Source organism: Streptomyces sp. NPDC002055 (assembly GCF_040296705.1).
Taxonomy (GTDB): Bacteria; Actinomycetota; Actinomycetes; order Streptomycetales; family Streptomycetaceae; genus Streptomyces.
The window spans coordinates 57219-168997 of record NZ_JBEOXS010000001.1 but is presented as its reverse complement, the minus strand read 5'-3'; the positions used below and the strand labels follow the sequence as shown (position 1 = coordinate 168997).

Annotated in this window: 103 protein-coding genes, 1 pseudogene and 1 riboswitch (1 of these 105 only partly in view); of the genes and pseudogenes, 48 read left to right on the top strand and 56 right to left on the bottom strand. The window is 73.0% G+C overall.

The features are described 5' to 3' along the window. Positions 1 to 125 precede the first annotated feature (125 nt). The 3 genes from ABT112_RS00750 to ABT112_RS00740 form a co-directional block, all read right to left on the bottom strand. Entirely contained in the window at positions 126 to 521 is a 396-nt protein-coding gene (locus ABT112_RS00750) for a VOC family protein (protein WP_351503993.1), read from the bottom strand. Positions 522 to 779: 258 nt separating this feature from the next. Continuing rightward, positions 780 to 1232, bottom strand: coding sequence for an SPW repeat protein (locus ABT112_RS00745; protein WP_351503990.1), 453 nt, complete (start codon positions 1230 to 1232; stop codon positions 780 to 782). 100 nt (positions 1233 to 1332) lie between these two features. Continuing rightward, positions 1333 to 2172: an NAD(P)H-binding protein gene (locus tag ABT112_RS00740; RefSeq protein WP_351503988.1), complete on the bottom strand. Its 840-nt coding sequence runs from the start codon at positions 2170 to 2172 to the stop codon at positions 1333 to 1335. A 174-nt stretch (positions 2173 to 2346) separates the two neighbouring features. On the opposite strand from ABT112_RS00740, the gene ABT112_RS00735 reads away from it, so the two are divergent. From ABT112_RS00735 to ABT112_RS00720, 4 genes are all read left to right on the top strand, one after another. Further along, complete coding sequence (locus ABT112_RS00735) at positions 2347 to 2889, top strand: MarR family winged helix-turn-helix transcriptional regulator (protein ID WP_351503985.1); 543 nt, start codon at positions 2347 to 2349, stop codon at positions 2887 to 2889. A gap of 70 nt (positions 2890 to 2959) precedes the next feature. Next, entirely contained in the window at positions 2960 to 3580 is a 621-nt protein-coding gene (locus ABT112_RS00730; protein WP_351503983.1) for a GNAT family N-acetyltransferase, read from the top strand. Between the two features lie 100 nt (positions 3581 to 3680). Continuing rightward, complete coding sequence (locus ABT112_RS00725) at positions 3681 to 4796, top strand: hypothetical protein (protein WP_351503981.1); 1116 nt, start codon at positions 3681 to 3683, stop codon at positions 4794 to 4796. Positions 4797 to 5102: 306 nt separating this feature from the next. After that, positions 5103 to 5315 (top strand): hypothetical protein, encoded by a 213-nt coding sequence (locus tag ABT112_RS00720; RefSeq protein WP_351503979.1) that lies wholly within the window; start codon positions 5103 to 5105, stop codon positions 5313 to 5315. 49 nt (positions 5316 to 5364) lie between these two features. Here the strand turns inward: ABT112_RS00720 and ABT112_RS00715 are convergent, their stop codons facing one another. After that, entirely contained in the window at positions 5365 to 5781 is a 417-nt protein-coding gene (locus tag ABT112_RS00715; protein ID WP_351503976.1) for an ankyrin repeat domain-containing protein, read from the bottom strand. 258 nt (positions 5782 to 6039) lie between these two features. On the opposite strand from ABT112_RS00715, the gene ABT112_RS00710 reads away from it, so the two are divergent. Beyond that, positions 6040 to 6234 carry a hypothetical protein gene (locus tag ABT112_RS00710; RefSeq protein ID WP_351503974.1) on the top strand — a complete coding sequence of 65 codons (195 nt, stop codon included), beginning with the start codon at positions 6040 to 6042 and terminating at the stop codon, positions 6232 to 6234. 57 nt (positions 6235 to 6291) lie between these two features. Then, on the top strand, positions 6292 to 7839 hold the full coding sequence (locus ABT112_RS00705; protein WP_351503972.1) for a hypothetical protein: 1548 nt from the start codon (positions 6292 to 6294) through the stop codon (positions 7837 to 7839). A gap of 227 nt (positions 7840 to 8066) precedes the next feature. Here ABT112_RS00705 and ABT112_RS00700 read toward each other — a convergent pair whose 3' ends face one another. Then, positions 8067 to 9569 carry an SCO1417 family PLP biosynthesis transcription factor gene (locus tag ABT112_RS00700; RefSeq protein WP_351503970.1) on the bottom strand — a complete coding sequence of 501 codons (1503 nt, stop codon included), beginning with the start codon at positions 9567 to 9569 and terminating at the stop codon, positions 8067 to 8069. A 113-nt stretch (positions 9570 to 9682) separates the two neighbouring features. On the opposite strand from ABT112_RS00700, the gene yczE reads away from it, so the two are divergent. The 4 genes from yczE to ABT112_RS00680 all read left to right on the top strand — a co-directional run bounded on the left by yczE (position 9683) and on the right by ABT112_RS00680 (position 13209). Then, positions 9683 to 10369: a membrane protein YczE gene (gene yczE / locus ABT112_RS00695; protein ID WP_351503968.1), complete on the top strand. Its 687-nt coding sequence runs from the start codon at positions 9683 to 9685 to the stop codon at positions 10367 to 10369. Next, positions 10366 to 11145: a glycerophosphodiester phosphodiesterase family protein gene (locus ABT112_RS00690; protein ID WP_351503966.1), complete on the top strand. Its 780-nt coding sequence runs from the start codon at positions 10366 to 10368 to the stop codon at positions 11143 to 11145. The genes yczE and ABT112_RS00690 overlap by 4 nt, the downstream gene beginning before the upstream one ends. 49 nt (positions 11146 to 11194) lie before the next feature. Beyond that, complete coding sequence (locus ABT112_RS00685; protein ID WP_351503964.1) at positions 11195 to 12580, top strand: MFS transporter; 1386 nt, start codon at positions 11195 to 11197, stop codon at positions 12578 to 12580. A gap of 254 nt (positions 12581 to 12834) precedes the next feature. After that, on the top strand, positions 12835 to 13209 hold the full coding sequence (locus tag ABT112_RS00680; protein WP_351503962.1) for an RNA polymerase-binding protein RbpA: 375 nt from the start codon (positions 12835 to 12837) through the stop codon (positions 13207 to 13209). 256 nt (positions 13210 to 13465) lie between these two features. On the opposite strand, the gene fxsA is transcribed toward ABT112_RS00680, so the two are convergent. Continuing rightward, positions 13466 to 14092, bottom strand: coding sequence for an FxsA family membrane protein (gene fxsA / locus ABT112_RS00675; protein ID WP_351503959.1), 627 nt, complete (start codon positions 14090 to 14092; stop codon positions 13466 to 13468). Positions 14093 to 14241: 149 nt separating this feature from the next. On the opposite strand from fxsA, the gene ABT112_RS00670 reads away from it, so the two are divergent. Continuing rightward, positions 14242 to 14496, top strand: coding sequence for a WhiB family transcriptional regulator (locus ABT112_RS00670; RefSeq protein ID WP_351503957.1), 255 nt, complete (start codon positions 14242 to 14244; stop codon positions 14494 to 14496). 371 nt (positions 14497 to 14867) lie between these two features. Continuing rightward, positions 14868 to 15113, top strand: a complete 246-nt coding sequence (locus ABT112_RS00665) for a hypothetical protein (RefSeq protein WP_351503955.1) — start codon at positions 14868 to 14870, stop codon at positions 15111 to 15113. Positions 15114 to 15265: 152 nt separating this feature from the next. Here the strand turns inward: ABT112_RS00665 and ABT112_RS00660 are convergent, their stop codons facing one another. The 5 genes from ABT112_RS00660 to ABT112_RS00640 form a co-directional block, all read right to left on the bottom strand. Beyond that, positions 15266 to 15523, bottom strand: a complete 258-nt coding sequence (locus ABT112_RS00660; RefSeq protein WP_351503954.1) for a DUF7218 family protein — start codon at positions 15521 to 15523, stop codon at positions 15266 to 15268. Positions 15524 to 15788: 265 nt separating this feature from the next. After that, a complete protein-coding gene (locus ABT112_RS00655; protein ID WP_351503952.1) occupies positions 15789 to 16580 on the bottom strand; it encodes a polyprenol monophosphomannose synthase in 792 nt (263 codons plus the stop codon). After that, positions 16577 to 18358 carry an apolipoprotein N-acyltransferase gene (lnt, locus tag ABT112_RS00650; RefSeq protein ID WP_502975201.1) on the bottom strand — a complete coding sequence of 594 codons (1782 nt, stop codon included), beginning with the start codon at positions 18356 to 18358 and terminating at the stop codon, positions 16577 to 16579. The genes ABT112_RS00655 and lnt overlap by 4 nt, the downstream gene beginning before the upstream one ends. Before the next feature lie 889 nt (positions 18359 to 19247). Beyond that, entirely contained in the window at positions 19248 to 20918 is a 1671-nt protein-coding gene (locus ABT112_RS00645; protein ID WP_351503950.1) for an amidohydrolase, read from the bottom strand. Between the two features lie 137 nt (positions 20919 to 21055). Continuing rightward, positions 21056 to 21496, bottom strand: coding sequence for an Lrp/AsnC family transcriptional regulator (locus tag ABT112_RS00640; protein ID WP_351503947.1), 441 nt, complete (start codon positions 21494 to 21496; stop codon positions 21056 to 21058). Positions 21497 to 21761: 265 nt separating this feature from the next. Here ABT112_RS00640 and ABT112_RS00635 point away from each other — a divergent pair, with 265 nt between their 5' ends. Together ABT112_RS00635 and ABT112_RS00630 are read left to right on the top strand one after the other, a co-directional pair. Beyond that, complete coding sequence (locus tag ABT112_RS00635) at positions 21762 to 22595, top strand: alpha/beta fold hydrolase (protein WP_351503945.1); 834 nt, start codon at positions 21762 to 21764, stop codon at positions 22593 to 22595. Between the two features lie 458 nt (positions 22596 to 23053). Then, a complete protein-coding gene (locus ABT112_RS00630; RefSeq protein ID WP_351503943.1) occupies positions 23054 to 23476 on the top strand; it encodes a hypothetical protein in 423 nt (140 codons plus the stop codon). Between the two features lie 372 nt (positions 23477 to 23848). Here the strand turns inward: ABT112_RS00630 and ABT112_RS00625 are convergent, their stop codons facing one another. After that, positions 23849 to 25021 carry an acyl-CoA dehydrogenase family protein gene (locus tag ABT112_RS00625; RefSeq protein ID WP_351503941.1) on the bottom strand — a complete coding sequence of 391 codons (1173 nt, stop codon included), beginning with the start codon at positions 25019 to 25021 and terminating at the stop codon, positions 23849 to 23851. 314 nt (positions 25022 to 25335) lie between these two features. On the opposite strand from ABT112_RS00625, the gene ABT112_RS00620 reads away from it, so the two are divergent. Continuing rightward, a complete protein-coding gene (locus ABT112_RS00620) occupies positions 25336 to 26589 on the top strand; it encodes a glycoside hydrolase family 18 protein (protein ID WP_351503939.1) in 1254 nt (417 codons plus the stop codon). Between the two features lie 455 nt (positions 26590 to 27044). Further along, positions 27045 to 28244: a dihydroxyacetone kinase subunit DhaL gene (gene dhaL / locus ABT112_RS00615; RefSeq protein WP_351503937.1), complete on the top strand. Its 1200-nt coding sequence runs from the start codon at positions 27045 to 27047 to the stop codon at positions 28242 to 28244. Between the two features lie 394 nt (positions 28245 to 28638). On the opposite strand, the gene ABT112_RS00610 is transcribed toward dhaL, so the two are convergent. From ABT112_RS00610 to ABT112_RS00590, 5 genes are all read right to left on the bottom strand, one after another. Next, a complete protein-coding gene (locus tag ABT112_RS00610) occupies positions 28639 to 28890 on the bottom strand; it encodes a hypothetical protein (RefSeq protein ID WP_351503935.1) in 252 nt (83 codons plus the stop codon). Between the two features lie 194 nt (positions 28891 to 29084). Beyond that, complete coding sequence (locus ABT112_RS00605; protein WP_351503933.1) at positions 29085 to 31160, bottom strand: SpoIIE family protein phosphatase; 2076 nt, start codon at positions 31158 to 31160, stop codon at positions 29085 to 29087. Between the two features lie 227 nt (positions 31161 to 31387). After that, on the bottom strand, positions 31388 to 32416 hold the full coding sequence (locus ABT112_RS00600) for an SCO0930 family lipoprotein (protein ID WP_351503931.1): 1029 nt from the start codon (positions 32414 to 32416) through the stop codon (positions 31388 to 31390). 359 nt (positions 32417 to 32775) lie between these two features. Next, the gene (locus tag ABT112_RS00595; protein ID WP_351503929.1) at positions 32776 to 33105 is read right to left on the bottom strand and encodes a cupin domain-containing protein; all 330 of its coding nucleotides are present in this window, start codon (positions 33103 to 33105) and stop codon (positions 32776 to 32778) included. Between the two features lie 184 nt (positions 33106 to 33289). Further along, entirely contained in the window at positions 33290 to 33853 is a 564-nt protein-coding gene (locus ABT112_RS00590) for a TIGR03086 family metal-binding protein (protein WP_351503927.1), read from the bottom strand. A gap of 613 nt (positions 33854 to 34466) precedes the next feature. Here ABT112_RS00590 and ABT112_RS00585 point away from each other — a divergent pair. Next, complete coding sequence (locus ABT112_RS00585; protein WP_351503925.1) at positions 34467 to 35387, top strand: DMT family transporter; 921 nt, start codon at positions 34467 to 34469, stop codon at positions 35385 to 35387. A 180-nt stretch (positions 35388 to 35567) separates the two neighbouring features. Here the strand turns inward: ABT112_RS00585 and ABT112_RS00580 are convergent, their stop codons facing one another. From ABT112_RS00580 to ABT112_RS00560, 5 genes are all read right to left on the bottom strand, one after another. Next, on the bottom strand, positions 35568 to 36413 hold the full coding sequence (locus tag ABT112_RS00580) for an energy-coupling factor ABC transporter ATP-binding protein (protein ID WP_351503923.1): 846 nt from the start codon (positions 36411 to 36413) through the stop codon (positions 35568 to 35570). Then, positions 36410 to 37159 carry a cobalt ECF transporter T component CbiQ gene (gene cbiQ, locus ABT112_RS00575; protein ID WP_351503921.1) on the bottom strand — a complete coding sequence of 250 codons (750 nt, stop codon included), beginning with the start codon at positions 37157 to 37159 and terminating at the stop codon, positions 36410 to 36412. Before cbiQ ends, ABT112_RS00580 begins: the two co-directional genes overlap by 4 nt. A gap of 4 nt (positions 37160 to 37163) precedes the next feature. Continuing rightward, positions 37164 to 37532: an energy-coupling factor ABC transporter substrate-binding protein gene (locus tag ABT112_RS00570; protein ID WP_351503918.1), complete on the bottom strand. Its 369-nt coding sequence runs from the start codon at positions 37530 to 37532 to the stop codon at positions 37164 to 37166. After that, positions 37529 to 38221: an energy-coupling factor ABC transporter permease gene (locus ABT112_RS00565; RefSeq protein ID WP_351503916.1), complete on the bottom strand. Its 693-nt coding sequence runs from the start codon at positions 38219 to 38221 to the stop codon at positions 37529 to 37531. The genes ABT112_RS00570 and ABT112_RS00565 overlap by 4 nt, the downstream gene beginning before the upstream one ends. Before the next feature lie 29 nt (positions 38222 to 38250). Beyond that, positions 38251 to 38445: riboswitch (cobalamin riboswitch) on the bottom strand. A 215-nt stretch (positions 38446 to 38660) separates the two neighbouring features. Further along, positions 38661 to 39398 carry a (2Fe-2S)-binding protein gene (locus tag ABT112_RS00560; RefSeq protein ID WP_351503914.1) on the bottom strand — a complete coding sequence of 246 codons (738 nt, stop codon included), beginning with the start codon at positions 39396 to 39398 and terminating at the stop codon, positions 38661 to 38663. Between the two features lie 267 nt (positions 39399 to 39665). On the opposite strand from ABT112_RS00560, the gene ABT112_RS00555 reads away from it, so the two are divergent. After that, entirely contained in the window at positions 39666 to 39905 is a 240-nt protein-coding gene (locus ABT112_RS00555; RefSeq protein ID WP_351503911.1) for a chaplin, read from the top strand. 252 nt (positions 39906 to 40157) lie between these two features. Here the strand turns inward: ABT112_RS00555 and ABT112_RS00550 are convergent, their stop codons facing one another. Together ABT112_RS00550 and ABT112_RS00545 are read right to left on the bottom strand one after the other, a co-directional pair. After that, on the bottom strand, positions 40158 to 40724 hold the full coding sequence (locus ABT112_RS00550; RefSeq protein ID WP_351503909.1) for a GNAT family N-acetyltransferase: 567 nt from the start codon (positions 40722 to 40724) through the stop codon (positions 40158 to 40160). Positions 40725 to 40841: 117 nt separating this feature from the next. Further along, entirely contained in the window at positions 40842 to 41579 is a 738-nt protein-coding gene (locus ABT112_RS00545) for a VOC family protein (RefSeq protein WP_351503907.1), read from the bottom strand. 151 nt (positions 41580 to 41730) lie between these two features. Here ABT112_RS00545 and ABT112_RS00540 point away from each other — a divergent pair, with 151 nt between their 5' ends. The 4 genes from ABT112_RS00540 to ABT112_RS00525 all read left to right on the top strand — a co-directional run bounded on the left by ABT112_RS00540 (position 41731) and on the right by ABT112_RS00525 (position 45632). Further along, the gene (locus ABT112_RS00540) at positions 41731 to 42963 is read left to right on the top strand and encodes an FUSC family protein (RefSeq protein ID WP_351503905.1); all 1233 of its coding nucleotides are present in this window, start codon (positions 41731 to 41733) and stop codon (positions 42961 to 42963) included. Between the two features lie 268 nt (positions 42964 to 43231). After that, on the top strand, positions 43232 to 43729 hold the full coding sequence (locus tag ABT112_RS00535; protein ID WP_351503903.1) for a SigE family RNA polymerase sigma factor: 498 nt from the start codon (positions 43232 to 43234) through the stop codon (positions 43727 to 43729). Then, positions 43722 to 44192, top strand: coding sequence for a hypothetical protein (locus ABT112_RS00530; protein WP_351503901.1), 471 nt, complete (start codon positions 43722 to 43724; stop codon positions 44190 to 44192). The genes ABT112_RS00535 and ABT112_RS00530 overlap by 8 nt, the downstream gene beginning before the upstream one ends. Positions 44193 to 44351: 159 nt before the next feature. After that, the gene (locus ABT112_RS00525; RefSeq protein ID WP_351503899.1) at positions 44352 to 45632 is read left to right on the top strand and encodes a mannosyltransferase family protein; all 1281 of its coding nucleotides are present in this window, start codon (positions 44352 to 44354) and stop codon (positions 45630 to 45632) included. 127 nt (positions 45633 to 45759) lie between these two features. Here ABT112_RS00525 and ABT112_RS00520 read toward each other — a convergent pair whose 3' ends face one another. The 3 genes from ABT112_RS00520 to ABT112_RS00510 all read right to left on the bottom strand — a co-directional run bounded on the left by ABT112_RS00520 (position 45760) and on the right by ABT112_RS00510 (position 51449). Beyond that, a complete protein-coding gene (locus ABT112_RS00520) occupies positions 45760 to 48156 on the bottom strand; it encodes a glycoside hydrolase family 65 protein (protein WP_351503897.1) in 2397 nt (798 codons plus the stop codon). A gap of 2 nt (positions 48157 to 48158) precedes the next feature. Next, positions 48159 to 49115: an HAD family hydrolase gene (locus ABT112_RS00515; RefSeq protein WP_502975215.1), complete on the bottom strand. Its 957-nt coding sequence runs from the start codon at positions 49113 to 49115 to the stop codon at positions 48159 to 48161. Between the two features lie 675 nt (positions 49116 to 49790). Next, positions 49791 to 51449 (bottom strand): FAD-dependent monooxygenase, encoded by a 1659-nt coding sequence (locus tag ABT112_RS00510; protein ID WP_351503895.1) that lies wholly within the window; start codon positions 51447 to 51449, stop codon positions 49791 to 49793. A gap of 236 nt (positions 51450 to 51685) precedes the next feature. On the opposite strand from ABT112_RS00510, the gene ABT112_RS00505 reads away from it, so the two are divergent. After that, on the top strand, positions 51686 to 52327 hold the full coding sequence (locus ABT112_RS00505; protein WP_351503893.1) for a TetR/AcrR family transcriptional regulator: 642 nt from the start codon (positions 51686 to 51688) through the stop codon (positions 52325 to 52327). A gap of 84 nt (positions 52328 to 52411) precedes the next feature. Here the strand turns inward: ABT112_RS00505 and ABT112_RS00500 are convergent, their stop codons facing one another. Continuing rightward, positions 52412 to 52891 carry a hypothetical protein gene (locus ABT112_RS00500; protein WP_351503891.1) on the bottom strand — a complete coding sequence of 160 codons (480 nt, stop codon included), beginning with the start codon at positions 52889 to 52891 and terminating at the stop codon, positions 52412 to 52414. 45 nt (positions 52892 to 52936) lie between these two features. Then, positions 52937 to 53776, bottom strand: a complete 840-nt coding sequence (locus tag ABT112_RS00495; protein ID WP_351503889.1) for a leishmanolysin-related zinc metalloendopeptidase — start codon at positions 53774 to 53776, stop codon at positions 52937 to 52939. Between the two features lie 273 nt (positions 53777 to 54049). Between ABT112_RS00495 and ABT112_RS00490 the strand changes: the two genes are divergently transcribed. Next, complete coding sequence (locus tag ABT112_RS00490; protein ID WP_351503887.1) at positions 54050 to 56332, top strand: endonuclease; 2283 nt, start codon at positions 54050 to 54052, stop codon at positions 56330 to 56332. A gap of 177 nt (positions 56333 to 56509) precedes the next feature. Here ABT112_RS00490 and ABT112_RS00485 read toward each other — a convergent pair whose 3' ends face one another. Then, positions 56510 to 57316, bottom strand: coding sequence for a thioesterase family protein (locus ABT112_RS00485; RefSeq protein ID WP_351503885.1), 807 nt, complete (start codon positions 57314 to 57316; stop codon positions 56510 to 56512). Positions 57317 to 58217: 901 nt separating this feature from the next. On the opposite strand from ABT112_RS00485, the gene ABT112_RS00480 reads away from it, so the two are divergent. After that, positions 58218 to 58880, top strand: coding sequence for a CAP domain-containing protein (locus ABT112_RS00480; RefSeq protein WP_351503883.1), 663 nt, complete (start codon positions 58218 to 58220; stop codon positions 58878 to 58880). 186 nt (positions 58881 to 59066) lie between these two features. Here ABT112_RS00480 and ABT112_RS00475 read toward each other — a convergent pair whose 3' ends face one another. Continuing rightward, complete coding sequence (locus ABT112_RS00475; protein WP_502975200.1) at positions 59067 to 61019, bottom strand: propionyl-CoA synthetase; 1953 nt, start codon at positions 61017 to 61019, stop codon at positions 59067 to 59069. A 170-nt stretch (positions 61020 to 61189) separates the two neighbouring features. Here ABT112_RS00475 and ABT112_RS00470 point away from each other — a divergent pair, with 170 nt between their 5' ends. Next, positions 61190 to 63274 carry a transglycosylase domain-containing protein gene (locus ABT112_RS00470; RefSeq protein WP_502975199.1) on the top strand — a complete coding sequence of 695 codons (2085 nt, stop codon included), beginning with the start codon at positions 61190 to 61192 and terminating at the stop codon, positions 63272 to 63274. A 192-nt stretch (positions 63275 to 63466) separates the two neighbouring features. Here the strand turns inward: ABT112_RS00470 and ABT112_RS00465 are convergent, their stop codons facing one another. From ABT112_RS00465 to ABT112_RS00455, 3 genes are all read right to left on the bottom strand, one after another. Continuing rightward, complete coding sequence (locus ABT112_RS00465; RefSeq protein WP_502975214.1) at positions 63467 to 64717, bottom strand: polysaccharide deacetylase family protein; 1251 nt, start codon at positions 64715 to 64717, stop codon at positions 63467 to 63469. A gap of 380 nt (positions 64718 to 65097) precedes the next feature. Then, entirely contained in the window at positions 65098 to 65883 is a 786-nt protein-coding gene (locus tag ABT112_RS00460; RefSeq protein WP_351503880.1) for a DUF427 domain-containing protein, read from the bottom strand. Positions 65884 to 66215: 332 nt separating this feature from the next. Then, positions 66216 to 67439, bottom strand: a complete 1224-nt coding sequence (locus ABT112_RS00455; protein WP_351503878.1) for a threonine synthase — start codon at positions 67437 to 67439, stop codon at positions 66216 to 66218. A gap of 228 nt (positions 67440 to 67667) precedes the next feature. Between ABT112_RS00455 and ABT112_RS00450 the strand changes: the two genes are divergently transcribed. Beyond that, entirely contained in the window at positions 67668 to 68762 is a 1095-nt protein-coding gene (locus ABT112_RS00450) for a magnesium and cobalt transport protein CorA (RefSeq protein ID WP_351503876.1), read from the top strand. Here ABT112_RS00450 and ABT112_RS00445 read toward each other — a convergent pair. The 3 genes from ABT112_RS00445 to ABT112_RS00435 all read right to left on the bottom strand — a co-directional run bounded on the left by ABT112_RS00445 (position 68704) and on the right by ABT112_RS00435 (position 73068). Next, a complete protein-coding gene (locus ABT112_RS00445; RefSeq protein WP_351503874.1) occupies positions 68704 to 70191 on the bottom strand; it encodes an MFS transporter in 1488 nt (495 codons plus the stop codon). The genes ABT112_RS00450 and ABT112_RS00445 overlap by 59 nt on opposite strands. Before the next feature lie 552 nt (positions 70192 to 70743). Continuing rightward, positions 70744 to 71277, bottom strand: a complete 534-nt coding sequence (locus ABT112_RS00440; protein WP_351503872.1) for an NUDIX hydrolase — start codon at positions 71275 to 71277, stop codon at positions 70744 to 70746. 153 nt (positions 71278 to 71430) lie between these two features. Continuing rightward, positions 71431 to 73068 (bottom strand): FAD-dependent oxidoreductase, encoded by a 1638-nt coding sequence (locus tag ABT112_RS00435; RefSeq protein ID WP_351503870.1) that lies wholly within the window; start codon positions 73066 to 73068, stop codon positions 71431 to 71433. A gap of 336 nt (positions 73069 to 73404) precedes the next feature. Between ABT112_RS00435 and ABT112_RS00430 the strand changes: the two genes are divergently transcribed. The 10 genes from ABT112_RS00430 to ABT112_RS00385 all read left to right on the top strand — a co-directional run bounded on the left by ABT112_RS00430 (position 73405) and on the right by ABT112_RS00385 (position 82868). After that, complete coding sequence (locus tag ABT112_RS00430; protein WP_351503868.1) at positions 73405 to 74535, top strand: SchA/CurD-like domain-containing protein; 1131 nt, start codon at positions 73405 to 73407, stop codon at positions 74533 to 74535. A gap of 80 nt (positions 74536 to 74615) precedes the next feature. Next, positions 74616 to 75050 (top strand): cupin domain-containing protein, encoded by a 435-nt coding sequence (locus ABT112_RS00425; RefSeq protein ID WP_351503866.1) that lies wholly within the window; start codon positions 74616 to 74618, stop codon positions 75048 to 75050. After that, the gene (locus tag ABT112_RS00420; RefSeq protein ID WP_351503864.1) at positions 75047 to 76315 is read left to right on the top strand and encodes a beta-ketoacyl-[acyl-carrier-protein] synthase family protein; all 1269 of its coding nucleotides are present in this window, start codon (positions 75047 to 75049) and stop codon (positions 76313 to 76315) included. Before ABT112_RS00425 ends, ABT112_RS00420 begins: the two co-directional genes overlap by 4 nt. Next, positions 76312 to 77553, top strand: coding sequence for a beta-ketoacyl synthase N-terminal-like domain-containing protein (locus ABT112_RS00415; protein WP_351503862.1), 1242 nt, complete (start codon positions 76312 to 76314; stop codon positions 77551 to 77553). Before ABT112_RS00420 ends, ABT112_RS00415 begins: the two co-directional genes overlap by 4 nt. Positions 77554 to 77594: 41 nt before the next feature. Continuing rightward, positions 77595 to 77852 (top strand): acyl carrier protein, encoded by a 258-nt coding sequence (locus tag ABT112_RS00410; RefSeq protein WP_351503860.1) that lies wholly within the window; start codon positions 77595 to 77597, stop codon positions 77850 to 77852. Position 77853: 1 nt separating this feature from the next. Then, positions 77854 to 78339, top strand: a complete 486-nt coding sequence (locus ABT112_RS00405) for an SRPBCC family protein (protein ID WP_351503858.1) — start codon at positions 77854 to 77856, stop codon at positions 78337 to 78339. 294 nt (positions 78340 to 78633) lie between these two features. Continuing rightward, the gene (locus ABT112_RS00400) at positions 78634 to 78969 is read left to right on the top strand and encodes a TcmI family type II polyketide cyclase (protein WP_351503856.1); all 336 of its coding nucleotides are present in this window, start codon (positions 78634 to 78636) and stop codon (positions 78967 to 78969) included. 46 nt (positions 78970 to 79015) lie between these two features. After that, positions 79016 to 80884 carry an acetyl-CoA carboxylase, carboxyltransferase subunit beta gene (gene accD, locus ABT112_RS00395; protein WP_351503853.1) on the top strand — a complete coding sequence of 623 codons (1869 nt, stop codon included), beginning with the start codon at positions 79016 to 79018 and terminating at the stop codon, positions 80882 to 80884. After that, positions 80881 to 81510 (top strand): acetyl-CoA carboxylase biotin carboxyl carrier protein, encoded by a 630-nt coding sequence (locus ABT112_RS00390; RefSeq protein ID WP_351503852.1) that lies wholly within the window; start codon positions 80881 to 80883, stop codon positions 81508 to 81510. The genes accD and ABT112_RS00390 overlap by 4 nt, the downstream gene beginning before the upstream one ends. A 5-nt stretch (positions 81511 to 81515) precedes the next feature. Then, positions 81516 to 82868 (top strand): acetyl-CoA carboxylase biotin carboxylase subunit, encoded by a 1353-nt coding sequence (locus ABT112_RS00385; protein ID WP_351503850.1) that lies wholly within the window; start codon positions 81516 to 81518, stop codon positions 82866 to 82868. A 452-nt stretch (positions 82869 to 83320) separates the two neighbouring features. On the opposite strand, the gene ABT112_RS00380 is transcribed toward ABT112_RS00385, so the two are convergent. The 3 genes from ABT112_RS00380 to ABT112_RS00370 all read right to left on the bottom strand — a co-directional run bounded on the left by ABT112_RS00380 (position 83321) and on the right by ABT112_RS00370 (position 86608). Further along, on the bottom strand, positions 83321 to 84349 hold the full coding sequence (locus ABT112_RS00380) for a methyltransferase (RefSeq protein WP_351503848.1): 1029 nt from the start codon (positions 84347 to 84349) through the stop codon (positions 83321 to 83323). Between the two features lie 36 nt (positions 84350 to 84385). After that, positions 84386 to 85528, bottom strand: a complete 1143-nt coding sequence (locus ABT112_RS00375) for a right-handed parallel beta-helix repeat-containing protein (RefSeq protein WP_351503847.1) — start codon at positions 85526 to 85528, stop codon at positions 84386 to 84388. A gap of 537 nt (positions 85529 to 86065) precedes the next feature. Further along, positions 86066 to 86608, bottom strand: coding sequence for a DM13 domain-containing protein (locus ABT112_RS00370; RefSeq protein WP_351503845.1), 543 nt, complete (start codon positions 86606 to 86608; stop codon positions 86066 to 86068). 248 nt (positions 86609 to 86856) lie between these two features. Here ABT112_RS00370 and ABT112_RS00365 point away from each other — a divergent pair, with 248 nt between their 5' ends. Next, entirely contained in the window at positions 86857 to 87138 is a 282-nt protein-coding gene (locus ABT112_RS00365) for a hypothetical protein (protein ID WP_351503843.1), read from the top strand. Positions 87139 to 87185: 47 nt separating this feature from the next. On the opposite strand, the gene ABT112_RS00360 is transcribed toward ABT112_RS00365, so the two are convergent. The 14 genes and pseudogenes from ABT112_RS00360 to ABT112_RS00295 form a co-directional block, all read right to left on the bottom strand. Further along, positions 87186 to 87719, bottom strand: a complete 534-nt coding sequence (locus tag ABT112_RS00360) for a flavoprotein (RefSeq protein WP_351503841.1) — start codon at positions 87717 to 87719, stop codon at positions 87186 to 87188. Between the two features lie 299 nt (positions 87720 to 88018). After that, positions 88019 to 88576: a DinB family protein gene (locus tag ABT112_RS00355; RefSeq protein ID WP_351503840.1), complete on the bottom strand. Its 558-nt coding sequence runs from the start codon at positions 88574 to 88576 to the stop codon at positions 88019 to 88021. A gap of 183 nt (positions 88577 to 88759) precedes the next feature. Then, on the bottom strand, positions 88760 to 89752 hold the full coding sequence (locus tag ABT112_RS00350; protein WP_351503838.1) for a PI-PLC domain-containing protein: 993 nt from the start codon (positions 89750 to 89752) through the stop codon (positions 88760 to 88762). Between the two features lie 563 nt (positions 89753 to 90315). Next, positions 90316 to 90624: a hypothetical protein gene (locus tag ABT112_RS00345; protein ID WP_351503836.1), complete on the bottom strand. Its 309-nt coding sequence runs from the start codon at positions 90622 to 90624 to the stop codon at positions 90316 to 90318. Between the two features lie 163 nt (positions 90625 to 90787). Then, positions 90788 to 92341, bottom strand: coding sequence for an FAD-dependent monooxygenase (locus tag ABT112_RS00340; protein ID WP_351503834.1), 1554 nt, complete (start codon positions 92339 to 92341; stop codon positions 90788 to 90790). Positions 92342 to 92810: 469 nt separating this feature from the next. Next, positions 92811 to 94175 carry a phenylacetate--CoA ligase PaaK gene (paaK, locus tag ABT112_RS00335; RefSeq protein WP_351503833.1) on the bottom strand — a complete coding sequence of 455 codons (1365 nt, stop codon included), beginning with the start codon at positions 94173 to 94175 and terminating at the stop codon, positions 92811 to 92813. Continuing rightward, complete coding sequence (locus ABT112_RS00330) at positions 94172 to 94324, bottom strand: hypothetical protein (protein WP_351503831.1); 153 nt, start codon at positions 94322 to 94324, stop codon at positions 94172 to 94174. Before ABT112_RS00330 ends, paaK begins: the two co-directional genes overlap by 4 nt. A gap of 266 nt (positions 94325 to 94590) precedes the next feature. Next, on the bottom strand, positions 94591 to 96114 hold the full coding sequence (locus tag ABT112_RS00325; protein ID WP_502975197.1) for an MFS transporter: 1524 nt from the start codon (positions 96112 to 96114) through the stop codon (positions 94591 to 94593). Between the two features lie 156 nt (positions 96115 to 96270). Continuing rightward, on the bottom strand, positions 96271 to 98073 hold the full coding sequence (locus ABT112_RS00320; protein ID WP_351504160.1) for an IucA/IucC family protein: 1803 nt from the start codon (positions 98071 to 98073) through the stop codon (positions 96271 to 96273). Between the two features lie 114 nt (positions 98074 to 98187). Beyond that, a pseudogene (locus ABT112_RS00315) lies at positions 98188 to 98673 on the bottom strand (GNAT family N-acetyltransferase); the annotation flags it as partial. Further along, the gene (locus ABT112_RS00310; protein ID WP_351503829.1) at positions 98670 to 99983 is read right to left on the bottom strand and encodes a lysine N(6)-hydroxylase/L-ornithine N(5)-oxygenase family protein; all 1314 of its coding nucleotides are present in this window, start codon (positions 99981 to 99983) and stop codon (positions 98670 to 98672) included. The pseudogene ABT112_RS00315 and the gene ABT112_RS00310, both read right to left, overlap by 4 nt. 41 nt (positions 99984 to 100024) lie before the next feature. Further along, a complete protein-coding gene (locus ABT112_RS00305) occupies positions 100025 to 101584 on the bottom strand; it encodes a pyridoxal phosphate-dependent decarboxylase family protein (RefSeq protein WP_351503827.1) in 1560 nt (519 codons plus the stop codon). A gap of 370 nt (positions 101585 to 101954) precedes the next feature. Then, positions 101955 to 102812, bottom strand: a complete 858-nt coding sequence (locus ABT112_RS00300) for a siderophore-interacting protein (protein ID WP_351503825.1) — start codon at positions 102810 to 102812, stop codon at positions 101955 to 101957. 26 nt (positions 102813 to 102838) lie between these two features. Beyond that, entirely contained in the window at positions 102839 to 103870 is a 1032-nt protein-coding gene (locus ABT112_RS00295) for an ABC transporter substrate-binding protein (RefSeq protein WP_351503824.1), read from the bottom strand. Between the two features lie 127 nt (positions 103871 to 103997). Between ABT112_RS00295 and ABT112_RS00290 the strand changes: the two genes are divergently transcribed. The 3 genes from ABT112_RS00290 to ABT112_RS00280 are packed head-to-tail and all read left to right on the top strand — an operon-like array spanning position 103998 to position 106986. Further along, entirely contained in the window at positions 103998 to 105062 is a 1065-nt protein-coding gene (locus ABT112_RS00290) for a FecCD family ABC transporter permease (protein ID WP_502975196.1), read from the top strand. Beyond that, on the top strand, positions 105059 to 106090 hold the full coding sequence (locus ABT112_RS00285; RefSeq protein WP_351503823.1) for a FecCD family ABC transporter permease: 1032 nt from the start codon (positions 105059 to 105061) through the stop codon (positions 106088 to 106090). The genes ABT112_RS00290 and ABT112_RS00285 overlap by 4 nt, the downstream gene beginning before the upstream one ends. 50 nt (positions 106091 to 106140) lie before the next feature. Further along, positions 106141 to 106986: an ABC transporter ATP-binding protein gene (locus ABT112_RS00280; RefSeq protein WP_351504156.1), complete on the top strand. Its 846-nt coding sequence runs from the start codon at positions 106141 to 106143 to the stop codon at positions 106984 to 106986. Between the two features lie 80 nt (positions 106987 to 107066). Here ABT112_RS00280 and ABT112_RS00275 read toward each other — a convergent pair whose 3' ends face one another. Then, positions 107067 to 108395, bottom strand: coding sequence for an NsdA family TPR-like regulatory protein (locus tag ABT112_RS00275; RefSeq protein ID WP_351503821.1), 1329 nt, complete (start codon positions 108393 to 108395; stop codon positions 107067 to 107069). A 224-nt stretch (positions 108396 to 108619) separates the two neighbouring features. On the opposite strand from ABT112_RS00275, the gene ABT112_RS00270 reads away from it, so the two are divergent. The 6 genes from ABT112_RS00270 (at position 108620) to ABT112_RS00245 (ending at position 111187) form a co-directional block, all read left to right on the top strand. Beyond that, complete coding sequence (locus ABT112_RS00270) at positions 108620 to 109006, top strand: DUF6415 family natural product biosynthesis protein (RefSeq protein ID WP_351503819.1); 387 nt, start codon at positions 108620 to 108622, stop codon at positions 109004 to 109006. After that, positions 109003 to 109194, top strand: coding sequence for a hypothetical protein (locus ABT112_RS00265; protein WP_351503817.1), 192 nt, complete (start codon positions 109003 to 109005; stop codon positions 109192 to 109194). The genes ABT112_RS00270 and ABT112_RS00265 overlap by 4 nt, the downstream gene beginning before the upstream one ends. Before the next feature lie 109 nt (positions 109195 to 109303). Then, a complete protein-coding gene (locus tag ABT112_RS00260; RefSeq protein ID WP_351503816.1) occupies positions 109304 to 109474 on the top strand; it encodes a hypothetical protein in 171 nt (56 codons plus the stop codon). Beyond that, positions 109471 to 109626 (top strand): hypothetical protein, encoded by a 156-nt coding sequence (locus tag ABT112_RS00255; RefSeq protein ID WP_351503814.1) that lies wholly within the window; start codon positions 109471 to 109473, stop codon positions 109624 to 109626. The genes ABT112_RS00260 and ABT112_RS00255 overlap by 4 nt, the downstream gene beginning before the upstream one ends. A 230-nt stretch (positions 109627 to 109856) precedes the next feature. Further along, positions 109857 to 110144, top strand: a complete 288-nt coding sequence (locus ABT112_RS00250; RefSeq protein WP_351503812.1) for a hypothetical protein — start codon at positions 109857 to 109859, stop codon at positions 110142 to 110144. 221 nt (positions 110145 to 110365) lie between these two features. After that, entirely contained in the window at positions 110366 to 111187 is an 822-nt protein-coding gene (locus ABT112_RS00245; RefSeq protein ID WP_351503810.1) for a PE-PGRS family protein, read from the top strand. A gap of 225 nt (positions 111188 to 111412) precedes the next feature. Here the strand turns inward: ABT112_RS00245 and ABT112_RS00240 are convergent, their stop codons facing one another. After that, positions 111413 to 111685, bottom strand: coding sequence for a zf-HC2 domain-containing protein (locus tag ABT112_RS00240; RefSeq protein WP_351503808.1), 273 nt, complete (start codon positions 111683 to 111685; stop codon positions 111413 to 111415). 58 nt (positions 111686 to 111743) lie between these two features. Between ABT112_RS00240 and ABT112_RS00235 the strand changes: the two genes are divergently transcribed. Continuing rightward, on the top strand, positions 111744 to 111779 hold the 5' end (the start) of the coding sequence (locus ABT112_RS00235; protein ID WP_351503806.1) for a sigma-70 family RNA polymerase sigma factor. 627 nt of this gene lie beyond the right edge of the window; the window shows 36 of its 663 coding nt (coding positions 1-36); it begins with the start codon at positions 111744 to 111746; its stop codon lies off the right edge, out of view.

Below are 111779 nucleotides of genomic sequence, written 5' to 3'. Positions count from 1 at the left end.
GCGCCATGAGCGGCGGCCGGTCCGCGGGCGGCGGGAGCAGTCGACGGACCGGGCAGCCGGACGGTGAGGCCGGCCGACGGGCTACGCGGCCGGGCGGCCGGGCAGTCGGGCCGCGGACGGTGGGTTCAGTCGGCCGGCAGCGGCGCGAAGAGATCCACGGCGTGGCCGTCCGGGTCGAGCACCACGGCGTAGCGCTGGCCCCAGAACGCGTCGAAGGGCTTCAAGTACCCCTCGTGGCCCGCCCCGACGAGCGCGGCGTACGACGCGTCGACGTCGCCGGGGCCGTCGCAGGCGAAGGCCAGGGAGACGCCGTGACCCCGCGGGGGCGTCCATGCGGGATCGAAGGAGCGGATGGTCTCGGTGGTGTCCCAGGCGATGCGCAGGCCGCCGGGCAGCGCGGCCTCGACGTGCGGCTGGGTGTCGGCCTCGGCCGGGATGTCCAGGCCGAGGCGGCGGTAGAAGGCGAGCGACGCCGCCATGTCGGTGACGACGAGGCCGATGAGGTCGAATCGTGGAGTCATACCGGCACCGTAAGCAGAGGGCGGTGAAACCGTCTTGAACGAATCGGACGTCCGGCCGCGCAGATGACCCCGCCCCGGTCGACGCGTCACGCAACTTCCGGGCCGTGGCGCCGTTCCGCGGAGCGACCGAGGCGGGGCCGGTAACGGGGTCGTGGCCGGGGTCAGGGGCCGGACACCGGTGAGCGGCAGTCGCCGGCGACTGCCGCTCCGGATGGCGAGGAGGACACCGGTGGGGTGGCCGATGCCCTCGCCGCCGGGTCAGGCCGTGCGGCTCTGGGACCTCATGGTCCGCATCACCGCTCCGGCGGCGAGCAGACCGAGCAGGCACACCACCGCGCCGACGATCACGTTGTTCCAGATCATCCCGGTGTCCGGGAAGCGAGTGACCACCCAGGGAGAGATGATCAGCCAGACGCCCATCGCCGCCATGGCCCAGCTCATCCCACCGATCCTCTCCGGTGCGACGGCCAGCCCGATTCCCAGCAGTGCGACAGCGATGCCCAGAACGAGGTTGTTGAGGGTCAGCTCGGGCTCGGCGCCCGTGAAGTGCACGACCCAGGGAGAGATGGCGCAGTAGACGCCCGCGAGGAACGCCAGTCCGTCGAGGGCTCCGGCGTCCGGTCCCTGGAGCATGCGCGCATACCGGTCCCGCATTTCATGTACATCAGGGTGACCCGACAGGTCACCGGGACGGTGCGAGAGGTCGGCCATGCGACTCGCCTCCTTCGATCCTCCATCTGTGAACTCGCCAGCCGACATCAGGCGAGCAGTACCATTGTGCGCTTTCAAGTGCTTTGTGCATAGATGCCTGTCACAAGATGAAATGGCCCGCATGATCCTCGATCCAGGCGGCGAAAGAGCGGGCCGGCCGGCCGGTCAGTTGCTCCACCGTGCGGGTGATCTCGGCAGGGGTGTCCTGAGCCGACTCCCACATGTCGAGCAGGACGTCGACGACAGCCTCCGGCATGTGGGCGGCCATGCTCTTCCTCGCCGTCTCGCGACTCACGGCGTTGACGGCGACGGGCCGGCCGGTCACCTGCGCGATGCGGTCGAGCTGCTGCTGGAAGGTGAGGGACTCCGGCCCGGTCAGGGTGTGGGCCGCGCAGCCGGGCCGGGCGGCGTCGAAGGCCGCAAGGGCGACCTCGGCGATGTCGGCCTCGTGGATCGGGTCGGTGTGGGCGCGCGGGTACGGAAGGTCGACGGCGCCGGCGGCCCTGAGGGCCGGGGCCCACTGGAGCGCGTTGGCGGCGAACGCGCCCGGCCGCAGCAGGGTCGACGCGATCGACGAGGCGGCCAGCGCCTTTTCGGCGTCGAGGTGGAGCCGGGCTATGGCGTTGGCCCCGGGGTCCGGGGCCAACACCGCGGCGGAGGAGAGCAGAACGATGTGCCGCACCCCGGCCCGGTCCGCCTCGACGAGGAACTCCTCGGCGTACGAGGCGTCGGCGTAGAGGAACACCGCGGTCACCCCTTCCAGCGCCGCGGTGAAGGTGGCCGGGTCACCGAGGTCGCATCGCACCGCCGGTACACCGACAGGCAGGTCGAGTCCGTCCGGGTCAGCCGACCCGGCACGCACCGCGCTGCCGCGCGCGTGCAGGAGGCCGATGAGATGGCGGGCGACCTTGCCGCGGCCGCCGGTGACGAGAGTGGTCATGTCGTCGTCCTTCACTGCGCGGGCCCGGACGGTCCGGGCCGGTGGAGTCGTGCGGGAACGCCGCACGGCCGCGCACCCGTAGAATCCATTGCGCGACACAGATATTACACAGCATGAATATTGCGTCACGCAATCAATTGGGAGCGTGGAGGCGATCATGACGGCGGAGGCGACATGACGGCGGAACGGGCGGAACGGGCGGAGCTGCTGGAGCGGATCGGCGTCGAAAGCCGTCGGCACCACGCCGCGTGGACATTGCTCAACCAGGCCCTGGCCGACCGACTGCGGCTGCACCCCACCGACCTGCAGTGCCTGGGCCTGCTCGATCTCGAACCCGGGCCGTTGAGCACCGGCGGGATCGCCGAGCTGACGGGGCTGACACCGGGGTCGGCGACCAGGCTGGTGGACCGTCTGGAGAAGGCGGGGCTGGTCGAGCGCCGTCCGGACCCCCGGGACCGCAGGCGGGCACTGGTGGCGCTGGTGCCGGGTGCCCTGGGAAGGGTGAGCGCGGCGTGGGAGAGCCCCTCCCGGGCCTTCACCGAGAACCTCCGGCGGTACACCGACCGGGAACTGGCCCTCATCGGCGACTACCTGAGCACCGGCGCCGAGGTGGGACGCGTGCAGGCGGAACGGCTGCGGAAGGGGGCGGAGGAACCGGAGGACACGACGAACCCTGCGGGGCCGGAGAGCACGGAGGGAGCGGCCAACGGCCGCTGAGCTCCGCCCCGTACGGGCCTGCCGGGCGGCCGATGACGCGCTGTCGGGGCTGCCGGTAGCGTCACGAGCCATGACCGGTATCGACACCACCGCCTGCACCATCCGCACCGCCCGCCCGGAGGACGCGGCGGCCATCGAGGCCCTCGACGGCTCCTTCACCACCGGAACCGTCTTCGAAGTGACGGCCACCGACAACGGGTTCACCCTCCGCGAGGTCCCCGTCGACCCACCTCTGACGAAGGTCTTCCCGGAGAGCGAGGACCCCGAGGACGACAGGCCCGAGGACGAACGCCCTGGCGCCGAGGGCCCCGGCCGCGACGAGGCCGAGGACGCCGACCGCCGCACCTTCGTCGCCGTGGGCCCCGACGGCGGGCTCGTCGGCTTCGCCGCCGTCTCCCACTCCGCGTGGAACCGCCGCATGGCCGTCGAGGACATCGAGGTCGCCCCCGGCCACCGCGGCCGGGGCATCGGCCGGACCCTGATGGGACACGCCGTCGACTTCGCCCGCGAGCGGGGAGCCGGGCACCTCTGGCTGGAGGTCACCAACGTCAACGCTCCCGCCATTCACGCCTACCGCCGGATGGGCTTCACCCTCTGCGGCCTGGACACCACCCTCTACGACGGGACGGAGTCCGCGGGCGAGCAGGCGCTCTACCTGAGCCTGCCCTGCGACCGCGCCCCGGGCTTCTGACGGCGGCGCCCCCACCCCGGCACCGGGGAGCGCCGGCCGACCGCACGTCAGTGGTGGATCCTGCGGGGCCGGGTCACGGAACGCCGTACGCTGGGGGCCCGTGACCGGAATCGATCTTGTCAACGGGGTGGTGGGGGCCGTCTTCGGCATGGTATTCGCCGTACTCTTCCAACAGCCGCTCCAGAACGTCTGGTTCAGGATCCGCCGCCGGTCCGCGACCGCCGTGCGCAGCATGACGTACCGGGACGACGGCGTGCCCCACTCCATGTGGTCGACCTTCTCGATCGGCCCGCTCCACACCTCGGCCCTCGTCGTGGAGGGCGACGGCGAACAGGCCATCGCGCCGGAGTCGGTCCGCGTCCGCGTACTGGACGGGGAGGTGGCCCTCCCCGAGGAGATGGCGCCCTGGCGGGAGGAGATAGCGGCCGAGCAGGAGCAGGCGGAGGCCACCGGCACCCGGGTGCGCGTCTGGAACGGCCCCCGGTACGCCGTGGAGGGCCTGGAGATCTCCCGCACCGCGCTGGAGGAGCACCCGGACGTCCGGCTGCTGCTCCGCCCCACCGACTACTACACCTTCCTCGCGGCACAGCAGCTCGACCGCCGGCTGCCCGACGGCAGCACCCCGCGCGGACGCTACCTCGACCCCGACCGTCCGCTGGACGCGCCCGCGTTCCTGCAGTGCAGCTTCGGCGTGAACGTGGCCGTGGTCACCGCCGACCACCTGCTCGTCGTCAGCCGGCGGGCGGACCAGGTGCGCTCCGGCCCCGGCCTGTGGGGCTCCTCGGTGAACGAGGGGCTCTCCCGGCACATCGACTCGGCCGGCCGCCACGCACCCGATCTGCACGACGTCGCGCGGCGCGGCATGCGCGAGGAGCTCTCCCTGCAGCCGCACGAGTACTCGCTCACGCTGCTGGCCTTCGTGCTGGACGTGGAACGGCGGCAGTGGAGCGCCCACTTCACCGCGCATCTCACCGATCTGACCGGCGACGGCCTGCGGTCCCGTATCTCGCACGGCGTCGCCGACCGCTGGGAGCACCAGAGCTTCGACCATGTGCCGTTCCGCCCGGCCGACGTGGTCGCCCATCTGCTCCGCCCCGACCGCGTCCGCCGCTGGGCCCCGGTCACTCCGGCCCTGTTCCACCTGGCCCTGGTGCACACCCACGGTCGCGGCGCCGTGGAACGCGCCGAGGCGCAGGCCGTCCGCCGCCTGCGCTAGGACCTGTCGTCGAACCCCCGCCAGCTCCGCGACGCCATGCACGCACTGTCGTCGGCACGCGGGCCCGCTGCACTTCGGGGCTGCCGCCCTGGCGCGCAGCAGGTTCCCGGCCACCCGGATATCGCGCTCCCGTGGGCGGCAGCCTGACGGCCCGTTCGTGGCCCCGCCCTTCCGACGAGGCCGCTCCCGCACGTGTCGCACGGCGGTGGCCGGCCGCGTTCCCGACATCGGCGGCTCATCGCAGGGTCCGCCGACCGCCCGGGCCCGCGGCCGATGGATGCCGCCGGATGGGGGAAACTGAGCAGCATGTCTGCTCCGCGCCGCTCCTGCCCCGTCTGCTGCCGTGAGATCGCCGTGGTGGGGGGCCGGCTGGCCCGGCACGACCCGCCGGGCCGCCGCTCGGTGCTGGAGCTGATCTCCTGCCCGGGGTCGCGGCGTCTCACTTCCGTCGGCGACAGCCAGCCGCCGCTGATCGATCTGGACGCACCGCCGGTGCCGGGTCAGCTGCCGCTGTTCTGACGCCCGTTCGGGCGCCGGACCGGGACCGGGGAACCCCGGCCCGGGAGGCTCACCCGGCGCCGAAGAGCTTCAGCAGCTCGTCCTTGCCGAACATCCGCGCCGTGTCCACCGCGGACGGGGTGCCCGCCGCCGGGTCCGCGCCGCCCGCCAGCAGGGCCCGGACCACCGCGTCCTCGCCCTTGAACACCGCACCCGCGAGGGGTGTCTGGCCACGGTCGTTGGCCCGGTCCGGGTCGGCGCCGCGGCCGAGGAGGGCCTCCACGGCACCCGCATGGCCGTGGTACGCGGCGAGCATCACCAGCGAGTCGCCCTTGTCATTGGTGAGATCGGCCGGCACACCGGCGTCGACGTACGCGGCCAGCGAGGCCGTCTCGCCGCCGCGCGCGAAGTCGAAGACCCTGCTCGCCAGCTCGATGACCTCAGGATCGACCTGACCTGCGACATCTCCCGACTCCGGAGTGTCCATCCGCTGATCCGCCTTCCCGGTCCGCCGCCCGCAGGAGTGAACGGCCAGCCTACTGCGACCCGCCGGCGGTCCGGCGGACCGGCCGTCGCGGCACCGGCTCCCCGGACCGTCCGCCGCCCGGACGGCGCACTCCGCATCGGCCATGAGCGTCAAATTCATGACAAATCCTCCATGTGCCACTTTGCCGGGACAGATACATGCTGCGAACCTGAATCACCTCACGGTGACGGTGTCGTCCCCACCCCACAGGAGAACCCCATGATTCTGTCCGTCTCGGGCGTCGTACTGCTCGCCATCATCGTCTTCCTGCTCTTCCGCAAGGACGGGCTCAAGGCCTCCCACGCCGTGGTCTGCGCGCTGTTCGGCTTCTTCCTGGCGGGCACGGCGATCGCCCCGAGCATCAAGGCGGGCAGCGCGAGCCTGGCCGGCCTGCTGGGCGGCATCAAGTTCTGAGTTCCGGCCGCGACGGCCGTCCCGTCCACCGACGTTGCACACCCCCAGGAGACCGATGTGGCCCGGCGCCCTCTGCCCCGCATCCTGACCGGCGCACCCCTCGCCCGGAGCCGTGCCGCGGCCCGTGCCGCCGTCCACACCGCAGCGGACGTCCTGCATCCGCTCATCGTCGTGGTGCGCGGACTGCGCCGGCTGGCGGCCGGCGGGCGGCGCCGGCTGTCCGCCGCGCCCCCGGACCGGCGGGGTCCCGCGCTGGTCATGCTGGCGGCCGGGGTGGTGGCGCTCGCGATGCTGCCGTACGGGCCGGCGCTCATGATGGCGGGGGTCCTGGCGGCCGGAGCCTGGGCGGGGCGTGACCGGGACCCGGCGGAGACCGGTCCGAGCGAGGCCGAGAGCGGACGGCTGCAGGTCCTCCACGACGCCCTGGTGCCCTACTTCTCCGCGACCGACGACCCCGGCCCGCTGTACGCGCACGGGGGCGACTGGCAACAGGCCTTCTCCGCCTGGGATTTCGACGACGAGGGCCGGATCACGCTGCTGCATCTGCACTACCCGCCGTACTTCACCGACGGCGAGCCCGCCGCGCGGGCCCGGATCGAGAAGCTGCTCCACGCCAAGTCCGGGCGGGGCCGGGAGTACCTGTTCGACTGGAACGAGGAGCTGAACGAGCTCGTCATGACGGTGCTGGAGCCGCTCCCCACCGACATCCGGGCGCAGCGGTTCGTCACCTCGCCCGCCGAGACGGTCCTCGGCTTCACCGACTCCGGCGACGTCCGCCGCACCGTGCCCGTGACCACCGACGACGCCCCGCGCGACGCCCCGCCGGTGATCTGGCGGACCGGTCCCCGCACCACGGAGCCGCATCTGCTCGCGCTCGGCAGGCCGGGCAGCGGCGTCAGCACGCTGCTGCGCTCGCTCGCCCTCCAGGGGCTGCGGCACGGCGATGTGCTGGTGGTGGACGGGAGCGGCACCGGCGAGTACGCCTGCCTGCTGGGCCGGGAGGGGGTGCTGGCGGTGGAGAGCGGCCTCGCGGGGGCCCTGACGTCGCTGGAGTGGGCGGCCCACGAGACCGAGCGCCGGCTGATCGCCGCCAACCGGGCCCGCCAGCTGGGGCATCCGGCACCGGACGACACCCGTCGGCAGCTGTGGATCGTCCTCGACCGGCCCTCGGTGCTCAGCCAGGTGGCGGCCGCCGAGGGACGGACCGACCCACAGGAGCTGCTCGGCATCCCGCTGCGGCACGGGCGGGCCGCCCAGGTCACCGTCTGCGTCGGCGACCAACTGGACTGCGCGGACCTGCTGGCCGACGCCGTACGGTCGCACACCAGAGCGCGGGTGATCCTGGGGACGGCCACGGCCGAGGAGGTGACGGAGGTGCTGGACCAGCCGCCGCACACCACCCCACCCGCGCACGTCCCGCCGGGCCGCGGCTATGCGCGGCTGGGTGCGGGGCCGGTGCACCGGCTCCAGGTGCCGACCACCCCCGACCCGTACGACGACGAAGTGAGGGAGGCGGACCGGCAGGCCGTTCTGGACCTGCTGCCGGATCCGGCCGGTCCGGAGCTGCCGGCCCAGCCCGCGGCGGCCGTGCACGCCGACAGCTGACCCGGCACACCCGGCGCCCGCCCGCACGTTCGCCCGCACCCACCGGGGCCGCCGCCGGACGGCCCGATCCGGGAGCAGCCGGTCCGGCCGTTCTCGAGGCGGTTCCGTCCCGGGCCGAGGCGGACCAGGCGGGCCGGAGCCGGAAGCCGGGCCCTCCAAGTCCGGGCCCAGCCGGAGGACCGGAAGCCGGACCGGCCCGACGGGGTCCGGGGCCCGCCCGGCCGGGCTCAGGCCACCAGGCTGCGCGGTGTGTCCACGGCGACCGGGGCGCCCGTCTCCACCAGGTGAGCCGCCGCGGCGAGCCGGGTCGCCGCGGTCTCGGCGACCGCGCCGCCCACGGTGAACGGGAGTCGGACGAAGCCCTCGAACGCGCCGTCCACCCCGAACCGCGGCCCCGAGGGAACCCGCACCCCCATCCGTTCGCCCGCCTCGGCGATCCGGGAGCCGGACAGGCCGCCGGTGCGGGTCCAGAGGGTGAGCCCGCCGCCCGGGACGGTGAACTCCCAGTCGGGCAGGTGCTGCCGGAGCGCGGCGACGAGCGCGTCGCGGTTCTCCCGGGCCTGCGCGCGGCGGATATCCCCCGCCGCATCCCAGCCGCCGTCCCTCAACAGCCAGGTGACGGCGAGCTGTTCGAGGACAGGGGAGCCCAGGTCGGCGTAGGCGCGGGCGGCGACCAGGCTGCGGATGACGTCCGGGGCGGCCCGGACCCAGCCGATGCGCAGCCCGGCCCAGAACGCCTTGCTGGCCGAGCCGACGGTGACGACCGTGCTGCCCGAGGGGTCGAACGCGGAGACCGGTCGCGGGAGTTCGGGGTCCGGGTCCAGCCACAGGTCGGACATCGTCTCGTCGGCGACGAGCACCGTGCCCGCCGAGCGGGCGGCGGACACGAGCGCCCGGCGCTGTTCCTCGGTGGCCAGCGCGCCGGTGGGGTTCTGGAAGTCGGCCATGACGTACGCCATGCGCGGAGCCGCATCGCGCAGCACCTGCCGCCAGGCGGGAATGTCCCAGCCCGCCAGGCCGTCCGCCATCGCGACCGGCACCAGCCGGGCGCCCGCCTCCCGCATCAGCTGGAGGACGTTGGCGTACGAGGGGGACTCGACGGCGACCCGCTCGCCGCGCCCGGCGAACAGATGACAGGTGGCGGCGACCGCCCCCATGGCCCCGGTGGTGACCATGATCTGCTCGGGCATGGTGGGAATGCCGCGGGCGGTGTAGCGGTCCGCGAGGGCCTGCCGGAGGTCCTGGAGGCCGGCCGGGTAGTCGCCGTGCGTGTGGGCGTAGGCCGGAAGGTGCTCCAGGGCGCCCTGGAAGGCCCGGCTGAGCCAGGGTTCGGGCGCGGGCAGCGCGGCGCACCCGAGGTCGATCACGGATCCGGCGGCGTCCGGCGGCAGCGGGTCCAGGCCGCGGGTGGGCAGCGGACTGCCGGCCGGGACGCTGGTCCAGCTCCCCGCGCCGCGCCGCGACTCCAGGAAGCCGTCGCTGCGCAGGGCTTCGTAGGCCGAGGCGACCGTGGTGCGGCTGAGCGTGAGGGCGGCGGCGAGTTCGCGCTCCGCGGGGAGCCGCGCGGCGACCGGCACCCGCCCTTCGAGGACGAGGAGGCGCACGCCGTCGGCGAGGGCGCGGTAGGCGGGCAGCCGCCGCCCGGTCGCGGTCTCGCGCCCGCCGTCGGCCTGGGAGCGCAGAAGCCGGGCGAGTTGCGCGGCGCCCACCGCCGAAGTCCACTGACCCATGATCAGCAGTCCACCTTCCCTTGATTGGCCCTGGAACCACCATGGCCCCAGGCCACAGAGTGTCATGAGTCAGGCCACTTCCACCAGCGTCACCCTTCCCTGGGAGCCCCCACATGTCCCGATGGTCGCGAACGACCCGGTCCGCACTCCCCCACCGGCTCACCCGCCGCCTCGTGCAGCTCTACGTCGGACTGGTCCTCTACGGCATGAGCATGGCGCTCCAGCTGCGCGCCGGACTCGGCCTCGACCCGTGGGACGTCTTCCACCAGGGGGTTTCGAAGCACACGGGGCTGTCCATCGGCACGGTCTGCATCCTCGCCGGCGCCCTGGTGCTGCTGCTCTGGGTGCCGCTGCGGCAGCGGCCGGGGCTCGGAACGGTCTCCAACGTCGTGCTGATCGGCGTGGCGATGGACGCCACCCTGGCGCTCACGTCGGACGTGCGCGGGCTCGCGCTCCAGGTGCCGCTGCTGGTCTTCTCGATCGTGCTGAACGGCGTCGCGACGGGGCTGTACATCTCGGCGCGCTTCGGCCCCGGCCCCCGGGACGGCCTGATGACCGGGCTGCACCGGCGCACCGGCCGGTCGATCCGTCTGGTGCGCACCGGGCTCGAGGTCACCGTGCTGGTGACCGGCTGGCTGCTCGGCGGTTCGGTCGGTGTGGGCACGGTGGCGTTCGCGCTGGCCATCGGCCCGCTCTCGCAGGTGTTCCTCCGGGTCTTCGCGATTCCCGGGGCCGACGCGGAGCCTTCGCCGGTGGTGGCGCGGAGCGGGGCGAAGGAACACGCGATACTGCCGCAGTGAGTTCCGTACGCCATCCCTTCCTCGACCATCCGGTCCCGCTCGCCTTCGCCCACCGCGGCGGAACGGCCGACGGGCTGGAGAACACCGCGGCCGCGTTCCGGCGCGCGGTCGGTACCGGGTACCGCTACCTGGAGACCGATGTGCACGTCACCGCGGACGGCGCGCTGGTCGCCTTCCACGACGCGACGCTGGACCGGGTCACCGACGCCCGCGGGCGGATCGCGGACCTGCCCTGGTCCGAGGTGCGGCGGGCCCGGGTGGCCGGGACCGAGCCGCTCCCCCTGTTCGAGGAGCTGCTGGAGTCCTTCCCCGAGGCCCGCTGGAACGTGGACGTCAAGGCGGAGGCGGCGCTGGTCCCGCTGCTCGAGCTGATCCGCCGCACCGGCGCCTGGGACCGGGTGTGCGTGGGGTCCTTCTCCGAGGCGCGGGTGGCCCGGGCGCAGCGGCTGGCCGGACCCCGGCTGGCGACGTCCTGCGGCGTCCGGGGGGTGCTGGCGCTGCGGCTGCGCTCGCTGGGGCTGCCGGTCCGGCCGCGGCGCACGGCGGTCGCCGTGCAGGTGCCCGAGGCGCAGCCGGTTCCGGTGCTCGGGAGCCTCCGGGTGGTGGACCGGGCCTTCGTCCGGGCCGCGCACGCGCGGGGGCTCCAGGTGCACGTGTGGACGGTGAACGACGCGGATCGGATGACGGCCCTGCTCGACCTGGGCGTCGATGGCATCATGACCGATCATCTCGACACATTGCGCACGGTACTGACCGACCGGGGAGCCTGGGCCTGACCCCGGCCCGCCGTGGTACGGCGGCCGACGGGGAGACGAGGGGCCGGGGATGGACAGCACGGACACGGCAGGGGACAGAGCGGCCGGGAGCACGGCCACGCCGGAGGAGCGGCGGCGGGAACAGCGGGGCTGGTACGTCTACGACTGGGCCGTCTCGGTCTACTCGACGAGCGTGGTCACGGTGTTCCTGGGGCCGTATCTGACGGCGGTGGCCCGCGCCGCCGCCGACGCGGACGGCTATGTGCACCCGCTGGGCGTACCGGTGCGGGCGGGCTCCTACTTCGCGTACACGGTCTCGGCGTCCATCCTGCTGGCGGTGCTGGTGATGCCGCTGGCGGGGGCGGTCGCGGACCGGACGGGCCGCAAGAAGCCGATCCTCGCGGTGGCCGCCTATCTGGGGGCCGCGGCGACGACGGGGATGTTCTTCCTGGACGGGGAGCGCTATCTGCTCGGCGGGGCACTGCTGATCGTGGCCAATGCCTCGCTGTCCGTCTCGATGGTGGTCTACAACGCGTTCCTGCCACAGATAGCCGGGCCGGACGAGCGGGACGCGGTCTCCTCGCGCGGCTGGGCCCTGGGCTACGCGGCCGGGGCGCTGATGCTGGTCGCGAACCTGGTCCTGTACTCGGGGCACGACGGCTTCGGGGTGTCCGAGGGCACCGCGGTGCGGATCTCCCTGGCCACGGCGGGCCTGTGGTGGGGCGCGTTCGCCCTGGTCCCGCTGCGGCGCCTGCGGGACCGGCTGCCGGGCCACGCCCCGGCCGAGCGGGCCCCGGCAGAGCGCGCCTCGCTGGGCCAGGGCCTGCGGCAACTCGTGGCGACGTTGCGGGACATGCGCCGCTATCCGCTGACCCTGATGTTCCTGCTCGCCTACCTCGTCTACAACGACGGGGTGCAGACCGTGATCTCCCAGGCCTCGGTGTACGGCTCGGAGGAGCTGGGGCTGGACCAGACGACCCTGATCCTGGCGATCCTCCTGGTCCAGGTGCTGGCGGTGGCGGGCGCGCTGGGCATGGGCCGGCTGGCGCGCCGGTACGGCGCGAAGCGCACGATCCTCGGCGCGCTGGCGGCCTGGACGGTGACGATCGGCGCGGGCTGCTTTCTGCCGGCGGGCGAGCCGGGGTGGTTCTTCGTGCTGGCGGCGGCGATCGGGATGGTGCTGGGCGGCAGCCAGGCCCTGTCGCGGTCGCTCTTCTCACATCTGGTGCCGCGCGGCAAGGAAGCCGAATACTTCTCGGCGTACGAGCTGAGCGACCGGGGTACGAGCTGGCTGGGGCCGCTGCTGTTCGGTCTGACCTACCAGCTGACCGGGAACTACCGGACGGCGATCATCTCGCTCGTGGTGTTCTTCGCACTGGGATTCGTGCTGCTCGCGCGGGTGCCGGTGCGGCGTGCGGTAGCGGCGGCGGGCAACCCCGTACCGGCCCGGATTTAGGGCCGTGGGCCGGAGGCGGTAGTGTACGCCCTTGGCCTACCGGATGGACCGTTACTGCGCGCTCAGCAAACGGGAACGCTGGGTGACATCTGCTGCCAGATGTGACAAACCGGGCGCTGGTGGGTACAACAAGGGGCGGCACGACGGGCGACGCATGTCCCGGAACGGGAATCTTCACCGCCGACCGGACGTTGACCGGATGACGACGACAGCGACACCTGTCCTGTGGGCTACAAGCCCGGGAGGCACGATTCATGAGTGAGCGAGCTCTCCGCGGCACGCGACTCGTGGTTACCAGCTACGAGACCGACCGTGGCATCGATCTGGCCCCGCGCCAGGCGGTGGAGTACGCATGCGAGAACGGACATCGATTCGAGATGCCGTTCTCGGTAGAGGCGGAAATTCCGCCGGAGTGGGAGTGCAAGGCGTGCGGCGCCATGGCACTCCTGGTGGACGGCGAGGGCCCTGAAGAGAAGAAGGGCAAGCCCGCGCGTACGCATTGGGACATGCTCATGGAGCGGCGCACCCGCGAGGAGCTGGAGGAGGTGCTGGCCGAGAGGCTGGCCGTTCTCCGCTCCGGCGCCATGAACATTGCCGTGCATCCGCGCGACAACCGCAAGTCCGCGTAGCGCCGAGGCGCCGCGCAAGCGAGGCCGCGGGTCAGGGGCACCAGCCGGTGTCCCCGGCCCGCGGCTTTTGCATGCCCCGACGCGGGCTTCTGCGTGCCCCGCGACGGGCTTCTGCGTGCCCCGGCGACCGGGGGGCGGGGCTCGCTCCGGGACGCCCGGGAGCATGGCGGCCCACCGGCCCACCGGCCCGCCGGACTGCCGTCGCGCCCGGGACGGGCCCCGCGGCCCACACCGGCCCAGTCCCGGGCCCCGCGGCTCAGTGCGTGAGCGGTGGGCGCGGCCCGTCCTCGTCATGCGGGCGGCCCCCAGGCGCGTCCATGTCGTCCCGGACGACCTCGCCCTGGACGACCTTGCCGTCCGGGCGGTGCATCCGCGCCTGCTGGAAGGCGTCACCGAAGGTCCCGGGCTGTGCGGTCCGCATCCGGCGCTCCAGTGACCGCTCCAGCGAGCGGTGCAGCAGCGTCCGCGTCGGCGGGAGGATGCAGAGCAGTCCGAGAGCGTCCGACATCAGCCCCGGCATCATCAGCAGCAGCCCGCCCAGCATGGGAAGCGTATTGCCGCTGCTCCGGTCGCCGTCGCGCGCCCGGTCGTCCTCCTGCCGGTCACCGGATCCGCCCGCCTGGGCGGCCTGGAGGTCGGCGGTGAGCCCTCGCCACGCCCGGCGGCCGGCCCGCTTGATCACGTATCCGCCCAGCACCGCTCCGGCCACCAGCAGCAGCAGAACGGTGAGACCGCCGAAGGCCTCCCCCACCACGATCAGCAGCCACAGCTCCAGCACCAGCCAGGCGGCGACCGCCAGCGGCAGGAACCTGCGGGCGCGTGAGCGCCGGCGGCCGGGCTCTCGGCCCCGGGACGAATTCTGGTGCGGTGTGCCGGTCGTCATGTGTCCCAGTGTGCCTGGGCCGGTGGCGGAATCGGAGCGGTGGGTCGGCCTCCGTACGCCGGACCCGTGCATTCCCGCCGTGCTCCCGGGTACGCGCACCGGACCGGCACATATGCGCCCGCACAGGGCGCGGAAACGGAGTTGACCCCATGAACTGGCGCCAGAGCGCTGCCTGCATCGACGAGGACCCGGAACTCTTCTTCCCCATCGGCACCTCGGGCCCGGCGGCCCTGCAGGCCGAGGAGGCGAAGACCGTCTGTGCGCGCTGTCCGGTCACGGAGCAGTGCCTCGAATGGGCCCTGGAGAACAACCAGGACTCGGGTGTCTGGGGCGGTCTCGAGGAGAACGAACGCCGGGCCCTGCGACGCCGCAACGCCCGGGCGCGCAACCGGGCCCGGCACTGACGCCGCCGGCCGGCCGGGGCGGCTGTCCGGTGCTGCCCCGGTCCGGCGGTCACCCGCCCGCGGCCCCGCCTTCCGTGGCCCCACCGCTCGATCGGTGCGCGGGCGGAGGCGCGGATGCGGGCGCTGAGCGTGACGCCCCGCTGTACGCCCATGGCCCCGCCCCCTGTCCGTACCGGGGGACCCACGCCCCGACGCCGCTTCAGCGGCCGGCGCTACGAGCCGGACACCCCGCTGATCGACATGCGGCGCCGCACGACGACTGCCGGGCCGGGGCCGGTGTCGATCTTTCACGGGGAGCGGCGCATGCGCGGCGGCCCCGCCGGGTACCCGCCCGCCCGGCACGAACCCCGTAAGCGAGTGAGGATGGGGCCATGAGCGAACGACCGAGCGAAGCTCCGGAAGGACACGGCGGCGAGGGCATCCCCCGGGACCTGCCCGATCAGCAGGCCGACGCCGAGACCGGCCCCGACCGCTGGGACGCCGACGGATCGTCCCTCGACGACGGGGACGGGGAGCGGATGCCGGACACCGACGAGGCGGGTACCGGGCCGCGGGGCGCGCCGCAGCCGACCGGGGTGAACCCGGACGAGCCCGCCCCGGACGAGCCGACGGACTGACGTCGCACACGGAGGGGCCCGGACACTGCCGGGCCCCTCCGTTGCCGTTCCACGCCCCTTCGGCCACTCCACGGCACCGCACGGCAGTGGAGCGTACGGCGGGCGGCCGTCAGTCCGCCGCTTCGGCGCATCGCCGCCGGTGGGGCTTCGGCTCAGCGGTTGCGGAGCGCCGAGATGAGCTGGTCCTTCGACATGCCGGACCTGCCCTCGATACCGATCTTCCTGGCCTCGCGGTACAGGTCGTCCTTGGTCCGCCCCTCGTACGCCCCGGCCTTGCCGCCCTTGCGGCCGGTGGCCCGGCGGGAGCCGCCGGCGTCGTTGGCGATCCGGGCGGCCTTCTCCTTGCTCGCACCCTCGCGGCGCAGGGCCTGGTAGGTCTTCTCGTCCTTGATGATCTGCGGGTTGGGCATGTGACAACACCTCCGGATGACGTCCGGGTACCCACCCCCGTCCTCAGAATGCCGTACGGAGCCTCGGCGGGAGAGTGCTGTGCACCCATTCCGGCAAGGCGGGCCGACGGTCACCGGGGCCGGTCTCCACAGGGAGATCTCAGGCGGGCCCGGCCCGAGGGTCCGGGCGTGGCAGACGGGCAGTTGCCCACCCGGGGCGTGCCCGCCCGGTACCGCGCAATCCGAGGCTTACGGGCCCGCGCCGTGGTCGCGGGCCGTCGCGGGGTCACCGCCCGTCGCGGCCCAGGAGACGCTTCGCCCGGGAGGAGATGCCCCAGCCGGTGACCCGCCACAGCGCCTCGACGAGGATGTCGCGGCTCATCTTGCTGTCCCCGAACTCGCGTTCCACGAAGGTGATGGGCACCTCCACGATGTGGAAGCCCGCCTTCGCCGCCCGCCAGGCCAGGTCGACCTGGAAGCAGTAGCCCGCCGAGGCGACGGCCTCCATACCCAGGCCCTCCAGGGTCTCCTTGCGGAAGGCCCGGTAGCCACCGGTGACATCGCGCATCGGGACGCCGAGCAGGAGCCGGGAGTAGAGGCTGCCGCCGCGGGAGATGAACTCGCGGGACTTGGGCCAGTTCACCACCCGGCCGCCGGGCACCCAGCGGGAGCCGAGGACGAGGTCCGCGCTCTTGAGGGCGGTGAGCAGCCGCGGCAGTTCCTCGGGCCGGTGCGAGCCGTCGGCGTCCATCTCGACGAGGACGCCGTAGCCGTTCTCGATGCCCCAGCGGAATCCGGCCAGATAGGCCGCGCCGAGACCCTCCTTGCCCTTGCGGTGCAGCACATGGACCTGCTCGTCCTCGGCCACCAGCTCATCGGCGAGCTTGCCCGTGCCGTCCGGGCTGTTGTCGTCGGCGACGAGGACGTGCGCCTCCGGCACCGCGGCCCGCACCCGACCGACGATCGACTTGACGTTCTCCGCCTCGTTGTAGGTCGGGATGATCACCAGAGCCGTGCCGAGCGGGCCGTACTGCCGCTCCTGCGCCCCGCTGCGCGGAACCGCGCCACCGTCGTTCACTTCTGCCCCTTCCCGTCCATTCGTCCCCGCCGGCCGATCATGATCCCGGCGGCGCAGGCCAGAAGGCCCACCATAGCGAGAGCCCACTCCGGACCTGCGCCGACGCGGTCGGCGACCGTCGTTTCGTCACGCAGGGGAAGGCGCGCGGTGAGCACGTCGCGGGTGAACTCCGCGGTCCGCTGCTCGACCGTGCCGTCGGGGGCGACGACGGCGCTGATGCCGCTGGTGGCGGCGGTGACCACGGCCCGGCCGTGCTCGACGGCCCGCAGCCGGGACATGGCGAGCTGCTGGTCGGGCTGGCCGGTGCGGCCGTAGGTGGCGTTGTTGGTCTGGACGACGAGGGCGCGCGCCCCCTTCTGCACCGTGTCCCGGACGATCTCGTCGTAGGCGACCTCGAAGCAGATGACGTCGCCGATCCGGGCGGGCCCGGCCTGGAGGACGCCGGTGCGGTCGCCGGGGTAGAAGTCGCGGGGCACCCGCTGGAGCCGGGTGATCACCTTGCTGAGCTGGTCGCGGAACGGGACGTACTCGCCGAAGGGCACGGGGTGCTGCTTGGTGTAAGAGGCGCCGGGGCCGGTCCGGGGGTCCCAGACGATGCCCTGGTTCTCGACGTAGCCCTCCTTGCCCGGGTGGTCGATGAGGGCCCCGATCAGGACGGGGACCCCGATCGCCTTGACCGCCCCGTCGATCCGGTCGTACGCCTCCCGGTACTGGAACGGGTCGAGGTCGGAGGCGTTCTCCGGCCAGATCACCAGGTCGGGCCGCTCGGCCCGGCCTTCCTTCACGCGCTTCGCCAGGTCGAGGGTGGCGTCGGCATGGTTGTTGAGGATCTTCATCGGACGGCCCAGGAAGTTCATCCCGGGCTGCTCGACATTGCCCTGGACGACGGCGATGTCGACGTGGTCGTCGGCGGCGGTGGGCACGGGCACCGCGTAGCCGGCGACGGCGACGCTCACCGCGAGGACCGCGGCGCCGGCTCCGGGCAGCGCGGACCGGAGGTCGCGCGGCGCCCGGCGCAGCCGCAGGGCGCCCACGACCGCGGCGGCCAGCAGCATGCCGCTCAGCGCGACCGCGAAGGTGACCAGCGCGGCGCCGCCGAGGGCCGCGTACGGGGTGAACGACGAGCCGGTGTTGGCGAACGCCAGCCGCCCCCACGGGAATCCCCCGAACGGGACGCGGTCGCGCGCCCACTCCTCGGCGACCCACAGGCAGGCACCCCACAGCGGCCACAGCGGCAGCCGGGAGACGACGGCCAGGCACGCGCCGAGGGCGGCGAGGAAGAGCCCCTCGATGACGGAGAGCCCGACGACCGCGTCGTAGCCGACCACATGGAGCCAGCGGAGCAGCACGAAGAAGAACGGCAGGCCGAAGGCGAAACCGGTCCAGGCGCCCTGCCGGGCGGTACGGCCCCGGGTGAGGAGGCCGAGCCCGGCCACGGCGAGCACCGACAGCGGCCAAAAGCCGTAGGGCGGGAAGGCCAGGGCGAGCGCCGCCCCGGCGACGGCGGCGGCAGCGGTGCGCGGCGCCTCGCGGCGCACGGCCCGCCCGATCCGCCGCGCCCGGCCGGTCTCGGCGCCGGCCCCCGCCGGTTCCCCGGCGGGCACGTCGGAGCCCTCCGTGGGCCCGTCGGGGCCGGATGCCGCGTCCGCCTGGTCGGCGGTGCGGTCGGACTCCGCCCCGGCGGCGGAGCCGCCCGGCGCCGCGAGGTCTGCCTCGCGGCGCCCGGAAGCTGCGCCTCCGGAGGCACGGGCGGTGGTGGTATCGGGACCCGATGGCACGGTCGCGGCCTTCCTTGCAGGTCGTGCAGTCGTCTGGTGACGGTACATCGCGGAGGCGGGGCCATGGGCCCGGTGGGTGCACCCCGGCCCGGAAGCTGCCACTCCGCTTGTGTGCGGGCCCGATCGACGGGGGCCGGAGGACGGTGACCGGGAGCGGTCCCGCAGGGGGCCGGGGCTGTCCGGAACCGAGGGCAGGCGGCACACGGCGCCGCAGCGCCGCGACGGGTGCGGCCGGGCCACGGGACTTGGGGGGGGACGTCACGGAACGCGGCAAGCGGAACGCGGGCGGCCGGACGTGGTCCGGCGGGACGTGGGCCGGCGAAGCGCGAGCCGGCGGAACGTGGTCCGGCGAAGCGTGGTCCGGCGAAGCGTGGGACATGAGGCGGGCGCGGAGATCCCGGGAAGCGCCGGTACGCGGAGGCCGTCCGGCCGAGGGCGGGAGGCTACAGGTGGCACCGGCCGCACGCCCGCCGTACCGGATCGAACGGATGGGGGCCCGGCGCCCTTCGGGCCGACCTGGGACCCGCTGGCTGCGGATCGACCGAGAGCCGTTGTCTACTGAACGTCCGGGCCCCACCCGGGTCGCACCTGCCGACCGGCCGATACCCCCCTCGCCCCCGTGGCGCGGACGCTGGACCTGGCTCCCAGTGGCGGTGCACCGTGCGGCGCACCGCCCCAATGCCCAGCGGCGTGCGGCGACTGCGTGGAGATTCTTCTCCGGTCGGACGTCCTGTGGTGGACTCGGCCGAACCTACCGGCCGCCGCCCGCGTTCTGTCAACAGCCGCTTGACCTGCGCCTCTTGCGGGACGCGGCAGGTCAGTGGGGAAGATCCGCAGGTGACGCGACGGACCGGCACCGGGAGTTCCGGCCGCGCGCCACCCCGGTACGTCACTCGTTCGGCCGTGCGAAGACCGTGTGTCCGCCCACCACGGTGCGCAGGCAGACGGGCAGTTCGGTCCCCGGGGTGAGGTCGGGCAGCCCGGGGGTGCCGGAGCGGGGGTCGGTCGACCAGTTGGCGACGCGGGAGTCAGGGACCTGAACGACCAGGTCCGAGGCCTGCCAGACGGCGTAGTCGGCGGGGGCCCCGGGCACGAGCACCCCGGCGTCGTCGCGGCCCACGGCCCGCCAACCGCCCCGCGTGTGGGCGGTGAACGCGGCGCGGACCGAGATGCGGTGCTCGGGGGTGCGGTGGAAGGCGGCCGCCCGGATCGTCCCCCACGGGTCCAGCGCGGTGACGGGGCTGTCCGAACCGAGGGCGAGCGGCACACCGGCACGCAGCATCGCGGCGTACGGATTCAGGGTGCGGGCCCGCTCGGTGCCGAGCCGCTGGGCGTACATGCCGTCGGCCCCGCCCCAGGCGGCGTCGAAGGCGGGCTGCACCGAGGCGGTCAGGCCCAGTTCGGCGAAGTCGGCGATGGTCTCCGGGGTGAGCATCTCGGCGTGCTCGACCCGGTGGCGGGCGGCGCGGACCGCGGCCGGTCCGAGGCGTTCGGCGGCGCCCCGGACGCCGGACGCGACAGCGGTGAGTGCTGCGTCGCCGATGGCGTGGAAGCCGGCCTGGAGCCCGGCCTCGGTGCAGGCCGCGACATGGGCGGCGATCGCCGGGGCGTCCAGGTACGCGGTGCCGGTGTGCGGCCCGCCGCCGTCGGAGGCGTCGGACGGGGCATCGGCGTACGGCTCGTGGAGGCAGGCGGTGTGCGATCCGAGGGAACCGTCGACGAAGAGGTCTCCCCCGGCGCCGACCGCTCCGAGCTCCCGGATCCGGGCGGCGTCCTCCGCGTTCCGGATCTGCTCCGCCCAGTAGCCGAGGACGCGGGGCCCGCGCTCGTGCGCGGCGAGTTCGAGCAGGCCGGTGAAGTCGTCCGCACCGGAGATGTCGGGGCCGCCGCACTCGTGGACGGTGCCGATGCCGAGCGAGGCGGCGCGGCGCAGGGCGGCCCGCTGGGCCGCGGCCCGCTGTCCGGGGGTGACGGCGGCGTGGGCGGCCCTCCGCACGGCGTGGTGGGCCTCCCGGGTGAGCGGTCCCTCGGGGCTGTGGCCGGGGAGGCCGGCGACGCCGGGGACGAGGTCCAGCAGGGCACCGGTGACCACCGCCGAGTGCACGTCCACCCGGGTGAGATAGAGGGGCCGGCCGTTCGCCGCGGCCTCCAGCTCCGCACGGGACGGAGGCCGCTGCTCGGGCCACCGGGTGGCGTCCCAGCCGTGACCGAGGAGGATCCGGTCCCCCGGGCGTTCGGCGGCGTACGCCCGCACCCGGTCCAGGGCCTCGGTGAGCGTCCGGGTGCCGGAGAGGTCGAGTCCGGTGAGCGCGAGCCCCGTCGCGGTGGTGTGCACATGGGCGTCGGTGAAGGCCGGGGTGACGAGAGCCCCCTGAAGGTCCACGATCCCGTCGACGCCGTCGGCGAAGGCGTCCGCGGCCCCCTCGGACCCCACCCACGCGACCGCGCCGCCTTCGACGACCATGGCGGTGGCGAACGGGTCGGCGGGACTGTGGACGGTTCCGCCGCGCAGCAGCAGCGTGCGGGGGGCGTCGTCCTGGCGCGTGGGGCTCTCACTCATGACGGTCAGTGTCTCCCGCGCGCGAGCGGATCCCCGCCCCGGGGTCGGACGGTCGGCCGCCGGCGTGCCCGGTCGCCCCGCGGCGCCCGGTGGGACGGCGGGGCGGACGGTCGGATAAAGGGAGGATAAAGGGGCGTTCAGATACGGGGCGGGCGGGCCTCGTACGGCGTGGAGAGCACCACCGTGGTGCGGGTGGAGACACCGGACTGGGAGCGGATCCGGGTGAGGAGGTGCTCCAGCTCCAGCGGGGTGGCGACGCGCACCTTGAGGATGTAGTTCTCGTCGCCCGCCACGCTGTGGCACGCCTCGATCTCGGCGATGTCGGCGAGCCGGTCCGCGATGTCGTCCGGGGCGCTCGGGTCGAAGGGCTTGACCGAGATGAACGCGGTCAGCGGAAGGCCGACGGCTTCGGGGTCGACGACGGCCGCGTACCCGCGGATGACACCCCGCTGCTCCAGCCTGCGGACGCGCTGATGCACCGCCGACGTGGACAGGCCGGTGGCCTTGCCCAGGTCGGTGTAGCTCATGCGCCCGTCCTTGACGAGCAATTCCACAATCTGCCGGTCCAGTTCCTCCACACCGCAAGAACCTACAGCGCCGGTGCCCCCTTGGCACACCTGGCCTCCGGCCGTACACGGCTTCGACCGGAGCCCGGCGGGCCCCGCGCGCGGGTCCGGCGGCGGGCCGTCGGCCCCTCCCGGGCGGAACGGGGCCGTCCGCGTGACGCCGCGGTGGGACGGCCGGCCGGTGGCCGGGCACGGCCGGAACACGGTCACACTCGGTTGCCCGCGGCCACCGGCGAGTGGCAGTGTTCCATGGCAGGACACGACGGGGGAGATCTTCATGATGCAGGAACTGTCCACCGGTATCCGGTTATCCGTCACCGAGTTCGGCGACCCGGAGGCGGAGCCGCTGCTGATGGTGACGGGGGCAGGCGGCTCGAAGGACGGCTGGGGCCCGCTGATCCGGGCGCTGGCCACCCGCTACCGGCTGATCTGCTTCGACTACCGCGGGCTGGGTGAGTCGGACGCCGGCGACGGGCCGCTCTCCATGGACACGGCCGCCGACGACATGGCCGCGCTGCTGGACACCCTCGGCATCACCCGGACCCATGTGCTGGCCTGGTCGTTCGGGTCGGGTGTGGCCCAGGCCTTCGCGCTGCGGCACGCCGAACGGCTGGGAGCGCTCGTCCTCTGGTCGACCTGGGGCCGTACCGACGGGTACATGCGGGCGATGTTCACGGCTCTGCGGTACCCGTTCGCCCGCCGCGACCCCGAGACCGCGGTCTCGGTGCTCCGCCTCGTCTTCTCCCCCGAGCTGCTCAGGTCTCCGGCCGCCGGGGAGCTGCTGGAGGAGCTGTTGCCGCTGTTCCCGCGCACCGAGAAGCAGCTGCGGACGACGGTGGAGCAGTGGGACGCGGCCCTCGCGCACGACATCCTGGACCGCCTGCCGTCCATCACCGGGCCGACGTTGGTCGTGGCCGGGGAGAAGGACGTGCTCTGCCCTCCGCGGATGGGTCAGGCGGTCGCCGCACGGCTGCCGGACGCGCGGTACGAGGTGTTCTGCGGGCCGGGTTCCAGCCATGCTCTGGGGCTGGAGCGGCCGGACGAGTTCAGCACCCTGGTCTTCGGCTTCCTGGCGGACCACCCGCTGGCCGCTCTCGCCGGAGCACGCTGAGGCACGGCCCCGGCCCGGCCCTTTCGCGGCAGCCGGACCGGGGCGCGAACGCCCGCACGTCCGCGCGCAACACCGCTTCGGTGCGGGCGAGTTGGCCGACTCCGTTGCTTCCGAGGAGCCGGGGCGCGAACTCCGGTGCACGACAGGTCGGTCGCGACGACGGGCTATGGTGGATCACCCGCGGCCCTGACCACAGGTTTCGTGACCGCCGGACGACTCGGCCACCGCGAACGATCGCCGATCCGTCAGGCGTCCTTCGTTTGCGAGGCGCAGGCCGGCGATGCACTCCGCGCGCCCGAGGGGCGAGCCGGGGGCGCCACCCAGACCATGTGACGAACGCCACATAACTCGGGCAGGGTCCCCCGGAGCGTCGCGGTTACCTGTCGGACGGTCAGGGAAATGGTTGCTGTGGTCGAGGCCGCAGTGCCTTGCCGGCCCATCTGAGGGGGAGAAGAACCATGCGCAGCCTGAAGCGCCCCGGTCGCAGCGACCGCATTCAGACCTCGTCCGTCGACGCGGACCTCGTGCCGGACGGCCTCGGTGCCGACGACGAGAGCGACGAGGACAGTACCGGCACCTACGAGATATTCCGGGTCATCTGCCCGGACTGCGCGCGGGCGATCGCGCTGCTCGCCGAGGAGGAAGTCCTCCCGCAACACGCTCTGTGCCCGACGCCGTGGAACCCGTTCGGCCTCGAGGTCTGCCCGGGGACGGGCCGCGGTGTCGCCGGGACGATGCCTGCCGACGGCACTCCGGCCGCCCTGGAGCAGGATGCCGCGATGCTGCTGACGCTGCCGGAGGGCCTGGACTGGCGCCGGCAGCCGTTCTCCCACGTGGGCGGCCCGGGTTCCCGGCCGCTGCGGGTGCCCACCCGCTCGTAAGGCCCCCTGGGGGCCGGCCCTTCGCCCGGCGCGCCGCCGGGCTCCGGCCCCGGGAACCATCCGCGTCACGCGCCGGGCCTGCCCGGCATCCCCTCACCCGCCCCGCACGGGAGGCGGGTGAGGTCACGTCAGCCGACGTCCGCGCCAGGCCGGTCCCGCACTCGGTTCCGGCCCCGGCCCCGCAGCCGAGCCCAGGTCGGGCCGGTCCTCGCGTCACGCCCGGCCGCCGCGCCCCAGCCGGGACCCAAGAGGCTCCGGCGACGGGCCGGGAGATGACCCGTCCGAGCCCCGGGATCCGTGACAGGCCCCTGCCGGGCTCGCGCGCTTCGGCGTCGCCCACCGGCCGGCGCGTCCCGGCGAAGGCCGCCGGCGCTAGCGGCTCTCCGGCCCCGCCAGGTGCCGGGCGATCACCATGCGCTGGATCTGGTTGGTGCCCTCCACGATCTGCAGCACCTTGGCCTCCCGCATGTACCGCTCGGCGGGGAAGTCCGCGGTGTAGCCGTAGCCGCCGAGCACCTGGACGGCGTCGGTCGTCACCTTCATGGCCGTATCGGTGCAGAAGAGTTTGGCCATCGCCGCCTGCTTCGAGAACGGCAGGCCCGCGTCCCGCAGCCGGGCCGCCGCGAGGTACAGGGCGCGGCCGGCCTCGATCTGGGTCCCCATGTCGGCGAGCATGAAGCGCAGACCCTGGAAGTCGGCGATCGGGCGGCCGAACTGCTGCCGGTCGGCGGCGTAGGCCAGCGCCTCGTCCAGGGCGGCCTGGGCCACTCCGATGGCGCAGGCGGCGATGCCGAGCCGGCCGGAGTCGAGGGCGGACAGCGCGACGGCGAAGCCCTGGCCCTCGTCCCCGACGCGACGGGCGTCGGGGACCCGGACCCCGTCGAAGTGCAGCTGGGCCGTGGGCGACCCCTTCATGCCCATCTTGCGCTCGGGTGCCGCGGCGGACAGGCCGGGGGCGTCGCCCGGGACGAGGAACGCGGTGATGCCCTTGGCGCCCTCGCCGCCGGTCCGGGCGAGGACCGTGTAGAAGTCGGCGATGCCGCCGTGGGTGATCCACGCCTTGGTGCCGTCGATGACCCAGTCCTCGCCGTCCCGGACCGCGCGGGTGCGCAGGGACGCGGCGTCGGAGCCGGAGGCGGGCTCGGAGAGGCAGTACGCGCCGAGGAGGCCGCCGCCGAGCATGGCCGGAAGGTACTCGGTGCGCTGCTCCTTGGTGCCGAACGCGGCGACGGCGTGGCAGGCGAGCGTGTGGACGCTGACGCCCAGGCCGACCGTCAGGCGGGTCGCGGCGAGCTCCTCCAGGACCTGGAGGTAGACCTCGTAGGGCTGGGCGCCACCGCCGTACTCCTCCTCGTACGGCAGGCCTAGGAGACCGGCCTCGGAGAGGAGGGAGAAGACCTCGCGGGGGAAGCGGTTCTCCGCCTCCTCCTCGGCCGCGTGCGGTGCGATCTCCCGCTGAGCCAGCTCGCGGACGAGACCGAAGAGATCCCGGGCTTCCTCGGTGGGCAGTTGGCGTTCCACCGGCTGTGCGGCGCGGTCGGTCATGGCGGCGCTCTCCTCCCTGTCGGGCGCTGCGGCGGCCTTCCGCACGGGGTAGGGCGGGCGCCACCGGACGTTCTGCCGGTCGGTGCAGCCCCGTCGGGTCTCGAAGGGGCCTGACCAGCGGCTCTGGCGCGTTGAGTATGCCCGATCGGGGGACGCACGTCACAGGTCGGCCGGGATGGATTCCATCGTTCCCCTATTGGTCCGAACCATTGACGTATTGGTCTAGTCCTTCTAACGTTCCAGCATCGCTCTTCGCGTCCATGTCAACTCGGCCGAGGCCGGCGCCGCCGCCCTCCCCCACACCGAGGAGAAACATGCTCAGACCGAACCGGCCCCCCGCCCGCCTCCGCACCCTGCTCACGGTCCTGGCGGCCGTCTGCGCGACGCTGCTCGCCGCGGCCCTTCCCGCGGGTCCCGCCGCCGCGGACCAGCCGCGGGCCGCCGCCCCGGCGACGGCGGCGGCAGGCTCCAAGGTCCTCGGCTACTTCACCAACTGGGGCGTCTACCAGCGCAATTACCACGTGAAGAACATCCAGGCCTCCGGGTCCGCAAACCGGCTCACCCACATCAACTACGCCTTCGGCAACGTCACCGGCGGCCAGTGCCGGATCGGGGACGCCTACGCGGACTACGACAAGTTCTACGACGCCGCCTCCAGCGTCGACGGCACCGCGGACACCTGGGACAACGGCGCGCTGCGCGGCAACTTCAACCAGCTGCGCAAGCTGAAGAGGCTGCACCCCGGCCTCAAGGTGCTCTGGTCCTTCGGCGGCTGGACCTGGTCCGGCGGCTTCGGCGAAGCGGCCCGCAACGCCGCCGCGTTCGCCGACTCCTGCTACCGGCTGGTCGAGGACCCGCGGTGGGCGGACGTCTTCGACGGCATCGACATCGACTGGGAGTACCCGAACGCCTGCGGCCTGAGCTGCGACAGCAGCGGACGCGACGCCTTCCGGACCCTGATGCAGGCGCTGCGCGCCCGGTTCGGCGACAGCAACCTGGTGACCGCGGCCATCACCGCCGACGCCTCCCCCGGCGGCAAGATCGAGGCCGCCGACTACGCGGGCACCGCCCGTTACGTCGACTGGTACAACCCGATGACGTACGACTTCTTCGGCGCCTGGGCCGCCCAGGGCCCCACCGCGCCGCACTCCCCGCTCACCTCCTGGCCGGGGCTGCCGAAGCAGGGCTTCACCACCGACGCCGCGATCTCCAAGCTCCGGGGGCTGGGCATCCCCGCGTCGAAGCTGCTGCTGGGCATCGGCTTCTACGGGCGCGGCTGGACCGGCGTCACCCAGCAGGCCCCGGGCAGCACCGCGACCGGGGCGGCGCCCGGCACGTACGAGGCGGGCATCGAGGACTACAAGGTGCTGAAGAGCCGGTGTCCGGCGAACGGCACCGTCGCCGGGACCGCGTACGCCCACTGCGGCTCCCAGTGGTGGAGCTACGACACCCCGCAGACCATCGCCGCGAAGACGGCCTGGAAGAACCAGCAGGGGCTGGGCGGCACCTTCTTCTGGGAGCTCAGCGGCGACACCGCGAACGGCGAACTCATCAAGGCCATCGGCTGACCGGCGGTGCGGGGCGCCGCCCGGACTCCCCCACGGGAGCGGTCCGGGCGGCTGCCCTGCTTCCGGCGACGCAATGTCGGTGACACCGCGCCGGTGACACTGCCGCCGGTCGCCACACCGCCCGTTGTCCTGCCCGACCCGTTGTCCTGCCCCGGCCGTCCGCGGCGGGGCGACGCGCGGCGGCTCGTCGGGGTGCCGGTCCGCGGAGGTTCGGGGACGAGGTGGACAAGATCGTCGCGGCACACTCCCACGGATGGGCAGCGAAGGCCGCGGAACGCTACGGTACGGCCCACGACCTGCGGTTCATCGGTCCGTTCCCCGGTGCGGGAACGTCCTCCGGCGACCGCCGTGGGGGGCTGACCGGACGCCGCGGGCGCAGACTGGTGGCGGACGGCCCGTACCCCCGCGCGCAGGCCGTACGCCCGCATCCGCTCCGAGCCGAGGAGTCTCCGCCCATGACCGACCCGACGGGCCCCGCCTCCGCCGTACTCGACACCGCCTTCTTTCTCCGGTGGCTCGACCGTGCCACGAAGGTCATCACCGAGCAGGCCGCCCAGCTCACCGAGCTCGACTCCGCCATCGGGGACGCGGACCACGGTGCCAACCTCAAGCGCGGTTTCACCTCGGCGCTCGCCGTGGTGACGGCCGAACCCCCCGGCTCGCCGGGCGCACTGCTCAAGGCGTTCGGCACCCACCTCACCAACACGGTGGGCGGTGCGTCCGGTCCGCTGTACGGCACGGTGCTGCGCCGCGCGGGCCGGGTCCTGGGCGACGAGGACCCCGTCACCCCCGAGGCGCTCGGCGAGGCGCTGGCGGCCGCGGTGGCCGGGGTGCGGCGGCTGGGCGACTCCGGGCCCGGGGACAAGACGATGGTCGACGCGCTGGCTCCGGCCGCCGAGGCGTACAGCGTGGCGCTGGGCGGCGGGGCCGAGGTCCCGCAGGCCCTCGCGGCGGCCTCGCAGGCGGCCCGGGAGGGGGCCGAGGCGACCGTCCCGCTGCAGGCCCGGCGCGGGCGGGCCAGTTACCTCGGCGAGCGGAGCATCGGCCACAAGGACCCCGGTGCCGCGTCGTCGGCCCTGCTGATCACCGCCCTCTACGACGTCACGGCGACGGCGGGGGACGAGCCCGCGGCCCCGTCCGGCACCGGAGCGGTGACCGGGACCGCGGAGGCCGGGGCGGCGGAGGCCGCGGGCGGTGCGGAGGAGACGGACGACGAGGAGGGGGCCCAGCCGGCCGCCACCGGGACCGCGGCCATGGTCGGGGTGGCCCTGGTCTCGCACAGCCGTGACGTGGCCGCCGCCACGGCGGAACTGGCCAAGGCCCTGGTCGGGTCGGGCACTCCGGCGCCGATAGGCGTGGCGGGCGGTGTCGAGGACGGCGGTATCGGGACCAGCGCCACGCTGATCCGCGACGCGATCAAGCACGCGGACGCGGGCCGCGGCGTGGTGGTGATCTGCGACATGGGCAGCGCCGTGCTGACGGTGAAAGCGCTGCTGGCCGAGACGGGCGCGGCCGCGCTGCCGGAGGGCGTGCGGATCGCCGACGCGCCCTTCGTGGAGGGCGCGGTGGCGGCGCTGGTCACCGCGTCGGCGGGGGCGGACCTCGATCTGGTCCTCTCGGCGACCGACGACGCCCGGAACTACCACAAGATCTGACCCGGACCGGGCCCCTGCGCGCGGGCACCGGGGCGCGGGCACCGGGGCGGCGGGACGGATCCCTGCCGGCCCGGTGCCGTGGCGCTCGGTGGTTCGTGTGCGGGGCGGCTCGCGTACTTGGCGGTTCGTGTTTGGCAGCTCGCGTGCGGAGCGTTTCGGGTACGAAGCGGCTCGGGTGCAGAGCGGTTCGGTGCGGAGCGGTTCGGTGCGGAGCGGTTCGCGTGCGGGGCGGCTCGCACCGCGGGCGGGACGGCTGCCGGGCGGGCTCGGGCGGCGCCGTCCGGCGGGGCGCACCGGGCCCCGGGCGGCACACCGGCTCCTCGACCGGACGCGGTGTCGCGCCGGCCGCTCCGCCGGGCGGGGCGGCGGCCAACTGCCCGGGACGGGGCGCCGGCTACTCGGCCGGGCGGGCCTCGTGCTCAAGGATGCGCGCCTGCCACCGTCCTAGCACCTCGGCCCGGCCGACCCCCGCCGCGTCCGCCTCCAGCAGCAGTGCCTCGGCGGCCATGGCCGCGAGGCGGACCGTGACGTGGCTGACGTCGCGGGCGTCGAGCGGCTCCAGGAGCGCGGCGGCGCCCTCGCCGTCATTGGCGAGGGCGCAGGCCACGACGGCCATCGTCAGTCGGTCCCACTCGTGTGCGTTCACGCGGGATCCCTGCCCGGTGGGGCCCCGCACGGAACCCCGCACCCGCACGCCCCGTACCGGCACGGGTACCCGGGCGGGCACGGCCGCCGGGGGCCGGCCGGTCCCGGCCGGGCCGAGGCCCGCGCACCGCTCCTCATCGGCCCTGGTGCCTGACCGGTATCGGTCCCGGAGTTGCCGGTGCCGGTCCCGGAGCCTCATCGGTCCTGGAGGATGAACTCGCCCCACACGCTCTTGCCGGCGCCCTGGGCCTCCACGCCCCAGACGTCGGCGAGCCGGTCCACCAGCAGCAGCCCGCGCCCCGAGACGCCGGTCTCCCCCGGCTCGCGCCGGCGGGGCAGGCCGCTGGACATGTCCTCCACGTCGACCCGCAGCCGGTGGTCGGTCCCCCCGAGCATCCGGACGGTCACCACGGCGCCGCCGTCGGTGTGCAGGAGGGCGTTGGTGATGAGTTCGTCGGCGACGAGTTCGACCTCGTCCGCACGGCTCCGCGCGCCCCAGGTCCGTACCGCGTCGCCGATCGCCTGCCGGACGGCCATCAGGGCCTCCGGGTCCGCCGGCGAGATGTGCCGGTACAGGCGCTGGCCCAGCTCCGGAACGGCCGGGCCCTCCCGGCGCAGCAGGAGCATCGCCATGTCGTCGCCGCCGCCCTGTGCCCCGATCTCCGCGCCGAGGTGGTCGGCGAGGGCCTCGACCTCGTGCGGGCCGCGGCGTATCGCCTCCAGCAGCCGGCGCAGGCCGTCGTCCACATCGGCGCCGGGCTGCTCGATCAGCCCGTCGGTGAACAGGATCAGGGTCTCCCCCGGGTCGAGGGCGAGCCGGGTGACCGGGTAGTCGTTGCGGCCGAACTGGGCGGAGAGCCCCAGCGGCAGCCCGCCGGCCAGGCCCAGCTTCCGGCAGCTGCCGTCCGGGTGCCGGATCAGCGGGTCGACGTGCCCGGCCCGGACGATCTGCAGGGCCCCGTCCACCGGGTCGGCCTCGGCATATGCGCAGGTGGCGAAGCGGTCGGTGTCCAGTTCGTTGAGGAAGACCGAGGCCCGCGCCATGACGGTGGCGGGCGCGTGGCCCTCGGCGGCGTAGGCGCGCAGGGCGATGCGCAGCTGACCCATCACGGCCGCAGCGTGGGTGTCGTGGCCCTGGACGTCCCCGATCACCACCCCGACGCGGCCGCCAGGCACGGGGATGGCGTCGTACCAGTCGCCGCCGATGTCCCGTCCGAAGCGCGCGGAGCGGTACCGGACGGCGATGTGGGCGCCGGGCACGTCGGGGATGCTGCGCGGCAGCATGGCCGTCTGGAGGTTCTCCGCGATGTCGTGCTCCTGGTCGAAGAGCATGGCCCGCTGGAGGCTCTGCGCGATGCTGCTGCTGAGGGCGACGAGGAGGTTGCGCTCCTCGGGGCTGAACGACTGCTTGTCGCGGTAGAGAAAGCCCAGCGCGCCGAGCGGCCGGGCCTGGGCGATCAGCGGCAGATACGCGGCGGCGGAGACGTCCAGCGGCTCGATGTGCGGCCACAGCCGCGGGTAGCGGCGGGCGAACTCCTTCGGCGAGGTCATCAGACGGGGCGTGAGGGTGCGCACCACCTCGCTCATCGGGAAGTCCTCGTCGACGCGGGTGTATTCCAGCTCCGGGACGTTGCTGCCCTCCTGGCCCTCGACGACGACCCGCATCCGGCCGTCCTCCAGCAGCCCCATCACCAGGCTGACCGCGCCGAGCCGGCCCATGCCCTGGCTGTCGGCCAGCACGTCGATGACGTCCTGCACGGTGATGGCGTGGGCGAGGGCGGCGGTGGTCTCCTCCACGACGCTGGTCTGGCGCCGCCGCTCTTCGGCGAGGGCGAGGCGTTCCGCGGAGTGCGCGAGTTCCGCGGTGGCGTCGCGGATGATCCCGACGACGCGGTGCGGGCGGCCGTCGCTGTCGCTGTCGCGGTGGACGTAGCCCTGGGTGTGGGTCCACCGCAGGGAGCCGTCGCGGCAGCGGGTGCGGAAGTAGGTGCCGAAGGTGGTGCTGCCGTCCCGGAGCGCCTGCGCGACCACGGCGTCCAGGCGCCGGGCCTCGGACGCGGGGATGTGCCGGGAGAGGGTCGCCGGGTCGCCGTCGTAGTCGTCCGGTTCCAGCTCGAAGACGCTCAGGGCGGCGGCGTCCAGGTGCATGCGGCCGCTGTCGAGATCCCAGTCGAAACTGCCCATGCGGTTGAGCGCCAGATTGATCTCGGGGCGCATGGGCCACTCGTCCGGCAACGGGGTGGAGGCCGGGGCCGTTCCCCGATCAACCATGTCACCCTCCCGGAGCGGCGGGGAACCGCGCGGGGCGGCGCGCCGACGGTCAGCTGTGCCCTTCAGCGCAACTCTGTCATTGTTTGCCCGATTTTTCGAAAGATGGTGGCAGACCCGGCGGTGGCAGGCCCGGTGCGGCGGAGCGGCCGACGCACTGGTCATCGGCCCCTCCGCCGCACCGTTCCCGCATGGCCGCGACGGCCGCCCGGTGGGCGGGTTCCGGTCGGCTACTCGACCTTCTCACCGTCGGGTGCGACCACGGACCAGGATTCGCCGACGCCCTGTCCGTTGGTGTCCCCGGGCTTCTCGTCGCCGGTGTACCAGTACAGCAGCCAGCAGTCGATCGCGAGCTGCTCCTCGCCCTCGGGGCGGGTGAACGTGGTGAGCAGCTCGGGGTCGACGCCCTCGACATCGGCCTTGTCCACCGGCTTGGCGGGCTTCCAGGTGTCCAGGCACGCGCCGGTGCAGTTGGACTTCATCGGCCAGGCGGAGTCCTTGTCGAAGCGGTAGAGCGTGCGGCCCTTCCCGTCCCGGAGGATCTCGCCGAGCTTCGGGTCGTTGAAGGTGGAGAGCGCGGGCAGCTTCCCCGCGGCCGCTCCGCCCGGGCCGGCCCCCGCTCCCCCGGCGCCGGCCTCCGCACCGCCACCGCCACCGCCACCGACGCCGGTTCCACCGCCGGCTTCGTCGGAGCCCGACGCCTTGGTGCCGTCGGGAGCGGAGGCGGACCAAGTGCCGCCCACCCCCTCCCCCTTGACCTGCCACGGCTTGGTGTCCTTGGCGTACCGGTACATGGGCCAGCCCGCGACGGTGAGCTGCTGTGTGCCGTCGGCACGGGTCACCTCGCCCAGCAGGGAGGAGTCGATTCCGGCCGCCGAGGAGACGTCCGCCGCGGGGACCGGCGACCAGGTGGTGGCGCAGTCGCCGACGCAGGCGGACTTCGGCGGCTCGGACGAGTCCTGGTCGAAGCGGTAGAGGGTGAAGCCGTTGCTGTCGGTCAGTACGGAGCCGAGCTTCTTGCTGGTGCCGACCATCAGCTGTCCGGCAGGCTGGGTGCCGGGCGACTTGCCGCCCTGGGGCGCCGCCCCGCCGTAACCGCCCTGCCCGTACCCGTTGTTCCCCTTGCCGGGCGCGACACCGGCCTGCCCGGCCGGCTGCACCCCGGTCGCGTCCGTCGGTCCGGATTCCGCCCCGCACGCCGTTGTCAGCATGATCGCCGCAGCGGTCGTCGCGACCGAGGCGTTCCGCCACTTCCTCATGTCCACTCCTGCAGTCCGCTTCCCGTATACGGCGCGGGTGCGCGCCTCCGACTGGGGTGAATACGGACGGTGGCGTCCCGTGTGTTCAACAGCGGCGGTGTTTTCCGTGCCGGACCTCCGGGCGTCCTCGGCCGCCTGCGGACCCCGGTGCGGCGCGGGCGCCGGAAGGTGAAGTCCCCCGTGGCCGGGGCCGGTTCGGAGGCATCCGTTCCGATTCCGCGTTCGCGGCCGGGCCCCGTGGTCCCGCGCGGCACGCCTCGGGTCCGGCGCACGCCGTTCCGTACCGCGCCGCGGTGCCGGCGCACGCCGTTCGGCAGGTGCGCACCGGTACCGCGGAGCGCGGTCCGGAACCGTCCGGACTACGGCTTGACGACGGTGAGCAGCACCGTCGAGTCCTCGACGGCCTCGGCGGCCTGCCGGGTGGGCGGCAGCACGATGAGTTCGCCGTTCACGGCCTCGACCGCGTCGTCGTCGCTCTCCAGCCGCATCCGTCCGGTGAGGACGAGCACCGTGGCCTCGCCGGGGCTGACGTGTTCGGTCATCCGGGCACCGGCCTTGAGCGCGATCAAGGTGTGGCGCAGCAGGCGGCCCGTCCCGCCGAGCGGGGTCACGGCGGCGCGGCCGGCCGGTGCTTCCCTGGCCAGGGCGAGTTGTTCCTCGGCCACGGTCCTGAGCGAGATCTTCTCCATGCGTACCACTGTGCTGCCGTGGGCGGGGCGCCGCACCCGCACCCGGGCACGGCCTCGCACGTCCCGGGGCTGCCGACTCCTTCCGGGCGGGCCTCCGCGTCTCCAGGGCCGTCCGCGCGGCACGCGGGGCGGGGCACCGGTACGCCCTCGCCGCGTCCGGCCGCCCGTATCTCAGGGGCGCCTCTCAGGGGCGGCGGCCGAGCAGGGCGACGAGACGGTCCTGGGCGGATGCCGATCCGGGCACCGGGACCGGGGGTGCGAAGACCCCGACTCCCTGCCAGGCGGCGGCCTGCGGCTCGACGACGGCGAGGACCGCGGCGGCCAGGGCCTCGTCCAGCGATTCGTCGTCTTTGATGCCGCGCCCCAGATCCCAGGCGTGCACGGCGAGATCGGTGGTCATCTGCCAGCCGTACTCCGTGGCGGGAGTGGGGCCGGCGCCGGTCTGCACGGTGCCGTCGAGGGCGCCGTCCCGGTGGAACGCAGCGGCCGACTGCTCCGCGGACCGGTCCCAGGCCCGCGTGGGGTGATCGCCGAGGACATCGCCGTCGAACCGGTCGCCGACCTCGGCGAGCGTCGCGCCGCGCAGCAGCGGCGGCGCCCACAGCTGCTCTCCGACGACATGGCTGACGAGGTCGCGGACCGACCACTCGGTGCACGGGGTGGCGGCCGTCCACTGACCGGCCGCCACCCCGTGCACCCGCCGGGCGAACTCCGCGCGAGCGGCGTCGAACGCCTGGAGCAGTTCCATGGCCTCAGGCCGTTCCGGCGGGGGGCGCCGGCGCGGGCTGGGGCTCCGGGGCCGGCTCGGGGTGGTTCGGCCCCGGCGGCACCGGCGGAATCGGGTCGGGCGGCAGCGGACCGGGGCCCGGCCCCGGCACCGGTCCCGGACCAGGCCCGGGCGGAGGCGTCGGGGTGGGGGGTACGGGGTCGGGGTGCGTCATCGTGTGCCTCCCGGACATGGATCCGAACGGTTGCGGCGGCTTCCCCGCCGACGTGCCGATGGGTACCCCGTCCTGGCCGGTTCAGACCCGCCCTTCGGATCACCGGGCCGTCCGGCCGCCCCGCGCACCGGAAACCCGCCCCTCCCCTCCGGGTACCCCGGAGCACTCCCGGCCGGCCGGGCGGCGACGGCCGAACCCGCTCCGACCAGGGCCGACGTACGCGACTGCGGCGGGGCAGAGGTGCCGGGCACCGCTCGTCCGCCCACAGCGTGCACCCGGGCCTCCACCGGCAGTCGGACCCGGCGGCCCGGCGTACGCCATACGGCGTATGTCAGGTGCGTCCGTCAAGACGACGACAACTGGCCATGGTTCGCCCATCGTTGACCACATGATCAGCAAACGGGCGAGGCGGGGACGCCCATGAGCCCCCTGACCCTGTCCGTGCTGCTGTGCCTGGCGTCGGCCGTCTGCTACGCGGCGGCCGCCGTTCTGCAGGAACGCGTGGCGGCCGGCACGCCGTCGCTCCGGGGCGCGCTGCTCCGGCGCGGCGACTGGTGGGCCTCGGCCGCGCTGAACGGGGCCGGCGGGGTCCTCCATGTGATCGCCCTGGGCTTCGGCCCCCTGACGGTCGTCCAGCCGCTCGGCGTCCTGACCCTGGTGTTCGTCCTGCCGATGGCGGCGGTGACGGTCCGGCGGCGGACCACCCCGGCCGGGCGGCGCGGCGCCCTGCTGACCGCGGCCGGGCTGGCCGGGCTCCTGCTGCTGACCGGGGAGGAGGGACAGCCCCGGCCGCTGTCCGGCGGTGAGCAGTCCGGCGTGGCGGTGGGGACCGCGGCGACGGTGACGGTCCTGGTCCTCCTGGGCCGCCGGGCGCGGCGGCCGGGCGCGCGCAGTGTTCTGCTGGCCGGTGCGTCCGGGGTGTGCTTCGGCATGGCGTCGGTGTTCGTGAAGTCGGTGGCGGAGGCGTGGCCGTCGGTCCCGGTGACCGCGGAGCTGCCGGCCCTGGGCGTGGTGGCGCTGCTGGCGGTCGCGGGGCTGGCCACGTCCCAGGCCTCCTACCGGGGTGGCGGCCTGACCGCACCGCTGGCCACGGTGACGGTCGTCAATCCGGTGGCCGCCGCGGCGGTGGGCGTCGGGCTGCTGCACGAAGGTTTCCGCTTCGGCACGGCGGGGGTTCCGGCGGCGCTCGCGGCCGGGGCGCTCACGGCGTGGGGTCTGGTGGTCCTGACGGCGGACGGCACCGAGCGGCGGGGCCGGTCGCGGACGGCGCCGGTTTCGGTGCCGATGCCGATGCCGATGCCGGTGCCGGTGCCGGTGCCCGCAACGGAAGGGGACGGGTGAGGCGTTGCCCCTGCCGTCGAGGGTGGCGCGGCGCTCCGCGAGCCGGACCCGGCCCGCCCTTCCGGCACGGCGGACCGGGGCGGGGCGACGTACCGGACGAAGCTCCGGGGCCGGGCGCCGAGACCGGAGCCCGGCCCGACCTGACGCGGGCCGGGCAGGCCCCGGGACACCGGCCCGGCATCAGGCCGTTCGCGCCACCGCGTACCCCGCCAGGTCCTCCGGGGTCCGCGGCCCGGTGGTGTCCGGTCCGAGCAGCCCGTGCGCCCGCAGCACCTCGGCCGCCGCCTGCCCCCACGGGCGCCGCAGCCGGGCCTCGTCCAGCAGCCGCCCGTCGGCCAGCAGTTCCGCGGTCGGCCCGGTGCGCAGGCCGTCCGGGGCGAGGACGGCGGTGTCGTCCGCCCAGCGCAGGGCCAGGTCCACGTCGTGCGTGGCCATGACCACGGTGGTGCCCGCCGCCCGGAGCCGTTCCAGCACCTCCAGCAGCCGTTCCTGGCCGTGCGGGTCGAGGCCCGCCGTCGGCTCGTCGAGGATCAGCACCCGCGGTCGCATGGCCACCGCTCCGGCGATGGCCGCTCGCTTGCGCTGCCCGTAGGAGAGCAGATGCGTGGGGCGGTCGCGCAGCGCGGTGATGTCCAGCGCGGCGAGGGCGTCCGCGACGCGTTCGCGCACCTCCGGTTCCGGGAGCCCCAGGTTCATCGGGCCGAACGAGACGTCCTGCCCGACCGATGCGGCGAAGAGCTGGTCGTCCGGGTCCTGGACCACCAACTGCACCGTGGTGCGCAGCCGGCTGAGCCCCGCGCGGCCGTAGGAGACCGTGGTTCCCTCCAGGCGCAGTTCGCCCGCCGAGGGCCGCAGGCCTCCGCTGAGCAGCCGCAGCAGGGTGGTCTTCCCGCTGCCGTTCCGGCCGAGCAGTGCCAGGCTGCGGCCGTCGCGGATGCCGAAGGTGACGTCGTCCAGGACGGCCGGCCCGTCCTCGTAGGCGTATCCCGCGCCGAGGAGTTCCACCAGGTGCGATCCTGCGGTCATGGGGTGAGCCTTTCGAGTGCGAGCGTGAGGGCGGCGATCCCCGCCAGGAGTGCGACGGACGCGGCCACGAAGCGCCGGGAGACCTCGGATTCGGCCACCAGGACGCGGAGCGAGCCGTCGTAGCCGCGGCCCGCGAGCCCTGTCTGCAGCCGGGCGGCGCGCGCGAAGGCCCGGACGAACACGGTGGCTCCGAGCCCGGCCAGCGACCGCCAGGCCGCGGCCCGTCCGGACTTGCCCAGCCGGGCGGCCTGGGCCTGGCGGACCCGGGAGACGGTGTCCAGGAGCAGGAACGCCATCCGGTAGGTGACCAGGGCGACATCGACGACCGCGGGCGGCACGCCCGCCCGCGCCAGCCGGGGCAGCAGGTCGGACAGGGGCGTGGTGAACGAGAAGAGCAGCACCCCGAGCGACGCGGCGGAGGTGCGCAGCAGCAGCTGTCCGGCGTGCGCGGGCCCGTCCGGAGCCAGGGAGAGCGGGCCGTGCGGGCCGCCCAGCCGGACGAGGAGCGGCAGGGCGCCGGTGACGCAGAAGCCGAGCGGGATGCGGTAGGCCCGCCACAGCTGACGGGGCGGCACGGCGGCCGGCCCCAGCAGCAGGACGAGCGCGGCCACCACGACGAGGAGCGACCCCGGCCACGGCGGCAGGCAGACCGCCGACACCGTCAGGCCGAGGGCGAGAACGGCTTTGTCCAGGGGGTGGCGGCGGCGCCAGCGACTGCTGTGCGCCGCCGCGTCGATGGGCAGCACGCGGCTAGGCTGCGGTCTCGCGGTCCGGCGTCGCCGCCCCGTCCTGGGACCCGGAGCCGTCCTGGGACGTGGCCTGCTCCGCACCCTGACGGCGCCCGCGGCGCAGCCCGAAGTAGTACGCCAGAACACCCGCGCCGAGTGCGGCCTGGAGGGCGAACAGCGCGGACTCCACCTCGCCGGACGGCGGTTCGTAGAGCGGGCTGAACCAGGGCTCGTAGTCCGGCCGGATCTCGGTGATCGCGGACTCGGCCTGGGCGTCGGCGCCCGTGAAGGGCTCCTTCTTGTGGTCCCCGAGGCCGAGCGCGAGCGGCAGCACCGCAAGAGCGACGACCAGCACCAGCAACAGCAGGTTGATCTTGGTGTGACGCTTCATCGGGCAACGGCCTCCTGCTTCTCCGCGCGGCGGGACAGCACGCCCAGCCGGATCAGATCCCCCTTGCTGGACTGCGTCAGCAGGCGCATCACCAGCACGGTGAGGATGCCCTCGCTGACCGCCAGCGGGATCTGGGTGACGGCGAAGATGCCGCCGAACTTGGCGAGGGAGCCGAGCACTCCGGTGCCCGGGTCGGGGAAGGCCAGCGCGAGCTGCAGGCTGGTGACGCAGTAGGTGCTCAGGTCCGCGACGAACGCCCCGGCGAACACGGCGGCCATGAGCGGTGCGCCCAGCCGCCGGACCAGCCGGTACACCCCGTATCCGGCCCAGGGGCCGACGATCGCCATGGAGAACGCGTTGGCCCCGAGCGTGGTGAGCCCGCCGTGGGCGAGCAGCAGCGCCTGGAAGAGCAGGGTGATCGTGCCGAGCACCGTCATGATGGGCGGCCGGAACAGGATGGCCCCGAGTCCGGTGCCCGTCGGGTGCGAGCAGCTGCCGGTCACCGACGGGATCTTGAGGGCGGACAGGACGAAGGTGAAGGCTCCGGAGGCGCCGAGCAGCAGCGTGCTCTCGGGGTTCTCCTTGACCTCGCGGGACAGGGACCGGACGCCGTGGACGACGAACGGGGCAGCGGCGGCGCCCCAGGCGACCGCGTGCAACGGGGGCAGATACCCCTCGGCTATATGCATGGGAAAGCGAACCTCTCCAGCACCTCGTGGATGGACGACGCGCCCCGGCCGGTCTCCTGGCTGACGGGTCATGCCGTCCGGACTCCGCCTTCCCGGGCACCGAGCCGGCGGCTCGGCGTCCCAGTGGCTCCCCGAGGGGTGGAACCGGACTTCCCGATCACAGTGGCGAGGGCCGCACCGGTTTCATCACCGGTTTCCCGTACACCAAGGCCCTGAGAGGTTAGTGGGCAGCACGCTCCGGCCACAACCGGGGATCGGTATCGGCCACCGGCGGAGGGCAGGAGCAACGGTGCGCTTGCGGGGCGCGGGCAGCCAACCGCGCGCCCCTCGGGTGAGCATGGTCACTGCCCCGCGGGCGAGCGCGTGGTGGCACGGAGCATCTGCTTGGCCATGGAGTACCCGGCACTGCCCCGCGAGCACACGCGGGGTGGCCGTCGCTTCAGGCGAGCGCGCAGTCGCCGCAGAGGCCGCCGCCCGGGACCCGGTAGTAGAGACAGCAGCTGCGCCGGGTGAAGCCGCCGCCCGCGAGGGTGCCGGTGCCGTGCAGCGGCGGCTCCCGGAACAGCTCTCGGACCAGCGCCGACGCCGTGTCCGCGGCTTCGGCGCGGCCCCGTGCGCGGCAGCCGTCGCGCAGGACGCGGTACGAGCCGAACAGCGCCGACCCGGCGTTGCCCCAGAGCAGTTGCCCCGAAACCGGACATACGGACCGCACGGCGCGGTGCAGGGGTACGAGGTGGCCGTCGACCACCGCCGCGCGCAGCCGGTCCGCCGAGGTGCCGGGATCGGCCGCGGACACGGGGCCGTCCGCAGCGGACACGGGGCCGGGCAGCCAGAGTTCGTCCGGGGCGCTCCGGTCCGGGTGCCACCACAGCCGCTCCGGGGAGAGGTCGGGGAGGGTGCCGGCGAGCACGGCGGAGCCGAGCGCGAGGGACCACAGCCGGGCGGCGAGCCCCTGGAAGACGAGGGACGCGCCCACCCGGAGCTCGTCCGTGCCCAGCCGGCCGGCCACGGTGGTGATCCGGGCGCGCAGCGGGCCGGGGTCCGCGCAGAGCTCCGCGAACGGCACATACCCGTGGGCACGCGGCTCCTCCCCCGGCGCCTCCGCGGTCCGCACGGCGAAGAACGGACCCGCCTCGGCGACCCGGCGCAGGCCTTCGGCCATGGACGTCCCCGGCATGTGACTCCTCTCCGTCGCCCTCGGGATTCTCCCGTACGGACCGACGGCGGCCGGGAGGGCCCCGGGGCGGGACGCTCCGCCCCCGGGCGGCGGGGCGGGCGGGGCGATAGAGCGGCTGAGCGGCGGCAACACCGCGCCCGCCACTCACTCGATCGGGCTAAAGCCACCCACAAGGCGCATCTTCACCTCGTCCGGTGCGTTGATCCGGTTCCCTGCTTGTCACAGGCAGGGAACTTTCTTTCTGTACGACTGAAAAGAGTTTGCGTCATGTCGCGTATTGCCAAGGCCGCCGTTCTGGCCGCCACTGCCGGTGCCGCCCTCTCCGCCGCCGCTGGTGCGGCGGTCGCCGACTCGGGCACCCAGGGTGCCGCCGTGTTCTCCCCGGGCATCGGTTCGGGCAACCTGGTCCAGGCCCCGATCCACGTGCCGGTCAACGCCTGCGGGGACACCGTGAGCGTCATCGGTGTCGCCAACCCCGCCCTCGGGAACTCCTGCGTCAACCGCTGAGGTTTCCTTCGGTCGGCAGGACCCTGTCGACCGGTGACGTCGGGGCCCCCGGGCCCTGACCGCTGAGGGGTGCACGCCGGGCAGGCATTCCGGCTCCTCCGCCCCCTCGGCTGTGGCGCCCGTCCACGGGACGGCGGGCGCCACTTTCCTGTTTTCACACCTCGACGGGCGCGAGGTGAAGCGCCTCCGCGGCCTCCCTCGCCTGCGCGCCCGACACCCGCCCGCGCCCGGCCCCACCGCGGTGTCCCTGCGTCAGCCGTGGGCGCGGTCGGTCGGCATGCGCACGGGTTCCGCCAGGTCGGAGGGGCGGATGCGGTACACGTTGAGCCGCATGTCGTAGTACTTGGTCGTCTCCCCCACCCATTCCATGCCGATCCGGCGGGCCGTCGCCGCGGCCTTGGTGTTGTTGGGGCGGGCGACCGCGAACAGTTCGTCCACGCCCTGTTCGAACGCCCACCGGACCACCGCGACACCGGCCTCCGTCGCATAGCCGCGGCCCCAGGCGTCGGGGCTGAGCTGCCAGCCGATCTCCAGGTCCTCGTCGTAGGGCGGCAGCATCCGGATGACGACCCCGCCGACCACCCGGTCGTCCTCCCGGCGCTGTACGGCCCAGCGGCCCGACGGCCGCACCAGGTTGGGCTGCGACTCCTCCCACGCCTGGAGGACGGCGCGCATCGCGGGCAGGTCGCCGACCCGGTGCATGGCAGGCGTCAGCCAGTGGGCGACCTCCTCGGCGCCGTAGATCCGCAGCGCGGCCTCGGCGTCGCCGGGGGTCCAGTCGCGCACCACGAGCCGTTCCGTACGCAGCGGCGCATGCATGCTCCTCACGCTAGCCGGAGCGGGGCGCCACGGCCTCTCGGCGAGGCGCGCGCCCGGTGTTCAGGCGGCGGGCGCTGAGGCGGCGGCGTTCCGGCGGCAGCGTTCAGACGGCGGCGTTCAGGCGGCGGCGCCGGTCCCCGTGGTCACCGTGAAGAGGCCGCCCTGAGGGTCCCGGAGGGTCGCCGAGCGGCCGATCGAGGAGTCGTCCGGCTCGCCGGTGACCGTGCCGCCCGCGCGGACGGCCGCCTCGGCCGCGGCATCGACGTCCGGCACCCGGAAGTAGACGTTCCAGCGGGGGCGGACCTGGGGGTCCGGATCCGCCTCCACACCGCCCCCGCGCAGCCGCGCCACCTTCTGCCCGCGGGCCAGGACCACCACGGCGTCGTGCTCGTACTCGACCTCGCAGCCGTCGGGCCGTCCGGAGGCCCAGTCGAAGACCTCCGCGTAGAAGATGGCCGCGGCGAAGGCGTCGCGGGTGCGCAGTTCCAGCCACGCCGGGGCGGAGCCGGCGCCGACGCGCCATTCGGGAAGGACCTCGCCCTCCCAGAAGCCGAACACCGCTCCGGCCGGGTCGGCGGCCAGCGCGGCGCGGCCCTTGCCGTAGGTGAGGGGGCCGACCGCCACGGTCGCGCTGCGCTCCCGGATCCGGGCGGCCACCGTGTCGGCGCTCTCGGCGGCGAAGTAGACGGTCCAGGAGACGGGGACCGCCATGGTGTGGGCCAGGGCCCCGATACCGGCCACCGGCCGGCCGTCCGCGAGGGCGACGCAGAATTCGTCGCCCAGGGTGCCGGGGCGGAAGGTCCACCCCATCACCGCTCCGTAGAAGCTCTGGGCGGCCTCGAGTTCCCGCGTCATCAAACTCACCCAGCAAGGCGCTCCGTGCACCGCGCGCGTCGAGGACATGTCCGCCACTGTGCCATCCGCCGCATCCGTTCGCCCGCCGACCCACCACGGATGGACCGGCGCAGGTGACGCTCCCGCCCGACCCGGCGCGATCATGTGAACTGTGCCTGCAGTCCGGGAGACCGCCGTCGGCCTGATCCGGCGGCGCAACGATCCGATCGTCGTGCAGACGGTGCGCTGCACCGTGGCCGCGACGCTCGCCTTCGCCGCCGCGGAGTGGCTCATCTCCGGCGGTCCGCCGCCGCTGCTCGCACCGCTGACGGCGCTGCTGGTCGTCCAGGTCAGTCTCTACGCGACGCTCACCACCGGGATGCGCCGGGTGAACAGCGTGGTGGCGGGCGTGCTGATCTCCTCGGCCTTCAGCGCCCTGGTGGGTCTGAGCTGGTGGAGCCTGGGTCTGCTGATCCTCGCCTCCCTGGTGGTCGGGCACATGGTGCGCGTCGACGAGTTCGTGCCGGAGGTGGCGATCAGCGCGATGCTCGTGCTGGGCGTCAGCCATGTGGCCCAGGCGGCGTGGAGCCGGGTCGCCGAGACCCTGATCGGTGCGGCGACCGGCATTCTGCTGAACGCCCTGGTCGCGCCGCCGGTGCTGGTGGAGCCCGCCGGCGAGGCCATCGCCGGTCTCGGCCGGCGGATGCGGGCGCTGCTGATGCAGATCTCCCGGGAGCTGGAGCGCGGGGCGACCCGGGAGGACGCGGTCCGGTGGCTCCACGGGGCGCGGGTGCTGGACAACGAGATCGCCCAGGTCGACGCGGCGCTCAACCGCGCGGACGAGAGCATGAAGTTCAATCCGCGGGTGCGGGAGGGGCTGCTCGCCCGGCTGGTGCTGCGCAGCGGTCTGGACACCCTGGAGATCTGCGCGGTGGTGCTGCGCACCCTGTGCCGGTCGCTGACGGACCTCTCGCACCGGCGGCGGAGCGAACCGGTGTACGAGGGGCAGGTGGCCGCCGTGCTGAGCGAGCTGTTCCTGCACATCGCCGACGCCGTCGACAGCTTCGGCCGCCTGATCACGGCTCAGGTCAGCTCCAACGCCGAAGTGGCGGAGGGAGAGCTGGCCCGGGCCCTGACGGAAGGGCGGGAGGACCGGCAGCGGATCGCGGATCTGCTGTTCACCGAGTCCGCCCGGGAACCGGACCGGTGGGAGCTGCACGGCGCGCTGCTGGCCAACGTCGACCGGCTGCTGAACGAACTGGATGTCGAACGGCGCTCCCAGTGGCTGGCGGAGGAGCTCGACCGGCACCGGCAGGACCCCGTCCGGTCGAGCCCGGTGCACCGGATGCGCCGGGCCGCGCGGTCGGCGCAGCGGCGGGCACGGCGCCGGCGCCACCGCCCCTGAGCGGCCCCTCCCTGGGCGCCACCGGGCTTGAGCGACACCCCCCGGGCGCCACCGGGCTTGAGCGGCACCGTTCCTGAGCCGGGCGTGAGTGACAGGGAGCGTGCGGAGGTCGGGGCGCGGCGGGCATCCGCGGCGGCCGCGGGCGGAGAGCGCGAGCCCCGGAGGCCACGTGACGGGCATCACGTCCTTTCTTCGCGTCCCGTGTAGACCGGAGGCGGCCCGCCGGGCGTATGCCGGGTGAGTACCGAGAGATCCGGGGGAGTGGCCGTTGACCGTCGAGGAGTTCGAAGAGTTCTACGCGCTGACGGTCGCACGGCTGACGGGGCAGTTGTACGTGATGCTGGGCGACCTGCACGAGGCGCAGGACGTGGTGCAGGAGGCCTTCGTCAAGGGCTGGAGCCGCCGGCGGCAGCTCGACCGCGACGGCCGTCCCGAGGCGTGGATCCGCACGGTCGCCTGGCGGCTGGCGGTGAGCCGCTGGCGCTTCCGGCGCCGGACGGCCGAGGCCTGGCACTCCAGCGGGGCACCCCCGCACGTGGAGGGGCCGGGGCCGGAGTCGGTGGCGCTGGTGGAGGCGCTGCGCCTCCTCCCCGCCCAGCAGCGCCGGACGATGACGCTGCACTACGTGTGCGACCTCACCGTCGAGCAGATCGCCGGGGAGACCGGCCTGTCCGCCAGCACCGTCAAGACGCATCTGGCCCGAGGCCGGGCCGCGCTCTCCCACCGACTGCAGGACCCGCGCCTTGAGGAGGCCCACGGTGCCTGAGCTCCACGACCCCCTGCGGCTCCTGTTCCGGGAGGCCGCCGCCACCGGGCAGGCGCGTGCCGAGTCGGCTCCCGTCTCACGCATCGCCGAGCGGGGCCGGCTGGCACGCCGTCGCCGGATCGCCGCCTGCGCGGCCTGCGCCTGCCTGTTCCTCGGCGGGACGGGCGCGGCGGTCGCCGGGTTCCTGACCGGCCCCGGCCGTACGGGCACCAGCGGGCCGGCCGACGCCCCGCCGGTACCGGAGACCTCCTCCCTGCCGTCCCCTTCCGGGCCCTCCGCGGCGCCCTCCTCCTCGGGGCCGGCCTCCTGGCCCTCCTCCTCCGCGTCGTCCACGCCGACCTCGCCGCCGAGCAGCACCCGGACCCAGGAGCCCAGCGCGCCGCCCCTCGGGACCTCGTCGGGAGCGCCTCCCGCCTCGGCGCCCGCCTCGACAGCGCCCACCTCGACGGCGTCCGGCCCCTGAGCCGCGGGGCCCGGAGGGGCCTGCCCCTCCAGGCCCTGCCCGGCCCCCGCCGACGGGAGCCCGCCCGGGAGCTTCGCTCGCCCCGGGCCCCACCGCCCGTGAACCGACGACCGCCGTCGGGCGGGCCCGCATGCCCGCGTCCGACAAGGAGTGTCCCGAATGCCCGCGATGACCACCCGCGTTCGCCAGGAGCGACCGCACCCGCCCACCGAGCCGGACCGCGGACCGGGCAGCGCTCCCGTACGGCTCGGCGCGGCGGGCGGCTCCGGTGGTGGCCGGGTCCGTCCTGTCGTCCGGCGCCGCCGGCTCGCGGTGCTCGGTCCGGCCGACCGCGAGGTGCTGCTGCTGTACCTGCTGACCCGGGCCGGGGTCTGGATCCTTGCCCACTGCACCCGGTGGCTGTTCCCCGCCGACCGGAAGGCCCGTGACAGTGCCCCGGTGCTGGCGCCCTTTCAGCAGTGGGACTGGCACCACTATCTGCAGATCGCCCGCGAGGGCTACTTCCCCGACGGGGCGGGCCCGTGGGTGACCGGCTGGGACAACCGGGAGGCCTTCTTCCCCGGCTTTCCGCTCCTGCTGCGGACCGTCCACGTCGTCGTCCCGGACTGGGCCGCGGCCGGCCTGCTGATCTCCCTCGTCGCCGGCGCCGTCGCGGTCGTGGCGCTGGCCCGGATCGCCCGGCTGCACCTGCCCGGCACGGACGGGGACCGGCGTGCCGTGCTGCTCTTCCTGTTCTCCCCCTGCGCGATATTCCTCGCCGCCGGGTACACCGAGGCGCTGTTCCTCGCGTTCGCCCTGCCGGCCTGGCTCGCGGCACAGCGGCGCGCCTGGCCGCTCGCCGCCGTCCTGACGGCGCTGGCCACCACCGTCCGGATCAGCGGTCTCTTCCTCGCCGCGGCCGTCGCGGTCCAGTTCGTGCTCGCCCTCCGCGGCCGACGGGACCTCTCCGCCCTGCCCTGGGTGGCCCTCCCCGCCGTGCCGGCTGCCCTCCACACCTGGTACCTCCAGGCGCACACCGGTGACTGGATGGCCTGGAAGCACGCGCAGGAGCGCGGCTGGTACCGGGACTTCCACGCCCCCTGGGAGGCCTGGCGGAACACCTGGGACGCGGCCTTCGCCCACACCCAGGCCACCGGGTACGCCTTCATGTCCCAGGCCGAGCTACTGGCCATGCTCGTCGGACTCCTGTTGCTCGGTCTGCTGCTGCGGCAGCGCCGGTGGCCCGAAGGGGTGTACATCGGCCTCAGCCTGTGGGCGCTGGGCACGTCCTACTGGTACACGTCCGTCCCTCGGGCCACGCTCCTGTGGTGGCCGCTGTGGATCGCGCTGGCCGCGTGGAGCCTGCGCAGACCCCGGTTCGGAACCGTCTGCCTCTGCGTGGCACCGCCGGTGATGACCGTCTTCGCCATCAGCTTCCTCACCGGGCGGTGGACGGGGTGAGCGGCCCGGGGGTGAAGAGGTAGGGGCCGAGCGCGGACGGGCATACCGGTGTCGTGCTGGTGGAGCCGACTTCATTGCCGACCGGCTCGGCGGAAGCGGCGCCCCGACGGCCGTCGCAGCGGTGCGGTCAGCCGTGGGGCAGCGTCAGGCGGCGGGTCTCCCCCGGCGCGACCAGGAACGTCGTGTCCGCCAGCACCACCGTGATCGGCGGCTCCGCCGAGGGCGGGACGCCGATCCGCAGCTCGCCGGGGCTCAGCCGCAGGGTCACGCCCCAGTGGTTGCGGTAGCGGACCGACAGCCCGTAGTGGGACAGCTCGGGCAGGGGCACCGGATCCAGCAGCAGCGCGTCCTGACGGGTCTCCAGCCCGGTCAGACCGCGCTGCACCAGGTCGAGGGTGCCCGCCATGGCGCCGAGGTGGATGCCCTCGCCGGTGGTGCCGCCCTGCAGGTCGGCGACGTCCCCTTCCAGTGCCTCGCGGACGAACGACCATGCCTCGGCGCGCCGTTCGCGGGACAGCAGCCAGCCGTGCACGAGGCCGCTCAGCGTGGATCCGTGGCAGGTGCGGTGGAGGTAGTAGTCGACCGTGCGGTGCCAGGTCTCGGCGTCCAGCCGGTACCCGAGGCGGTGGAAGAGACCGGCCAGTTCGGACGGGGAGAACAGATAGCCCAGCATCAGCACATCGGCCTGTTTGGAGGCCTGGTAGCGGTTGACCGTGTCGCCCTCGGCCTCCAGGATCCGGTCCAGCCGCCGGATGTCGCCGTACCGTTCGCGGTATCCGCCCCAGTCCAGCTCGGCGAGGTCGCCGAAGCCGTCGAACTGGCTGATGACGCCCCGGTGGAAGGGCACCCGCAGCCGCCGGGAGATGTCCTCCCAGTGCTCAAGGTCGCCGTCCGTCAGCCCCACGTGCCCGAACAGCTCCTGCCGCCGGGGCTCGGGCAGGTCGCGGATCACGTCCAGGGCGCGGGCGAGCACCCAGGCGGCCGTGACGTTGGTGTACGCGTTGTCGTCGAGCCCCGGACCGGGGGCGTCCGGGTAGGCGTCGTGGTACTCGTCCGGTCCGACCACGCCACGGATGCAGTACCGGTCGTGGGCGGGGTCGAGGACGGCGCAGTCCGCCCAGAAACGCGCGATCTGCAGCAGCATCTCGGCGCCCTTGGTCTGCAGGTACTCGGTGTCACCGGCGGCCTGGCAGTACTGCCAGACGTTGTAGGCCACCGCCGAGCCGACGTGGTACTGGAGCCGGGAGTGGTCCGGGAGCCAGCGCCCCGAGCGGGGGTTGAGATGCAGCTGCTGGGTCTCCTCGCGTCCGTCGCTGCCGCTCTGCCACGGGTAACGGGCGCCGGCCCGCCCCTCCTCACCGGCCGTCCGGCAGGCCTGGGGCAGCCGGCGGTGACGGTAGTTCAGCAGGGCGCGGGACACCTCCGGGAAGTGCAGGTTCAGATACGGCAGCACGAACAGCTCGTCCCAGAACACATGACCCCGGTAGGCCTCGCCGTGCAGCCCGCGGGCCGGCACGCCGACGTCCAGCTCCGCGGTGTGCGGCGACAGCGTCTGCAGGACGTGGAAGAGGTGCAGCCGCAGGATGAGACCCGCCTCGCCGGGGACGTCGAGCTCCGCCCGCCGCCACAACTGCTCCCAGGCCAGGGCGTGGGACTCCAGGAGCCCGGCGAATCCGGGGGCGTCGGCCAGATTGTCGAGGGCCGCCTGGAGGGGGTCGCTGATCGCCGGGTCGTGGGAGGTGTGCAGGGCGACGACCTTGTCGACGGTGACCGGGTCCTGGGGCGAGATCGGGACGGTGAGCAGATGGGCGGCCCTCGCAGGGGTGATGTGCAGGCGGGCCGCGGTGGGGTCCGGGCCGGTGACGGTGGTGCGGGCGGCCATGCCGATCCCGATCTCGGAGCTGTTGGTGCGGCAGGTCAGCCAGACCGTGTCGGGCTCCAGGGCGCCGGTGTGCAGCCGCTTCAGATGGCTGCCGTTGAGGTCCCGGTAGCGGTGGACCCCGCCGTTGGTCACCTCGCCGTCGAGGGCGGACTCGACCACGATCTCGCCGGTCCAGCCCTCGGGGGTGAACTCGGTGCGCAGCGCGGCGAGATGCGGGTCCCCCATGTGGACGAGCCGGGTCTGTTCGACGCGCAGCCGGCGGCCGTCCGGCTCCTCGTACCGGATGTGGCGGATGAGGGTGCCGCCGCGGAGGTCCAGGCCCTGCCGGTACTCCAGGAGTTCGTCCCCGTCCGGCGAGAACCACGGCTCCGAGCCGTCCTCGGTCCGGACGTGGAAGCGCAGGGGCAGCCAGTTGGGCAGGTTGACCATGTCCTCGTTCTCGATGCTGCGGTCCCCGACGATCGACGTCAGCCGGTTGTAGCAGCCCGCGGCGTAGGTACCCGGGTAGTGCACGTCGTCGGCGGCGCTCTCGGGCGCGGCTCCGCGGGTGGCGAAGTAGCCGTTGCCGAGGGTGCACAGGGATTCCCGCAGGCGTTCCTGCGGTGGGTGGTATCCGGTGTACTCCCAGGCCCACTCCGCCATGGTCACTCCCCCGCGGTCGCCGGACCAGGCCGCGGGGCCAGCAGGTCGGCCAGGTCCCGGACCACGAGGTCCGCACCGTGCTTGCGCAGATCGGCGGCGCTGGTCGGACCGGCGATCCGGTCCACCCCGATGACCAGGGCGAACCCTCCGCGGCGGCCCGCTTCCACACCGGCGAGGGCGTCCTCGATCACGGCTGCGTCGGCCGCGGGGACGCCCAGCCGGCGGGCCGCCTCCAGGAAGAGCGCGGGGTGCGGCTTGCCCGGCAGTTCCAGCCGGGCGGCCTCGACACCGTCCACCACGGCGGCGAACCGTTCCCGGACACCGGCCCGGGTGAGCAGTTCGGTGGCGTGCCGGGAGGCCGACACGGCGGCGCAGGGCACACCGTGCCGGGCGAGTACGGCCAGCAGCCGGACCGTGCCGGGGTAGGGGTCGATGCCGTGCTCCCGCAGCCGGTCGGTGAACACCTGCTCCTTGCGGGCGGCCACGGCCCGGACGGTGGCGGTGCCGGGCGGGTCGTCGGCGTTGCCGTCGGGGAGGGCGAGCCCGCGGGCGGTGAGGAAGGCCGCGGCGCCGTCCAGCCGGGACTTGCCGTCCACGTAGCGCCGGTAGTCCTCGCGGGGGTCGAACGGCCTCCGGTCGGCGGTGCGGTGGGCTCCGGCGGGTGGGGTGCGGGTGGGGGCTCCACCGGGGCGCCGGTCCTCCGTGCCGCTGTCCCGGTCGTCCGGCGGACCGTCGGCGTGTGCGGGGTCGTCCGGCGGCGTGTCCGAAGGTGTCCGGTCGTCCGGCGGACCGTCCGCGTGTGCGGGGTCGTCCCGCCCGTCCGCGTGTACCCGGTCGTCCGGCGACGCGGCCTGCAGACAGGCGTCGAACGCGACCTTCCAGGCCGCGGCGTGCAGCCCGGCCGAGTCGGTGATCACCCCGTCGGTGTCGAACACCACGGCAAGCAGGGGCCGCAGCACCGGCGGATACACGTCGCGCGGTTGGGCGGGGTCGGTACCGGCGGGTGGGGCGTGGCCGTGGTGAGCGGTGGGGTGCGACGGCCCCGGACCGTACTCGGCCGCGCCGCCGGTCGGGGACTCCGGCGCCGTGGCTCCTCCGGGCGCGGTGCCGTGCCACGTCCCGGAGTGGCGCGCTCGGAGGGTCTCACGGGGCTCAGTGGAAGGGTGCGCCGCGCCGGGGTGCTCCGGTGCGGCCCCGTGCCGCTCCTGGGGAGCCCTGCCGGGCCCGGCAGGTGTCGGGGCCATCGCCTCGTCCCTCCCTTCGCGGGGCTGCCCCTCCACTGTCGCCCGCGAGGACCGGTCACGCAGCGCAGCGGGCTCCCGCCCGCGGGCCGTACCGGTGGCTGAAGAGCGCCCGGCGCGGCGTGGGACCGGCCCTCCCGCCCGCGGCTCCCGCGGAAGGCGCCGGCCCGGTCGGTCCCGGCCCGGCTCCTCCACGGAAGACGGTCGTGGCATCGGACTGTGCTCCCGGCCACTCGCCCGCGACTCCCCCGACCGGCCCCGGCCCGGTCGGACCAGGGCCGGTCGCACCGGGCCCGGCTCCTCCGCGGCGACGGTGGCGTCATCGGGCCGTCCTCCCGCCCGCTCTTCCGCGGCTCCCCGCGGACGAGTCGGCCCCCGCCGGGCCCCGCGGCATCAGCGGCCGAGCCCGTCCAGGTAGTCCCGGACCACCTGGGTGCCATCAGCCGGGACCAGCAGGCCCACATGGTTGTCGGGGCGGATCAGCACCAGGCCGTCCCCGTCCGCTGCGTACGCGGACCGGGCGTGCCCTCCGTGGTCGTCCAGGCCCGGCACGTTCCCCCCGGGCCCTGCCTGCGGCCCGGCGTCCACCGCGCACACCCGTACCGTGTCGCCCCGTTCCGCGGCGATGTCCCGCAGGGCGGCCGTGCTGCCCGCGCCGAAGCCGAGCAGGGTGAAGTACGGTCCGGAGAAGACCTCGAAGAGGCGCCGGGGCGTACCGGTGGCGGTGTCCCGGCAGGGTGCGTCGGGCGCCCGGTCGCCGGGCCGCAGGCGGGTGTCCGCGCCGTCTCCGGCGGAGGCCTCCGACGAAACGTTCAGGGCGTCCGACGAAGTGTTCAGGGCATCCGCGGGCACATCGGGAGTTCCGGCCGGGGTTCCGGAGGTACCGGTGCGTCCGGACCGGTCCCGGCTGAGGGAGCTCCACCGGTAGCCCAGGCCCAGCGCGGACGTCTCCGGTGTGATCCCGGCTTCCAGCCCGCCGCCCGGCTTTCTGATCGCCTCCAGGACGGCGCGCATCCCCGCGGAGGTGACGTCCAGCGTCCAGGCGGCGACCGGCAGACGTTCCTCCTGGTAGGTGTCGAGGAGTCCGGGTCCCGTCCGGCCGGCCGTGACCAGGGCGAGCTTCCAGCCCAGGTTGTAAGCGTCCTGGATGCCGGTGTTCATGCCCAGTCCGCCGGCGATGGAGTGGACGTGCGCGGCGTCTCCGGCGAGGAAGACCCTGCCCACCCGGTACCGATCGACCATCCGTACGTTGACCCGGTAGGTCGACAGCAGGGTGGCCTCGGTCAGCCGGACGCCGGCGCCGGTGTGCCGGTCGCACAGCCGCTGGAAGCTCTCCAGCGACGGGGCGACGGGGTTCCCGTCGGCGTCGCGTTCGGGCGCGGCCTGGAACCACCAGCCGGACCGGGTACCGGGGATCGGACACATCATGACGGCGCCGTCCTCGTCGAACCACTGGTGCCAGCGGTCGCGCTCCGGCCCCTCGGCCACGACGTCGCCGCAGACCATCGACTGGTCCGGTGCGGTCTCCCCCTCCATTTGGACGCCGAGGAGCTTGCGGGTGGTGCTGTGGCCGCCGTCGCAGCCCACCAGGTAACGCGCCGCGATGCGGCTGCCGTCGGCGAGCTCCGCGGTCACCCCGGTGCCGTCCTGGGCGAGGCCGGTGAGTTCGGCGCCCGGTTCGACGCGCACGCCGTACTCCGCGAGCCGGTCCCGGAGGATCCGCTCCAGCTGCCACTGGGCCATGATCCGGCCCCGGTCGTAGGGGGCGCCGGGGGTGGGGCGGGAGTTCTCGAACGGATCGCTGTCGGCGATCCACCGGCCGTCGCGGTACTTGCGCATCGCCGGGGGTGCGGAGCCGGTGGCCAGCACGGCGTCGAGGACGCCGAGGTCCTCCAGGACCTCCAGGCTCCGGGGGTTGGGGCCTTTGGCGCGCGAGGTGCGGGCATGCCGCGGGGCCCGGTCGATGATGCGCAGCGCGACGCCGCGCCGGGCGAGGTCGCAGGCGAGGGTCAGGCCGGTGGGTCCTGCACCCACGATCAGCACGGTGGTCATGCGCAGCTCCTTGTCCCCGGTGTGTCGTACCGGTTGTCCCGGTGTGTCGTACCGGTGGGCGGGCCCGGTTCCGCTCGCCGGTGGGACCGGCGGCGTGCCCGGGGGTCGGTCCCGGCGGATCGCCGGTCGTGCCGGAGCCATGTCGCGCTCCGGCCCCCACAGCAAAACGCAACCAGGTAAAGAAAGCAACCCGGTAACGATCGATTCCCGGTCACGCAAGGTGCTACGGTGACGCCGTGAGCGAGCAGTCGGGCCTCCGGGCACGCAAGAAGGCGCGGACGCACCAGGCCATCTCGGACGCGGCGATCACGCTCTTCCTGGAGCGCGGGTACGACCGGGTGTCGGTGGCGGAGGTCGCGGCGGCGGCCGAGGTCTCCAAGCCGACCCTGTTCCGGTACTTCCCGACCAAGGAGGACTTGGTCCTCGACCGGATCGCCGACCATCAGGACGAGGCGGCACGAGTGGTGCGCGACCGCGCTCCCGGCCAGTCACCGCTGACCGCGCTGCACCGGCATCTGCACGAGCTGCTGCGGGCGCGCGATCCGGTCAGCGGCCTCAACGACCACCCTCAGGTGATGGCCTTTCACGCCATGCTGTACGCCACCCCGAGCCTGCTGGCCCGCATGGTGCGGTACGGCTCGCGCAACGAGGAGGCGCTTACCGGAGCCCTGAGCGAGGCCGTGTCCGCCGAACCGTCCGATCCGGCGCCACGGCTGGCCGCCACTCAGATCATCAGCGTGCTCCAGGTCCTGGCCCGGGAGAACTGGCGGAAGCTGTCGGAGGGACGGACGGCCGACGAGGTCCACCCGGAGGCCGTCGCGGACGCCGACCGCGCGTTCGGACTGCTCGGCGGGGGGCTGGCCGAGCGGTTCGACTGAGCGGGAGGCGCGCGGGCAGGTCCGGATCCACGGCGTCGGCACCTTCCCGTTCGCAGCTCCTCTCCGCGCCTCGCGGGAAAGCCCTCAGGTCTCCAGACCGATGTCGGTCGCCGAGAACAGCCTGCTCGCGTTGGCGTCGAGCAGGGCGAAGCCCTCCACGATCTGCGCCGCCACCCGCCAGTCGCCGCTCCGCGGGTCCCGGCGCAGCCTCCAGGCGTGGATGGCCTGCCCGGTGTACTCGTCGCTCCTGGCAGCCCCGGGTTCGCGGCCGCGGAGGAAGAAGCGGAGGCGGGTCCGGGCGTGCAGGGAGCCGCGCGGGCTCTCCCGGGCACCCAGGATCTGCAGGATTTCGTGGGATTCGTCGAAGAAGACCGACCGCGCCTCGAGGAAGTCGCGCAGGCCCGACTCCCCCTCCCACATCCGGCCGCCCGCGAAGCCGGTCTCGAAGTCCCCGGTGAGCACGGCGTCGTACATCTCCCGTACCGACGCGTGTGCCTGGAGAAGTTCGAAGTACCGCTCGACGGTGTCGAGGACGACGGCCTCCGGGGCGAGGGACACGGTCATCGAAGCACCCTTCGGAAGGCGGCCCGTCCCGCCGGAGCGCCCGCCTCACGCTGCGGGGAGCACCATGGGGATGACCGGCAGCACCATGCCCGCGTCGGTCGGCGCGGTGTGTGCCACCAGTTCGCCGGCCCGGGCCAGTTCGAGGAGGTCGGGCAGCTTGTAGGGTTCCGCGGCCGCGAGGTCGACCTGGTACCCGAGGTCGCCCAGGCTCGCCGCCGTCAGCCGGCTCAGCGGGTTTCCGGGGGTGGCGATGAACCCGGACATCAGCTCGTTGCGGAACACCGTCTCCCGCCAGTGGCCGTCGGCGGTTCCGGGGCCGCCGGTGTTCTCCACCGGAACCGGTGCCGGTGTACCGCCGAGGAGTTGCCCGTGCTCGTCCATGGCCCCGTCGCCGATGAAATTCGGATTGGCCGTCCGGGGATCCTTGAGGAGGCCCTTGCGCTCCCAGAGGGTGCCGATGCCCAACACATGCCCCATTTCATGGGTGATGACGTCGTTGAGCGTTTCCTCGGATTCCATCCGGGCCAGATCCGCGGTGTCGAACGACATGATGCCCTGCACCGGGAGAAGGGCCGTGGGATCCGCGCCCGGTGGCCGCAGATGTGTCGGACCGGCCTGCCCCAGAATCTTGCCGGTGCCGTCGATGGGAACGCCCTGAGCGAGGATCAGGATGTCGTCGATGACGTCGCCGCCGAGCACGACGGTCGGCAGATCCCCGACGATGACGCGGGCCCATCGGTCCGCGGCCTGGACGAATGCCTGCTCCTGGCCGCTGGTGAGCCCTCCGATGAAGCGCACCTCGATGGTGAACGGTGATGTCGTGGCAGCCAGTTCGCGTGCTCTGGAGAGCTCGGCGACTGCCTTGTAGGTGCGGTGCTGGCACATGGCTGCTCCTCAGCCGAGAACCGATGTATGGCCCCTGTTCGAGCATAGGAGAAACGGCTGCGCCATCGCTTGTTGAGCTGTCGAGAGTTGAGCTGTCGAGAATTGAAAGGGAAACAAATGCGGAAGGTATCGGTATCCATGACGGGGTTTCGATATTCATGACAGGGACTACGCCGTTCGGGTGAGCGGTACCTGTCGTTCGGGTCCACAATGGAAGGAGCGGCCGCACACCCCACCCCTCAGCACGTACAGATGTGAGACCAGGAGGCGGCTGTGATTACCGCGCAGCGCCCGGCGCAGGCACAATCCGACCATCTCTCCCGCGTCGAGGAGACCCGCCGCCGCTATGACGACCGCGCCACGGAGCGGGAGCGGAGCCGCGAGGTACTGGACCGCCGCGGCGTCCTCTACGCGGACACTCCGGAGCGGGTGAACAAACGTCTGGCGCGGCTGGGCGTGGACTGGTCACTGGCCAGCGCACTCGACCGGACTCCCGCTCGGGCCAGCGCGGGCAGCAGCCTGCCCCTGGAACCGGAGAGCTTCGGCGCCGACGTTCTCGGCCTGGAACGCCTCATGGGCCGGAACGATCTGATCGAGGTCCGGTTCCTGCAGGCCGGGTACCTGGCGGGGCGGTCGATCGGGCGGGTGACGGTCCGCGGACGCGAGGCCCACCACGGCACCGGCTTCATGGTGTCCCCGTCCCTGCTGATGACCAACAACCATGTGCTGCGCACCGCGGAGGAGGCGAGCCGCGGGATCATCGCCTTCAACTTCGAGGCAGGGGTGACCGGGCGGCCCCTCGCCCCGGTGGCCTTCGACCTGGAGCCGGAACGGTTCTTCGTCACCGACCGCGCCCTCGACTTCTCGCTGGTCGCGGTGGCCGGGCGCGGGCCGGACGGCGTTCCGCTCGACTCCTTCGGCCATCTGCGGCTGAGCGAGGCACAGGGCATGGTCATCCTGGGCGAGCTGGTCAACATCATCCAGCATCCCAACGGCGAGCCCAAGCAGCTGGCGCTGCGGGAGAACCAGGTCGTGGACCTGCTCGAGATGTTCGTGCACTACGACACCGACACGGCACCGGGTTCGTCGGGCTCGCCGGTCTTCAACGACCAGTGGGAGGTCGTCGCCCTGCACCACTCGGGCGTTCCGCGGACCGACGCCGCGGGGAACCTGCTCGCCGTCGACGGCACCCGCTGGAGCCCGGAGATGGGCGAACAGCGGCTGGCGTGGAAGGCGAACGAGGGCGTACGGATCAGCCGGGTGCTGGACGCGCTGCGGCAGTTCCCGTTGAGCACCCCCGCCGCCGAGCTGCGGGAGCAGGTGTTCGCGGCGGGCGGCGGACCGCTTCCGGACGAGGGCGCGCCCTCCCCGGTGACGGCATCCCCGGCCGCGGCGACTGCGTCCACGGCGCACGGCTCGAACGGGTCGGCCGGCAACGGGAAGGCCCCGCAGGCGCCTCAGGCGGCCGCCGCCGGTCCGGCCACCGGAGCGGCCCCGGGGATCGCCCCCGGCGCCGCGGGCGTCATGCAGTGGACGGTTCCGCTGCGGTTCAGCGTGGGCGTCGGCCCGACGGCCCCCGGGATCTCCGTCGCCCCCGGGCCCGTTCCACCGATGACCGCGGCGGCACCGGCCACCGGACCGTCCGCCGGTGCCACGCCCGCGGCTCCCCCGGTGGAGCCGGACGGGCACCGGCCCGCCGACCAGGACGTCCATGCCGCGCTGGTCAATCTGGAGGCCGGCCGGACCCGCCCGTACTACGAGGCCGAGGAGGACCGGGCCGCGCGCGAGGCGTACTACGCGGACATCCGGACCACCTCCGCCGCCGGGCTGCTCCGCGCCCTGGCCCGGCTGCTGGAGTCCACCCACGAGCGCCGGCCCGCGTACAAGCCGATGCGGATGGTCTACCCCTGGGTGGATCTCCACCCGGATCTGCACCTGCGCAGCATCTACTCCGGGAAGAGCTTCTCGCCGGAGGAGTTCATCCGGGCGGACGCCGCCGCGGAGGACGCCCGGATCGGGCGCTGGGAGGAGTTCCTGCGGCGCGAGAGCGCCCCGGATCCGTCCGCGCTCGGTGCCGAGCTCGACGCCCTGGAGGCGGCCCTGCCGTTCAACTGCGAGCACGTGGTCCCGCAGTCCTGGTTCGGCAAGGACGAGCCGATGCGCGGCGACCTGCACCATCTGTTCGCCTGCGAGTCGGGGTGCAACAGCTTCCGCGGCAACATCCCCTACTTCGACTTCCCCGACCGGGAGGAAGCCGTACGCAACGACTGCGGACGCCGGGAGACGAAGAAGTTCGAGCCGTCGGCGGGGAAGGGCACGGTGGCCCGGGCCACCCTCTACTTCCTGCTGCGCTACCCGAAGCTCATCGGCGACGCCGAGGGCGAGTTCCCGCAGGAGCGCCTGGACCTTCTGCTGTCCTGGCACGCCGAGGACCCGGTGAGCGACTACGAACGGCACCGCAATGCGGCGATCTTCGAGATCCAGGGCAACCGGAACCCGCTGATCGACAACCCGCGGTGGGCGGAGGAAATCGACTTCAGCGCCGCCTGGCCGTGAGGTGAGGGCCGCCGGGCCCAGCGGCGTTACAGGCGCCGCCGGGCCCGGCGGCGCCTGTGACGGAGCGGCCCGACCGACAGCCCGCGACGGAGTGGCCCGACCGGCGGCCCGCAAGGAGGCGGCGCCGCCGGTCATGGACACTCCGGGGGCTCGGGGCCCCCGAGGGTCGATGCCGCTTCAGCCGCGCGGTCCCACGAACAGGCTCTGCGCGCTCCGGCCGATGGGCCCGTTCTCGTCGTGCAGCGCCGCCTCGGCCAGACCGATGCCGGCCGCGTCCACGCTCGTCCGGGCGTCCACGCACACCCACTCCCCCACCGGGTGGCGGTGCAGATGGACGGTCAGGTCGGGGTTGACGAAGAGCTGCGACCGGAAGTCGAGGACGTTGCTGATGCCGTTGCCGGAGTCCGCCGCCATCAGGACCCGCTCCAGGCCCCCGGTCCGCTCGCCCGCGACCAGCGGCACCCGGGGCCGCATCCAGCAGGTGGCCGGGCCGTTCTCGACGAACTCCCCAGCGGCGAACCGGAATTCCATCGCCGTGTGGTAGCCGGTGTCCCAGGGGACCTCGAAGAACGTCCTGGTGCCGGCCTTCTCGGGGGCGGGCACCTGCGGCCCGGGAACCACGGCCGGTACGCAGTCCTCGGCCGTCCGGATCCGCACCGCGGTGGCGCGCATCACCGGGTCGCCGCCCTCGGGCGTGAGGGAGAGCTCCAGCAGTTCCACACTCCGGCCGGAGCGGGCCACCCGGACCTCCACGGCGAGTGGCGTGATCGGCACGGGGCGGATGATCTCGTAGCTGATGCGGACCAGCCGCATGTCCTCGCGCGCACCGGTCCGGCGCTCGGCCGCCCGGGCGAGGAGCGCGGCGGGCGGCCCCGCGTGCTGGGAGTCCGGGTCCCACGGCCCCCGGGTGCACTCCGTCGGCGCGTACCGGCCCTCGGAGAGCGGCTCGAAGAAGGCGTCCGGAGCGTCGGACGGTGCTGCCATGGCTCAAATCCTCCCCGCGTACGACCTGCCGGAGGAGGCGCCCTGCCCGCACCGGCCGCTGGCGACCCGCCAGGCTACCCATCAGTAGCAGAAGGTGCGAGGTCCGGACCAGCCGTCGGCCTGATCCACCCGTCGGCCCGGTCCGTCCATCGTCGCCCCGATCCACCGGCCGGCACGCCGCACCCCTTGCCGGGCGCGGGAGAGCGGTCGGCGGTCGGCGGTCGGCGGTCGGCGGTCGGCGGTGAACGCACACCGATCCTGGGGAATTCCGCGGCCGGCGCGGCGCGGACCTCTTCGCCACACAACAGGCAGCGGAATCCACGCAGGAACGCCCGACGCACAAGGAAAAGGCATCCGCCGCATCGCCGCACGCAATATCACATCCACGGAGCCTCCGCTCTTGACAGTTCGTATTACTACGAGGGCAACCCCAGAGGATCGCGAATGAAGTTCACCTGAATTCACACCGACTCCCGGACGGGAAGAAGGCGTCCGGCACACACTCATCCTTCAAGGAGCGTGAACGATCACGTTCCGACGGTCTAATAAGTTGCCCTGGCGCACCAAAGCCCCTGGTCGGACGGGATGTGGCCGCCGAGCTGGACAGAGACCGGAACGACAAAGGGAGGGACAGGCGGGAAGGGGAGCAGCCCGGCGCCGAATTCCTCACCCGGAGGTCCTGCGGAATTTTCCACCCTCCTCTGCCATTTCGGCTGCGAACGCGGTCTTCACCCTCCCAAGGTGGCGGAGTGCCGCGTTCCTCTTGATACGGTAATCCGGTCCCCGCGAGGGGCCGTTGCAATCCGGACACACCCCTGCCCATTGCGGGCCATGTGCTTCTTGGGTTCGCCATGCCGGCCCGCGCGGGAATCCCATCCCCCACCCCATGGAGTCATCTCGCATGACAGCACCACAGCCTGGCCCCTCCGCCGGTTCCCGTTCCCGTGGCGCCCACCGGCGCCGGGTCCGGATCGTGCCGATCGCCCTCGCCGTCGCGGCCGGAACCGTCGCCGGAACGATGGCCGTGCTGTCCTCGGACGACGGCGCGAACGCCTCCACCGAGTACGGCCGGCCCGACGACCGGTCCACCGCCCCGCGCACCACCGCCCCGGCGGACAGCGCGACCCCGACGGAGGAGCCCACCGCGGAGCCGTCCGCGACGAAGCAGCGCAGCCGCGCGGCCCGTTACGAGGCGGAGATACTCCGGCTCGTCAACAAGGCACGCAAGGAGCACGGCTGCGAGCCGCTGCACAATGACAAGCGGCTGGCGAAGGCCGCCCGGCTGCACAGCGAGGACATGAAGGCTCACAACTTCTACGCCCACACCGCCCCGGGCGGCGGCCCGGACCCGAAGGAGCGGATGGAGGCGCAAGGCTACGAGGACGCCCACGCGGAGAACATCGACGCCTGGGAGCGGACGCCCGAGGGCGCCTTCCGGGCCTGGATGGAGAGCCCCGGCCACCGGAAGAACATCCTCAGCTGCTCGTCCAAGGCGAGCGGGGTGGGCGTCGCGTTCGGCGGCAAGCTCCGGGCGTACTGGACGCAGGACTTCGGCTACAAGTAGGCGCGCCCGGCAGCCGCTTCCCCGGCTGCCCTGACGCCACGGGCGTACCACGGCCGTGTCGGCGGTACGCCCGTGGCAGTACGGTTCAGTCCTGCCGGGAGGCCCCGCGGTGCCCCGCCCGTCCTTCGGGCGGACAACGCGCGGCGTCAGGTGCGGACAACCCCGGGCTTTCCCAGCGCCGTGTGGCTACGCGCCGGAGGTCTTCCCCGCGCCCGGTTCACCACCCGGCCGGAGCACCTCCCGCAGGGCGTCGAGGACCGCCGGGTCCTCGATGGTCGACGGCACCGGCTCGTCCCGGCCCTCCGCGAGGGATCGCATGGACTTCCGCAGGATCTTGCCGGACCTGGTCTTCGGCAGCCCGGCGACCACGTCCACCTCCTTGAACGCCGCCACCGGTCCGATCTCGGAGCGCACCGCCGCGACCAGTTCGGCACGCAGTTCGTCCGGGTCGTACGCGGCGCCCGCCTTGAGCACCACCAGGCCGCGCGGCACCTGGCCCTTCAGGGAGTCCGCGACGCCGATCACCGCGCACTCGGCCACCGCGGGGTGGGCGGCCAGGACGGCTTCCATCGACCCGGTGGACAGCCGGTGGCCGGCCACGTTGATCACGTCGTCGGTCCGGCCCATGACGTAGAGGTAGCCGTCCTCGTCCCGGTATCCGCCGTCCCCGGTGAGGTAGTGGCCCTCGAAGCGTGACAGATAGGAGCGGATGTACCGGTCGTCGTCGCCCCAGAGCGTCGGCAGCGTCCCCGGCGGCAGCGGGAGCCGGATACAGATCGCCCCTTCGGTGCCGGGCGGCACCTCGGCGCCCTGCTCGTCCAGGATCCGTACGTCGTAGCCCGGCACCGGGACCGTCGGCGAGCCCGGCTTGACGGGCATCGGGTCCAGGCCCCGGAGGTTGGCGGCCACCGCCCAGCCGGTCTCCGTCTGCCACCAGTGGTCGATGACCGGCACACCGAGGATGTCCGCGGACCAGTGGTAGGTCTCGGGGTCGAGCCGTTCGCCGGCCAGGAAGAGGGTCCGGAAGCCGGACAGGTCGTGGCCGGCGAGCAGTTCGCCCCGCGGGTCGACCTTCTTGATGGCGCGGAGTGCGGTGGGGGCGGTGAAGAGTGCCTTCACCCCGTGCTGGGCGATCACCCGCCAGAACGCCGCGGCGTCCGGGGTGCCGACCGGCTTGCCCTCGTAGAGCACCGTGGTCGCGCCGACCAGCAGGGGTGCGTAGACGATGTAGGAGTGGCCGACGACCCAGCCGACGTCGGAGGCCGTCCACCACACGTCGCCGGGGCCGATGTCGTAGACGTTCGCCATCGACCAGGCCAGGGCGACGGCGTGGCCGCCGTTGTCCCGCACCACGCCCTTGGGCCGTCCGGTGGTCCCCGAGGTGTAGAGGATGTAGAGCGGGTCGGTGGCGTCGACCGGGACGCAGGGCGCGGGCTCGGCGGCGGCCATCGCCTCGTCCCAGTCGAGATCGCCGTCGACCGGCTCGGCGCGCAGCTGCTCGCGCTGGAGAAGGATGACGCGGTCGGGCCGGTGGCCGGCGAGCCGCAGCGCCTCGTCGACCATGGGCCGGTACGCCACGACCCGGCCGGGCTCGATCCCGCAGGAGGCGGTGACCAGCACCTTCGGCCGGGCGTCGTCCACCCGGGCGGCCAGCTCCCGGGGAGCGAAGCCGCCGAAGACGACGGAGTGCACAGCGCCGAGCCGCGCGCAGGCGAGCATCGCGACGGCCGCCTCCGGCACCATCGGCAGATAGATGACCACCCGGTCGCCGGCTCCGACGCCCTGCGCGCGGAGCACCCCGGCGAACCGGGCCACCAGGTCGCGCAGCTCGGTGTAGGTGTACGAGCGCTGTTCCCCGGTGTACGCCGAGTCGTGGATCAGGGCGGTGCGGTCGCCGTGGCCGGCCTCGACGTGCCGGTCGAGGGCGTTGTGGCAGGTGTTCAGGCGTCCGTCGGGGAACCAGCGGTACAAGGGGGCCTGTTCGCTGTCCAGCGCACGGGCGGGTACCCGCTCCCAGTCGATCGCCTCCGCCGCTCCCAGCCAGAACCCCTCGGGGTCGGTCAGACTGCTGCGGTAAGTGTCCTGGTACTTCGCCACGTTGCTGCTCCTGGTCGCTCGGCTGTGAACAGTCTCGCTCATGCGTCGCTCGTTCGTCCGAACCGAATCGGGGGTCCGGGGCGGGGCGGCCGCGTCGGCCGCATAGGCTGACACCGCCGTGGGGGCAGGGGGGCGACCGGGTGGTCGCATCCGGACAGTGGGGGGAATGTGCAGGTCGGAATGGGGATCACTGCGGGTGACGGTGGTCGGGCATGAGCAAGCATCGGCGTAAGCAGCCGTCCACCGGGCTGCGCGGGGAAGCGGTACGCCGGCTGCGGAGCGGCGTCACCGCGGTCGACGACAGGTTCCCGGCGGTCGCCCGGCTGGCCCGGCGGATGCGCTGGGAGTATCCGCGGCCGGGCCGGAAGGGCTTCCGCCGCTGGGTGCCGTCGTGGCGGCAGGTGCTGGCGGTGGTGGGGACGAGCACCGGCGCGCTGACGCTGTTCATCGGCTACGCGTACTCGCAGGCGCGCATACCGGAGAACCTCAACTCGTTCGCCACCCAGCAGGACAACATCTACTACTGGGCCGACGGCACCAAGATGGCCCGGACCGGCTGGGTCAGCCGCCAGGAGATGCCGCTGGAGAAGGTGCCGGAGGACGTCCAGTGGGCGGTGCTGGCCGCCGAGAACAAGACGTTCTACACCGACTCCGGGGTCTCCCCCTCGGGCATCATGCGCGCCGTGCTGCGGATGGGCACCGGGGGCAACACCCAGGGCGGCTCCACCATCACCCAGCAGTACGTGAAGAACGTCTATCTGGACCAGGACCAGAACTTCTCCCGCAAGCTCAACGAGATGCTCATCGCCATCAAGCTGGACCAGAGGATGAGCAAGAAGGACATCCTGGAGGGCTACCTCAACACCAGCTGGTTCGGCCGCGGCACCTACGGCCTGCAGCGCGCCGCCCAGGCGTACTACGGCAAGGAGGTCTCCGAGCTCAACGCGAGCGAGGGCGCCTTCCTTGCCTCGCTGCTCAAGGGCGCCGCGCTGTACGACCCGGCGATCAGCAAGGCGAACCACCGGCGGGCCGAGGAGCGGTGGAGCTGGGTGCTCGACCGGATGGTCGACATCGGCAAGCTGTCCGCCGCGGAGCGGGCCGAGTACACCACCTTCCCGGAGCCCCGGGCACGGCCGCGGGCCACCGACTCCAGTGGTCAGAGCGGCTATCTCATCGAGATGGCCAAGGCGTACGTCAGCAAGAACACCACGGTCTCGGACGCCGAGTTCGACCTGGGCGGCTACCAGATCTACACGACCTTCGAGAAGCCGCGGGTGGACGCACTGACCACGGCGGTGAAGAAGGTGCGGAAGAAGCTCGACCCGGACCGCCGGTCCGTCGACGAGCACGTCCGGGTGGGCGCCGCCTCGGTCGCCCCCGACGGCCGGATCCTGGCTGTGCACGGCGGGCCGGACTACCTCAAGCAGGGGCTCAACGACGCCAACGCGGTGACCGTGCCGGCAGGCACGTCGTTCACGCCGTTCGTGTACGCGGCGGCCCTGGAGGACGGTGTCCGCCGCGAGCGGGAGGGCAGCAGGACGCCGGTCTCCCCGGAGACCGTCTACGACGGCGACGACAAGATCTCCGTCCGCACCCCCGAGGGCCCCTACTGGGACCGCAGCGGGAAGATCGTCAAGGGCCGCAACGAGGGGGAACGGTCCTGGGGCCGGATCCCGCTGCGCAAGGCGATGGTGCATTCGGTCAACACCCCGCTCATCCAGCTCGGCATGGACGTCGGTCTGGACCGGGTGCGCCGGACCGCGACCGCGGCGGGGCTGCTGCCGGGCAGTTTCGGCCCGCAGGTGCCGGCCTTCTCGCTCGGCAACTCCACGCCCAGCGCGATCCGGATGGCCAGTGCGTACGGGACGTTCGCGTCGAACGGCCGGCACACCGAGCCGTACTCGGTGCGGCGGGTCACCCGCAACGGCGACACCGTGCCGATGCCCCGGCCGCGGGCCAGGCGGGTGCTGGACAGCGGGGTGGCAGGGCAGGTCACCGACGCGCTGCGGGGCGCGGTGCAGGAGGGCACGGCGCAGCGGGCCAAGGCGCTCGGGCCGGAGATGGCGGGCAAGACCGGGACCTCCGAGGAGAACAACTCCGCCTGGTTCGTGGGGTACGACAGCAAGGTGTCGACGGCGGTGTCGGTGTTCCGGCTGGAGCCCCGGACGCTGCAGCTGCTGCCGCTGGACGGCCTGGGAGGCGCGCCGAAGGACACCGCCGGCAGCGGCTATCCGGCCGAGATCTGGACCGACTACATGAAGGCGTCGGCCCGGCGGCAGGCGGCTGCCCGGTCCTGACCGCTCACGCCTGCTGCCGCGCGGCCCGTTCGGGGCGGCGCGGCAGCAGGTTCCGGGCCCGGGGTCGGCCGCGGCCGGCGGGATCCGGCGGCCACGGCCCGGCGCCCGTTCGGCGACCGCGGCCAGGCGTTCGTCGGGTGGCGTCCGTCGGGGTGGCGTCCGTCCGAGGCCGGCGGACGGACGCCGTCCGGGTCAGCGGGCGAACCGCTTCCAGTCCGGTTCCTGGGCCGGGTCCAGGGCGCGCAGCTGGTCCAGGACCTTGGGGTCCTGGGCGTCCAGCCAGTCCGCGAGCTGGCGGAAGGACACGCACCGCACACCGTCGCGGTTGCACACCTCCTTCATCACGTCCTCGACGGCCCGCATGTAGATGCCGCCGTTCCAGTCCTCGAAGTGGTTGCCGATGAACAGCGGCGCACGGCTGCCGTGGTAGACCCGCTCGAACCCGTTCAGATAGCCCTGCCGGGTCTCCCTCTCCCACTGGTCGTACTTGGCCGGGTCGCCCTCGGTGCTGTCGCCGGACTGGTTGAAGAGGAAGTTGAAGTCCATGGACAGCACCTGGACTTCCTTGTCCGGGTACGGCAGCAGCTGGAGCGGGAAGTTCCAGATCCCGTCGGTCTTGGAGGGCCATATCTGGAAGTCGCCGGAGGAGCTGGCGTCGTACCGCCAGCCGAACGAGCGGGCCGCCTCGAGCAGGTTCTTCTGGCCCTCCAGGCACGGGGCCCGGCCGCCGGCGAGCTCCTCCTCGAAGTCGAAGGGCAGCGGCGGGAGGTCCTTGAAGCCGGTGTTCGTCTTCCAGTTCTCCACGAACGAGTAGGACTGGCGGATCTCGCTCTTCCACTCGGCGGGGGTCCAGTCACCGCCGCCCTTGGGGCCGCAGAAGTGCCCGTTGAAGTGGGTGCCGATCTCGTTGCCGTCCCGCCAGGCCCCGCCCACCTGGTCCAGGGTGGTCCTGATGTGGTCGTCGGTGGCGAACGAGATGGCCGCGGAGCCGGGGTCGTGCCGGGGCGGCCGGTACAGCGTCCGCTGCGACTTCGGCAGCAGATACATGCTGGTGAGGAAGAACGTCATGCTGGCGTTGTTCTCCTTGGCCACCTCACGGAAGTGGGAGAACAGCCGGTCCTCACCCTGCAGGGCGCCGTCCCAGGAGAAGACGACGAACTGCGGCGGTTTCTGTCCTGGTTTCAGGCGCTTCGGCTTCGGCTGGCGCGGCTGCGGGCCGGTGTACGAGGTCGAGCCGTCGCCCAGGACCTTCACCTTCCCGTCCCACTCCCGGGCCCGCCTCTGCTTCGCGTGCTGCGATCCGGCCTTCCGCCGGGCCTCCGCCCCGCCGTGCGCGGGAGCACGGGAAGCGGAGCCCGCCACGGGCTCGGAGTTGTCATCCGACGGGCTGTCAGCCCCGGAGGACGCCATGACCAGCGCAAGCGCGACCACGCCCCCCGCCATGGCCACAGCCACCGGGCGGTGGGCAATCCTGACCTTCAAACTCGTTCCCCCCCAGGGACACGCACAGACTTACTGCCCCCAGTATCACAGTCGGATTATCGTCACCGCTTGTGTCCCTCTCCGTCCGGATCGATTCTGCTAGTAACGAACCCGGCCTGAGCTGGTGCCATGAGTGCATGGAACGCGGCCGAAGGCATCGATTTCCGCGGCCCCTCGATGTCACGAGGGCGGCCACGGCAGTGCTGGACGGCCAGGACGTCGTCATCGGGTGGAGCCCCGCGGCCGACGAACTGCTCGGCTACCCGCCCCATGAGATCCTCGGACAGCCGCTCGACACCGTGCCGGTGGGACGGCTGGCGCTGGTACCGGCACCCGGCGCTTCAGGGGCGCTGGTCGCTGAAGACGGTGACCGGGCGTTGCAGCCGCTCCCCGTCCACGACGAGGTCGACGGCCTCGTTGTAGAAGCACACCAGATCCCGGACCGCTCCCGCGGCGACCACGGGCTCCGGATAGGTCCAGGCCACATCGGTCAGCCCGGGGCCGCCGCGGGACCAGGACCAGTACCGTGCGATGCCCTTGTACGGGCAGCGGGTGCGGTGGTCGGTGGGCGTGAGCAGGTCGAAGCGGACATCCTCGCGCGGAATGTAGTAGCGGACCGGGAGGCCGGTCTCGAAGAGGAGCACCGGCCGGTGGGTCTCGGCGACGGGGACCCCGTCGATCTCCACCCGGACGTGGCGGCTGCTGGGCAGCGGGTCGACCCGGGCGTGCGGGTCCCGGGGGTGGACGAAGATCTCCTCGTCCTCCTCGTACCAGTGGTCCAGGACCTCGCGGCCGAACCACTCGAAGGAGATGTGCCCGGCCAGCTCCTCCCCGGGGAAGGTCCAGGCGGCGTTCTCGGTCACCGCGCCGTCGAGGTGGAGGTCGTAGAAGAGCGTCGCCCCGCAGTGGGCACCGGTGTCGGGCCGCCGGGCGTCGCGCAGCAGGTCGGTGCGGACCTCGCTCCCGGGGAAGGTGTAGCACGGCACCGGAAGGTCCGGTTGCCAGACCAGGACGGGATGGCGGCTGTCGACGACCGTGGTCCCGCCCTTGGTACCGCGCACCCAGCGCTCACTGGGCTCCCAGTGGAGCGGGCCGCTCTTCCGGATGGTGTCCGTTCGGATGGTCATGTCCGTCACCTCGGCCGGTGGGCGGAGTCGGCCCGGCGGCCCGCGGTGGCGGCCGGTGCGGTGCCGTTCGCCTCGTACAGCCGACGATAGTGGCCGGGGCGGGGGCCGTCCTGCCGCAGGGCCGTCCCGCGGCGACGGCCGCGCGGCCTCGGCGCGCACGCCGTCCGCATCCGGGAGCCACGGCTCGCGCGGGGAGCCGCGCCCGGGCCGCCGGGAGGCGTCACGCGCCCGGCCGTGCCGAGCTGGGCCTCGGACCCCGGCCCCCGGCCCCCGGGCGGACGCCACCCCGGCGACGGGACCTCTCGCGCCGCGGCCCCGCTACGGGGCCGGGCTCACGCCGGCAGGCCGGCCTTCCGCAGCCGCGCCGCGACCGCGTCCCAGTCCGGGTCGACGGGGTCGGTGGCAGCCTCGCCCACGCCGCGGTCCTTGAATCCGCTGGAGGTGGAGACGCACACCACCGGGCCGCTCCGGTCGCCCAGGCCGCGCAGCCCGGCGAGACCGGCCGCGGCGGACAGCTCCGGCCACAGCCCGGACCGGGACAGCTCGGCCTGGGCGGCGGCCAGGGCCGCGTCGTCGACCAGCAGCGCGTCGCCGCCGCTCTCCCGGACGGCCATGGTGCCGCGGACGCCGCCGACGGTGCAGTCGATCGCGTAGGCGCCGGTCGGGCCGGACGGGACGGTGAGGGCGGGGCGGCCCGCACGGAGGGCGGCGTGCAGCGGTCCCCCGGCGGCGGGCTCGCAGCTGTACACCCGCGGGGTCCGGTCGGCCAGGCCGAGCCGCACCAGCTCCGCGAAGCCCTTCCAGATGCCGAACAGCAGCTCGCCGTACCCGGTCGGCACGAACACGGCTTGCGGTACGCCGAGTTCGGTGAAGATCTCGTAGGCGACGCTCTTGTAGCCCTCGGGGCCGAAGGCGTGTCCGGTGTGGGACTGCGGTGTCAGGTTGCTGACCGGGTGGAAGCCGAGCCGGTCGACGATCCGCCGCAGCAGCGGCCAGCGGGCCTCCGTCGGCACGGGCAGCACGACGGCGCCGTAGGCCTGCAGGAAGGAGCGCACCGCCGGGGGCGCGTCCGCGGAGCACAGCACCACACAGCGGAGACCGGCGCGGGCCGCGTAGGCCGCCGCGGACGCGCCGTGGTTGCCGGAGGAGGCCACCACGATGCCCTCGGCGCCGCTCCCGACCGCGGCGCTCGCGGTGCAGCGGTTCAGCCGGTCCTTGTGGCTCCAGGTGGGATTGCGCGACTCGTCCTTGATGTAGACGCCGTCGCCCAGATCCACCAGCGGGGTGCCGCCCTCGGCGAGGCCGGGCGCGGCCAGCGGCGGCAGCAGCGGCGCCCAGCGTTCCAGACCGCCGCCCGCGGGGACGCCACTCGCGGCCGCGCGGTCGAAGAGGTTCCGCGGCACCCGGCCGTAGGCGTAGTCCACCTCGACCGGGTGGGCGACCTCGTCGGTGCTGGTCCGCGGGCAGCCGCTGGTCATCGGCGGCCACAGCGGGTAGCTGACGGACGGATCTCCCAGTGAGCGCTGACCGGTGGCCAGCGAATCCCCCAAATTCATGATCGTGCAGTGTAGTTCGTACGACCGACGCCTCGCGGACCGCTCCGCTCCGCGGTGGACGAGGCTCCGCTGGCAGAGCCGTCCGGATGGGACTCGGAGGGCTCCGGCGGGACGGCGGACGGAGGCCGGCCCTCCGGCCGAGCTGTCCCCGGGACCGCCTTCCTGGGTAGGGTCCGCCGGAGCCGGACCATGCCCTGCCCGGCCGAAGGAGCACGAGGAGCACAGCGCATGTCGATGATCCGCACCCTACGGAAGGCCGTGCGCCTTCCCGCAGCCCGGCGGAAGGTGGACCTGAGCCACCCGGTCCGCTCGCCGCTCGGCAGTGCGGTCGTGAACTGTGTGGTGTACCTGGACGGGGTACGGCAGGTGGGCGACTGCCCGGCCGAGGAGGCGGTCGAGCGGGTACGCAAGGCCGGGAACGGCTTCGTCTGGCTGGGCCTGCACGAACCCACCGAGGAGCAGTTCGCCGGGATCGCCGAGCTCTTCGGGCTGCACCCGCTGGCCGTCGAGGACGCGGTCCACGCCCATCAGCGGCCCAAGGTGGTGCACTACGACGACACGCTGTTCGCCGTCTTCAAGACCCTCTGTTACGTCGACCACGCCGAGCTGACCGCGACCAGCGAGGTGGTGGAGACCGGCGAGATCATGGTGTTCACCGGCCCCGACTTCGTCGTCACCGTCCGGCACGGCCGCCACGGCTCGCTCGGGCCGCTCCGCGAGGGGCTGGAGGCCGCGCCCGACCAGCTCTCCAAGGGCCCCTCGGCGGTGCTGCACGCCATAGCCGACCATGTGGTCGACGACTACCTCGAAGTGACCGCCGCCGTCCAGGACGACATCGACACGGTGGAGACCGAGGTGTTCTCCGCGGACCGCACCAGCGGGACCGACGCGGGGCGGATCTATCAGCTCAAGCGGGAACTGCTGGAGATCAAGCGGGCGGTGGCCCCGCTGGGACGCCCGTTGGAGAGCCTGTCCACCCGGCCGGGGCCGTTGGTCGACCCGGACATCCAGACCTACTTCCGGGACGTCAGCGACCACTTGGCCCGGGTCACCGAGCAGATCTCGTCCTTCGACGACCTGCTCAACTCGATCCTGCAGGCCCATCTGGCCCAGGTGACGGTGGCGCAGAACGAGGACATGCGCAAGATCACGTCCTGGGCCGCGATCATCGCGGTGCCCACCATGGTGTGTGGCGTCTACGGCATGAACTTCGTCTACATGCCGGAGAAGCACTGGACGTTCGGCTATCCGCTGGCGCTGGCGGTCATCGCGGTCGCCTGCTTCGCCATGCACCGCGGGTTCCGCCGCAACGGCTGGCTCTGACCGCCGGCCGGACGAGTGCGGCGGCGCAGAGCAGGCATCCGAGGAGCGCCCAGGCCGGTGCCGTGCTGGCGGCCACCGGGTCCGTGGCCGGGCCGGACGGCAGGCCGAGCCCGGCGGTCAATGTGACGGCGCTCTTCGTCACCCCGGAGGCCGCTCCCGCCCGTTCCGGCGGGACGAGGGCCTGCGTGGCCGTCAAGGTCAGGGCGTTGGCGACCCCGAGTGCCGCGCCGCAGACCGTGGCGACGACGAGGAGGCCCGGCAGCGCACCGGCCGGGCGCAGCAGGACCAGGGCGGCGGCAGCGGTGGCCAGGCACGCGGCCATCGCCGCGACGGCCCGCGCCGGAGGGATCCGCCCGGCGACCGGGCCCGCGAGGGCCATGGCCGCGGACGGCGCCAGGAACGCCGCTCCGGCGGCCGTCGGAGACAGCCCCTGGACCTCCTGCAGGAGCTGGGGCACCACGAGCAGGAAGGCGCAGGTCGCGGTGTTGCCGGCGGCACCCGCCACGGTGAGCACCAGGTAGGACCGGTTCCGGAACAGCGCGGGGTCCACCCACGGGCGGGCGGCGGTGCGCACCAGGACGACCGACAGGGTGACGGCCACGGCCAGCAGAGCGACGGCCTCACAGGACGCCCAGCCCCGGACCCGTCCGCGGTCGAGGGCTCCGGCAAGCGCCGCCACCGCGGCCGTACCGGCGACCGGGCTCAGCCGGTCCACCGGGCGGCGGCGGGCGGCCCGGGACAGTCCGGGGCCGCGGGACTCCGGCAGAGCGCGGGGCTTTGGCAGGCCTCGGGACTCCGGCAGGCCGCGGGACTCCGACAGGCCTCGGGATTCCGGCAGACCGCCGGACTCCGACAGGTCTCCGGACTCGGGCAGGCCGCGGGCGAGCAGCGCCGCGGCAGCCGCGGGCAGGACGGCAGCCCAGAACACCGCCCGCCAGGACAGCGCTTCGGTGAGCACCCCGCCGACCGCCGGGCCGCAGGCCGTGGCGACGCCCGCGATGCCCAGCGCCCCTCCCGTGGCGCGTGGCCGGAGCCGCGGCGGATGGACGGCGGTCAGCAGCGCCAGGCCCGCCGTCATCAGCAGCGCCGCGCCCGCGCCCTGCAACACCCGGGCCGTGATCAGCGCCGCCGGGGACGGGGCGAGCCCGCCGCCGGCCGACGCGGCCGCGAAGAGCGTCAGCCCGGCCACCAGCATCCGCCGCCGGCCGAACCGGTCCGCCAGTCCGCCCGCGCCGGGCATCAGCGCACCGGCCGCCAGCAGATACGCGCCGACCACCCAGGACAGCCCGTCGCCCCGGATGCCGAAGTCCCGGCCGATCCGGGGCAGGGCCGGATTGAGCGCGAACGCGTCCAGCTGGACGGCGAACACCCCCAGGGCCACCGCGGCGAACGCCCGCCGCCGCAGCGCACGACTGCTCGGCACCGTCATCGGTCACACCTCTCCTGCCGCCCGGGGGCGGCACGTCACGGACGGCGCGCCCGCGCGTCGGCGGGGCACCGCAAGGAACCGTGCGGAGGGGAGGGTGCGCACCTCGGAACGCCCCCGGAAGGCGGGAGCGAGGTGCCGTGACGGAGGAGACGGCCATCGGGCGGACCGGAGCGGCCGGGAGAGGAGGAGACCGGCGGAGGGACGGCACGCCGGAACACCGCAAACGCGGGCGTCGGGACGGCTGTTGCGACCGGCCGCCGCAGTGGCGGAGCCGGTCCGGCTCGTCCGGGTCGGGCCCGGAAGGTCACCCTCTCATGGACGCGGAACGCCGCGCGAGGAGACCGGGGAGGCCAGGGGCGGGCCGGGAACCGAACAGCCCAGGCCTGCCGGATGGGGCCGGGAGTCGTGTGGGGTGGACGGGAGCCGGGGCCGCGCGCTCACCACAAGTCGTCGGCGACGTCCATGATTTCTACGAGCAGTTGGAGCCCTTCCGCCGGGAGCCGGCCGCGGTGGCGTTCGAGGTTCGGCTCCGGGAGGTGCTGCCCCGGCAGATCAGCGGATCGCCTCGTCCATGAGCACGTAGAGCAGCCCGACGAGGGAGCCACTGCTGACGATCTCGCGGCGGTCGATCATGCCCCGCACGTCGGCCAACGGGATCCACTCGATCCGGTCCGACTCGTTCTTCTCGGTCGGCGGGCCTTCGTACGTCGCGCCGTCGGCGCGGAAGAGGTGGTGCTGGGAGTCGGTGATGCCGTTGGCCGGCTCGGCGTAGATCAGCGGCTTGAGGGGACCGGGACGCCAGCCGGTCTCCTCCAGAACCTCACGGGCAGCCGCGTCGGCCGGCGTCTCGCCTTCCTCGACCAGGCCCATGGGCAGCTCCCACGCCCAGGCGTTCGTGATGAAGCGGTGCCGCCACATCATCAGAACCTCATGCCGCTCGTTGACCACGGCGGCCACGGCCAGGTGCCGGAGCTTGACGACGTGGTGCTCCCAGCGGTTCCCGTCCGGCGTCTCCACATCGGTGAGCCACAGGTTCACCCAGCTGTTCTCGTAGATCGGACGTTCCCCGTGGATCTTCCACTGCATCGCCGCGGCCCCTCTCGATCGGCCTCCAGCATCGCAGAACGAACCTCGCTGCCAGCAGCGTTCGGCGACTTGGCTCCAGGGCACCGCTCCACCTCGCGGAGCGCCAGGGCATGACACTGAATCAGGGGTCCTTGCAGGAAGGATCCCTACGGATCAGTCCCGCCGCAGCAGCTCCGTCATCACGTCCCGCAGGGTCCGGTCCGGCTCCGGGACGGGGCCCGTCGCGCGCCAGGCGACGAAGCCGTCCGGCCGGACCAGGACCGCGCCGCCCGGTGTGACGCCGTGCGGCTCCGCCCAGTCGGCGCCGTCCTCGGTGGCCAGGTCGCCGGCCTGGGTGCTGCCGATGCGGTGCGACTCCAGGGGCACGCCCAGTTCGTCGGCGACCCGCTTGGCGGCGGAGTGCCACGCGGTGCTCTCGACGCCGCTGAGCAGCACGAACGACCGCTCGTAGAGGTCCAGGGTGGAGAGCCGGGTACCGAAGCGCTGCAGCCACAGGTGCGGGGCGCGGGTGCCCGGGTCGCCCGTCAGCTGCATCCGGTCGGGGACGACGGGCAGGTCGGGGTCGACGCCGAGGACGGCGCCCCGGGGGTAGCGGTAGCCCAGGGCCACGGTCAGCACGCCGCTCTGCCGGCCGCCGCCCGCGCCGGGCGCGGCGGCGTAGCCGGGGTGGCTGTGCTCGGCGGAGCGGGCCGAGGCGCGGGCGCTCGTGGCGCGGGCCACCGGCTGCCGCTCCTCGCCGTAGGTGTCGAGCAGCCCGGGGCCGGCCCAGCCGCCCAGGACGGCGGCGAGCTTCCAGGCGAGGTTGTGGGCGTCCTGGATGCCGGTGTTCGAGCCGAACGCGCCGGTCGGGGACATCTCGTGGGCGGAGTCCCCGGCGAGGAACACCCGCCCCGAGTGGTAGCGCTCGGCGACCCGTTCCGCGGCGTGCCAGGGGGCCTTGCCGGTGATCTCGACCTCCAGGTCGGGCACGCCGGTGGCGGTGCGGATGTGGGCCACGCACCGCTCGTCGGTGAAATCCTCCAGGGGCTCCCCGTCCTCGGGGTGCCAGGGCGCGTGGAAGACCCAGTGCTCCCGGTTGTCGACCGGGAGCAGGGCGCCGTCGGCCTCGGGGTTGGTCAGGTAGCAGGCGATGAAGAGGCGGTCGCCCACCACCTCGGCGAGCCGGGGCGCGCGGAAGGTGATGCTCACGTTGTGGAACAGGTCGCCGTGGCCGGTCTGTCCGATGCCGAGGTGTTCCCTGGCGGGGCTGCGGGGTCCGTCGGCGGCGACGAGGTAGTCGGCGTGGACGGTGCGCTCCTCGCCGGTCTCCCGGTTGCGCAGCACGGCCCGCACCCCGTCCGCGTCCTGCTCGAAGGAGCGGAGTTCGGTGCCGAAGCGCAGCTCGCCGCCGGTCGCCCCGGCGTGCCGGACGAGCACCGGCTCCAGGTCGTTCTGGCTGCACAGGCACCAGCCGCTCGGGCTGAAGCGGGCCAGGGCGCCGCCCGGGTCGATCTCCTTGAACAGCCACTCCTGGTCGTCGCCGGTGAGCGATCCGGCCTGCAGGATGCCGTGGTTGCCGGCCAGGACGGACGCGGCGTCGCGGATCGCCTGCTCCGCGCCGGCCGTGCGGAACAGTTCCATCGTGCGGACGTTGTTCCCGCGTCCGCGGGGGTGGTGGGAGGTTCCGGCGTGCTTCTCGACCAGCAGGTGCGGTACGCCCAGCCGTCCCAGGAACAGGGAGGCGGACAGACCCACCAGGGAGCCGCCCACGATGAGCACGGGCACCCGGTCGTCGATCTTCGCGTTCTTCATCTGCACCAGCTCCTGCCGACCTGCACCAACCCTCGGCGCCCGAACGGGGTACACATCTGTCCATGCCCGACGAGCGAAGCTCCGTTCGGGCTTTCACTCGTATGGCTCACACATCTCGCGCCATCCGTGGGACCGGCTGACGATCGATTGCGGGCACCGAGACCGGCCGCATCGCGCCGGCGTCCCCGGGTGCGACGACGCTCCCGGGACACTGCCCGGCCATGGGGCGGGTACCGACGACCAGGCGCAGCGCCCGGTCGCACACCCGCATCCCTCCCACGGCACGTGACCGCAGAACCTCAGGGGCTGAAACCCGGCGCGAAGGAGATGTGGAATATGACAACGCTGTCAGAGAAGGTGTCGGAGAAGGTCTCGCAGTCCGCCTTCGACGGCTCCCGACTTCGGGTGATTCTGCTGCTGGACATCCACGACGGCGCCCAGCAGCGCTTTCTCGAGGCCTACGAGCACCTTCGCAGCCGGGTGGCCTCCGTCCCGGGCCACATCAGCGACCAGCTCTGCCAGTCCATCGAGAACCCCTCGCAGTGGCTCATCACCAGCGAGTGGGAGAGCGCCCCGCCGTTCCTGGCCTGGGTGAACAGCGAGGCGCACGTCGAGATGGTGCAGCCGCTGCACAGCTGCGTGCGCGACACGCGCTCCCTGCGGTTCAGCATCCTGCGCGAGACGCCGGGGATAGGAGTGCACACCCCCGAATCGTCGCGGAGCAGGCTCCAGTCCACTCCGCGGATCGGCGACGGGGTGGTCCGGCACGCCCTCACCTTCACCGTGAAACCCGGGAGCGAGAGCAAGGTCGCCGAGATCCTGTCCGGCTACCGCTCCCCCGCGGCCCGGGTGGACGACACCACGAGCCTGCGGCGTACCTCGCTGTTCCTGCACGGCAACCGGGTCGTCCGGGCCGTCGAGGTGCAGGGCGACCTGATCGCGGCGCTGCGCCATGTGGCGCAGCAGCCCGAGGTCCGGGCCGTCGAAGAGGCGATCAACCCGTACCTCGAACAGGACCGGGACCTGGCCGACCCGGATTCCGCGCGGGTCTTCTTCACCCGGGCCGCCCTGCCGGCGGTGCACCGGGTGGCCTCCGGCACCGCCGAGGCGGCCGACGTCGAGCGGCACGCCCTGCTCTACCCGGTCAAGCCCGGCTGCGGCATGGCGGTGGCCCGGCTGCTCGCCCTCCAGGAGGAGCAGGGGGCGCACGACCCGGAGAACCCCATCGTGGGCAGCACCATCTTCCAGCGCGACGACATCGTCGTCCGGATGGTCGACCTGCGCGGTCCGGTGGAGCATGCGCCGGTCCCGGTGGTCGGGGTCACCGGCAAGCGCACGGCGGCGGTGCTCACCCGGCTGCTGGACCTCCCGGAGGGCCACACCCTGACGGACCACCGGGGACTGCTGAGCTTCCTCGCGCACGCCGACATGTCCCCCCTCACCGACCGCCGCGCCACCGACTCCTGACCGCAGAGCGGCACCGCCGGTCCCGTCCGGCGCGGCCTGGCACATCCCCGTCGTCGCAACGCCACCTGGAGGTAGGCATCATGACCACGCACGCACCCCGCATCGTGGATCTCTCCGAGACCCAGCCCAACCGCCGGCGCGGCGGAGACCTGCGCGCCATGCTCACCCCCACCGCGGTAGGCGCCACGAGCGGCTTCATGGGCCTGGCCATCGTGCAGCCCGGCGAGCGCATCGGGGAGCACTACCACCCGTACTCCGAGGAGTTCGTGTACGTGGTGGCGGGGACGCTCGAGGTGGACCTCGACGGGGAACCGCATCCGCTCCGGCCCGACCAGGGTCTGATGATCCCGCAGCACATGCGGCACCGGTTCCGCAATGTCGGGAGGACCGAGGCCCGGATGGTCTTCCATCTCGGCCCGCTGGCCCCGCGCCCGGAGCTCGGCCACGTCGACACCGAGGGAACGGAGGCCACCGCGCAGGCGGAGCCCCCGGACCGCGCGGGGTCCGTCTCGTGACCCGGCGTGTCGCGGTCACCGGAGTCGGCATCGTCGCCCCCGGCGGGGTGGGCGTGCCGGCCTTCTGGGACCTGCTGTCCTCCGGCCGCACGGCGACCCGGGGCATCACCCTCTTCAACCCGGAGGGGTTCCGCTCGCGGATCGCCGCCGAGTGCGACTTCGACCCGGCCGCGCACGGCCTGGACGAGGAGGAGGTGGCGCGCGCGGACCGGTACGTCCAGTTCGCGATGGTCGCCGCCGAGGAGGCGGTGCGGGACTCCGGTCTGGAGCTGGAGGCGGAGAACCCGTGGCGGATCGGGGTGTCGCTGGGCACCGCGGTCGGCGGCACCACCCGCCTGGAGCACGACTACGTGAAGGTCAGCGCCGGCGGCGAACGCTGGGACGTGGACCACCGGCCGGCCGGGCCGCATCTGCACCGGGCGTTCTCGCCCAGCGCGCTCGCCTCGGAAGTGGCCGAGCAGATCAGCGCGTTCGGCCCGGTGCAGACGGTCTCCACCGGGTGCACCTCCGGCCTGGACGCGATCGGCTACGCCTTCCACGCCATCGAGGAGGGCCGGGTCGACGTCTGCATCGCGGGCGCCTCGGACTCGCCGATCTCCCCCATCACGGTCGCCTGCTTCGACGCGATCAAAGCGACCTCACCCAACAACGACGACCCGGCCCACGCCTCACGGCCGTTCGACGCGCACCGCGACGGTTTCGTCATGGGCGAGGGCGGCGCCGTCCTCGTGCTGGAGGACCTGGACCACGCCCGGGCCCGCGGCGCCCGCGTCTACTGCGAGATCCGGGGCTACGCCACGTTCGGCAACGCCCACCACATGACCGGGCTGACCAAGGAGGGCCTGGAGATGGCCGAGGCCATCGACCGCGCCCTCGCCCACGCCCGGATCGACAGCTCGGAGATCGACTACGTCAACGCGCACGGTTCCGGCACCCAGCAGAACGACCGGCACGAGACCGCCGCGGTGAAGCGCTCGCTGGGCGCCCACGCGTACGAGATCCCGATGAGCTCGATCAAGTCCATGGTGGGGCACTCGCTGGGCGCGATCGGGGCGATCGAGATCGTGGCGTGCACCCTCGCCATGGCGCACGGGGTGGTGCCGCCGACGGCGAACTACGAGACACCGGACCCGGAGTGCGATCTCGACTACGTGCCCCGGACCGCCCGCTCCATGCCGCTGCGGACGGTGCTCTCGGTCGGCAGCGGGTTCGGCGGATTCCAGTCCGCGGTGGTCATGAGCACAGCACGCGGGAGGACGCGATGAGCCCCCAGGAAGAACGCCGTTCGGTCGTCACCGGCATCGGTGTGGTCGCCCCCAACGGGACCGGCACCGACGCCTTCTGGAAAGCGACGAAGGAAGGGGTCAGCGTTCTGGACCTGGTGACCCGCGAGGGGTGCGAGGAGCTGCCGCTCCGGATCGCCGGAGAGGTCCGCGGCTTCGACCCGGGTGCCGTGATCGAGGAGCGGTACCTCGTCCAGACCGACCGCTTCACCCACTTCGCCATGGCCGCGGCCGGTCTGGCGCTGGACGACGCCCGGCTGGACCCCGGCGGTTCGCCGTTCGGGGTGGGCGTGGTCACGGCGGCCGGCTCCGGCGGCGGCGAGTTCGGCCAGCGGGAGCTGCAGCGGCTGTGGGGGAAGGGGTCGCGCTATGTCGGCCCCTACCAGTCCATCGCCTGGTTCTACGCGGCCAGCACCGGCCAGATCTCCATCCGCGGCGGCTTCAAGGGCCCCTGTGGTGTGGTGGCCAGTGACGAGGCGGGCGGCCTGGACGCGCTCGCCCACGCCGCCCGGAACATCCGGCGGGGCACCGACGCGGTCGTCGTCGGAGCGGCGGAGGCCCCGCTGGCTCCGTACTCCATCGTCTGCCAGCTCGGTTACGCCGACCTCAGCCGCGCGTCCCACCCGACCCGCGCCTATCTCCCCTTCACCGCGCGGGCCTGCGGCTTCGTGCCCGCCGAGGGCGGGGCGATGCTGGTGGTCGAGGCGGAGCGGGAGGCGCTCGCGCGCGGCGTCCGGATCCGGGCCGAAGTGGCCGGTCACGCCGCTACCTTCACCGGCGCGGCCCAGTGGGAGAAGTCCCGCGAGGGGCTGGCGCAGGCGATCTGCGGCGCGCTGGCCGAGGCCCGGTGCGCCCCGGAGGAGATCGACGTGGTCTTCGCCGACGCGCTCGGCGTCCCCGCGGCCGACCGGGCCGAGGTGCTCGCGCTCGGCGACGCGCTGGGGCACCGCGCCCGGCACGTGCCGGTCACCGCGCCCAAGACCGGTATCGGCCGGGCGTACTGCGGCGCTCCGGTGCTGGACGCCGCCGCCGCGGTGCTGGCGATGGAGCACGGCGTCGTGCCGCCCACCCCCAATGTCGTCGACGTCTGCCACGACCTCGATCTGGTGACCGGTGTCGCCCGCCCGGCGGACCTGCGGACCGCGCTGGTGCTGAGCCGGGGCCTGATGGGCTCGAACGCGGCGCTGGTGCTCCGGCGCGGCGGCGACGGAACCGAGTGACACCCCCAGGCGAGGACCGCTCGAGTGAGGAGAACCCGCAGATGACCGCTCAACTGACCTTCGACGAGCTGGCCGCGCTGATGAAGAACGGCGCCGGCATCACGGTCGACCCCCGGGAGATGGAGACCCGTCCCGCCGCCACCTTCGCCGACTACGGCCTCGACTCCCTCGGCCTCCTCGGCATCGTGGGAGAGCTGGAGAACCGGCTCGGCCGGCCCATGCCGCCGGACTCCGAGCTGTGCAAGACCCCGCACGACTTCATCGAACGCGTCAACACCTCCCTCACGGCTGGAGCGTGACATGCCCGCACACACGGAGAACGAGATCACCATCGCGGCCCCGCTGGACCTCGTCTGGGACATGACCAATGACCTGGAGAACTGGCCGCAGCTGTTCAGCGAGTACGCCGCCGTCGACGTGCTCTCGCGCGAGGGCACCAAGACGACGTTCCGGCTGACCATGCACCCGGACGACAACGGCAAGGTCTGGAGCTGGGTCTCGGAGCGGGTGACCGACCGGCTCGGGCTGAACGTCCGGGCGCGCCGGATCGAACCCGGCCCGTTCCAGCACATGAACATCCGCTGGGAGTACGCGGAGATCCCCGGCGGCACCCGGATGCAGTGGTTCCAGGACTTCGCGATGAAGCCGGAGGCTCCGGTCGACGACGCCGGGATGACCGAGCTCATCAACCGCAACTCCCGGATCCAGCTGGAACTCATCCGGGACAAGATCGAGCAGCGGGCCCGGGAGGGCGGACGCGACTCCGCTCCCGCGGTGCCCAACTGACCGCCGGTGCACCGCTGAGGCGCACCCACTGACGGTGCACCACTGACGTGCACCAACTGACGGTGCACCACTGGCGGTGCACAACGGACGGCCGGTGCCCAACCGGCCGGTGCGTGCCCGGCGCACCGGCCGTCCGCCGCACGCACACCGGTGGCCCGCCGGCCACCGGTGCCCGGCCGTGACCGTGCCCGGCCGCACTCCCCCGCCGGCCGGCGGGGCCTCCCGCGCCCCCGCCGGCGGCACCGCTTCCGCCCGGAAGCAGCTCCGCCCCGAAGCCCGACGAAGGGACCTGCCATGCAGCACCGCGCTCTGATCGTCGCCCGGATGGCACCGGGCTCGGCCCCGGACATCGCCGGTGTCTTCGCCGACTCGGACCGGGGCGAACTGCCGCTCCTGATCGGCGTCACCGGCCGCAGCCTCTTCCAGTTCGGCGATGTCTACATCCACCTCATCGAGTCCGACCAGCCGCCCGGCCCCCAGGTGGCCCGGCACGCGGACCACCCGGCCTTCCAGGACATCAGCGACCGGCTCCAGGCGTACGTCGACCCGTACGACCCGAAGACCTGGAAGAGCCCCAAGGACGCGATGGCTCACGAGTTCTACCGCTGGGACCGCGGCCCGGTGGGCTGAGGGGTCCCTTGCACCAAGCGGCGCTCGACCCGGAAGGAACCCGACCATGGTCCAGTGCGACGACCGTCCGGCGGGCCGCACCCCGGCGTGGGTGCGCTGCGAGAACTGTGCCGGGCTGGTCTACGGCAAACGGTTCGACCGCTCGTTGCGCGTCTGCCCCGAGTGCGGCCGGCACGCGCACCTGACGGCGCACCAGCGGTTGGACCAGCTGCTCGACCCGGGCTCGGCGCGGCAGCTCGGCCCCGTTCCGACGGTGCACGATCCGCTGGCGTTCACCGACACCCGGCCCTACCGGGAGCGGCTGGCCGACGCCCGTGCGGCGACCGGACTCGGGGAGGCGGTCGTCTGCGCGCGCGGGCGCATCCAGGACCAGCCGGTCGTGGTGGCCGTCATGGACTTCCGCTTCCTCGGCGGCAGTCTGGGCTGCGGGGTCGGCGCGCTGATCACGGAGGCCGCCCGGACGAGCCTGCGGCAGCGCACCCCGCTGCTGCTGGTCACCGCGTCGGGCGGCGCCCGGATGCAGGAGGGCGTGCTGTCCCTCATGCAGATGGCGAAGACCGCGCAGGCCCTCACGGAACTCGACGAGGCGGGCGTCCTCACCCTCTCGCTGATCACCGACCCCACATACGGCGGGGTGGCCGCCTCCTTCGCCACGCTCACCGATGTGATCCTCGCCGAGCCGGGGGCGCGGCTGGGGTTCGCCGGGCCGCGGGTGATCGAGCAGACGACGCACCAGCAGCTGCCGGAGGGCTTCCAGACGGCCGAATTCCTCCTCGAACACGGCATGGTGGACAACGTCGTCCCGCGGAGCGCGCTGCGGCCCACGCTCGGCCGGCTGCTGGCCCTCGGCTCACCGGCGGCGCGCCGGGCTCCCGCTCCGTCCCGCCGCGGCCGGGTGCTGCGCGAGCCCGGCGAACTGCCCGAGCGGGACGCCTGGGAGGCGGTGCGGCTGGCCCGGCACCCGGACCGCCCCGGCACCCTGCACTACGCGGAGCTGCTGCTCGACGACTTCCACGAGCTGCACGGCGACCGGCTGGGCGCGGACTGCGCCGCCGTCGTGGGCGGCCCGGGGCGGCTGAACGGGCTGCCCGTGATGCTGATCGGCCACCACAAGGGCGGCCCGGGCCTGACGGAGCGGCGCCGGCGCAACTTCGGCATGGCCACGCCCGCGGGCTACCGGAAGGCCGCCCGGCTGATGCGGCTGGCCGAGAAGACCGGCATGCCGGTGATCACCCTGATCGACACCCCCGGGGCGGACCCGGGCCCCGCGTCGGAGGAGGGCGGTCAGGCGGTCGCCATCGCGGAGAACCTCCGCCTGATGTCCCGGCTGCGGGTGCCGGTCGTCGCCGTCCTGACCGGCGAGGGCGGCAGCGGTGGCGCGCTGGCCCTGGCCGTCGCCGACCGGGTGCTGGTGAGCGAGAACGGCGTGTACTCGGTCATCAGCCCCGAGGGCTGCGCGGCGATTCTGTGGAAGCAGCCGGAGGCGGCCCCCGCTGCCGCGGCGGCCCTGCGGCTGGACGCGCGCGAACTCCTCCGGCTGGGTGTCGTGGACGGGGTGGTGCCCGAACCGCCCGGCGGAGCCCACCGGGACCACGCCGGCGCGGCGGCGCTGCTGCGCGACGCCGTGGACGCGGCCGTCGACGACCTTGTCCGCCGGGCGCCCGGACGGCTGATCCGCGACCGCCGGCGCCGCTTCCAGCGCTTCGGCGACGGCACCGCCCCGGCGGACGCCACCGCCCCGGCCGACGGCACCGCCCCGGCCGACGGCACCGCCTCGGCCAATGGGACCGCGCCCGCCCACGGGACCGCTCCGGTGGCGGGAGCCGCCGAGGCCGCCGAGGCCGGGGAGACCGCCGCGGCCGCCGAGAGTGACCGAGCCGTCCTTCCCACCGCAACCGGAAGAGGTACATCGTGACCCCGGACATATCCACGAACCACCACCGTGAGAACGGCCGGACCCGGGCCTTCACCGGGAACGGCTTCACCGGAACCGACGGCTTCACTGGAACCGATCGCGCCCCGATCGGCCGCACGGACCTGGACACCGTCTGCCGCAGCGCGCTGGAGCTGGCCCGAACGGCACCGCGTCCGCCGCTGCGCATCCGGCTGCAGCACGGTCAGATGACGGTCGAGATGGAGTGGGCGGACTCCGCGGGCGGCGCGGCGCCCCGGCCCGGGGAAGCGGCGGGCCCCCTTCCGGGCGAGGCGGCCGCCCTGGCCGCCGCGGCGGCGGCTCTGCCGCCGGACCCGGCCGACGCACCGGCAGCGGCCCCGCCGGAGAACGCCCCGCGGTATGTCCTCGCCCCGACGGTCGGCACCTTCTACCACGCTCCGGAACCGGGGGCCGCGCCGTTCGTCTCGGTCGGCGACGTGGTCCGCCCGGGGCAGCCCGTCGGGATCCTCGAAGTGATGAAGATGATGAGCACCGTCGAGGCGGACGCGGCGGGCCGGGTGGTGGAGTTCCTCACTCCGGACGCGCACCCGGTGGAGTTCCAGCAGCGCCTCATCGCGCTGGAACCGCTCTCCGACGGGGAGGGCTGAGCCCGATGTTCAGCACGGTACTCATCGCCAACCGGGGGGAGATCGCGCTCCGGGTCGCCCGCGCCTGCCGCGAACTGGGCATGCGGACGGTCGCGGTGTACTCCACCCCGGACCGCGACTCCGCGGTGGTGCGCTTCGCCGACGAGGCCGTCCACATCGGCCCGGCCCCCTCCAAGGCCAGCTATCTCAACATCCCGGCAGTCCTGGAGGCGGCGCTGCTCTCCGGCGCCCAGGCCATCCACCCCGGCTACGGATTCCTCTCCGAGGACCCGGACTTCGCCGAGGTCTGCGAGGCGCACGGCATCTTCTTCATCGGCCCCCCGGCCCGGGTGATGCAGCAGCTCGGCGACAAGGCGGCGGCCCGGGCGGCGATGGCCGAGGCCGGGCTGCCCGTCCTGCCCGGCAGCACCACCGCGCTGTCCGGACCGGCGGAGGCCAAGGAGACCGCGCAGCAGACCGGCTTCCCCGTGATCCTCAAGGCGGCGGCCGGGGGCGGAGGACGCGGCATGGCCATCGTGCGGGACCCGGACGACCTCTCCGCCGCGTTCCAGGAGACCCGGGCGCACGCCTACGCCGTCTTCGGTGACGACCGGCTCTACCTGGAGCGGTACATCGACGACGCCCGCCATGTGGAGGTCCAGGTGCTGTGCGACCGGCACGGCTCGGCGATCCATCTGGGCGAGCGCGACTGCTCGGTGCAGCGGCGGCACCAGAAGCTGGTCGAGGAGGCTCCGGCCCCCGGGCTCTCCGAGGAGCTGCGCACCACGATCTGCGAGGCCGCGGTGCGCGGAGCGCGGGCCGTCGGCTATGTCGGGGCGGGCACCTTCGAGTTCGTCCTCACGCCGTCGCACGAGTTCTATCTGATGGAGATCAACTGTCGGCTCCAGGTGGAGCATCCGGTGACCGAGATGGTCACCGGCGTCGACATCGTCCGCGAGCAGATCCTGATCGCCGCCGGGCTGCCGCTGAGCCTGCGGCCGGGTGATGTGGTGCCGCGCGGTGTGGCGCTGGAGTGCCGGGTCAACGCCGAGGACCCGGCACGGGACTTCGCCCCGGCCCCCGGTCGGCTCACCGAATTCGTGCCTCCGTCGGGCCCGTTCGTCCGGGTCGACACCCACGCCCTGCCCGGCTGGCAGGTGGGCCCGGACTACGACTCGCTGCTGGCCAAGACGGTCGTCTGGGCCCCGGACCGGGATCAGGCACTGGCCCGGATGGACCGTGCGCTGGGCGAGTTCCGGGTGGCCGGGGAGGGCGTCAGCACCACGATCGACTTCCTGCGACGGACCCTGGTGAGGCCGGAGTTCCGGGCCGCGGAGCACACGACGGGGCTGGTGGCGAAGGTGCTCGACACCAAGTGAGTGACGCGGGCGGGTCAGTGACGCGGGCGGGTGAGTGACGCCGACCGGGCATGCAGGCGGCTCGATGCCGATGCCTGCCGGCCACCGCCCTCCACCACCGACCGACCGGCCCATCCACCGACGCCCCCGCCGACGATCCGCGAACGGCGCCGACGATCCGCGAACGGCAGGGCCCCGGGAGTCGGGCTGACTCCCGGGGCCCTGCCGTCGGACCGCTGCGTGCGGTGCGCCGGACGGACTCCTCCGCCGTCCGGCGCGTCGGCGGGACCGGCCCCTCACTGGCCTCTCCCGCCGGACCGCGCTCGGCCCTCGGGTGCCGGCCGCTACTCCGGCACCGTGCTCATAGGTACTTGTGGTCCTGGGGTCGCGGCCCGATGCTCGTGGCCCGCTCGCGGCTCGTGGTGTCCGCTCGCGCTCGCGCATGCGGTGTCGCTCGCGCGCCTGCCGCGTCCCTACTCCGGCACCGTGCTGTCGAAGGCGTGGAGATAGGCGTTGACCGGGCGGATCTCCCCGACCCGCAGCCCTGCCTCCGTCATCCGGCTGATCATGCTTTCCTTGGTGTGCTTGGCCCCGCCGACGTTGAGGAGCAGCAGCAGGTCCATGGCGGTGGTGAACTTCATGGACGGGCTGTCGTCGACGAGGTTCTCGATGACCACGACCCGCGCACCCGGCTGGGCGGCCGCGACGACATTGCGGAGCGTTCGGCGGGTGCTCTCGTCGTCCCATTCGAGGATGTTCTTGATGATGTACAGGTCGGCCTGGACCGGCACTTCGCGGCGGCAGTCGCCGGGGATGATGCACATCCGCCCGGCCAGTTCCCCGCCGTCCCGCAGCCGGGGATCGGCGCCTGCCACCACGCCCGGCAGGTCGAGCAGGGTTCCCTTGAGGGAGGGGTGTTTCTCCAGCAGGCCGGCCAGCACATGGCCCTGCCCGCCGCCGATGTCGGCGACCGTGGTGATCCCGGTGAGGTCGAGGAGTTCCGCGACGTCCTGGGCCGACTGCCGGCTGGAGGTGGTCATGGCCCGGTTGAACACCTGCGCCGAGTCGGTCGCGTCCTCGTGCAGGTACTGGAAGAAGTCCTTGCCGTACAGGTCGCGGAAGACGGTCCGGCCGCTGCGCACCGCGTCCTCGAGCACCGGCCAGGCATCCCAGGTCCAGGGCTCGGTGCACCACAGGCAGATGTACTTGAGGCTGTTCGGGGCGTCGTCCTTGAGCAGCCGGGACATCTCGGTGTGGACGTACCGCCCGTCGTCGGTCTCGGCGAAGACGCCGTAGCAGGAGAGGGCACGCAGCAGACGGCGCAGCGGCAGCGGCTCGGCCCGCACCGCCGCCGCCAGTTCGTCAGCCGTGGCGGGCTCCTCCCCCAGGGCGTCCGCGACGCCCAGGCGCGCGGCGGCCCGCAGCGCCGCGGCACAGGCGGCTCCGAAGACCAGTTCGCGCAGTTGCATGGCCGGTTGGGGGGTGGAACGTACCGTGGTCATACCGACTCCATTTCCCACTGGTCGGATCCGCACCGGTCAGCACGAACCCGCAGGTTTCGACACTCCGCACAGGTTGCGGACGAACTTGTTCCCCTCCCCCTTGTCGCCGTCCACCAGGTCCGCCGGCTCGTTGTGGAGAGCCACGTTGTACTTGATGACGTTGCGGTTGTTGACGGCCCCCACGAAGCTGCGGAACAGCACGACGCCGCCCGACAGCGGGGATTCGCCGACGTTGTCCCGGATCAGGTTCCCCCGGACCACGGTGTCCTCGGCGCCGGTGAGGACGATGCCGGATCCCTGGATGTAGGGGAGACGGCTGTTGCCGGGGCAGTACTTGTTGTTCCTGGAGATGTTGTTGTCGCGGATGGTGAGGTCACCGGCGCGGGGCTTCGACTCGTCACCCACCACGAACACTCCACCGCAGTTGCCGGTGAGGATGTTGCTGCGGATCACCAGGTTCCTGGTGCGCCGGATCGTCACGCCGATCCGGTTGCCGGTGAGGAAGTTCCCGCGGATCACGGCGCCCTCGGTGTCGAGCGAGCCGCCCTCGCGGTCGACGGTGTTGGCGATGAAGAGACCCGAGTCCCCGCTGTCGGAGATCGTGTTGTAACGGAACTCCCCACGAACGGACTTCTGCTGGGCGATGCCCCAGGTGCCGCTCTTCCGGGCGGTCACCCAGCGGACCTCCAGCCCGTCGGTCTCCGAGGCCCAGATGCCGTTCTTCTTGAATCCGGAGACGGTCAGCGAGCGGAGGGTCACGCCCTCCAGCCGGTTGCCCTCGGTTCCCGTGACGCAGATGCCGTTCCCGGCCTTGGCGCAGGCGTTCTCGGAACGCTTGGCGGACTTGGCGGACTTGGCGGACTTGGCGGACTTGCTCGACTGGCTGCCCTTGCTGCTCTTGCTGCTCTTGCTGGACGGGGTGGCCGCCGGCTTGATGACGGTCCGGTCACCGGCCCCGCGCAGGGTCAGACCCGGGGTCGAGATCTGGACGCTCTCCCGGTACGTGCCGGGCGCGATGTAGATGGTGTCGCCCGGTTCGGCGGAGTCCACGGCTTCCTGGATGGACTCCCCCGGGCGCACGACGAGCCGGGAATCGGCGTGGGCCGACGGAGCGGCGACGAATCCGGTGGCGACAACGGCTGTTATCAGTCCGAGGTGCATTACGCGGTGTTTTGTCATGCCACGAAGCTATGGCCGATGCCAACCGCCCGCCACATATGGTGAGCCGAACGTCACAGCGGGTGCCGGACGCCGCTCCCATCAGCTCTTTTCGCGCTCGCCGGCATCCCTGGGGGCGTCCTCGGCAGCCTCCGGATCCCTGCTCTCGGGGGAGCTGTCCCCCGCGGTGTCGCCCCCCGGGTTCCCGTCGTGCGGCTTCCCCGCCGGACCGTTCCGGTCCTGCGGAGCCTCGTCCCCGGGATTCCCGTCGCGCGGATTCCCGTCACGCGGAGAGCCGGGCGCGGGCCCGCCCGGGGAGGAAGGGGCACCGCCCGTCGCCCCGTCCGGCGTCAGGGCCTCCGCCCCGGTCTGCGTCTGCGGTGTCACCAGCAGGGCCGCGAGGCTGGCCGGGAGGAACCACAGTCGAATGGGCGAGGGCGTCATACGAGAGCCAACGGCCGAGCGGCACCCGGCGACACCCGCTCACCGGCCACGGCGGCCGATCATCACCCGAACGGCCCTGCCTGCCGCGCCCGTCCACCGGCCCTCCCCGCTCCCTCACGTACGGGTGAGCGAGGCGGCGCCGAAGGAGACGTCGAAGCGGTCGCACCAGATCGACACGCTGGTGTACCGGTCCAGATCGAGGCCGGCCGGCAGCGGATAGTTCTGGTTGCCCTGGTTGCCCTTGAGCTCACCGAGGCTCACATGCGCCCCGTCGTCGAAGAGGTGCCACCCGGACTCGTCGTCCTTCACCGGGGCATCGGTGATCCAGACGTGCAGATCGGGTCCGTTGCTGGTGTCCAGGTCCTCCAGCCGCAGCACACGCTTCCCGTCGGCGCCCTGAAGAATCCTGACCGTGCCGCTGGTGGGATGCTCCTGGCTGATCAGCTTCCCGGTGGCGAGGGTGCCCGGCTGCGACGGGCCCGGCGACCCCGTCGCCGTCGGCGAGGCCACTCCGGACGGCAGATCCTCGTCGACCTCCTCGTTCACCCAGAGCTTCCAGGGCTGGAACCAGAACAGACCGAACACCACGGCCGCGGCGACCACGACCAGCGCCGCGATGACCACAGGCCGCCGCAGGAAACGGAGCAAGCGGTTCATCGTCACCACCTCCCGGGCCCGCACCGGCCCTTGTACGCCGACTGCTCGCCCAGAGAACATAACCGCCGACGCCCGCGAATCACCGGCCCTCCGACCCGGCAGTCGGGTGGCGGAACCGCCCGACCGAGGCCCGCGCGACGGACCCACGGGCCGGTCGGCGCCGCGGTACGGTGACGGGGCCGTCGACACCGTACGGTGCCTGAGCCGTCGACAGCAGGAGAGCCGTGTCCGATCGATCATGGCGATTGATGCAGGGGGACACTCTGCTGGGCGGCCTCGTGCTCGACCGCTTCGACCAGCCGTGGTTTCACTGCCGCTTCTCGCCGACGCCCGCCTGGGAACCCGTGCGCCCCACGGTTGAGGCGTGGACCAGGGCGGTCGAGCACAGCGACGGCGACGATCACGAACTCACCGCGGCGCTGGAAGCCGTCGACGCACTGCGGCTGTCCCTCGTCCCGGCTCCCCACTCCGGGCCGATCCACGACTTCCTGCTCCACGTCGAAGGCGACGAAGCCCGCTTCCGCTCCTGAGGCACCGTCGACGATCGCCCGGGGGGCAGTTACTCGCCCCCTGCCGCTCACGCCATCACGGGCTTCAGGAGCTCGACGGCCTGCTCCCACCGGAACGTCTCACGTCCCCCGCCTGCCTTCGGCGGGTGCGGTTCGTAGCTGCCGACGAGGACCCCCATGGCGCGCAGTTGTTCCAGGCTCCGGGGGTAGGCGGGGTGTGCGGCCATGGCGGCGTTCAGGTAGGGCAGGACGACTGTGGGGATGCGCAAGCCGTACGCCTCGCACAGGACGCCCAGGGCCAGGGTGTCGGCGATCCCGGCGGCCCACTTGTTGATCGTGTTGAAGGTCGCGGGGGCGACGGCGATCGCGCTCGGAGGAGGAAGGGGCCGCGCATCGCCTGGCGAACGCCAGGCGGAACGGATCGGATAGCCGCACTGTGCCTCGATGGCCTCTGCATCGATGAAGTTCAGCCCGCGGGGGGTGGCGATCACGCCGACCTCCCAACCCTGCAGCTGGGCTGCCGTGATCAGCTTGCCGACGTCGTCCGCGATCCCTGCGGCGCAGACGACGACGTACAGGAACGGACGCTTGCGCTCGCTCAAGCGGGTACTCCCAGTTGTCTGCGGGGCACTCCTGCCTTCTCGCTGGGCCGGCGGAGTTCGGGCAGGGTTCGGTGACGGTCGCGGGTGTCTCCGCCCCGCCGACTCTACGCACGAATCGCCTCGGGCCCGTAGGGCGCGGCGTTCGACATCACCTGCTCCAGCGAGCAGACCCCGGGCCATGGCCCGGGGTCTGCTCAGTCGTTCGCGCCTTGCCGAGTGCTCATCCGCCACTCGGACACCGTCCGCTCCGCGGTGGTGCGGAGGTCGGGACCGGCAGTACCCCTAACCAGCCCCCTCGCTCAGCCCATGCTCTTGGAGCCGTCCAAGGTCTCGCGGATGATGTCGGCGTGGCCGGAGTGCTGAGCGGTCTCCGTGCAGATGTGCATCACCACCCGGCGGACCGACCACTGCGCGCCGGGCTCGAACCACGGTGCCTTCGGCAGCGGCTGGCTCGCGTTCAGGTCGGGCACGGTGGCCACCAGCTCGTCGGTGCGGCGGGCCACCTCGGCGTAGTCGGCGAGTACGCCGGCCAACGTCTCGTCGGGGAGCAGCCGGAACTCGTCGGCCCGCTTGGCCAGGTCTTCCTGGGTCATGTCCGTGACGTCGCCCATGGCCGACGGGCCTTCCAGGATGAAGCCGATCCAGTGCCGCTCCACCGACGTGACGTGCTTGATCAGGCCGCCCAGACAGAGCTCGCTGGCCGTGGGACGCAGCCGGGCCTGTTCGTCGGAGAGATCCTTGGTGGTGAGGCGCAGGAAGGACCGCTGCTGGGCCAGCATCGCCAGCAGTTCGGCGCGCTCGCCCGTGACTCCCGCCGCCTCGGCCGCGTCATTGCCGAACAGCTTGTTGACCGCCATGATCTCCCTCTTTCCTCGTCTTTTCCGTCGACAGAGACCACGCTAGGAGCCATATAGGTCCATTCGTGACCTGAACGGCAGCCTACGGAGCATTGGGGCACGGTGCAGTGTGACGACTCGGCCCCGGTTCCGGGCGGCGACGGTGCCGCCCGGAACCGGGGCCGGGCGAGGGAGCTCGGGGCGTCAGCTGCCGAAGGGGATGTCCCGTGAGGTGGCCATCCGGCGGGTGTCCGGGTGGGCCTTCACGTAGTCCGTGATGTACGAGAGCGACTCCCGCACCCCGCTGTCGTCCGTGCCGCAGCCCTTCGGGCCGCTGACGCCGTCCGGGTAGCACGACATCCGGTTGCCGTAGATCAGGCTGTCCACGGCGGCACGCCCGTCGGCGGAGTCGAGCAGGGTGGTGGCACGCTCCTCGTCCCCCTTGCCCACCGTCCAGCCGACGGTCTGCGCGAGCTTTCCGGCGTCCCGGTCCTTCCGGCCGGCCTCCAGCTCCTCCCGGATGCTGCCGAACTTCAAGGCCATGTTGAACTTGCCGTTGTCCATCACGCGCTGGCTGCCGGGGACGTTCGGCCCGTGCTCGGCGAAGCCGTCCCGGACCTGCGCGTAGTCGCCGCTGTAGCTGACCGCTTCCTTGGAGTTCAGGTCACCGAGGGCGGTCTTCCAGCCGCTGCCGCCCTCCGTGCCGTAGAAGCCGTAGAGCACCCGGATGCCCCTGCTCTCCAGCTTCTTGCGCGCCAAGTCCCGCAGCCCGGCCACGGAGCAGTGGCGCCACTCGGGGTCGTTGCTGTCGCACCAGTCGGGATTCTTCATGTCCAGCCAGACGAAGGAGACCTGACGCCCGCTGTCATGCTCCTTTGCCACCCGGTCGAACATGGCGGACATGGTGTCCCCGTAGCTGGTGAGAGTGCCGTCGTGGTCGGCCCACCAGCCCTTGCGCCAGGCCGTTGCGTCCATCTCCAGGGCGTTGGCCCCATTCTTGAGCGCCGTGGTCACCCCGCCCGTGGTCAGCACCCGGTGGGCGATGGCCCAGGTGGGGCGCTGCTCGGCGGTGCGGGGCGCGGTCTCGGAGGGCTTGTCCTCCGGTACGGCCATGGCGGCTCCGGTGCCCAGGGTGATTCCGGAGGCGAGGAGGGCCAGCGGCAGCAGTATGGCGCGGAGCCGACGTGGGGGGGCCATGAGGACGGGTCCTTTCCGTTGCACGGGCTGCGCGTGTGGGGGGAGCAGCCCGTTTGCCGTGCGGTGGCTGCCCGTCGTAGGGACAGCCACCCGCGGGCCGTCTGCCCGCGGATGCAGCACTGTACGCCAAGTTACCCGCGGGTAAACATTGACTGCGGTCCGCATACGGCTTCCCCGCCCGAGAGTTGGTGAGTGATCGCGGCGGCATGGATGTAGTCGCGGCTGCGGAGTTCGGGAACGCCGGGGACCATCGGCAGCATGGACTTCGTGGCCGAACACCGCCACGGGCCTGCGCTCCTGTGCCATGTGGACGTGCGACTCGTCCTGCATGGCCGTGACGTCTCGACGCCCGTCGCATGCGCGGGCCCTCGCATCCCCGGCTCCCGGCCCCCTGAGCACTCCTCATGGGCGCGGTCCGCCTTGCCGCCTTCGAACCGCGGCAAGCATCGCCGGTTCCGCTCCGAGCACCCGCCCATGCCGATCGACCTGCCGTGCACTCTCAGTCGGTCGCGCGCTGCGCACCCGCAACGAGGACGGCCATCAACCCTCCGGCCGCAGACCCGTCACCTGAGGTAGTCCGCCAGATCGGGGTTGTGCAGCGCGGCCAGGTCGATGAGTTCGCCGACATCGAGTGTTTCCGCATCCTGGCTCACCAGGCGCTCCTCCAGCGGTGGCGCCATCGGCAGCATCTCGGGTGACCTGCCGTCCGGCTCGATGGCGTCAATGTCGATCATCCGCTCGACCAGCACTCTCCGGTAAACGACCGCCGCCAGCGCCAAGTCCTTCGTCGAGCACTGCTGCGCGCCGCGGGAACGTGCGATCTCCCCAGCGATTGACAGGAGCTCGAACGCCCCGTCCGTCATCTCTCTCATCTTGCCCCTTGGTCACAGTATCCAGGCCCCGCCGCCGACGAGCGGACGAGGGTGAAGGCAGCACCGGCGGCGACCTGAACCTTCACACCCTCCCGTTCGAGGACCGCCGTACGGAGCGGCGCGTTTCGGTGCAGGACGAGCCGCCGGTTGTCTGTTGTTGCGGTCAGTCGACGGGCGCGCCGAACCATGTGGTCATCCGGCGGTGCAGGTCCCGCTGGTCCGTACCGACCCACGCCACATGCCCGTCCGGTCGCAGCAGCACCGCGGGTACGTCCAGTTCCTCGGTGGCGTCGACGACGTGGTCGACCCGGTCCCCCCAGCCCGCCACCGAGAGTCCGCCGGTCCGGTCGAGGAGCAGTCCGCGGCCCTGGTGCATCAGCTCGTAGAGGCGGCCCTGCTTCAGTTGCAGGTCCCGCATCCGACGGCCGAGCAGTTCGTGGCCCTCTCCGTTTTCGTGGCCCTCTCCGTTTTCGTGGCCCTCGCCGACGTCGTAGCGGACCCCGACGGCGGTGATCATTTCGGTCACCTGCCGGTTCACTTCCTCGATGTCCATCAGCCTCGTGAACAGCTCCCGCAGCGCTGTCGCCCCCGGATCGGTGCCGAGCAGGGTGATCTGCGCACGGGTGTTGTCCAGCACGGCGGCGCCCACCGGGTGCCGTTCGGAGTGGTAGCTGTCCAGCAGTCCTTCCGGGGCCCAGCCGGCCACCGCGGCGGCCAGCTTCCAGCCGAGGTTGAACGCGTCCTGGATGCCGAGGTTGAGCCCCTGCCCGCCCGTCGGCGGGTGGATGTGTGCCGCGTCGCCGGCCAGCAGCACCCGGCCGACCCGGTAGCGCTCGGCCTGCCGGGTGGCGTCGCCGAACCGGGACAGCCAGCGCGGCGAGTGGACGCCGAAGTCGGTGCCGCTCACGGCGCGCAGCTGCTGCCTGAACTCCTCGAGACTCGGCGCGGTGCCGCGGTCCTCGGCCACCCCGTCGGCGGGCACGATGATGCGGTACAGCCCTTCGTTCCCGTCGACGTCGGGGATGGCCCCGAACCGCAGTTGGGTCTTGCGGACCTCCGCGACGACGGCGTCGATGGTCTCCCGGTCCTCGGACACCTCCATGTCACCCAACAGCGTCTCGACCGTGGCGGGCTCGCCGGGGAAGCCGACGCCGAGCTGCTTGCGCACGGTGCTGCGGCCACCGTCACAGCCCACGAGGTAGCGCGCGCGCAGGCGCGCGCCGCCCCCTCCCGCTCCCCCGGCGGCCGGGGTCCCACTGTCGGAAAAACCCCCGGCTGCGACGTCTGGGGCCGAGGTGCCCCCGCCCGCCAGCTCGACGGTCACCCCGTGCTCGTCCTGGCTCAGTCCGACCACGTCGCAGCCGCGCCGGATCTCGACGCCGAGTTCCAGGGCCCGCTCGGTCAGCAGCCGTTCGGTTTCCGGCTGCGGGGTGGCCAGGCCGTAGGGGTGAGCGGTGTCCAGCCGGTCCGGCCACGGCTTGACGATGCCGCCAAAGAGCCCGCCGACCTGGAACTTCTCACTGACCGCGAGGAACCGGTCCAGGATGCCGCGCTGGTCCATCATCTCGACACTGCGCGCATGCAGGCCGCGCCCCCGGGACTGCCCGGTCGGCTCGGTCAGCCTCTCCAGCACGACCACGTGCACGCCGTGCAGCCGCAATTCGCCGGCCAGCATCAGTCCGGTCGGCCCGCCGCCGACCACGATCACGCCAATCATCCATGTCCCCGTTCCGAGAGCGATGTCCGGCCAGCTACTCCGCGCAACCCGGCGGCGTGCACACCCGCGCCTCCACGCCGGGCCCCGCAATCGCACCGCGCGTCCCACCGGTGGTTCGACGTCCCACGAGAACCCCATACCGGCATATGGGCATGTACGGCGCGAATCCCGGGTTTCCGCAGGTACTGGCTTCGAGCGGAGATTCTGCAGCACGACCGGGGCCTTGCCGCAAGCCCCCTGGTGCGCTATACCTTGAGAGTGGCAAGGAGCGCGCGACCTCCTTGCCTTTGCTTTTTTGCGTCGGCTCCTGACGGACGCCTCCGAACGGACGCCTCCCCGCGGAGCAGCGGCGCACCGCGGACGACCGTGCGGCATCGATCCGGGGGAAGGAACTCCGCGAGTCGAGTCCGAGCCCCGACCACGACCGCGAGCCGTCACTCCACGGACGACGCCGGACCGGCTCCGCCCCTCACTTCCCCCGCGTGTCGACGATGCGGCGGATCTTGCCGACCGAGCGCTCCAGGGTTTCGGGGTCCACGACCTCGACCTCGACGGTGAGGCCCACGCCCGCCTTGACCGCTTGGGTGATCGCCGCGGCGGCGGCCTGCCGCTGGTCGGCGCCGGCGCCCGGGCGGGCCTCGATGCGCACCGTCATCTCGTCCCGGTGGCCCCGACGCGTCAGGTGGAGCTGGAAGTGCGGGGCGACGCCGGGGGTGCGCAGCACGATCTCCTCGATCTGGGTCGGGAAGACATTCACCCCGCGCAGAATGATCATGTCGTCGCAGCGGCCCGTGATCTTCTCGATGCGGCGGAAGGCGGGACGGGCGGTGCCGGGCAGCAGCCGGGTGAGGTCGCGGGTGCGGTAGCGGATGACCGGCATGGCCTCCTTGGTGAGCGAGGTGAAGACCAGCTCGCCGCTCTCGCCCTGCGCCATCACCCCGTCCGGCCCCGGCTCGCCGGCCAGCGGGTCGACCACCTCGGGGTAGAAGTGGTCCTCCCAGACGTGCAGGCCGTCCTTGGTCTCCACGCACTCCTGGGCGACGCCCGGGCCGATGACCTCGGACAGGCCGTATATGTCGACGGCGTGCAGGTCCAGGCGCTCCTCGATCTCCCGGCGCATCTCCTCCGTCCAGGGTTCCGCGCCGAAGATGCCGACGCGGAGGGAGGTGGACCGCGGGTCGATGCCCTGCCGTTCGAACTCGTCGAGGAGGGTGAGCATGTAGGAGGGGGTGACCATGATGATCTCGGGCCGGAAGTCCTGGATGATCTGCACCTGCCGGGCCGTCATGCCGCCGGAGGCCGGGATGACGGTGCAGCCGGCCCGTTCGGCGCCGTAGTGGGCACCGAGCCCGCCGGTGAACAGGCCGTATCCGTAGGAGATGTGCACCTTGTGGCCGGGCCGGCCACCGGCGGCGCGCAGCGAACGGGCCACGACGTCGGCCCACATGGCGATGTCCCGCTCGGTGTAGCCGACGACGGTGGGGCGGCCGGTGGTGCCGCTGGAGGCGTGGATCCGGCGGACCTCGGGCATCGGGACGGCGAACATGCCGAACGGGTAGGTGTCGCGCAGATCGGCCTTGGTGGTGAACGGGAAGCGGGCGAGGTCGGCGAGCGACCGGCAGTCGTCGGGGCCGACTCCGGCCGCGTCGAACTTCTTCCGGTAGAGCTCCACCTGGTCGTACGCGTGGCGCAGGGTGGCCCGGAGCCGGTCGAGTTGGTACGCGGCGAGTTCCGCGGACGTCATCCGCTCCCCGGCGTCCAGCAACGCGTCGGGAAGGGCCTCGCCCAGCCTCGGGTGATGGGCTCGGGCGTCCGCGCCGGCACCGCTGCTCATCCCGCGTCCTCCGCTCCTCGGCCCTCCGCCGGCCGTCCCGCCGCCTTCCGGCCCTCCGGCCGGGGGCTCCCCGCCGCTCCGGGACCGGCCCGGTCCTCGGCGAAGATCGCCTGCGCGGGCCCCGGTGCCGCGCCGGGGACGTCTGCCATCTGTGCCACCACTCAGCGAACCGACCGACCATTCGGTTCGCGTGTGCGTGGTGCCAGTAATCCAGCAGGCGAGGCCGGTGTCAAGGGGTGCGACACGGCTGGAGGCAGGGGCCACGGACGGCGTCGGGAGGCGGTTCGCCCGGTCGGGCGTCCGCGCCGGCAGACGAACGGCCGGGGGCTCCCCGCCCCCGGCCGTTGCACGTTGTCCGTTGTCAGTCCTTCGCGTCACCCAGGTGGCAGGGCCTCCGCGCAGTCCGCGTGGACCGTCACTCCGCTGACGCCGCCGCCGGCGCCCGGTCCGGTTCCGCCTTGCGCAGCAGGAAGGCCGCGACCCAGCCGCCGAGCAGCACCGCGGCCGCGCCGAAGAGCTGGCTGGTCTCCAGTCCGGAGGCGAAGGCGTCCGCCACGGCGGCGCGGTCGGACGGGTCGGAGCCGGCCGCGGCCAGGGCCGCGGGGAGGGAGCCCGCGCCGACGACGGCGGCGGGGAGCAGAGCGGCGAAGCGGAAGTTGAGGACGGCGCCGAGCACCGCGACGCCCAGGCCGTTGCCGAACTCCGCCAGGGTCCCGTTGATGCCGGCGCCGACGCCCGCCTTCCGGGGCGGGATCGCCGACATGACCGCGTTGGCCATGGTGGGCATCGCCAGGGCCACGCCCACACCCATCAGGATCAGTCCGGTGAGCATGCCGCCGTAGCCGTGGGCGCCGAGGACGGCGACCGCGGCCAGGCCGCCCGCCAGGGTGGACATGCCGACGGCGATGGTGAACGGCGTGCCGAGCCGGGCCAGCACCCGGGGGCCGAGGCCGGTGAAGTTGAGGGCGACGACCGTGAGGGCTAGCGGCGAGGTCCGCAGACCGGCGTCCAGCGGGCCGTACCCGAGCACGAACTGGAGGTGCTGGGTGAGCAGGAACAGCGAGCCGCCCATGCCGAAGGCGACGAGGATGCCGCCGGCCAGGGCGCCGATGAACCGGCGGTTGCGGAAGAAGTGCATGTCCAGCATGGGGTGCGGGACGCGGAGCTCCCAGACGGTGAACGCGGTGAAGGCGGTCAGCCCGATCGCCGCGGAGATCAGCACCGGTCCGGAGAGCCAGCCCTCGTCCGGGCCGGAGATGATCGCGAAGACGACGCCGACCATGCCGACGGTGGACAGCAGTGCGCCGAGGAGGTCGGGCGGGCCGTTGGTCGGCCCCTTGGACTCCGGCAGCAGGCGGACGGCGGCGACGAGGCCGATGAGGACCACCGGCACGTTGATGAGGAAGATGGCGCCCCACCAGAAGTGGGCGAGGATCGACCCGCCGATCAGCGGCCCGGCCGCGAAGCCGAGCGAGTTGACGGTGCTCCAGATCCCGATGGCCTTGGGGCGCTCGGAGTCGTCGAAGGTCTGCACGACGACGGCGAGGGTGGTGGTCATCAGCAGCGCGCCGCCGATGCCCATCCCGGCCCGCGCGGCGATGAGCTGGCCCGGGCTCTGGGCGAACGAGGCGGCGGCCGAGCCGAGTCCGAAGAGGACGAGGCCGGCGATCAGCATGCGCTTGCGGCCGTACCGGTCGGCGGCGTTGCCGGCGGTGAGCAGCAGACCGGACTGGACCAGCGAGTAGGCGTTGATCATCCACTGGATGTCGGCCGTGGTCGCGCCGAGTTCCCCACTGAGGGAGGGGATGGCGACGCTGAGGATGGTGTTGTCGAGCAACACGGTGAGCTGGGCGAGACAGACGCTGGCGAGGATCAGCCAGCGGGTCGGGGGCCTCACGTCCCTGCCGGGGGTGGTGACGTCGGCGGCCACGACGGACAAAGCGGGCTCCGGTTGGGGTGGGGGGCGGCTGGGCCATCCCGTCCGGGTCCGGGCCGGGCCCGCGGACGGCCTGGCGGCGCCGAGGGGCCCGTCCGGGCCGGGCGGGAGAACCCGGGCCGGCCGGTGCCCGCGGGGGACACCGGCCGGCCCTGGTGGTCAGGCGCGCGGGGCGAAGCGGGCGATCGGGTTCTCCAGGGTGCCGGCGAGCTGGAGCGCTCCGGCGGGGTCCTGGAGGTCGACCATCTGCTCGTTGTTGCGCAGCTGGAGGCGGTTCAGGCAGGAGAGCGAGAACCGCTCGGCGAACAGATCGTACTGCTGGAACCGGTCCGCCAGGTGCGGGACCGTCTTCCGGTAGTCGGCGATGCACTCGGCGACGGTCGACCAGAACGCGTCCTCGTCGAGGGTCCCCTCCGAGCTGAGGATGCCGTTGAGGAAGCGCAGGAAGCAGTCGAAGACGTCCGTGAAGATGGACAGCAGCTTCAGGTCCTCGGGCACCTCGGCGCGGATGCGCTGGACCGCGGGCGGCAGGGCCGCGTCCGGGTCCATGACCGCGATCTCCTCGGCGATGTCCTTGAAGACGGCGCGCTGCGGGACGCCCTGCTCGTCCAGGACCAGGATGACGTTCTCGCCGTGCGGCATGAACACCAGGTCGTAGGCGTAGAAGCAGTGCAGCACCGGGGTGAGGTACGCGTCGAGGTAGCGGCGCAGCCAGTCGCGGGGCTCGAGGCCGGACCGCTCGATGAGGGCGCCGGCGAACGACGCGCCGTCGTAGTCGGTGTGCAGCAGGGAGGCCATGGTGGCCAGCCGGTTGCCCGGCTCCAGCCCGGCCACGGGGCTCTCCCGCCAGAGGGCGGCGAGCATCTTGAGGTACGGGGAGCCCTTGGGGGCGGCGGCCTCGTACTGCTCGTGGTGGTAGCCGATGGCGGCCCGCTCGCGGATGATCGAGAAGCGCACCGAGGTGAGCACCTCGTCCTGGGCGATGAGGTCGGCCAGCCAGTCGTTGATGGCCGGCGTGGCCTCCATGTAGGAGGCGGACAGGCCGCGCATGAAGCCCATGTTGAGGACGGAGAGGGCCGTCTTCACGTAGTGCTTCGTCGGGTCGGTGGTGTTGAAGAAGGTGCGGATCGACTGCTGGGCCAGGTAGTCGTCGTCGCCGTGGCCGAGGCACACCAGATTGCGGCGGGCGAGTTCGGCGGCGAAGGTCACCGACAGCTTGTTCCACCACTGCCAGGGGTGGACCGGGATGAGGTGGTAGTCGGCGCGGTCGAGCCCGAGGTCGGCGAGGGTGGCGGCGAACCGGCCGAGGGTGGCCTCGCCGAGCTCGTCGCGCAGCAGCCCGTCGTGGTCGAGGTCGGCGGAGGCGGTGAAGGTGGAGCGGTCGCGCCGGGCGGCCAGCCAGATCAGCCGGACGGGGGTGGCGGCCTCGGGGGCGTACGCGCGGTATTCGGCGATGTCGAAGCCGAGGCGGCCGTTGTTGGCCACGAAGCACGGGTGGCCCTCGGTCATGCCGGTCTCGATGCTCTGGAAGTCGGCGCGGGCCAGTTCGGCGGCGCCGGCCTTGTGACCGGCCAGTTTGAACGCGGTGCCGGAGAGGGTGGAGCTGATCTCCTCCAGGTAGACGGGGAGGATCCGGTCGCTCAGGCCGAGCGCGCCCCGCAGCTCGATGAAGAACTCCAGGGCGTCGAGCGGGAGTTCCTGGTCGCCGCGGCGCCGGATGATGCTGTCGGCGTCGATCTGCCAGTGGTCGAGGGAGAGCAGCCGGGCCGCGAATTCGTAGGTGGTGGTCCCGTCGTCGCTGCTGACGGTGTAGCGGCCGTCGGGCCGGCGCTCGGGGGTGAAGAGGCGCTCGTGCGAGAACTCGGCGAGGCCCTTCCGGACGAGGAGCCGGTTGGCCCGGTCCCAGTGCCGCGGGGTGAGGTGGGCGACGGCGTCGCCGGGTTCGGCCGGGGTGGTGGTCATGCTGCTGCTCCTGGACTGCGCGGCGGAGGCCGGGGTGCGGGTGGCGGCGAGGTACTGCCGGCGCGTGCATATGCTCAGCAGCGCGTCCTTCTCCGGCTTCGCGACGGTCTCGACCGGCTCGAAGCCGACGACCGCGTTGAGCGCGTGGACCGCGGTGTTGCGCACATCGGGCTCGACCACGACGCGGCGGGTGGCCGGGTCGGCGAACAGCAGCTCCATGACGGTGGTGATGACCGCCCGGGTGAAGCCGTGCACGGGGGTGTCGGTGGGCGCGCACAGGAAGTGCATGCCGACGTCGCCGTCCTGCGCCGGGTAGAGGCCGACCAGCTCGACGTGGGCCGGGTCGTAGCGCTCGACCAGGAACGCCGGGGTGCCGTTGTGCAGCCCGATGAAGGCCTCGTGGTGCGGGTGGGCGTCGATCTCCCGGTACTCGTGCTCGACCTCGGCCTGTCCGAGCTCCTGCATGAGCCAGTACGCGGACTTGGGGTGGGTCACCCAGCGGTGCAGCAGGGCGGCGTCGGCGGCCGGGTCGACCGGGCGCAGCGCGAACTCGCCCAGCCCTGCGTCGGTGCGGGTGAAGACGGTGGCGGGGGTGCTCATACGGTCTCGGCCTCCTTCGCGCCGGCGGGCACGCCGAACTCCTGGAAGGCGATCCGCTTCTCGACCGGGTAGACCTCGCGGCCGAGCATCTCGCGGATGATCGCGGAGTTGCGGTAGGCGCCCATGCCCAGGTCGGGCGCGGTGATGCTGTGCGTGTGGGCGGCGGCGTTCTGCAGGAAGATGCCGTTCCCGCCGTGGTCGATGCTGTGGTTGCGGGCCACGTCGTAGCGGCCCTGGGCGTCCCAGGCGATGCGGTCGGTGACCGGGGCCAGGAACTGAGGAACCTCGTAGCGGTAGCCGGTGGCGAGGACCAGGCCCTGGGTGGTGAGGGCGAAGTCCGTGCCCTGCTCCTCCTGGCGCAGGCCCAGGGTGTAGGCGCCGGCGGCCTCGTCGTACGTCGTGCCGGTCAGGGCGGTGTTGGTGAGCAGCCGGGTGGGGCAGGGGCCGCGGCGGTTCTTGATGTAGAGCAGGTCGAAGATCTCGTCGATCAGCTCGGAGTTGATGCCCTTGTAGAGGTTCTTCTGCGAGGTCACCAGCCGGTCGCGGGTGGTCTCGGGCAGCGCGTGGTAGTAGTCGACGTACTCCGGCGACGTCATCTCCAGCGTGAGCTTGGTGTACTCCAGCGGGAAGAAGCGCGGGGACCGGGTGACCCAGGTCAGCTCGTAGCCGTGGGCGTCGATGTCCTGGAGCAGGTCGTAGTAGATCTCGGCGGCGCTCTGGCCGCTGCCCACGACGGTGATGCTGTCCTTGGACTGCAGGGTGTCCTTGCTGTCCAGGTAGCGGGAGTTGTGGATCAGGTCGCCGCCGAGGCCGCGGCAGGACTCGGGGACGTAGGGCGGGGTCCCGGTGCCCAGCACGAGCCGCTTGGCGCGGAAGGTGCGGCGCTCACCGGCGGCGAGGTCGTCGGCGTGGACGACGTAGACCTCGTCGGCCGCGTCGTACTCGACGCTGGTGACCGCGTGGCTGAACCGGACGCTGCTGAGCCGGGCGGCGGCCCACCGGCAGTAGTCGTTGTACTCGCTCCGCAGGGGATAGAAGTTCTCCCGGATGTAGAACGAGTAGAGGTGGCCGGACTCCTTGAGGTAGTTCAGGAAGGAGTACGGCGAGGTGGGGTCGGCCAGGGTGACCAGGTCGGACATGAACGGGGTCTGGAGGGTGCTGGTCTCCAGCAGCATGCCGGAGTGCCAGTCGAAGTCCGGCTTGCTCTCCAGGAACACTCCGTCGAGCTCGTCGATGGGCTCGGTGAGGCAGGCCAGGCCGAGGTTGAAGGGGCCGAGGCCGATGGCGATGAAGTCGTGCGGGGTGGACACAGCGTCTCCCGTGCTGGGGGGAATTCGGTGGGGAAGGGGCTTCAGCCGGCGCGGCGGTGGCTCAGTTCCGGGGTGGCGTGTTCCGCCAGGTACCGGCCGGCGTGCTCGGCGATGAGGTCCAGGACGTGGGCGATGTCGTCGAGCGAGGTCTCCGGGTTGAGCAGGGTGAACTTCAGGTAGTGGCTGCCGTCGACGACCGTTCCGGCGACGATCGCGTCACCGGAGGCGAACAGCGCCTCGCGGGCGTGCAGGTTGACCCGGTCGGTGAGCTCGGGGGTCGCGCCGGACGGCGGCACGTAGCGGAAGACCAGGGTGCTGAGCTGCGGTTCGGTGACGACCTCGAAGCGGGGGTCGTCGTCGAGCAGCTTCCAGCCGTCGGCGGCCCGGTCCACCACCTCGTCGAAGAGCTCGCCGAGGGCGTCGGCGCCCATGATGCGGAGCGTCATCCAGAGCTTGAGCGCGTCGAAACGGCGGGTGGTCTGGATCGACTTGTCGACCTGGTTGGGGATGCGCTTCTTGGCCATCCGCTCCGGGTTGAGGTAGTCGGCGTAGTAGGTGACATGGCCCAGCGTCCGCTCGTCGCGCACGAGGACGGCGCTGGAGCTGACCGGCTGGAAGAACGACTTGTGGTAGTCGACGGTCACGGAGTCGGCGCGCTCTATGCCGTCGAGGAGGTGGCGCCGCCTGGAGACCAGCAGCCCGCAGCCGTACGCCGCGTCGACGTGCATCCAGGTGCCCTCCCGCTCGCACAGGTCGGCGATCTCGGGGAGCGGGTCGATGCTGCCGAAGTCGGTGGTTCCGGCGGTGGCGACGACGGCCATGACCACGAGGCCGTCGCGGCGGCAGCGCTCCAGCTCGCGGGCCAGGGCGACGGCGCTCATCCGCTTGTTCCGGTCGCAGGGCACGGTGACGACCGCGTCCGCGCCGAGGCCGAGGAGGGTCGCGGACTTGGTGATGCTGAAGTGGCCGACCTCGGAGGCCAGGATGCGCAGCTTGGGGAGGATCTCCGGCTTGCGGAGTTCCTTTTCGGAGTTCTTCTGGACGATCCGGCAGGCCTCGTCGCGGGCGAGCAGCATCGCCTGGAGGTTGGACTGGCTGCCGCCGCTGGTGAAGATGCCGTCCGCGGCCCGGCCGAGGCCGATGCGCTCGGCGGTCCAGTCGATCAGGCGGCGCTCCATCAGCGTTCCGCCGGCGCTCTGGTCCCAGGTGTCGAGCGAGGAGTTGACGGCCGAGAGGACGGCTTCGCCGACGACGGCCGGGATGACCACCGGGCAGTTGAGGTGGGCCAGGTAGCGGGGGTGGTGGAAGTACACCGCGTCCCGCAGGTAGACGCTCTCCAGCTCGTCGAGGGCGGCGGACGCGTCGCCCAGGGGCCGGTCGAGGTCGATCGTGTCGACGGTCGGAGCGAGCTGCTCGGGCGAGATCCCCGTGAACGGTCCGCGCACCCCGGTGAGTTTGGCGGCGACGCGGTCGACTCCGTCGGCCACCGCGGTCCGGTACTGCTCCGCGGTGCGGTGGTTCAGCAGGTGGGACCTGCTGTCCGCCGTCCCGGACACGCCTCCCGTCGCGGGTGCGTCGCCGGGGTGCTCGTGGAAACTCACTGTCTGTCCTCCCAGTTGCGGGCGCGGCCGGAAAGATCGCCCGACCTGCGATGACTTAGGTTAGCCTAACCTAAGTTCAACTTCGAATCGGAGGGCGTCCACGCTGTGGACGGCGGGGCCGGACGGCCTCGCACACCGGCCGTCGGACACAGGCGCCCCACCCCGGAACCGGGTGCTCCGGCCAGGACGCACACCGATGGACCGGACCCTTGCGAGTCCGGTCCCCCTCTTCCTCTTCTCCGGCCCCTCCGCCCAACTCCCGGAGGGAACCGGCCCCTCCGCCTCCGCCGCGGCGGAAACCGGAGGCCGTGCCGCCGGCCGGCCGGCCCGAGGGTCGTGCACCGGGCCCGGGGTTCACCCGGGCCCGGCCTCAGCGTTCGGTGGCCGCCCCGGACAGCGCCTCCGCCAGCAGGGCCTCCTCGGAGGTGCCCCGGCGCCAGTAGCCACTGAAGGTGACCTGACGGCGGTCGAAGCCGCGCTCCCCCACGAGGTGGCGGCGGAGCGCCCGGACGGTCCCGGACTCGCCCGCGATCCAGGCGTACGGGACACCGTCCGGCAGTGCGGCCTCCCGCACCGCGTCGAGCAGCGGGCGGTCGGACCCGGACGGACCGCGGCGGACCAGCCAGGTGATCTCGGCGTCGGCCAGGGTGGACAGCCGCTGGATGTCCTCGGCGTGCGGGACCTCGATCCACACCGCGGCCCGGACGCCCGGGGGCAGCCAGGCCAGGATGCCGGCGACGGCCGGCAGTGCGGTCTCGTCGGCCGTCAGCAGCACCCAGTCGGTCCCGGCGGGCGGCCGGAACCCGACGCTCTTGTTGTCCTCGACGGCCGGACCGAGCAGCACCACCGGGTCGCCGGGCCGGGCGCGGCCCGCCCAGCGGGAGGCCGGCCCGAGGTCGCCGTGCAGTGCGAAGTCGACGTCCACCTCGCCGGATTCACGGCGGTGCTCCCGCACGGTGTAGGAGCGCATGACGGCCCGGACCGCGGGGTCCATGGCCCGCCACTCGGCGAACCAGCCATCGCCCGCCCCGGTGGGGACCACCGGGACGAGCTGCCCGGGGTGCGGCAGGAAGAGCGAGAAGCTCTGGTCCCGGCCGCCTCCGGCGAAGTCCCGCAACTGGTCACCGCCGAAGGTGACCCGGACCATGGACGGTCCGAGGCGTTCGCTCCGCAGCACATACGCGTCGAAGAAGCGGAACGGGGCGGCGGTGGCGGTGGCAGTGGTCATGCGGGAACTCCTCCCGGTGGTGGGGGTCAGCGGACCTTCTTGGCGCCCTCGACGGCCTTGGCCAGGTCCTCCAGGAGCGGCGCGGAGCCGGCCCAGGAGAAGCGGGGGACGGCGTTCCAGGAGGCGACCTGGTCGGCCTTGACCGCGGGCAGCTTGGACCAGGAGGGCTTGGACTCCAGGGCCTTGGGCTGCAGCGCGCTGGTGCGGTTGTCGAGCAGGATCAGGTCCGCGTCGTACTTGTCGGCGTTCTCCCAGCTCAGGCTCTCGAAGTAGCCGCCCTTGTCGAGCTTGTCCGGGACGACGAAGTCGATGCCGAGCTCACGGAAGTACATGAGGTCGGTGTTGAGCTTCGGGTTCGACACGTAGAAGAGGTCGGCGCTGCCGGAGGCGGCCATGACCTTGAGGCCGCCGGCCGCCTTGGCCGCCTTGCGCAGCCGCTCGGCCGCCGCCTCGAACCGGGCCTTGGCGTCGGTGACCTTCTTGGCCTTGAGGTCGGCGCCCAGGGACTCGGCGAGCTTCGCGTAGCGGCGGATCGGCTCCGGCAGCGGGACCCGGGCGGTGGTGATGGCGACGCTGGGGGCCAGCTTGAGGATCTTCTTCTGGCTCTCCGCCGGGACGTACCAGAGGGCCCCCGGGTCGTACATGTGCGTGACGAGCAGCTCGGGGCGCAGCGCCGCGTACTTCTCGATGTTGAACTCGCCCCAGACGTTTCCGAGGATCTTCACCTGGTCGACATCGAGGTCGCCCGCCTGCGGGTCGGGCTTGCCGTTCTTCAGCTTGGTCTCGCCGAAGACGCCGACGAGTTCCTCGTCGAGCCCGAAGTCGTGCAGTGCGGCGGCGGTTCCGGTGAAGGCGACGATGCGCTTGGGGGTGCTCTTGGCGGTGACCTTCTTGTTACGGTCGTCGGTGAACGACCAGGCTCCGCCCTTGTCCCCGCCCTGGGACGAGGCCGAACCGCCCTCGCCGCAGGCGGCGACCAGCGCGCCGAGCCCGACGGCGCCGCCCGCTGCGAGCAGCCCACGGCGGGACAGAGAGGTGGTTCCACGGGGGTGCGACATGGCAGAGTCTTTCTCTCGTGCGGTAGGGGCCCGGAAGGCCGAACGCCGGTTAGGTTAACCTAGCCTAAGTTCATATCGATAGGTCGACCGGCCCCCCAACCGGAACGGCCCGTACCGGAGCCCGTACGTGTCCTTCACCAAGTCACCGCCGGCTGCCGGGGATTCGACGGCCGAGCCGCCGCCGCGCACCCGCCCGCCCGGCGGACGCCGGTCGGTGCGCGCCGCCGGCCTCCTCGGTTCCCTGTTGATCCTGCTCGCCGTCCTGGCCCTGAGCATCGCGGTCGGGTCCAAACCACTGTCGCTCGGAGAGGTCTGGAATGCCCTCTTCGATCCACACTCTCCCGATTACGCCGTCGTGCACGACATGCGGCTTCCGCGCACCGCGATGGGCCTGCTGGCCGGGGCCGCGCTCGGCCTGGCCGGCGGGGTGATGCAGGCGCTGACCCGCAACCCGCTCGCCGACCCCGGTCTGATGGGCATCAACGCCGGCTCCTCCGCGGCCGTCGCCTCGGCGATCGCCCTGCTGGGCGTGGGCACCTTCGACGGCTACATCTGGTTCGCGTTCCTCGGCGCCGCCGTCGTCTCCGTCCTGCTGTACACGGTCGGCGGGGGCCGCGGGGCCACCCCGGCCCGGCTGGCGCTGGCCGGCGCGGCGCTCAACGCCACCCTCTACTCGTATGTGAGCGCGGTGATGCTGCTCGACTCGGCGTCCCTGGAGCGCATGCGCTTCTGGACGGTGGGCTCGCTCGCCGACGCCCAGGCGGGGACCGTGGTGAAGGTGGCGCCGTTCGTCCTGGCGGGCCTGCTGCTGTCGCTGGCCCTGGCCCGGCCGCTCAACGCCCTGGCGCTGGGCGACGATTCGGCGCGGGCACTCGGCTCACGCCCCGCCCGGATCCGGGTGGGCGCCATCGTCGCCGTCACCGTGCTGTGCGGAGCGGCCACCGCGGCCTGCGGGCCGATCGTCTTCGTCGGGCTGATGGTGCCGCACATGGTGCGCGCCCTGACCGGCCCCGACCTGCGCTGGCTGCTCCCCTACTGCGCGGTGCTCGCGCCGGTGCTGCTGCTCGGCGCGGACGTGCTGGGGCGGGTCGCCGCGCGGCCGAGCGAGCTCCAGGTGGGCATGGTCACCACGGTGCTGGGCGGCCCGCTCTTCCTCTACTTCGTCCGGCGGCGGAAGGTGGCACGGGCATGAGCGTCCTGCGAATCTCGGACGGCGTCTCGCTGCGCTACCGCCCCCGGGCGCTGCTCATGGGCACGGTGTGCGCCCTGCTGGCCCTTGCCCTCGGCGTCCTGGCGATCGGCAGCGGCGACTACCCGATGGGCCCGGGCCAGGTGCTGCAGACCCTCGCCGGGAACGGCGCCCCCGCGGACGACTTCATCGTCAACGAGGTGCGGCTGCCCCGGGTGGTCACCGCCCTCCTGGTGGGCGGCGCGCTGGCGCTGGCGGGAGCGGTCTTCCAGTCCCTGGTCCGCAATCCGCTGGGCAGCCCCGACGTGCTCGGGTTCACCCAGGGCGCGGCCACCGGCGCGCTCGCCGCGGTCGTCCTCTTCGGCGGCGGCAGCCTGGCACTCGCCGGCGGGGCGGTGGCCGGAGGCGTGGTCACCGGCGCCGCCATCTACGCCCTCGCCTGGCAGCGGGGCCTCCACGGCTACCGGCTCATCCTGGTCGGCATCGGCGTCGCGTCCATCCTCACCGGCGTCAACGGCTATCTGCTGACCCGGGCCAAGATCGAGGACGCGGCGCGGGCCGTGCTGTGGCTCACCGGGAGCCTCGACGGCCGCGACTGGGACAACGCCACCCCGCTCCTGGTGACCATGGCGGTTCTGGTGCCGCTGGTCGTCCTCGGCTGCGGACGGGCCCTGCGGATGCTGGAGATGGGCGACGACGCCGCGGCGGCCCTGGGGGTCCCGGTGGAGGCGGTCCGGCTGTCCCTGCTGGGTGCCGCGGTGGTGCTGGCGGCCGTCGCGGCCTCCGCCGCCGGACCGGTCGCCTTCGTCGCCCTCACCGCACCCCAGCTGGCCCGCCGGCTGACCCGGGCCCCGGGCCCGAACCTGGTGCCCTCGCTGTGCATGGGGGCCGCGCTGCTGGTCGGCGCGGACTGGATCGCCCAGCGGATCTTCGCCGGGCACCAGCTGCCGGTGGGTGTGGTGACCGGTGTGCTGGGCGGCGGATACCTGGTGTGGCTGCTCGCCACCGAGCGCAGGGCGGGCCGGATATGAGCGAGCCACGGACGAGCGACACGAGCACGGGCGAGAACGGAGAGCGAACCATGGACGGCGCCGGAACGCGGCTGAGCGGCAGCGGGCTGACCCTCGCCTACGAGCGGCGGACGATCGCCGAGGACCTGACGGTCGCGATACCGGACGACTCCTTCACCGTCGTCGTCGGGCCGAACGCCTGCGGCAAGTCCACCCTGCTGCGGGCCCTGTCGCGGATGCTGAAGCCGGCCTCGGGCACCGTGCTGCTGGACGGGCAGGACATCTCCCGGACCCCGGCGCGCAAGGTGGCGCAGACCCTGGGCCTGCTGCCGCAGTCGTCCATCGCCCCGGACGGAATCACCGTCGCCGACCTGGTGTCCCGGGGGCGCTACCCCCACCAGGGGCTGCTGCGCCAGTGGTCGAAGGAGGACGAGCGGATCGTCACCGAGTCCATGGCGTCGACCGGGGTCGCGGACCTGGCCGACCGGCTGGTCGACGAGCTCTCCGGCGGGCAGCGGCAGCGGGTGTGGATCGCCATGGCGCTCGCCCAGCAGACGCCGCTGCTGCTCCTGGACGAGCCGACGACCTATCTCGACATCGCCCACCAGATCGAGGTGCTCGACCTGTGCGCCCGGCTCCACGAGGAGCAGGGCCGCACCCTGGTCGCCGTGCTGCACGACCTGAACCAGGCGGCCCGGTACGCGACGCATCTGATCGCGATGCGGGACGGCCACGTGGTCGCGGAGGGCGAGCCGCGGGAGATCGTGACGGCGGAGCTGGTGGAAGAGGTCTTCCGCCTGCCCTGCCAGGTGATCGACGACCCCGAGACCGGGACACCCCTGGTGGTCCCCGCCGCCCGACGGCGCACCGGGACCCGGCCGGCGGACTCGGCCGAACGGGTGACGGCTTCGGGGTGAGCCGGGCCCGGGGAGCGGGACGGAATCCCTGATCGAGGGTGCTCGTGCGTGCCGGATGGTGCTGTCCTTGCAGGTCAGCGCTATCCGGCAGGTCGTTTGATCCTGCTCGTGACGGCTGGCTCTGGCCGATGTCCTCGTAGCCCCGTGACTGTGTGTTCAGTCCAAGTCCGGACGGCGGCGCTGCCCGGCGCGATGGCGTTCAGCGCGGTCCCGAACTCCTGGAGCAAGTGCGCCACGCGAGCGTGTTGGGCAGCGATGTCGGAGGGAATCCTCACCGCCGTGGCGATTGCTGGTTCGAGATCGCCTTGCCCGAGCTGAGCGATGGCAAGCCGGGCGGTATTGATGGCACGGTCCCGCTGCATCTGAGGGAGGAGCAGAGCCAGACTACGGTGTGCGTGTGTCTCGGCCTGCTCGAATTCGCCGAGGCGCAGATATGCGGAGAGAGCCAGTGTTTCGAGTTCCGCTCCATTGCTGGCCGCAGTCATCCACGCCGGACGGACGAGAGCAGGATCAGCGCGTTCGAGTGCGTCCTGAGCGCAACCGAGGGCGCGTTGGACGGCGACGGTGTCGCCGGTGAAGCCGTAGGTGGCGGCCTGGCGCGCATGTCCCAGGCAAGCGAACAGGGGGTCGCGGCGGGTGAGGTGCAAGCTGAGGGCGACATCGTTCGCGGCGAGGGAGTCGGCCGGTCGGCCCACGTGCCGGTACAGGGTTCCCGCGTGACTCCAGATGCGGAACTTGATCGTAGGCTCGCCCGACATCTCGGCCAGTGCCTGGGCTTCCCGCATGTGCGCCTTGGCCACGTCGTAGCGTCGGCCGTCGATCGCGGCCCACATGGCGGAAGAGCGGAACGCCGCGGCGGAGGCATAGAGGTTGCTGCGCACGCGCTGGCTGGCACCACCCGCGTTCTGGAGGTTGAGTGTCTCATCGGCGAGCGCGGCGGCCTGCCGTTCGATGCCCAGTTGTCCGCCATGCCGGTGGTCGCTGGCGACGATCTCGGCGAAGCGCTTGTTCAGTCGGTTGACGTCGCTCATGCCGATTCGGCGCGGTGACGCGGTTCCTGGTGCGGCTGCTGCGCCGGCCGCCGCTGCGATGCCGCCGACGAGGGTACGGCGCTTCATGTCGGGCTCCTCTAGCTGCGGCGACGCTGGGGCGGGTGCAGGTCGGCCCCGCGGCACGAACCCCAAAGCGACGGCGGGTAATCCGGTGACGGCCTCAAGTGCGGTACGTGTTGCCGACTTCGGCCAGGAAACCCGGCCCGCTTTCCACGCCCGGACCGATGACCCGTCGAGCCCGCCTAGGTGTCCCGTCAGCTCTTCAACAGCCCTGTTCACCGCGTCGGCCAGGCTGTTGGAGCTGTATCCGTGCTCGGTCATCCACGCCTCAAGGACGGTATTGCGGATCGCGTCCATGCGGGCACGGTAGCCCGCGCACTCTCCACCCGCCAGGTAAAGGAACGGCCAAATCGCCCTAGGGCATGCCGTCAGGTGAGCGGCTCAACGCCCTAACCAGGGCGCCAGGCAAGGGAGTTGTCTGGGTATCGGTCACTCCCCGCGAGCGGCTGTTGACGGCTCGGTTCGCCCCTGAAGAGCACAAGGGGTGGAGCGGGCGCCGAGACGACACGAAAGCGCGCATCGTGAGTACTGCCGCAATGAACGAACCGCCCGAGGGCACGGCCGCGCCAGACGCCCCCGTCCCCATCGACGGAGCCACCATCCAAGCCACCATCGACCAAGCCTTACGAACCGGAACCGGCCGCCTCGTCATGGACGAGTTGACCGAGCTCGAAGCCCGCCTGCGCGGGCACATCGAGCTGCTACTCCCCGACGCCGAAGCCGCGGCCGACCGGCTCTGGCGCGGCAGCACCACGTGGTACACCGCCCGTGCCCGACTCGACAGCATCCACCACCAGGTGAAGCAGGGACTCGGCAAGGGGCCACTCGCCGCCCACATCCAGGTGGACGCACTCGCCCGCGATTGCCACTGGCTCCTGGTCCACCACCAGCACCGGCAGCAAGCGTGACCGCCGAACGGTGGTGCCACTGGCACCAGGGCCTTACGGACCAGCCCACCCTCATCGCCCTGATCGAGACCGGCTCCGGCCCCGGCGGCATCCTCTACGCCTGTCCGGACTGCATGAGCATCTACCGACTCCGGCCCCTCGACCCGGCCGTCAGGTGCGGCCCCGTCTACGAACGCCGCCGCACCTGAGACAGGGCCGCCGGCGGCATTCCCCCTCCGCCGGCGGCCCCCACCTCTACCCCGCATGCGACACCCGCCGCGGCGTGGCCATGCCCTCGTCATGAAGGAGTGAAGACCCATGAGCGACTACAAGGAGTACAGCGACAGGGCCGAGGTCAAGGGGCACAAGAAGCCCGGCCCCGGCGGCGACCAGGGGAACGGGACGAGCTCCGGCTGTATGGTCGTAGCGCCCATCCCGGCCATCCTCGCCGGGGTCGCCGTCCTGGTGTTACGGGAGGTTCTGCGATGACCAAGCCGCCTCACACCTGTCCGCAGTGCGGCCGTCCGGACTGCAGTCCGCCGGACCCGTCCACGCTCGGCGTGCCGAACTGGCTGTGGTCGCTGCTGGTCATCGTGGGGTTCGCGGTTGCTCTGCTCGGGTACACCGCCGCCCAGCGCTGAGCCCGCGGCCGGTGCACCGGGCCGACGACCACGGCTTCCGTCCCTGCTCGCGCGCCAGATGGATCTTCGTGACCCGCCGCCCCGGGCCCCGGACCGGGGGACCTTCCCGGACTCCCGGTGGAGCCTGCGAGTACGTACCCGGGGGCAGGTCCCCGCAGGCACGTCCCCGCAGGCAGGGACGGCGTACCGGACCTAGGCTGGAGGGACCGGCGTCATTGCGGAGGTGCGTCATGGGCCGTAGCCACCACTTCCACCTCGATCATCACGGTCACTCGATCACCGTGAACGTCCGTCCCGGCCGGACGAGCCGGATCGAGCTGCTGGTCGACGGCAAGGAGGTCTTCCGTCAGCGCGTGCAGGGCACGGGGACCAGCGTGCTGACCGGCGAACTGCCCGGCGACCCTCCCGTGCCGTTCCGGGTACTCGTGCACCAGCCGCGCCTCGGGGCACTCATCCCCCGGTGCAGCCTGGAGGTCGACGGCGTCGAGCAGCCCATGCCGGAGCGCGCGGTGGTGTGAGCCGTTCCGCCGTCCGCCACCGTGATCAGGATCTCTTCCGCTCGCTGGTCCGGGTCCGGCGAGCGCTCGCGTTCAGGGGCAAGCGCTGATCACGGGCACCGTTGAGCGTTCCGGGACCATCCGACGTATGCAACTCCGTGCGACCGGTGCGAGCTTGGCAGGTGATCAGTTTCAGCCCCGTCGCTCCGCGGAGCGGGGCGGGGTGCGACGATGACCGGACCATGAGGACGGGGACTGAGCTGCGAGCACTGCGCACGGCGGTGTTCGCGTCGGTGTGCGCGCTGCTCTCCGCGCTGGGGCACGCGTCGATGTCGGGTGCCCCGCTGCCCTGGTGGGTGGTGGCCGGCGCCGCCGCCCTGACGGCAGCCGGGGTGTGGCGGCCGTCAGGGCGGGAGCGAGGCTCTCTCCGGGTCGGTGCGACCGCGCTGGCGACGCAGGCCCTGCTCCACGGGGTGTTCTCGCTGGTGCAGGTCCTCCTCCGTCCCGTCCCCTCCCGGTCGTTCGCCGGACAGTGGCTGGCGCAGCTGCTGTGCGCGCCTCCGCACCCGGCCGACGCCATGCACGGGGGCGCCATGAACGGGGGCGCGGCACAGGCCGGGCGGAGCGGCGGAGTTGCCGATGTCCTGGCCCACGGGTCCGGCGGTGGTACGTCCCCGGTGGACCACGGCGGGCCGGCCGGTCATGCGCAGCATCTCGCCCACGGGGCCGCCGATCCCATGGCGGGCATGGACGGGATGCACGCGGCGATGGACGGCTTGGCGGCGGGCGGCGGGGCCGTCGGCATGGTCGCGGTCCATGTGCTGATCGCGCTCGTCGGTGCGGTCTGGCTGTCCGGTGCGGAGCGGGCGACCTTCCGGCTGCTCCGGGCGGTGTCCGCCCGGCTGTTCGCGCCGTTCGCCCTCGTCGTGGGCGGTGCCGCGCCGGTGCCGGACCCGCTCCCGGCCCGACGGGCCGCGCGGGAGACCCGGCCGCCGCTCCCCCGGCTGCTGCTCGTCCACGTCATCTCGACCCGGGGTCCGCCGCGCGTGCTCGCTGTCCGCTGACAGCACGGAGCCATCGGCCGACGGGCGCGGCGAGCCGCCGTATCCGCCCCGGCCGTCCATTCCACCGGTCCGCCCTCGGCAGTGACCGGCACACGCGAAGGACCTCGCACGATGACACCTGCCTGCACACCTGCCCGGACCCGGGCGACAGGGGCGAAACGGGCGCCGCGGACGGCTCCGGCCGTCCCGCGCACCGGACCGCGGCTCGCGGGGCGACCGCGCCGCTCAGCCGACGCGCGACTCCCCCTGTCCCGCGCCTCCCGGCTCCCCGTCCCCGTCGAGCGCGGTTCGCAGCGCGGCGAGCAGGCCGTCGGCTCCGGGATCCGGCTCCTCGGCGGAGCCGGTGAACTCCCGCAGCCGCTGAACCTGCCGCTCCCAGCGGCGGCACTCCGGACAGCCCGCCAGATGCGCGTCGAGCGCCGGACCGTCGACGTCCGGCGGCAGTGCCTCGCCATCGGCGCGGGCGGAGAGGGCGGTGCGGATCCGGGAACACTGCATGCCCCCATCCTCTCCGAGGCGTACGACGGACGGCGACACTCCGGCGAGGAGGCGGCCCATGCGTGACGACGCGCAGGTGACGGCCTGGGCGCTG

Excerpts from the sequence above, each read along its gene's own strand:
- ABT112_RS00750 (WP_351503993.1), bottom strand. The coding sequence starts at position 521 with ATGACTCCACGATTCGACCTCATCGGCCTCGTCGTCACCGACATGGCG.
- ABT112_RS00745 (WP_351503990.1), bottom strand. The coding sequence starts at position 1,232 with ATGGCCGACCTCTCGCACCGTCCCGGTGACCTGTCGGGTCACCCTGAT.
- ABT112_RS00740 (WP_351503988.1), bottom strand. The coding sequence starts at position 2,172 with ATGACCACTCTCGTCACCGGCGGCCGCGGCAAGGTCGCCCGCCATCTC.
- ABT112_RS00735 (WP_351503985.1), top strand. The coding sequence starts at position 2,347 with ATGACGGCGGAACGGGCGGAACGGGCGGAGCTGCTGGAGCGGATCGGC.
- ABT112_RS00730 (WP_351503983.1), top strand. The coding sequence starts at position 2,960 with ATGACCGGTATCGACACCACCGCCTGCACCATCCGCACCGCCCGCCCG.
- ABT112_RS00720 (WP_351503979.1), top strand. The coding sequence starts at position 5,103 with ATGTCTGCTCCGCGCCGCTCCTGCCCCGTCTGCTGCCGTGAGATCGCC.
- ABT112_RS00715 (WP_351503976.1), bottom strand. The coding sequence starts at position 5,781 with ATGGACACTCCGGAGTCGGGAGATGTCGCAGGTCAGGTCGATCCTGAG.
- ABT112_RS00710 (WP_351503974.1), top strand. The coding sequence starts at position 6,040 with ATGATTCTGTCCGTCTCGGGCGTCGTACTGCTCGCCATCATCGTCTTC.
- ABT112_RS00700 (WP_351503970.1), bottom strand. The coding sequence starts at position 9,569 with ATGGGTCAGTGGACTTCGGCGGTGGGCGCCGCGCAACTCGCCCGGCTT.
- yczE (WP_351503968.1), top strand. The coding sequence starts at position 9,683 with ATGTCCCGATGGTCGCGAACGACCCGGTCCGCACTCCCCCACCGGCTC.
- ABT112_RS00685 (WP_351503964.1), top strand. The coding sequence starts at position 11,195 with ATGGACAGCACGGACACGGCAGGGGACAGAGCGGCCGGGAGCACGGCC.
- ABT112_RS00680 (WP_351503962.1), top strand. The coding sequence starts at position 12,835 with ATGAGTGAGCGAGCTCTCCGCGGCACGCGACTCGTGGTTACCAGCTAC.
- fxsA (WP_351503959.1), bottom strand. The coding sequence starts at position 14,092 with ATGACGACCGGCACACCGCACCAGAATTCGTCCCGGGGCCGAGAGCCC.
- ABT112_RS00670 (WP_351503957.1), top strand. The coding sequence starts at position 14,242 with ATGAACTGGCGCCAGAGCGCTGCCTGCATCGACGAGGACCCGGAACTC.
- ABT112_RS00665 (WP_351503955.1), top strand. The coding sequence starts at position 14,868 with ATGAGCGAACGACCGAGCGAAGCTCCGGAAGGACACGGCGGCGAGGGC.
- ABT112_RS00660 (WP_351503954.1), bottom strand. The coding sequence starts at position 15,523 with ATGCCCAACCCGCAGATCATCAAGGACGAGAAGACCTACCAGGCCCTG.
- ABT112_RS00645 (WP_351503950.1), bottom strand. The coding sequence starts at position 20,918 with ATGAGTGAGAGCCCCACGCGCCAGGACGACGCCCCCCGCACGCTGCTG.
- ABT112_RS00635 (WP_351503945.1), top strand. The coding sequence starts at position 21,762 with ATGATGCAGGAACTGTCCACCGGTATCCGGTTATCCGTCACCGAGTTC.
- ABT112_RS00630 (WP_351503943.1), top strand. The coding sequence starts at position 23,054 with ATGCGCAGCCTGAAGCGCCCCGGTCGCAGCGACCGCATTCAGACCTCG.
- ABT112_RS00625 (WP_351503941.1), bottom strand. The coding sequence starts at position 25,021 with ATGACCGACCGCGCCGCACAGCCGGTGGAACGCCAACTGCCCACCGAG.
- ABT112_RS00620 (WP_351503939.1), top strand. The coding sequence starts at position 25,336 with ATGCTCAGACCGAACCGGCCCCCCGCCCGCCTCCGCACCCTGCTCACG.
- dhaL (WP_351503937.1), top strand. The coding sequence starts at position 27,045 with ATGACCGACCCGACGGGCCCCGCCTCCGCCGTACTCGACACCGCCTTC.
- ABT112_RS00605 (WP_351503933.1), bottom strand. The coding sequence starts at position 31,160 with ATGGTTGATCGGGGAACGGCCCCGGCCTCCACCCCGTTGCCGGACGAG.
- ABT112_RS00600 (WP_351503931.1), bottom strand. The coding sequence starts at position 32,416 with ATGAGGAAGTGGCGGAACGCCTCGGTCGCGACGACCGCTGCGGCGATC.
- ABT112_RS00595 (WP_351503929.1), bottom strand. The coding sequence starts at position 33,105 with ATGGAGAAGATCTCGCTCAGGACCGTGGCCGAGGAACAACTCGCCCTG.
- ABT112_RS00590 (WP_351503927.1), bottom strand. The coding sequence starts at position 33,853 with ATGGAACTGCTCCAGGCGTTCGACGCCGCTCGCGCGGAGTTCGCCCGG.
- ABT112_RS00585 (WP_351503925.1), top strand. The coding sequence starts at position 34,467 with ATGAGCCCCCTGACCCTGTCCGTGCTGCTGTGCCTGGCGTCGGCCGTC.
- ABT112_RS00580 (WP_351503923.1), bottom strand. The coding sequence starts at position 36,413 with ATGACCGCAGGATCGCACCTGGTGGAACTCCTCGGCGCGGGATACGCC.
- ABT112_RS00570 (WP_351503918.1), bottom strand. The coding sequence starts at position 37,532 with ATGAAGCGTCACACCAAGATCAACCTGCTGTTGCTGGTGCTGGTCGTC.
- ABT112_RS00565 (WP_351503916.1), bottom strand. The coding sequence starts at position 38,221 with ATGCATATAGCCGAGGGGTATCTGCCCCCGTTGCACGCGGTCGCCTGG.
- ABT112_RS00560 (WP_351503914.1), bottom strand. The coding sequence starts at position 39,398 with ATGCCGGGGACGTCCATGGCCGAAGGCCTGCGCCGGGTCGCCGAGGCG.
- ABT112_RS00555 (WP_351503911.1), top strand. The coding sequence starts at position 39,666 with ATGTCGCGTATTGCCAAGGCCGCCGTTCTGGCCGCCACTGCCGGTGCC.
- ABT112_RS00550 (WP_351503909.1), bottom strand. The coding sequence starts at position 40,724 with ATGCATGCGCCGCTGCGTACGGAACGGCTCGTGGTGCGCGACTGGACC.
- ABT112_RS00545 (WP_351503907.1), bottom strand. The coding sequence starts at position 41,579 with ATGACGCGGGAACTCGAGGCCGCCCAGAGCTTCTACGGAGCGGTGATG.
- ABT112_RS00525 (WP_351503899.1), top strand. The coding sequence starts at position 44,352 with ATGCCCGCGATGACCACCCGCGTTCGCCAGGAGCGACCGCACCCGCCC.
- ABT112_RS00520 (WP_351503897.1), bottom strand. The coding sequence starts at position 48,156 with ATGGCGGAGTGGGCCTGGGAGTACACCGGATACCACCCACCGCAGGAA.
- ABT112_RS00510 (WP_351503895.1), bottom strand. The coding sequence starts at position 51,449 with ATGACCACCGTGCTGATCGTGGGTGCAGGACCCACCGGCCTGACCCTC.
- ABT112_RS00500 (WP_351503891.1), bottom strand. The coding sequence starts at position 52,891 with ATGACCGTGTCCCTCGCCCCGGAGGCCGTCGTCCTCGACACCGTCGAG.
- ABT112_RS00495 (WP_351503889.1), bottom strand. The coding sequence starts at position 53,776 with ATGTGCCAGCACCGCACCTACAAGGCAGTCGCCGAGCTCTCCAGAGCA.
- ABT112_RS00485 (WP_351503885.1), bottom strand. The coding sequence starts at position 57,316 with ATGGCAGCACCGTCCGACGCTCCGGACGCCTTCTTCGAGCCGCTCTCC.
- ABT112_RS00480 (WP_351503883.1), top strand. The coding sequence starts at position 58,218 with ATGACAGCACCACAGCCTGGCCCCTCCGCCGGTTCCCGTTCCCGTGGC.
- ABT112_RS00475 (WP_502975200.1), bottom strand. The coding sequence starts at position 61,019 with ATGAGCGAGACTGTTCACAGCCGAGCGACCAGGAGCAGCAACGTGGCG.
- ABT112_RS00470 (WP_502975199.1), top strand. The coding sequence starts at position 61,190 with ATGAGCAAGCATCGGCGTAAGCAGCCGTCCACCGGGCTGCGCGGGGAA.
- ABT112_RS00465 (WP_502975214.1), bottom strand. The coding sequence starts at position 64,717 with ATGGCGGGGGGCGTGGTCGCGCTTGCGCTGGTCATGGCGTCCTCCGGG.
- ABT112_RS00460 (WP_351503880.1), bottom strand. The coding sequence starts at position 65,883 with ATGACCATCCGAACGGACACCATCCGGAAGAGCGGCCCGCTCCACTGG.
- ABT112_RS00455 (WP_351503878.1), bottom strand. The coding sequence starts at position 67,439 with ATGAATTTGGGGGATTCGCTGGCCACCGGTCAGCGCTCACTGGGAGAT.
- ABT112_RS00450 (WP_351503876.1), top strand. The coding sequence starts at position 67,668 with ATGTCGATGATCCGCACCCTACGGAAGGCCGTGCGCCTTCCCGCAGCC.
- ABT112_RS00445 (WP_351503874.1), bottom strand. The coding sequence starts at position 70,191 with ATGACGGTGCCGAGCAGTCGTGCGCTGCGGCGGCGGGCGTTCGCCGCG.
- ABT112_RS00440 (WP_351503872.1), bottom strand. The coding sequence starts at position 71,277 with ATGCAGTGGAAGATCCACGGGGAACGTCCGATCTACGAGAACAGCTGG.
- ABT112_RS00435 (WP_351503870.1), bottom strand. The coding sequence starts at position 73,068 with ATGAAGAACGCGAAGATCGACGACCGGGTGCCCGTGCTCATCGTGGGC.
- ABT112_RS00430 (WP_351503868.1), top strand. The coding sequence starts at position 73,405 with ATGACAACGCTGTCAGAGAAGGTGTCGGAGAAGGTCTCGCAGTCCGCC.
- ABT112_RS00425 (WP_351503866.1), top strand. The coding sequence starts at position 74,616 with ATGACCACGCACGCACCCCGCATCGTGGATCTCTCCGAGACCCAGCCC.
- ABT112_RS00415 (WP_351503862.1), top strand. The coding sequence starts at position 76,312 with ATGAGCCCCCAGGAAGAACGCCGTTCGGTCGTCACCGGCATCGGTGTG.
- ABT112_RS00410 (WP_351503860.1), top strand. The coding sequence starts at position 77,595 with ATGACCGCTCAACTGACCTTCGACGAGCTGGCCGCGCTGATGAAGAAC.
- ABT112_RS00405 (WP_351503858.1), top strand. The coding sequence starts at position 77,854 with ATGCCCGCACACACGGAGAACGAGATCACCATCGCGGCCCCGCTGGAC.
- ABT112_RS00400 (WP_351503856.1), top strand. The coding sequence starts at position 78,634 with ATGCAGCACCGCGCTCTGATCGTCGCCCGGATGGCACCGGGCTCGGCC.
- accD (WP_351503853.1), top strand. The coding sequence starts at position 79,016 with ATGGTCCAGTGCGACGACCGTCCGGCGGGCCGCACCCCGGCGTGGGTG.
- ABT112_RS00385 (WP_351503850.1), top strand. The coding sequence starts at position 81,516 with ATGTTCAGCACGGTACTCATCGCCAACCGGGGGGAGATCGCGCTCCGG.
- ABT112_RS00380 (WP_351503848.1), bottom strand. The coding sequence starts at position 84,349 with ATGACCACGGTACGTTCCACCCCCCAACCGGCCATGCAACTGCGCGAA.
- ABT112_RS00375 (WP_351503847.1), bottom strand. The coding sequence starts at position 85,528 with ATGACAAAACACCGCGTAATGCACCTCGGACTGATAACAGCCGTTGTC.
- ABT112_RS00370 (WP_351503845.1), bottom strand. The coding sequence starts at position 86,608 with ATGAACCGCTTGCTCCGTTTCCTGCGGCGGCCTGTGGTCATCGCGGCG.
- ABT112_RS00365 (WP_351503843.1), top strand. The coding sequence starts at position 86,857 with ATGCAGGGGGACACTCTGCTGGGCGGCCTCGTGCTCGACCGCTTCGAC.
- ABT112_RS00355 (WP_351503840.1), bottom strand. The coding sequence starts at position 88,576 with ATGGCGGTCAACAAGCTGTTCGGCAATGACGCGGCCGAGGCGGCGGGA.
- ABT112_RS00350 (WP_351503838.1), bottom strand. The coding sequence starts at position 89,752 with ATGGCCCCCCCACGTCGGCTCCGCGCCATACTGCTGCCGCTGGCCCTC.
- ABT112_RS00345 (WP_351503836.1), bottom strand. The coding sequence starts at position 90,624 with ATGAGAGAGATGACGGACGGGGCGTTCGAGCTCCTGTCAATCGCTGGG.
- ABT112_RS00340 (WP_351503834.1), bottom strand. The coding sequence starts at position 92,341 with ATGATTGGCGTGATCGTGGTCGGCGGCGGGCCGACCGGACTGATGCTG.
- paaK (WP_351503833.1), bottom strand. The coding sequence starts at position 94,175 with ATGAGCAGCGGTGCCGGCGCGGACGCCCGAGCCCATCACCCGAGGCTG.
- ABT112_RS00330 (WP_351503831.1), bottom strand. The coding sequence starts at position 94,324 with ATGGCAGACGTCCCCGGCGCGGCACCGGGGCCCGCGCAGGCGATCTTC.
- ABT112_RS00320 (WP_351504160.1), bottom strand. The coding sequence starts at position 98,073 with ATGACCACCACCCCGGCCGAACCCGGCGACGCCGTCGCCCACCTCACC.
- ABT112_RS00300 (WP_351503825.1), bottom strand. The coding sequence starts at position 102,812 with ATGACCACTGCCACCGCCACCGCCGCCCCGTTCCGCTTCTTCGACGCG.
- ABT112_RS00295 (WP_351503824.1), bottom strand. The coding sequence starts at position 103,870 with ATGTCGCACCCCCGTGGAACCACCTCTCTGTCCCGCCGTGGGCTGCTC.
- ABT112_RS00285 (WP_351503823.1), top strand. The coding sequence starts at position 105,059 with ATGAGCGTCCTGCGAATCTCGGACGGCGTCTCGCTGCGCTACCGCCCC.
- ABT112_RS00280 (WP_351504156.1), top strand. The coding sequence starts at position 106,141 with ATGGACGGCGCCGGAACGCGGCTGAGCGGCAGCGGGCTGACCCTCGCC.
- ABT112_RS00275 (WP_351503821.1), bottom strand. The coding sequence starts at position 108,395 with ATGGACGCGATCCGCAATACCGTCCTTGAGGCGTGGATGACCGAGCAC.
- ABT112_RS00260 (WP_351503816.1), top strand. The coding sequence starts at position 109,304 with ATGAGCGACTACAAGGAGTACAGCGACAGGGCCGAGGTCAAGGGGCAC.
- ABT112_RS00255 (WP_351503814.1), top strand. The coding sequence starts at position 109,471 with ATGACCAAGCCGCCTCACACCTGTCCGCAGTGCGGCCGTCCGGACTGC.
- ABT112_RS00250 (WP_351503812.1), top strand. The coding sequence starts at position 109,857 with ATGGGCCGTAGCCACCACTTCCACCTCGATCATCACGGTCACTCGATC.
- ABT112_RS00245 (WP_351503810.1), top strand. The coding sequence starts at position 110,366 with ATGAGGACGGGGACTGAGCTGCGAGCACTGCGCACGGCGGTGTTCGCG.
- ABT112_RS00240 (WP_351503808.1), bottom strand. The coding sequence starts at position 111,685 with ATGCAGTGTTCCCGGATCCGCACCGCCCTCTCCGCCCGCGCCGATGGC.